Raw genomic sequence first — 115,343 nt, forward strand, 5'->3', positions numbered from 1 at the left:
CTGCGCCTGCTGCAAACCGTCGTGGCCGTGGCCGCCGAGAAGAACTCCACCCTCGTCCTGCCCTTCCCCGTCGAACTGCTGCGCTTCCTCGAACGAGCCCAGTCGGGACAGCAACCACCCGAACGACCGCAGCAGCAGCCCCAGCCACAGCAGCAGAGGCCACCGGACGCACCGCCCGCGACGGACGGGCGGCCCGGGGCCGGTCCCGTCGAACCTCCGCCCGCGCCGGGTCTGCTGGGCACGACGCTGGGAGCACTCGGTCTCCCCGAAGCGTTCGCGGACACGGACGGGCTCGGAATCCCGGACACGTTCGGAATCCTCGGTGAGCCCAGGGTGCCGATGGAGCCCGAGGGACCGGAGGACCCGGGGAAGCCGGGGAAGCCGGACGGGTTCGGAAGCGCCGACGGGTTCGGGAAGGACGCGGACCGGTCCGCCGGCGCCGTGGAGGACCGCGCAGGGCCGGAGACACCCACGGGCTAGACCCGGGCCGGACCCGCGGACGGACCCACGACCGTCGGGCGGTGCGCGGCTCCCGACGGAGCCCCAGGCGGGTGACTTCGGGACAGCGCGAGGACGGCACACCCGCCCAGTGGCCGAATAGTCACACTTATTTTCATATCGTCACACGATGACTCTCTCCGTACGGAGCATCACCGTGACCTGTGTCGCGGGGGCCCTCGGCGCAGCGCTCGCCGCCTGCGGCGGCCCGGCAGGCCCGGAGGCGGCTCGCCGGGGGCACCACGCACCAGCCACCGCCTCCATCACCGGCACCCCCACGGGCACCGCCCCCTCGCGGCCACCCACACTCGCACCCGGTCCCGCCGGGCTGACACCGGTCTTCGAGAACGGGCCGCGCACCCGGGACCGGACGGTCGCGCTGACGTTCGACGCGGACATGACCGCGGACGAGGGGGCGCGGGCGGCGGGCGGCGAGCATTTCGACAATCCGCAGCTGATCGCGACGCTGAGGAGGTTCGACGTGCCCGCGACCGTCTTCATGACGGGCCGGTGGGCGGACGAGTACCCGCGGGAGGCCAGGGACATCGGGCGGGACCCGCTGTTCGAGATCGCCAACCACTCGTACAGCCACTACGCCTTCACGAGCGACTGCTACGGGCTGCCGACCGTGCCCAAGGACAGGATGCGCGCGGACCTGGAACGGGCGTACGCCGCCTTCAGGAAGGCGGGAGTACGGGACGCCATGCCCTACTTCCGTTTCCCCGGCGGGTGTTACGACCGGCGCGCGCTGCGGGCGCTGAGCGCGGCCGGGGTCACGGCCGTGCAGTGGGACGTCGTGAGCGGGGACGCGTTCGCGACGGACGCGGACGCCGTCGCCCGGCAGGTCCTCGACGGTGTCCGGTCCGGGTCCGTCGTGGTCATGCACTGCACCCGCTCCGCGGCACCCGTGACGGAGCGGGCGCTGCGCACGATCGTTCCCGAGCTGCGCCGCAGGGGCTTTCGATTCGTGAAGGTGTCCCAGCTCATCGGAGCCGCCGACGGACGGACCCGGTCTTCCCCGCGGCCCACGCGCACCTCTCCCGCCCCGGCCCCGCACCCCTCGTAAGCTGGGGGCATGAGCGACGACCAGCGCGCGAGGGGCACGGACGAACCGGCCGGGGAGTCCGGCCGGGCCGTCGATCCCGCGCGGGAGGACGGGCCGCCGTACGCGGAGTGCGTGCTGTGCCGTGAGCCGACCGAGTATCCGGAGTCCCACAAGGGGATCACGCTGTGCCCCGTCTGCGCCTGGCAGGAGGCACAGCGCACCGCGTGTTCGGGCTGACCGGCCAAGGGCGCCGGACCCCGGGACGGACATCCGCACCCCCCGGCCGCCCGTCCGGAACGGATCTTCCGCCTGGCAGACTGGGGGCGTGAGCAGCGACGACCCGACCCCCGCCGACGACAGCCCCTTCCATGGCGAGCCCACCCCGCGCGACGAGGCACGGCAGTACGTGCTGCCGCTGGTGGTGCACATCGAGAAGGCCGCTCCCCCGGCCCGCACCGACGCCCTGGAGACCGCGGCCCGGGCCGTGCTGACCATCCTGAGCGACGAGCGTTCCCTCTGGGACGGTGTCTGGGCGCAGGCGATGCGGGACTGGCAGGACGCCCGGATCCGCAAGGTCGTACGACGGGCGCGCGGGGCCGAGTGGCGGCGGGCCGAGGCGCTGCCCGGTATCACCGTGACCGGGAGGTCCGCGGAGGTGAGGGTCTTCCCGCCGGTACCGCTGGACGGCTGGCCCAAGGACCTGGCACGGCTCCAGGTGTCCGGCACGGACCTCGAGGATCCGGGGCCGCCGGACCCGGCCGATCCGGCCGCGCCCGTGCTGTGGCTCAACCCCGAACTCGGCATGTCGGCCGGCAAGACGATGGCGCAGACGGGCCATGGCGCCCAACTGGCCTGGTGGGAGCTGTCGGAGAAGGAGCGGACCGCCTGGCGCGAGTCGGGCTTCGCCCTCTCGGTACGCACGGCGGATCCGGCTCACTGGCGTGAACTCAGCGTCTCCGAGCGGCCGTTGGTCCGTGACGCGGGGTTCACGGAGATCGCTCCCGGGCTGACGGTCGCCGTCGAGGGACACGACCGTGTCGGCGCCCTGCCGAAACGCGCTCCGGATCCGGCGGGCTGACGGCGCGGCTCAGTCCGCGAGGGTGGTCGCGAGTTCCGCGGTGACCCGGACGAGTTCGGTGTCCGGCTCGGCGAGCAGATGCTGGAGGGTGCCCCGGTGGGCGCGTACGGCCTGGCGGGCTTCGCGCTCCCAGCCCACCCAGTTCTCACGGCGGTTGAGGAGTTTGGGATAGGCGGCGGCGGTGCGTTCCCACTGCCGGGCCTCCGCGATGTCCCTCAGCAGCTGGATTATCTGAACACGGCAGGTCACCTGCGGGAGTTCGGCGAGTTCCCAGAGGAAGGGGACGGTCGCTGCCGTCGCCTGCTCCACCACGAATCCGTACTGGCAGATTCGTTCCCTCAGGTCCTGGAGCGCCGCCCTGGCCGTTGCCGCGTCGCCCCAGGCGACGGTGTTGAGCAGGAACGGGATCGCTTCCGCCGATCCCTTGGAGTCCTTGATCTCGTCCCACGAGACGCGTCCCAGGTTCCTGAGTGGTGTTGCCATTTCCGCTCCCTCCGAAGGCGTCGGACAGTGACAGGTGCGCGGGCGGGCCACGGGCCGTCCCGGACGATCACACTCCCCCTGGGGAGCGGCTGAACCGACGTCAGAAGAGGCCTCTGGTAACGACGTTGACGCCACGGCTATTATCCACGCTGACAGCGTCTTCGTGCAATTGCACGAGAAATTGCATGAAGCCGGAGAGAGTAATGAGCCACGTGAGGTCCGGCCGGGACCCGCGGCCGAACGGCCGGCCCGGGCGCTCACCTGGTGGAACGTCAGCAAGGAGAGTGCGTTGGTGCCATCAGTGCCGAACGGAGTGCGGGCCAGCTCGCTGGGTGCCTCCTGGATCAAGAGCAGGCACAGCAATGCCGAGGGCAACTGCGTCGAGGTGGCCTCCCTGGACGGCGGGGGCATAGCGGTGCGCAACTCCCGCGACCCCGACGGTCCGGCCCTCGTCTACACCCCGGCGGAAGTGGCCGCGTTCCTGGCCGGAGCCAAGGAGGGGGAGTTCGACCATCTGCTCTGAAGCACTTCCTTCGGCGCCCCGAACTCGGCTGAAACGGAAGGCCAGTTGTCCACTTCTGTCTCCCGCTGCGGCAGAGCCCGGAGCAGTGCGATAATTTTGGCTGCCGTATGCCGGTCGACAGGGAGTCAGGATGTCCGTCGAGTCACCCCGCACCTCCCGTCTCGAACCGTATCTGAGCCGGGAGGAGCCCGCCCCCACTCTGCTGAAGATGCTGGTGGGCGTTCAGCTGGCCGGCGCCCGCGAGGACGCGGGCCTCTCCCAGGAACAGGCGGCGCGCTCCCTGGGGTTCAGCGCGGCGAAACTGTCGCGCATAGAGGCGGGCAAGGGCCGCAGAACCCCCACGGAGGGCGACGTCCGCGCCCTGCTCGATCTGTACGGCACCGAGGACTACGAGGTGTCGGTCCTGATCAGACTGCTCAAGCGCGCGGGTGAGCCGGGGTGGTGGCAGCGCTACGACAAGCGGCTGATGCCCGAGTGGTTCGACCGGCTGGTCGGACTCCAGGAGGCGGCCACCACCATCCGCACCTTCGAGATCCAGTACGTACCGGGCCTGTTGCAGACTGCCGAGTACACCCGGGCCGTGGTGGAACGCGGGCTGCCGACGGCGCCCGCCGCCGAGGTGCAGCGCCGGGTGGAACTCCGCATGCGCCGACGGGAGTTGCTGGACCGGGCCGATCCCCCTCATCTGTGGGCCGTCGTCGACGAGTCCGTACTGCTGCGCGTCCTGGGCAGCCGTGACGTGATGCGCGCCCAGCTCGAGCACCTGATCGAGATGGCGCAGCGCCCCCATGTGATCGTGCAGATCGTGCCGTTGGACGTCACCAACGCCTCGGCGCCGGCGATCCCCGTCACCTATCTGCGCTTCGGCGGCGTCGAACTGCCCGACATCGTCTATCTGGAGCACATCAGGAGCGCCAACTTCCTGGAGGACCGCGACGAGACGGAGGAGTACCGGGTGGTACTGGACCGGCTCGCCGACGAGGCTCTCAGCCCTCGCGCGTCCCTGGCACTGCTGCGCTCCACGGTGGAACAGCGGTACAACGCCTCGCACTGACGGCCCACCGCACCCGGGCCGCCCGATGCCGGCGGGCCCGCCGGGCCGGATCTAGCGGATCCGGCCGACCCCGCCGAACTCGATCCACTCCTGGGTGAGCTGGCGCGGCACGACGTCGGTGTCGGGACGCCACGTGGACACCTCGACCAGTCCGGGTTCGAGGATGTCCATGCCGTCGAAGTACTCCTGTACGTCCTTCTCCTCGCGAACCCGGCCCCAGTGCCCCTGCGTCGCGGTGTCCATGAAGCCGGTGACGAAGTCGCGGACCTCGGCGTCCTCGCTGACCAGTTGGCACATCACCATGAAGCTGCCGGGCGCCAGCCGTTCGGCCACGCGGCGGATCACGGGGACGGGACCGTCGGTCTCACTGTCCGGGATGCAGTGGAACACCGAGTTGAACAGCACGGCCACCGGCTGCGAGAGGTCGATCAGCCGCAGGGTGTCGGGGTGGGAGAAGATCTCCTCCGTCTGCCGCAGGTCGGCGTGGACGACGGCGGTGCGCTCGTTCTGGTCGAGCAGGGCCCGGCCGTGCACCAGCACCATCGGATCGCTGTCCACGTAGACCACCCGGGAGGTCTCGTCGACCGCCTGGGCGACCTGGTGCACATTGTTCTGGGTGGGCAGACCGGATCCGTGGTCGAGGAACTGCCTGATCCCGTATCCGTCCGCCAGCGTCCGGACCACCCGCTGGAGGAAACGCCGGTTGTTCAGAGCGAGCGCGCGCGTACTGGGGACGACCTTGTCCAGCTCTTCGCAGGCCGCACGGTCGGCGGCGTAGTTGTCCTTGCCGCCGAGGTAGTGGTCGTACATGCGCGCGGCCGTGGGGACCGTGGCATCGATCGACGTGGACAACTGCTCGCCAGGCTGCATCGTTCCCCCAGATCAGTGTCGGCCGGCCCGACCGGCCCCACCGGCAATACATCTTAGGGAAACGGAAGTTGGCGTTGCCAGCCCCTGACGAGGGACGCGGGAGGGCTTTCGGGCCAACTTGTGCCCGCTCGTTCGGCGAGGTGGCGCGAATTGGCCGATCAGCCCGGCGGATCCCGCACCCGGCGGGCCCGGCCGCGCGTCCCGGCCCGCCACCGAACCTCAAATGTTGCTCTGAACGTCCGCCCCGGTGGGTTCGGCCCTGCCCGGCGGGGCCATGACCTGGTCACGCCGGTGCACCGGCCGTCGTGGGGAGCGACGCAGGGGCATGCGCGGCCGAGGCCGTGCAGGAGGAGGGGACATGCGGGAGCCGGGGCGACTGGGTACGGGGCGACTGGGTACGGGAATCGGATGGCGGCCGGAGATCGCCGAGGCCGTGGAGAACATGCCCGGCATCGACTGGGTCGAGGCGGTGGCGGAGAACGTGTGCCCCGGGCATCTCCCCGAGTCGCTGCTGCGACTGCGCGCGCGGGGTGTCACGGTGGTGCCGCACGGGGTGTCCCTCGGGCTCGGCGGCGCCGACCGGCCCGACGGGGCACGGCTCACCGCGCTCGCCGATCGCGCGGAGGCGCTGGGGTCCCCGCTCGTCACGGAGCACATCGCGTTCGTGCGGGCGGGCGGCCCGCTCACCGCGTCACCGCTTCTGGAGGCCGGGCATCTGCTGCCCGTGCCGCGCACCCGGGACGCGCTGCGGGTCCTGTGCGAGAACGTCCGCGCCGCCCAGGCCGCGCTGCCCGTCCCCCTCGCCGTGGAGAACATCGCGGCGCTGATCTCCTGGCCGGGCGAGGAGATGACGGAGGGACAGTTCCTGTACGAGCTGGCCGACCGCACCGGCGTCCGGCTGCTCATCGACGTGGCCAACCTCCACACCAACCATGTCAACCGCGGCGAGGACCCCGTCAAGGCGCTCGACGAACTGCCGGTCGAGGCCATCGCGTACGTCCACGTCGCCGGGGGCTTCGAGCGCGACGGCGTATGGCACGACAGCCACGCCCATCCCGTCGCACGGCCCGTGCTCGACATCCTCGCCGACCTCGCGTCCCGGGTGACCCCGCCGGGTGTCCTCCTGGAACGGGACGAGAACTTCCCCGAACCGGCCGAACTGGAACGGGAGCTGACCGCGATCCGGGGGACCCTGGAGAGGGCGGAAGCCACGTCCCGGGCGACCAAGCGGAGTACGGCCGTCCTGGCCGGCGGTCGGGCCGCTACGGGTGACGCCGGGGCCGCGCAGGGCGAGGCCGCCGACACGGGCGCTCCCACCGGCACCGATGACGCCCCTCGTCAGCGGGTGGCGCTGGCGCAGGCCGCCCTGCTGTCCGCGCTCGTCGCCGGAACCCCCGCGCCCGAGGGCTTCGACCGTGTGCGCCTCGGGGTGCAGGCGCGCGCCCTCGCCGCCAAGCGGGCGGACGTGGTGGCGAAGGTGGCCCCGGAGCTGCCGGAGATCCTGGGCGACGGCTACCGGCTGGCGTTCCTCGCGTACGCGCAGCGGCGTCCGATGACCGGCGGCTACCGCCGCGACGCCCTGGACTTCGCGGAACACCTGCTGCTCGCGGGACTCCCGGAGGGCGCCGGGACACGGCGGCTGCGCGCCTGGTGGCTGGAACGATCGGGTCCGGTGCCGCTCTCCGCGCGCCCCGTGGCCCGGCTGGCCCGCGCCACCCGCAGGGCCCTGCTGCGCCACTGAACGGAAAGGCCGGACCGATGAACGGAAAGGCCGGACCAATCCCGTCCGGCCCACCGCACACGCCTCGCACCACCTGCCCCGCAACGCAAGGCACCACATCGCCTCGCACCACCCGGCCCCGCCCCGCAACGCACCACATCGCCTCGCACCACCCGGCCCCGCCCCGCAACGCACCACATCGCCTCGCACCACCCGGCCCCGCAGCGCACCGCCTCGCCCTGCACCGCCCTGCACCGCACCACGGCAGGGCGGCAGGGCGGCCCCGACCGGACACCCCGACACGCCACCTCCGTGGAGTGTGCCCGGAGTAACACCGCTCCCCTTGAAGGCGACGCACGCGTCCAATTGATGCCGTTTCAGGGCGATATGGCGTACGCGCGAACCACCGCAACCGGCGCCTTCCGCCCTCGGCTCGCCCTGTTCCTGGCGTACGGCGGTTGACGTAGAGCGCTCAGCGGCCGGCCACCCCGCGCCCGGGGCGCAATAGCGTGCGGTGCCGCAACAGGAGGCACCATGCGACACGACAAGCGCTCAGGACCCGCCCGTGGAACGGGGCTCATCATCGCCGCCCTGCTGGCGACCCTGGCCGCACTGGCCTTTCCGGTCTGGTCGTACGCGGACCGTGCGGGCACCGGCCTGGACACCCTGAACTCCCAGAGCGTGCCGACCCCGTACGGTCCGCTGTCGGCCCTGGACCGGGAGTTCGTCACCAGGGTCCGGCTGGCCGGTCTGTGGGAGCTGCCCGCGGGCCAGCAGGCCCAGGAACGCGGCACCACCCGGGCCGTACGGACGGCCGGGCAGCACCTCATCGAGGGGCACACGTTCCTCGACGCACGCGTCCGCGACGTCGCCGCGCGGCTCGGGCTCGAGCTGCCGAACCAGCCCAATGCCCAGCAGCGTCAGTGGCTGTCCACGCTCGGGGCGGCCCACGGCACGCGGTACGACCAGGACTTCGCGAACTTCCTGCGCGCGGCGCACGGCAAGGTCTTCGCCATGGTCGCCCAGGTCCGCGCGAACACCAGGAACTCGCTCGTACGCGAACTCGCCGACGACGCGAACATCATCGTGCTCGACCACATCAAGATCCTGGAAGCGACCGGATACGTGGACTTCGAGGCGCTCGCCGAGGACGCGGCCACCGCGAGCCCGCCGCCGCTCGTCAACTCCCCCGCGCCGCCCGGCCCGGTGGCGTCCCCGTCACCGCCGGTCCCGGTGACGCCGTTCTCGGCCTACCCGCTCCCCCCGGCCGCCGCACGGCCCGAACCGTCCTCCGGTTCCTGAGGCACACGCGGCCCCGGGGCCACGGCCACCGCCTCCCGCACCACCCGAAAAACGGAACGTCACATACCGGCAACGGCTCCGTCCCACATAGTGAGTGGAGCATGGCGCCCGCCCGCCGCATCGCATAGAAAAACGCCATGTTCTGGGTCCTTCTCCTGCTCATGGCCTGGTCGGCGGCCGGTGTCTCCTGCACCCGGCTGTGCCTGGCCGCGCTCCGCGCCGCCTCGCTCGACGCCGACGTCGGGCGCGGGCACGAGCTCACGCTGTACGAGGCCGCGTTCCTGTCCGGCGGCCCGGCCCGGGTGGCCGATCTGACCCTGGTGTCGATGGCCCGTCAGCGCCGTCTGCTGCTCGCGCACACCGGCTGGGCCACGGTCGTCGACCCGCGCGGCCGCGACGACATGGAGCGCTCCGTCATCGGGGCCATCGGCCCCGAGGGCCAGTCCCGGATAGCGCCGCTGCGGGCGGCCACCGCCGCCGCCGACTCGGTACGCCGTCTCGCGGACCGCCTGGTCGCGGCCGGTCTCGCCGTCCCCGACGGGGCACGCACCGACGTCACCGGGGCCGTCCGCCAGGTGCGGGCCGCCGCGGCAGCGGTCCTCGCGCTGGGCGGCGCGGCCCTGCTGCTGCCGGGTCAAGCCCCGGGCAGCGGTGTCCCGGTGGCCGTCTGGTTCCTGCTCCCGCTCGTCCTGACGGTGAGCTGTCTCGCCATAGCCCGGATCGAGGTGCACCCCTGCACCCGCTGGGCCTCCCCTGCCGGGCAGCGGCTGCTCGGCACCCTGGCCGGGCACGCCGACGCCTCCGGTGACGACCGTACCTATCTCACGTCCGTCGCCGTACGCGGCGTCCGCGCCATCGGCGAACCGGAACTGCGGGCCGCCCTCGCGCACCGGGACCGCGACACCGCCTGGACGGCAGGGGGCTCGACAGGGGGCTGAGGGCGCCCAGAGGGGCGCATAGGGGGCATTGGGGCCCGACACCGGCAGGTGGTGCTTTACTTCGCCGTCCGCCGAACGAAGCATCCTTCTGTCGCTGCCGCGCGCTGAAGGGATTCGCGATGAGAGCTGCCGTCCTCCAAGGAACCGCAGGGTCCTTGCTCCTGACCGGCCTTGTCGCCGCTCCGGCCGGCGGTGCCCCGGCCCGGCCGGACCCGGCCGCGTCCGCCGAGACGCGCGGCACCGCCGTCGCCGCCGAGCGTGCGGCCGCCGCGGGCATCCGCTTCGGCAGGTGTCCCAAGGAGGAGCACCTGCCGTCCAACCTCCGGTGCGGCACGGTCACGGTGCCCCTCGACTACGCCCTGCCCGACGGCAAGCGGATCAGACTGACCGTCAGCCGGATCAGGGCGACCGGCAAGGACCCGCGCAACGCCAGGCACAAGGTGCCGAGCCAGGGCGCCCTCGTCTACAACCCCGGCGGTCCCGGCGCCTCCGGCATGTTCTTCCCGCTGATCGGCTTCCTGCCCGAGTGGAAGCGGATCGGAGCCGCCTACGATCTCGTCGGCTACGCCCCGCGCGGCGTCGACCGGTCGGCGCCGCTGTCCTGCCGGGACCCGAAGCGCCCGCCGAAGCCGCTCCTCCAGTCCCCCACGGTCCCCTCCGAGTCGTACAAGAAGGCGCGGATCGCGGAGGCGAGGGCGTACGCCCGCGGCTGCGCCCGGCGTTCGGGCCCCGCCCTGCGCCACTACACCTCGCTCAACAACGCCCGCGACCTGGACGTGCTGCGCGCGGCGCTCGGTGAGCGGAAGCTGACGTTCATGGGTGCCTCGTACGGAACGTACTTCGGTTCCCTGTACGCGACGCTGTTCCCCTCGCACGTACGCCGGATGGTCTTCGACTCGGCGGTGAACCCCGATCCCGAGAAGATCTGGTACGAGAACAATCTCGACCAGTCCGCGGCGTTCGAGGTCCGCTGGGCGGACTTCCGCGCGTGGACCGCGCGGTACGACAAGGTGTACGGACTGGGCCGCACCTCGGAGGAGGTCCAGCGCTCCTACGACAAGGCGCGGACCCGGCTCGCCGGCTCACCCGCGGGCGGCAAGGTCGGACCCGCCCAACTCCAGGGCGCGTTCCTCCAGGCCGGGTACTACGACGACTACTGGCCGCAGCGCGCGCTGGCGCTGTCCGCCTATCTGAAGGGCGACCCGAAGCCCCTGATCCAGGTGGCGGGACCGCATCCGGAGGCGGCCGCCGAGCAGGAGAACGGCAACGCGGTCTACACGGCCGTCGAGTGCAACGACGCGCCCTGGCCCACCGACTGGCGCACCTGGGACCGCGACAACACCCGTCTCGCGCGCGTCGCCCCGTTCGAGACCTGGGACAACGTATGGATGAACCTGCCGTGCGCGTACTGGTCCGCGCCCCGGCAGAAGCCGCTCGACGTACGGACACTGCCCGGAGAACTGCCACCGACGCTGATCCTGGCCGCCGAGCGGGACGCGGCGACGCCGTACGAGGGAGCCAGGGAGCTTCAGCGGCGGCTGTGGGGCTCGGTGCTGGTGACCGAGAACGGCGCCGGCACCCATGGGATCGCGGGCGGCCCCAACAAGTGCGTCAACGGCTATCTGGACGCCTACCTGCTGGAAGGCCGGCTCCCCGAGCGGAACGTGGGCTGCGCGCCGCACCGTGAGCCGGTGCCGCCGGCATCCGGGAGGACGGTGCGGCGGGCGTCCTGACGGGGATCCGGGAAACATGAAGGCGGGCGCCCCCCTGGAGGGACGCCCGCCTCTTGCGCCCGGACGGTCGGGCGAGGCCGGAACGGCCGGGCAATGTGCCGGGACTGCCGGCGAACTGCCCCGGACCTGCCGGACGGGGTGCCGGGACGGTCAGGCGAGGCTCGCGACCAGTTCGGCGACGTCCCTGCGTCGGCCGGTGTAGAACGGGACCTCTTCGCGGACGTGCATCCGCGCCTCGGAGGCGCGCAGATGGCGCATGAGGTCGACGATGCGGTGGAGCTCGTCGGCCTCGAAGGCGAGGATCCACTCGTAGTCGCCGAGCGAGAACGAGGCGACCGTGTTCGCGCGGACGTCGGGGTAGCCGCGGGCCATCTTGCCGTGGTCGGCGAGCATGCGGCGGCGGTCCTCGTCGGCCAGCAGGTACCAGTCGTAGGAGCGCACGAAGGGGTAGACGCTGACGTAGTCGCGGGGCGTCTCGTCGGCGAGGAACGCCGGGACGTGCGAACGGTTGAACTCGGCGGGCCGGTGCAGCGCCATGTTCGACCAGACCGGCTCCAGGGCGCGGCCCAGCCGGGTGCGCCGGAAGAGGTTGTACGCCTCCTGGAGCTGGTCGCTGGTCTCGGCGTGCCACCAGATCATCAGGTCGGCGTCGGCGCGCAGCCCCGACACGTCGTAGGTGCCGCGGACGGTGACGTCCTTCGCGGCGAGCTGGTCGAACAGCTCCTGGACCTCGTCGGCGTAACCGGCGCGGTCCTCGGGGAGCACGTCCTTCAGCTTGAAGACCGACCAGAGGGTGTAGCGGATGACCTCGTTCAGGTCCTTGGCCAGCTTGCCCTTGTTCGGGATCCTGGCGGCCTCGGTGGTGGGGGCGTCGTCACTCATGTCCCTTATTCTCCCGCTCCTCCGTGCAGACTCTGCACCGGGTCGGCGGTGAGCTCCTGCACACCGCGCATGTCACCGCCCAACTGGTCCACCGCGGCGTACGCGCTCGCGATGCAGGCCGGGATGCCGACGCCGTCGTACTGCGCGCCACACACCGCAAGACCCGGCAGCTTGGCGACCTGTTCACGGATGCGGGCCACGCGCGCGTGGTGGCCGACCGGGTACTGCGGCAGACCGTCGTCCCACCGGGTGACGCGGGTCTCCAGCGGCTCGGCGTCCAGGCCGGTGGCCTCGCGCAGGTCGTGCCGGGAGACGTCGACGAGGTGGGCGTCCTCGTGCTCCAGGATCCGGGTCTCGCCGTGCCGTCCGAGGGACGTGCGCAGCACCAGCACATCCGGGTTCTCGTCGGCGATCCAGCCCCACTTGCGTGAGGCGAAGGTCGACGCCTTGATCGTGCGGCCGTCCACCGGCGGCACCAGGAAGCCGCTGCCCTCGGGGAGGGTGAGGCCGGTGCGGCGGTAGGCGAGGGTGACCAGGGCCATGGAGGCGTACTCGACCGTGCGCAGTTCGGCGGCGGCAGCGGGGGCCTCGGCGCCGAGCAGCGCGGCCGCGGCCGGGGCGGGGAGGGCGACCACCACCGCGTCGGCGTGCAGCACGCGCCCACCGGCGACCACCTGCCAGCCCGTGGGCGCCTTCCGGCGCAGTTCCGTCACCGGTGTCCCGGTCAGGATCTCGCCGCCGCGGGCCGTGACCGAATCCGCCACGGCGAGCGGGAGTCGGCCCACGCCGCCTTGGACGCCCATGAAGACCGGGCCGCTCCGACCGCCGGCGGCCGCCTTGGCCTGGATCTCCCGGACCGCCTCGGTCAGCGAGTCATGGGTCCGCGCGGCCTGGAAGAGCTGCGGGACGGCGGAGCGCATCGAGATGCGGTACGCGTCGCCCGCGTAGACGCCGCCGAGGAGCGGCTCGACCAGGCGGTCGACGACCTCGCGGCCGAGGCGGGCGGCCACGTACTCCCCGACGGCCACGTCGTCACCGACCTCCGTGCGGGGCAGCCCGGCCTCGCGCTCGATGCGGGCGAGGCCCTCGTCCGACAGCACACCGGCCAGGGACGCGGCGGTGCCCGGCACGCCCATCACATGCCCCTTGGGCATCGGGCGCAGCGCACCCCGGGTCCAGATCGAGGCCGTGGCGGTGGCCGGCGGCCGGAGACTGTCGCTCAGGCCGGCCTCGCGCGCCAGGTCCACCGCCTCCGGGCGGCGCGCCAGCATGGACTCGGCGCCCAGGTCGACCCGGACGCCCGCGATCTCGCCGGGCAGCAGCTTGCCGCCGACCCGGTCCGAGGCCTCGACGACGGTCACGCGGCTGCCGCGCCCGAGCAATCGGTGCGCGGCGGCCAGCCCGGCGATGCCGGCCCCGATGACGACGACGTGCCGCGTGTCCGTATCCGATGCGCTCATGGCTCCACCCTCTCACCCGCCACCGGCACTCCCACCAGGGCCGTGCGACCCCTTCGAGTCCTGACCGTGACCGCATCGGGACCGGAGTCCGCCAACGTTCCGTAGCACTCCGGCGTCGAAGAATCGTCAGTCGTCACCACCCTGGGGGTAGGCCCGCATGCACACACGCAGCTCCGGACATCCGCTCCGGTCCATGGCACCTGTCCGGTCGGCCTCGTCCGCGTCGTCGCTCTCCTCCGGGTCGCCGTTGCGCGCCGGCCGTGTCACCCGGGGCGTGGCGGGGATGTTCCTCGTCTCCTCGCTCGCGCTGACGGGGTGCGGCGCCTCCGGCGACTCGGCGAGCGCGAACGACAAGTCTGCGGCGCGGAGCGCCGGGGACGTGCAGGCGGGCCCCGCCGAACAGGCGGACTCGGGGGCCGCGGGGAGCGGCAGCTCGAACGGCCGCAAGGCGGCCGCCCCGCCCGAGGTGACCGTGAACAGCATCATCCGCACCGCGTCGCTGACCGTCGTGGTCAAGGATGTTCCTCAGGCGCTGGACGACGCCCGCGCCGCGGCCGAGACCGCCGGCGGCTATGTGGGCGACGAGACCACCACCCGGGACGGCCGGGACCATGAGCGCACGCGGGTGGTTCTGCGGGTGCCGTCCGAGCGGTACGACCAGGTGCTCGCCGATCTGGAGGGCGCGGGCAAGGTCGTCTCGCGGACGGCCAAGGCGCAGGACGTCACCGACCAGGTCGTGGACGTGGAGAGCCGCGTCAAGTCGCAGCGCGCCAGTGTGGCCCGGGTCCGCGACCTGATGGACAAGGCGACCAAGCTCAGTGATGTCGTCGCTCTGGAAGGGGAGTTGAGCAGCCGGGAGTCCGACCTGGAGGCGCTGCTGGCTCAGCAGGCGACGCTGAAGGACCGTACGAGCCTGGCCACGATCACGCTGACGCTGTCCGAGACGCCGGTGAAGAAGGCCGGGAAGAAGGAAGCGGACCCGGGCTTCCTGGACGCGCTCTCGGGTGGCTGGGACGTGCTGGTCACGGTGGTGCGCTGGCTGGCGCTGGCGGTCGGGGCGGTGCTCCCCTTCGCGGTGGTGCTGGGCCTGATCGCCCTGGCGTGGATGCGTGGGGTGAGCCCGCGGCTCAGTCGTCGCCGGGCCGCGGCTCCGGCTTCGGGCCCGTCCCCGTATCCGGCCGCGGGACCGGTTCCGTATCCGGCCGTGTCGACGGATCCGGCCGCCGCGGCTTCCGGCCCGTCCGGCGCTCCCGCCGCGAGTCCGCGGCCGGCCTCTGCCTCTCCCGCTGCCCCGGCTCCGGTTCCGGCCTCGCGCCCGGCTCCGGAACCGGGTGCCGGCCGGACGGACGGCGCCGCTTCCGGGCCGACTTCGGAAAGCGGCGAGGAGGACTGAAGTCCCGCGCCCCCGTAGCGTGTTCGCATGAGCATGAGTGGTGCGAGCGGTACGGGCAACGCCAGTCGTACGAGTGATACGAACGGCGGGCGCGGTGCCCGGGAACGACTGGTCGTGATCGGGGGTGACGCGGCGGGCATGTCCGCCGCGTCACAGGCGCGCCGGCTGCGCGGTCCGGACGAGCTGGAGATCGTGGCGTTCGAGCGGGGCCACTTCACGTCGTACTCGGCGTGCGGCATCCCGTACTGGGTGGGCGGCGACGTCCCCGACCGCGACCGGCTGATCGCGCGGTCCCCCGAGCAACACCGCGAGCGCGCCATCGACCTGCGCATGCGTACGGAGGTCACCGAGATCGACGTGGCGGGCGCCCGGGTGCGCTCCCTTGACCTCGACACCGGGACCGAGGCGTGGACGTCGTACGACAGGCTCGTCATCGCGACCGGCGCGCGACCGGTCCGCCCCGAACTGCCGGGCGCCGACGCGCCGGGCGTGCACGGCGTGCAGACCCTGGACGACGGCCAGGCCCTGCTCGACACGCTCGCGACGACCGGGGGCCGCCGTGCCGTGGTCGTCGGCGCGGGCTACATCGGCGTGGAGATGGCCGAGGCACTCATCAACCGCGGGTACGAGGTGACCGTCGTCAACCGGGGCAGGGAACCCATGTCCACGCTCGACCCGGACATGGGCCGCCTGGTGCACACCGCCATGGAGGGGCTCGGGATCACCATGGTCGGCGACACCGAGGTCACCGGGTTCCTCACCGATGACGAGGCGGGACGGGTCCGCGCGGTCGTCACCGACGACGCCACGTACCCGGCGGACGTGGTGGTGCTCGGCATCGGCGTACGCCCCGAGACGTCGCTGGCCCGTGCGGCGGGGCTGCCGCTCGGCGAACACGGCGGGCTGCTCACGGATCTGGCGATGCGGGTGCGCGGGCACGAGAACATCTGGGCGGGCGGCGACTGCGTCGAGGTGCTCGACCTGGTCTCGGGGCGCGAGCGGCACATCGCGCTCGGCACCCACGCGAACAAGCACGGGCAGGTGATCGGCTCCAACGTGGCCGGCGGATACGCCACGTTCCCCGGGGTCGTCGGCACGGCGGTGAGCAAGGTCTGTGATCTGGAGATCGCCCGCACCGGACTGCGCGAGAAGGACGCGCACCGGGCGGGCCTGCGGTTCGAGACCGTCACCATCGAGTCGACCAGCCGCGCGGGCTACTACCCGAACGCCGCCCTCATGACGGTGAAGATGCTCGCGGAGCACCGCACGGGACGACTGCTCGGGGTGCAGATCGTCGGCCGGGAGGGCGCGGCGAAGCGCGTGGACATCGCGGCGGTGGCGCTGACCGCGGGCATGACGGTGGAACAGATGACGATGCTGGACCTCGGCTACGCGCCGCCGTTCTCCCCGGTCTGGGACCCGGTCCTGGTGGCGGCCCGCAAGGCGGTGAAGAAGGTACGGCAGGGAGCCCGGTGACGGACCCGGCGCCCCGGCCGGGCGGGGACTGCCCGGCCGGGCACGGGACTCAGTGACCCGCACGAGAGGGCGCGGGTCGCCCCACCGGGCCGGCCGGGACCGGCGGCGGTGGGGCCGCGTAGCCGGGTACCCGGCTACGCGGACTCGTTCCCGGCCGTCCCGTTGATCCGGTCTATCGCCTGCCGGGCGTGCTCGGCGGGCGGCCGGGGCGGCAGGGAGGAGACCGAGGCGGCCGCAGTCACCGCGGGCGGGGTCTGGGCCGGCTTCGCGTGCGCCGCCGGGCGGGTGGACCGCAGACGATGGCTGACCGCCTCGTCCAGGGTCACGGGCCGCTGCATCCGGGCCGCGAGACGTCCGGCCTCCTGGCCGAGCGCCGCGACGTCCTCCCAGGGGAGGTGCAGCACCAGGGCGATTTCCGCCTCGCCGTCGGGCAGGGCATGCATCGGAGGAGTAACTCGGTCGCTCATGGCCTGTGTCCTCACGTCTTCACGTCGTCGCGTCTTCGTACCCCGTCGCGCCGTGGGCGCGGCGCGAGGGGCTGGGAAGACATACGGCCGCGGGGGCACAAGTGTTCAGTGTGTCCGGCGGGAACCGCTCCGGCGGCCATGCCGGCCGGATGCCCGACCGGGCCCTGTGCGGCGCGGATTCACCCCACGCTGCGAGGGCAGTAGTTCCTCGTGGTCATTCCCGTCCATGACGTGAACCCGGTGCGGCGCACGCCCTATGTGACGTACGCGCTGATCGCCGCCAATGTGCTCGTCTTCCTCTACACCCCCGGTCTCGCCGGATCGGTGGCGGGCGACAGCGCCCTGTCGCAGCTGTGTCATCTGCACGCGTTCATGGACCATTACGCCGCCGTGCCGCAGGAACTGATCCATCATCGGATGCCCCTGCTGGTGCCGACCGGCGAGGTCGGCGGCGGGCCGCACGGGTCGGGCTGCGCGCTGGGCCCGCCTGGCTACGACAAGTCGCCGCCGCTTTCCGTGCTCACGGCGATGTTCCTGCACGGCAGCTGGCTGCATCTGCTGGGCAACATGCTCTTCCTGCTGATCTTCGGCAACAACATCGAGGACCGGCTCGGGCATGTGCGCTTCGCGCTGTTCTACGCGGCGTGCGGTTTCGCGGCGACGTACGGCTTCGCCCTGGTGAACGAGGACTCGGGCGACCCGCTGATCGGAGCATCGGGAGCGATCGCCGGGGTCCTCGGCGCGTATCTGGTGCTGTATCCGAGAGCCAGGGTCTGGGTCCTCGTCCCGTTCCTGGTGTTCCTGCCGCTCCGGCTCCCCGCGTGGCTGGTGCTGGGTTTCTGGTTCGTGCTCCAGGCGGCCTACTCGTCCGGCGCCGCCGTGCCCGCGGCGGGCACCGTGGCGTACGCGGCGCACGTCGTCGGTTTCCTGGCCGGCATGCTCCTGGCCTGGCCGCTGCGTCCGGGCACCCCGCCACCACCCGAACCGCGCCGCCTGCTGTTCGGCAGACAGGCGCGGCACGGCTGGTGAACCGCGGACCAGGGCCACCCGGCATCCGGCATCCGGCATCCGGCATCCGCGGAAGGATCCGCCGGGCGATCCGCTGTACGGATCTGAGAACGGCCGGAAAACGACTGGAGAACGAGCCGGGGCCGGGGCCGGGACCTAGCGGGCCGTCTGCGTGTGGACGTACTCCACCAGACGGCTCAGCGCGTCCGGGTCCATGCTCGGCATGACGCCGTGCCCGAGGTTGAAGACGTGGCCCTCCAGACCGGCGGCGGCGTCCAGCACCTCGCGGGTCTTCGCCTCGACGGCGTCGGTGGAGGCGAACAGGATCGCGGGGTCGAGGTTGCCCTGGAGCGCCTTGCCGGGACCGACCCGGCGGGCGGCCTCGTCGAGCGGGACACGCCAGTCGACGCCGACGACGTCCGCGCCCGCCTCGCCCATGAGGCCCAGCAGTTCGCCGGTGCCGACGCCGAAGTGGATACGCGGCACGCCGTAGGAGGCGACGGCGTCGAAGACCTTCGCGGAGGCGGGCATCACGGAGCGGCGGTAGTCGGCGGGGGCCAGGGCCCCGACCCAGGAGTCGAAGAGCTGGACAGCACTCGCGCCGGCCTCGATCTGCACCTTCAGGAAGGCGGAGGTGATCTCGGCGAGACGGTCGAGCAGATCGGCCCACAGCTGCGGGTCGCTGTACATCAGCGCCTTGGTGTGCTCGTGGTTCTTGGACGGACCGCCCTCCACGAGGTAACTCGCGAGGGTGAAAGGCGCGCCCGCGAATCCGATGAGGGGGATCTCGCCGAGTTCGGCCGTCAGGAGCCCGATCGCCTCGGTGACGTACCAGACGTCCTCGGGGGTCAGATCGCGCAGTTGGGCCAGGTCGGCGCGGGTGCGGATCGGGTTCTGGACGACCGGGCCGACGCCCGGCTTGATGTCCAGGTCGACCCCGATGGCCTTCAGGGGGACGACGATGTCGCTGTAGTAGATCGCGGCGTCCACGTGGTGCCGGCGGACCGGCTGGAGCGTGATCTCGGCGACCAGCTCGGGCCTCTCGCAGGACTCCAGCATGGGGATGCCCTCGCGCACCTTGAGGTACTCGGGCAGTGAGCGACCGGCCTGCCGCATGAACCACACGGGAGTGTGCGGCACCGGCTCGCGCCTGCACGCCTTGAGGAAGGCGGACTCGTACGTCGCTGTCGGCTGCTGCCCGGCGGGGCTCTGGTTGGCGCTCACGACGGAAAGTCTCCCACGGTTCACGAACGCCCCCGTCCCGGGCTCCGGTGCGGCCGCGGGCCCGGCCAGGGTCCTCCGGACGGCCCGTCCGCGGAGCGGCGTCCGCGCGGCGTGATCCGGACAGGGGTCCCACGCACGGGTGTCTCTCCCTGCGCGCGGGCTCCGTTCCCCTTAATCTTCCCGGCATGGCTGCGGCTCAGGGACGACTGTCGGACGGCGCTGGCGGAGTGGACGACGCGAAGGAGAAGAAGGAGGAGGACAGGAATGCGGCGGAGACGGCCCCGTTGCCCTTCCGGGCGGCCGTCGAGGCACTGCGGGCCGCCCGGCTGCGACCTGACATCGAGATCGACCCGACCCGACCACCGCAGCGCCTGGCTCCGTACGCGTACGCGCTGGAGGCCGCGATCGTCGCCGACGACGAGGATCTGGCCGACGGCCGCCTCGTCCTGCTGCACGACCCGGCCGGACACGACGCCTGGCAGGGCTCCTTCCGTCTGGTGACCCTGGTCCGCGCGGAGCTGGAGCCGGAGATGGCCGCCGACCCCCTGCTCCCCGAGGTCTGCTGGTCATGGCTGACCGGCGCGCTCCAGGCCCGTGGTCTGTCGTACGGCGAGCCGAGCGGCACCGTGACCCGCGCGAGCTCGCACTATTTCGGCGGGCTCGCGGAGCGCCCGGCCGCCTCGCAGATCGAGATCCGCGCGTCGTGGACGCCCCGGGAGGGACTCGGCGGCGTACCGGACACCGCCGCGCACCTCGCCGGCTGGTGCGACCTGCTGTGCCAGGTCGCCGGACTGCCGCCGGTGACTCCGGGTGACGCCTCGGTCGTCACCCTGCCGCAGCGCCGGGGACCACAGTCCCGCTGACCCCCGCCAGGGCGCGCGCCGACGCGCGCGCCCTTTCCTTTTCCTTACCGGACCGGCCGATTCCTTACCGGCCGAATGTCGATACGACCACTTTCGGCCGTGTATCGACGAGGAACGACCCGGAACGACTCGGTTCGATCTTCGGATGATCGATCGCCTGTCCGAATTGCACGGATTGTTACTCACCCCATCGTGATCATTCTCTAAAGGTCCACAGGTTTGATGCCGAAGACGTCTGTGACCTTGAAAGCACGGTTCGTCCTGGCTCGCCCCCCAGAGCCGGCCCCGTCCCGCCCCCCAGGAGGCCTGGTGTCCGTTCTCCTCGAGCAGCCCGCAAGCCTGGTCGCCTACCGCCCGAACAAGCCGACCGCCATGGTGGTCGTGGCCGACCCTCGGGTCCGTTCCACCGTCACCCGCCATCTGTGGGCGCTCGGAGTTCGCGACGTCATCGAGGCGTCGTCCGTCGCGGAGGCACGTCCCCGAATCGGCAACCCGCGTGACATCTGCGTCGCCGACGTCCACCTGCCGGACGGTTCCGGCCTCACCCTCCTTTCCGAAACCCGAGCCGCGGGCTGGCCCAACGGCCTCGCCCTCTCCGCCGCCGACGACATCGGTGCCGTACGCAACGCCCTCGCGGGCGGCGTCAAGGGCTATGTCGTCACCGGCACCCGCACGAACGTCGGGCTCCCCACCCGGCCCGGCGCCGCGCCCATCGGCTCGGCCGCCGCCCGTATGCACCGCCGCCCCCCGGGTGCCCCGAGCCACCCGGGCGGCTACCGCGAACTGTCCGGACGAGAGGTCGAGGTCCTTCGGCTGGTCGCGGAGGGCCAGTCGAACAAGGCCATCGGCGTCTCCATGGGCCTGTCCGCACTGACCGTCAAGAGCCACCTCGCCCGCATCGCGCGGAAGCTCGGCACGGGCGACCGCGCCGGAATGGTCGCGGTGGCCCTGCGGACCGGAATCATCCACTGACCCCTCCCTGACACCACTCCCCCGACGCCCCACCCTCACCACCGCAGCCGCCGCCACCGGCACCGGCGGTCTCCCGGCTCTCCGGCCGTTTCCTCTCGTGTGTGAACCGCGTCTTGCGCTCACCTGACTGGTTTACGACCATCCGACGCCCGTCGACGGAACGTTCCGTCGACGGGCGTTGTCCATACACGGATACCCTTGACAGGTGACCGACGCCCAAGAGACCGCAGCAGACAGCTCACTGCGAACCACCGGAGGCGGCCCTCCGGACGACGTCGAATCGGCGCCGACCCCATTGCTCGAGCCCCGAGAAGGCATCCCGCCGGTGATCACCGACGAGACCGCGCTCGCCGAGGTGATCGCCGCCTTCGCCGCCGGCTCCGGCCCGGTGGCCGTCGACGCCGAGCGCGCGTCCGGGTACCGCTACGGCCAGCGCGCCTATCTGGTGCAGCTGCGCCGTGAGGGCGCCGGCAGCGCGCTCATCGACCCCGTCGCCTGTCCGGACCTCTCCGGTCTCGGCGAGGCCGTCTCCGGGGCCGAATGGGTCCTGCACGCCGCCACCCAGGATCTGCCCTGCCTCCGCGGCATAGGCATGATCCCCACCACCCTCTTCGACACCGAGCTGGCCGGACGCCTGGCCGGGTTCCCCCGGGTGGGCCTCGGCGCCATGGTCGAGAGCGTCCTCGGCTTCGTCCTGGAGAAGGGGCACTCCGCCGTCGACTGGTCGACCAGGCCGCTGCCCGAGCCCTGGCTGCGGTACGCCGCGCTCGACGTGGAGCTGCTGGTCGACCTGCGCGACGCCCTGGAGAAGGAACTCGACCGGCAGGGCAAGCTGGAATGGGCCCGGCAGGAGTTCGACGCCATCGCCCAGGCCGAGCCCGCGCCGCCGCGCAAGGACCCCTGGCGTCGTACGTCCGGGATGCACAAGGTGCGCCGCCGCCGTCAGATGGCCGTCGTACGGGAACTGTGGGAGACCCGGGACCGGGTCGCGCAGCGCCGGGACATCTCGCCCGGCAAGGTGCTCGGGGACGCCGCGATCGTCGAGGCGGCGCTCGCCGTCCCCGCCAACGTGCAGGCCCTGGCCGCGCTGAACGGCTTCGGGCACCGCATGGGCCGACGCCAGCTGGAGCAGTGGCAGACCGCCGTCGACCGGGCGAAGGCGCTGCCTGACGCCGAGCTGCCGCAGCCCGGACAGCCGGTGACCGGCCCGCCCCCGCCGCGGGCGTGGGCCGACAAGGACCCGGCGGCCGCCGCCCGGCTCTCCGCCGCGCGGGCCGCGGTCTCGGCGCTGGCCGAGCAGCTGAACATGCCGCAGGAGAACCTGATCACCCCGGACACCGTGCGGCGCGTGTGCTGGGAGCCGCCGAAGACACCGGACACCGAGTCCGTGGGCGCGGCGCTCACCGCCTGCGGGGCGCGCGCCTGGCAGGTCGAGCTGGTGACCCCGGCCCTGGTGACCGCGCTGTCCGTCCAGACGGCCTAGGACCGGTCCGGGACCGGTCCGGGACCGGTCGCTCACACGTGGCCCGGCGCGCGGCCTTCCGAGGTCCGAGGCGTGCGCGCCGGTCGACGGGTGAAGCGCGCGGTATACGCCGGTACGGGGTGTACGCGCCGGTCGGTTGCCGAGACATCCGGTGTCCGCCGGTACGCGATGTGCGCGCCGGTCGACGGGTCGGGGCGCCCCGTGTACGCGCCCGTACACGGCGGGTCGGAGCGCCCGGTGTACGCCCGTACACGGCGGATCGGGGTGTGCCCGTACGCCGATCGGGTCCTCGGAGCGGAACCGGCCCGTCGAACGGGCGACGAGATCACGCCAAGATCCTGGGCCGTCCGGGCGCGACGGCCACCCCGGGTGTCCTGTTCCCGCGAGGCGGCGTCGCGGCTGGCCGGACGGCTGCGGGCGGACCGTGCGGCGCGACCGCCGGCACGGCATGCCCGGGGCGGCGGGCCGGTGCCGGACGCCCGCGCGCGAGCGGCCGGGCCGGAACAGACTGTCCTCGCGGATGTGACCTTCGCCGCTCCCGCCCGCGGGACTGGGCAGGTTGGTTACTCGTAAGTAGCATGGGTGCTGAGCGCGCGCTCAGGCGTGTGTCCGCGCAGTAGTGCCATCCCGCATCTGGAGGAGAGCCATCGTGCCTCGTACCGTCAGGGACGTCGTCTTCGTCGACGGCGTCCGCACCCCGTTCGGCAAGGCGGGCCCGAAGGGCATCTACCACGAGACCCGCGCCGACGACCTCGTCGTGAAGGCCATCCGGGAGCTGCTGCGCCGCAACCCCGGTCTTGACCCCAAGAAGATCGACGAGGTCGCCATCGCCGCGACCACGCAGATCGGTGACCAGGGTCTGACCCTGGGCCGCACGGCGGGCATCCTCGCCGGGCTCCCCCAGTCGGTCCCCGGCTACTCCATCGACCGCATGTGCGCCGGCGCCCTGACCGCCGTCACCGCCACCGCGGGCTCCATCGGCTTCGGCGCGTACGACGTCGTCATCGCCGGTGGTGTCGAGCACATGGGCCGTCACCCCATGGGCGAGGGCGTGGACCCGAACCCGCGGTTCGTCAGCGAGAAGCTGGTCGACGAGTCCGCCCTCTTCATGGGCATGACCGCCGAGAACCTGCACGACCGCTACCCGACCATCACCAAGCAGCGCGCCGACGAGTACGCCGTGCGCTCGCAGGAGAAGGCCGCCAAGGCGTACGCCAACGGCAAGATCCAGCAGGACCTGGTGCCGATCTCGGTGCGCAACACCAACGCGGAGATCGGTGAGACCGGCTGGGGCCTGGTCACCGCCGACGAGCCGATGCGTCCCGGCACCACGCTGGAGAACCTGTCCGGCCTGAAGACCCCGTTCCGTGTGCACGGCCGGGTCACCGCCGGTAACGCCGCCGGTCTGAACGACGGTGCGACCGCCTCGATCATCGCGTCCGAGGACTTCGCCCGCGAGAACGACCTGCCGGTCAAGATGCGCCTGGTCTCGTACGCCTTCGCCGGCGTCGAGCCGGAGGTCATGGGCTACGGCCCGATCCCGGCCACCGAGAAGGCCCTCGCCCAGGCCGGTCTGTCGATCGAGGACATCAACCTCTTCGAGATCAACGAGGCCTTCGCCGTCCAGGTGCTCGCCTTCCTGGAGCACTACGGCATCGCCGACGACGACACGCGCGTCAACCAGTACGGCGGCGCCATCGCGTACGGCCACCCCCTCGCCTCCTCCGGCGTGCGTCTGATGACGCAGCTCGCCCGGCAGTTCGAGGAGCAGCCGGAGGTCCGTTACGGCCTCACCACCATGTGCGTCGGCTTCGGCATGGGCGCCACGGTGATCTGGGAGAACCCGCACCACAAGGACGCCGGAGGCGACAAGTGAGCACCGCTGAACTCCTCAAGGGAGCGGCCGAGCTGTTCCCCGACGAGGTCGTGACCTCGGCGAACGTACGCCACCTCGACCTGCCGTTCGGTGCCGGGCGCTTCGCGCTCATCACCCTTGACAACGGCTTCGACCACACCAAGCCGACCACCTTCGGCCCTGCGTCGCTGGCGAACCTGAACGCCGCCATCGACCAGGTCGAGAAGGAGGCCTCGGCCGGCGAGATCGTCGGTATCGGCGTCACCGGCAAGCCGTTCATCTTCGCGGTCGGCGCCGACCTCAAGGGTGTCGAGCTGCTGAAGCGGCACGAGGACGCGCTCGCCATCGGCAAGGGCGGCCACGAGGTCTTCAAGCGTCTGTCGGGCCTCGGGGTGCCGACCTTCGCGTACTACAACGGCGCGGCGATGGGCGGTGGCGTCGAGGTCGGTCTGCACTGCACCTACCGGACCGTCTCCTCCGCTCTGCCGGCCTTCTCGCTGCCCGAGGTCTTCCTCGGTCTGGTCCCCGGCTGGGGCGGCTGCACGATCCTGCCGAACCTGATCGGCGCGGACAAGGCCGTCTCGGTGATCATCGAGAACTCGCTCAACCAGAACAAGCAGCTCAAGGGCGGCCAGGTCTACGACCTCGGCATCGCCGACGCGCTGTTCGAGGGCGCGGACTTCCTGGAGCAGTCGCTGCTCTGGACGGCCGCCGTCCTCAAGGGCGAGATCGCCGTCGAGCGCCCGGAGATCGACCGCGGCGAGGCCTGGGACCAGGCCGTCGCCCGCGGCCGGTTCATCGCCGACAGCAAGGTGCACGGGGCCGCCCCGGCCGCCTACCGCGCGCTGGACATCATCGCCGGTGCCAAGGACGGCGACCTCCAGAAGGGCTACGACGCCGAGGACGTGGCGCTCGCCGACCTGATCATGGGTGGCGAACTGCGCTCCGGCATCTACGCGTTCAACCTGGTCCAGAAGCGTGGCAAGCGTCCGGCGGGTGCGCCGGACAAGTCGCTGGCGCGTCCGGTCACCAAGGTGGGCGTCGTCGGCGCGGGCCTGATGGCCTCGCAGCTGGCCCTGCTCTTCCTGCGCCGCCTCGAGGTCCCGGTCGTCCTCACGGACATCGACCAGGCGCGCGTCGACAAGGGTGTGGGCTACGTCCACGCCGAGATCGACAAGCTGCTCCTCAAGGGCCGCGTCAACCAGGACAAGGCCAACCGCCTGAAGGCCCTGGTCTCCGGTGTGCTGGACAAGGCCGAGGGCTTCTCCGACGCCGACTTCGTCATCGAGGCCGTCTTCGAGGAGATCGGCGTCAAGCAGCAGGTGTTCGCCGAGGTCGAGGCGGTCGCCCCGGCGCACGCGATCTTCGCGACGAACACCTCGTCCCTCTCGGTCACCGAGATGGCGTCGAAGCTGAAGAACCCCGAGCGGGTCGTCGGCTTCCACTTCTTCAACCCGGTCGCGATCCTCCCGCTGCTGGAGATCGTGCGCGGCGAGCAGACCGACGACGCCTCGCTGGCCACGGCGTTCGCCGTCGCCAAGAAGCTGAAGAAGACCGCGGTCCTCACCAAGGACGCCCCGGCGTTCGTCGTGAACCGCATCCTGACCCGCTTCATGGGCGAGATCCAGAACGTCATCGACGAGGGCACCTCGGTCGAGGTCGCGGAGAAGGCCATCGAGCCGCTCGGCCTGCCGATGTCCCCGCTGGTCCTTCTCGAACTGGTCGGCCCCGCGATCGGTCTGCATGTCTCGGAGACCCTCAACCGGGCCTTCCCGGACCGCTTCACGGTCTCCCCGAACCTCGCGGCCGTCGTCAAGGCCGGCAAGCGCGGCTTCTACGTCTACGACTCCGGCAAGCCGGAGCTGGACCCGGAGGTCGCGGCTCTCCTCAAGCAGGGCGACACCGTCCTGACCGAGGAGCAGGTCCGCGACCGCGTCCTGGACGCGGTGGCCCAGGAGATCGGTCTGATGCTCGACGAGGGCGTCGTCGCCGAGGCCCAGGACATCGACCTCTGCCTGATCACCGGCGCGGGCTGGCCCTTCCACCTGGGCGGCATCACGCCGTACCTGGACCGCGAGGGCGTCTCGGAACGCGCAACCGGCAAGCGGTTCCTGAAGCCGGGAACGGCTTCGGTTCCGGCGTAACGGCCTGACGGCACAACAAAGGAGGGCCTCCGCTTCGGGCGGAGGCCCTCCTTGTCGTTCTGTGCCGGTACGTCAAGGCGCCGGTTCACCAAGGACCGTGAGCCGGCCGGACGTGGATCCGCGTGTCCGACCCCGCCGCCCCGGAGCGCACATGTGTCCGAACGCATGTCTATAGTGCACGTCAGCCCGGCAACGCACGGACCGGCCTCTCCCCCACCCGAGTCCTCAAGCCATCGACATCCGCCCGCACAAGGGCACGACCAGCTAGGACCCGGACCAGGATGAGCCACGCCCCGACGCCCCAGCCCACCACATCCGACGCGCCGTCAAAGGACGGTGGCGGAAGCCGAGGCGCCAAGCGCGAGCGCACCGGCGGCCGTCGGATCGGCAGGAAGATCCTGCTGGGTCTGGCCGTCCTCGTCGTCGCCGCCGGCGGTACCGGTTACTGGCTCTACAGCGGCCTCGACGGCAACATCAAGGGCGTCGATCTCGACAAGGCAATCGGCGACGACCGGCCGGCGAAGCTGCCCACCTCCGGGCAGAACATCCTGGTCCTCGGGTCCGACTCTCGTGCCGGAGCCAATGCCGCGCTCAAGACGGGTCATGTCTCGGGGGCGCGTTCCGACACCGCGCTGGTGATGCACATACCCGAGGGCCGGCAGAAGGCCGTCGCGGTCAGCATCCCGCGCGACACCCTGGTCACCCGCCCCGAGTGCACGAAGGCGGACGGTTCCACGGCCCCCTCCGCCAAGCGCGTCATGTTCAACTCCATCTATTCCCAGGTCGGTTCGGCCTGCGTGGTGAAGACGGTGGAGAAGATCTCCGGGATCCGCATGGACCACTACATGGAGATCGACTTCGCCGGCTTCAAGGACCTGGTCGACGCGATAGGCGGCGTGACCGTCACCGTCGACAAGGACATCCACGACACCTCCAGCGGCCTCGACCTCCACGCCGGAACACACCGTCTGAACGGCACGCAGTCCCTGGAGTTCGTACGGACCCGGCACGGCATCGGTGACGGCAGCGACCTCGGGCGCATCGGCCTTCAGCAGCAGTTCATGACCGCTCTGCTCTCCGAGATCAAGAAGCAGGACCTGCTCGGCAGCCCCGCCAAGACGTACGGGATCGCCGACAGCCTGACCAAGGCACTCACCACCGACTCCGACCTCGCCTCGCTCACGGCGCTGGCCGAGTTCGGCCGGAGCATGAACGGCGTCGACCCGTCCACCATGGAGACGATCATGCTCCCGGTGTCGTACGACAGGATCGACCCGAACCGCGTGGTGGCGGCCGAGCCGCAGGCCTCGACTCTGTGGAAGGCGCTGCGCACCGACTCGGTGATTCCCGAGTCGGCGAAGAAGTCGCCCGCCACGGGCGGGAGTTCCTGACACTTCGCAGGCGAAGGGTGCCCGCCGGTGGTTCGACTGCGCCGGTCCGCGCACCCGTTGACCCGCCCCACCGCCGTACCGGCTTTCCGTACGGCGGTGTCGGCGTGCTCGGTGTCCGAGAAGCGAGCTCGGTCAGGGCCCGTCCGGGCCCCGGGTGCGCGACCGTCGGCGTCAGACCACCCGCCAGGCCTCCAGGGCGATTCCGGGCTCGTCCTTGCGCCGGGTGACTCGGAGTTCGCCGGCGCCCGGGGAGAACGTCGCGGCGACCACCCGGCCCTTCTCGTCCTCCGCCAGCGCCAGCAGTGCGTCGGCGGGGAGTTCGGGCCCCGACTCGGTCCACCACGCGCCCGCCGACTCGTCCTCGGTCGGATAGGCGGCGAAGGCCACCCGGCCGCTCGCCGCCCGCTGGGCGAGCAACGTGCAGTCGTGGCCGTCGAGTTCGCAGCGGATGACACGGACGGGGCCCGGTCCGGCCGAGGCCAGCAGGGCCACCGGCCTGGTGCCGGGACGCCAGGCGCACACATCGCCCGAGTCGTCGGTGAAGAAGAGCGTGCTGGAGTCGGCTGAGGTGGCGAGCGCCTGAAGCGTGTCCGGGCGGACCGGCGCCTCCAGCGCCTCGTCCAGGGCGGGTACTTCGCCCGCCTCCTCCTGGCGCCAGTGCAGGACGCCGCCCGCCACGGCCGCGTACAGCTCGACGCGCCCGGACATCCCGGTCACGGCCGCCAGGTCCCCTTGGACGTCATGCCCCTTGAGGTCGTGCCAGGACCCCCAGCCGCCCTTCTCCTTCTGGGCGATCATGCTGACCCCGCCGCCCTTGTTGCGTACGAAGACGTGGGCGCGCCCCTGCGCGTCGACCGCGACGACGGGGGCGCCCGTCCGGTCCCCGGTGCGGTCGGGGTGACCGATCGGGTTCCAGTCGAGGGCGGCGAGGTCCGGCCGGAAGTGGGTCGAATGGACCAGGCCCGACTGGTCCTTGACCGTCGGGCGCCAGGAGACCAGATGGGTGTAGCGGTCCGGGCCCTGGCCCAGGGCCAGTACCGAGTGCAGGCGCTGGTCGCCCCCCACGGTGCGGGGCGGGTCCCAGAGGCCGCCGGGTCCGTGCTCCGCCCGGCAGCGGACGGTGGCCTCCGACAGCAGGTAGGCACCGAGCCTGCCGTCGCGACCGCGTATGAGCCAGTCCACGTTCACCGCTTCACCTTAATCGGGGGCCGCGCGCCCGGTGACCTGGGGCATGCGCTCGTCGGCGCACGCCCGCCCCCGTCAGCCGTTCACAGGCGCTTGGCGCTGCGCAGCAGCCCGGCGTAGAAGCCGTTGCCGTCGATACGGGAGGCTCCGCCCTTGTCGCCCATGGTCGGCCCGTTGACCTCCTTGCGGCTGGAGATGAAGACGCGGTGGCCGTCGGTGTCCACTCCCAGGTACATCGCGACATGGTCGAGGTGGTTGCCTGTGCGGTGGTCCATCTTGAAGAAGAGGAGGTCACCGGGCTGGACCACGTCGATGTTCTGGGGGCGCGTGTACCAGGGGGACGGTCCGGAGAGCTTCAGGATGTCGACGCCTACCTTCGAACGGGCCATGCCGTCGGCGCTGCGCGGGAGCCCGTCGCCGGACATGTTCGTCGCCATCAGCGGATAGCGGGACCGGTAGCCCCAGATCATGCGCATGAACCCGGAGCAGTCCAGGGCCCGGTAGCGCTCCTTGCGCGCCACCATGGAAGTCCCGTCACGGAAGGCGTAGTTGATACCCAGGTAGTCGTAGAAGTCGTTCTGTTCGAGACGGTCGACGCCGTCCTCCTTGAACGGGCCGAAGACCGCGTCGCCCGCGTACGGGACGCCCTCGTCGTCCTTCTTCACCGGGGCGCCGTCGACGTACTGGAAGGCGATGGCGAAGACGTCGTCGGCCTCGCTGCCGTAGAACTCCTTGAACCAGTCCTTGAACCACTTCTCCTTCTCCGCGCCCTTGCGCCAGGCCTCCGGCATCAGGCGCACCCAGTCCTGAGTCATCACACGGCTCTGGGTGTTGGCCGGCTCGGTGAAGGTGCGGGAGGGGCCCCGGAGGGTCGCGGTGCGGGCGCCGTCCGTGAACGTGGCGAGGATGTCGCCGTTCTCGCCGCGCAGCACGGAACGCGTCGGGTTGTTCAGCCGCTCCCAGGTCTGCTTGCCGGTGGCCTTGCCCGAGTTCTCGAGGTCGGGCTTGTCCGTGACGGCCTGCACGGCCGGGACCTTCGCCTCCTCGTCCTTGCGGAGTTCGAAGGTGAAGAACGCGCTGCCCGCGAGCAGCGCGATGACCGTGGCAGCGTGGAGGACGGGACGGCCTTTGCGCTTCGGCATGGTGGCGGCTCCAGTGGTGCGAAAAGGACGGGTGGATCAGGCGGAGGGCATGGCGCCGAGAAGGATTCCGGCGGTCAGCACGACGTAGGTGGCGAGCGTGACCGTGCCGGTCGACAGCAGCGTGGCCCCCTTGGGCTGACGCACCAGCTGGTAACCGACGAGACCGGGGACGATGAAGCCCAGGGTCTGGTTGGCGTAGAGCAGCGGGAACTCCATCTGGAGCACGATGATCACGGTGGCCTGGATCAGGACGCCGCTGAGCACGACGGCCGCGAACAGCCGCTTGCCGTAGAGGATCACGAAGCGCTGGAGCAGCAGCGTGGTGACGTACGTCAGCACGGTCACGCCGACGACGAGCGCGGCGCGCTGGAGGTCCTCGATGAGGGTGAGCGCCAGCCAGCCCGGGGTGATCATGCCGCCGGGCGAGAGGTTGGTCGTGAGGTAGCAGATCAGCGAGAACATCAGGCCCAGGCCGATGCCGATCGCGGCGATCTCGGGGGTGAGGACGGAGGGGATCAACGGGGCTCTCCTGGGCTGTGCCACTGCTGGGGGTCGTCGGTGGGCTGTGCGAGAGGGACGCGGGGTTCGAACAGGCCCCGGGACCGGGGCTGTTCGCCGGGTCCGGGTGACACCGGACGCCTCTCGGCGGGTTCCCGCGGCAGGTCTGGCCAGGGCTCGCGGGCCCCCTCGGGCCGGTGCACCTGCTCCGGCCCGCCGCTCAGGTGCTGCTGCTCCGGCCGGCCGTTCTCGTACGGCTGATGCGGCTGGCCGTTCTCGTACGGCTGATGCGGCTGGAATGGTTGCTGCTGTTGAGGCTGCTCGGGACGCGCCCGGCGCCGTCGGCCCTGCTGCGGGTGCGGGTCGTCGGCGCTGCGCTGCACAGGGACATCGGTGCGCTGCACGGGGACGTCGGTGCGCGTCGCGTACCGCGTCTCGTACGCCTCCGAGTACGGCTGGTACGGGTCGATCCGCGGGGCGTAGAGCTGAACGGTCTCGACGTGCTCGCGCACGGCCGGCGCCGGCCGCGGCTCCTCGGCCGCCGTGTCACCGGCGCCGCGGGTTTCGCGGCCGGGCACGTACGCGTCGTCGTCGCTTTCGTCCGCGGGGAGTTCGGCGAGGTGCTCCAGCAGGTGCTCGCCCTGGCCGTGGATGTTGCCGATGGCCACCAGCGAGGTGTCCGCGCCGAGTTCCGCGAGCAGCAGGCCCATGAACTCCTCGGCGTCGCGGCGGTCGCCGCCGAGATCGACCGCTCGGGAGCGGTACTCGGCGGGGATGGCGTCGATCGCGCTCTTGGCCGGGTGGCCGATCACGAAGACCTTGTCGGGGTCCAGCTCGGGGATGATCTCGCCCATCTGGCCGTTGCGCTCGACACGGTCGGGGCGGCAGTTGATGACCACGTTGAGCGGGCGGTGGATCGCGCCGAGGTCGAGCAGCTGGTTGATGTTCATCAGCGTCGACTCGGGGTCGTTGGCCGCGAAGACGTTGGCGAAGCGGAGCTTCTTGCCCTCCTCGGTGACATACCGCTCGACGGACAGGACACCGGGGTCCGGCGGCGCGTCGTACATGCCCTGGAGGGCCGTCTGCCGCTCCACACCGAGGAGTTCGGCGACCTTGAGCGCGATCGCCACGTTCTCCTTGAAGGTGAACCAGCTGAAGCCGCGCAGTTCCTCGTCCGTGACGGTCTCGGGGTCGGCGTAGATCAGCTCGCAGTCACGGGAGTCGGCCTCCTCCTGGAGGATGTCGAACCGGTCCTTCTCCGCGGTGACACAGATGCCGCCCTCCGGCATCGAGCGGGAGAGCGAGCGGGCCACGTCGTCGAGGGTGGGGCCCATCTCGGCGAGGTGGTCCTCACGGACGTTGCACAGGACGCCGATCGTCGAGCGGATCAGCTTGGACTGGTTGATCTCCTGGAGGGCCGGCATGACGGCCATGCACTCGATGACCAGGGCGTGCGGGTTGTACGCGGCCGCGCGCCGGACGATACCGATCTGCTCGACGACGTTGGCGATGCCGAACTTGCGGTAGACCGGCTCCTCGGTCGCGTCGGGGTGGATGAACCGGGCGGCGGTACCGGTGGTCTTGGCGACCGTGGTCAGCCCGCCGCCGCGCAGCGCGCCCGCGCAGAGCCGGGTGATGGACGACTTGCCCCGGATGCCGTTGACGAGCACCCGGGTCGGGATGTTGTCCAGGTTGGTGAAGTGCCGCCGCTGTTCGACGATGCCCGCCACCAGCAGGATCGCGCAGCACACCATCAGGACGGTGTAGAGGAAGAGCACGGCCGATCAGTTCCTTACGTGCTGCTGGTGAGCGGTGTCCGGTGTGCCCCGGCGCGCGGACGGCTGCTGTTTGCGCTGTTCCTGGAGCTGCTGGCGGACGAGCTCCAAGGAGCGGGTGACCGCGCCGACCTCGTCGTGGTTGCGCGGGAACAGGACGGTCTTGCGGTCGCCGTCCGCGAGCGACTCGGCCTGGCCCGCGAGGGCCCTCAGCGGCCGGGCAACGACGATGTGCATCCAGCCGAGGCAGGCGGCGGCCGCCGCGGCTCCCAGCAGTCCGGCGAGCACCGTGCGGTGCTGCACGTCGTACTCGGGGATGGCGAGCTGGTCCGCGGGCTGCCAGCTGACGACGGTCCAGCCGAGCTGCTTGGCCGGGCCGCCTCCCACGAAGGGAGCCGCGGCCGCTATCTGCACCCCGTTCTCGCGGTAGAGGACACCGGCGGCGTGGGCGGACTTGCCGACCCTCTGGCCGGACGCGAGGACCAGGTCCTTCAGACGGTCGTCGGGCAGCGACTGGAAGGCGAGGTAGCCGGTGTTGCCCGCGATGACCCTCCCGTGGTCGTCGACGAGGCGAACGACACCGAGGCCGGGCCTCTTGAGCACCGAGTTGAGGAAGTCGATCCGGAACTCGCCGACCAGTGCCGATCCGTCGCGGCCGGGGATCTCGGCGGTGCCGACCACCAGCGGCTTCTTGCCGCCCTGGCCGAGGAGCCGGAGCGGGTCGGCGGTGGCCGGTTCGGGCCGGGCCTCGCGGGGCTTGTCGCCGACCTGGGCGACCACGTCACCGGAGGCGTCGACGACGTAGAGCGACTGGTAGCGCAGATGCTGGTTGAGCGTGCGGTCCAGGACCTTCGTCATGTCGTCGGGGCTGGTGCGGTCGCCGATCAGGGTGGCCACGGACTGGAGGTCCGCCTCGCCCTCGTTGAGCGCGCGGCGTACCCGGTCGGTGAGCGTGTCGGTGCGCTCGCGCTGGTCGTTCACGAGCTGCTGCGGCACGACGACGGTGCCGTCGGCGCGGTTGAGGATGAGCAGCAGCGGAGCCGACCAGGCGAGCAGGAGGACCGCGCAGACGGAGAGCAGCCCGCGGGTGCCGATGCGGCGCGCGCCGCGCGGCCGGGCGGGGATGTCGCTCTGCTCCGCCGGCTCGCCGAGCAGCTGGCCGCGCAGCCGTTCCAGGGCCGCGCCGATCCTGCGGGCCTCGCCGTAGCCGGGGATGTTCACCGGGCGCGCCAGGTCGCCGCGGGTGAGGCGGCGCGACTCCAGGAAGAGCCGGATGAGGGGTCGCTGCACGGTGCCGAGCAGTACGGCGACGGCCAGGCCGCCGATGGCCAGGAGCGCGCCGGCGGCGATCAGTCCGAAGGCGGGCGAGGTGGAGCGGGTGGGGTCCTCGGCGACCTTCACCATGGCGACCACGGTGAGGCCGAGGGCGGTCGCGGTGGTGGTCTCGCCGGGCTCGGTCGAGGTGAGGGCGGCGTATCCGCCGACGGAGCGGTCGCTGAGGAAGGTGCCGCCGAGCAGGCTGCCGCTCACGCCCAGGTAGCCGCCCGAGCCGGGCTCCTTGCCGCTTTGCGGGTGGTTCCCGGCCCTGGCCGCCGCCGTCTTCGCGAACGACTTGAGCTGCTTGTTGGAGGCGGCCACCTCCTTGCGCTGGAGGTCGGTGAGGACCTGCTCGGGCTCGGGGATGCCGTCGCTGCTGAGGATCGTTCCGGAGCGGTCCACGACCGCGATGGAGCGGAACTGGCCGAGGCTGATGCCGGGGAACTTGAGGCTGTTGGACGCCACGAGGAGCAGCTGGGGCTTGCCCGGCCAGGACAGCAGCGCGAAGGACAGCAGCCGGACCTCGCCGTTCTCCAGACGCACCATGCGGGGCGCGAGACCGCCGTCGTCGCCGAGCTTGGACCGGTCGAGGGAGGTCAGCGGGACGGTCTCGCCGCGGGTCGCGACGAGCTTGCCCGACCGGATCTCGATGACCGCCGTACCCATCCACTTCTGGTACGTGTTGCCCAGTTTGTCGAGCACGGTGTCACCGGACACCGGCGCGCCGGCGCTGAACAGGCCGGCGGAGCGTTCGAGGTCGGTCACCGACTCGTCGATGGAGGCGCGCAGGGCGATCGCGCCGTCCTCCGCGAAGTGCTGCTGCGAGGTCTGGACGGCCTTCGGCAGGCTGGTGTCGCCGGCCGGGCCGAGCACGAGCGCCGTGACGGCCGCGAGGGAGAGGAGGAGCGCCGACAGGACCGCTATCGGCGGTCGTATGCCGCCAAGCAGCGACATATCAGCTCTGCGGCGAACACGGTGCTGCCGCGCCGGGGGCGATGACGCCAACGGACTGGTCCTCTCAAGCGGTTGTACGGGCGCACGAGCGCGGGTCGGTCTGCTCGCGGTGCGGGTGCGAGTGCGTGTGTGACACAGGTGAACGGATGAGAAACCTGAGTCTCTGCGCCTGTGAGACAGGTAAGAACGGTAAGAAGTTGTGCAGGTTCAAAGTGATCTGAGCAACAGCAAAACTCAGACGGCACTTTCATTCACGTTTGGCTGATTCCACCTCGGGGCATGCGCTCCGGCTCCTCCGAGACTCGGGACGGTCCGCCGGGCCCGTCGGGCGGGATCCGGGAGGCCTCCGGCGGCCCGGACGAAGACGGCGCCCGGCCCGAGTCGGGCCGGGCGCCGGTCGGCGCGGGTGGCCTCAGCCCGGCAGCTCCGTCAGGGGCTTCAGCCCGTCCTTCGCCGCGCCGCGGTTGAGCATGGTGCCCTCGGTCCGCTCGAAGGCCAGCCGGAGCCGGGACCGCTCCAGGTCGCTCAGGTCGTCCCGCTTGAGCTCGGCCGCCACGTCCACCAGCCGGTAGTCCTTGACCTGCCCCTTGGCCGGCCCGGCCTCGGTGCCGTCGGCGCCGACCTCGGGGTCCGGCGGGATCTCCACGAGAGTCGGCTCGTAGCGGGGCTCGACCTCCCACTTGCCGCCGCGCTCGGTGAAGGTGAACCAGCCGATCACACCCTCCTCGGTGAGTCCGGTCGGCACGTCGTGGCGCGCGACCTGGTTGCCGAGGCCGTACGCGATCCAGGTGCCGTCGACCTTCTCCATCGGCTGCACGACGTGCGCGTGGTGCCCGATGACGAGGTTGACGCCGGTCTGCCGGGCCAGCTGCCGGGCGAACTCGAGCTGCGGGGTCGAGGGGTTGGGGTGGTGCTCACGGCCCCAGTGGATCGAGAGGATGACGACCTCCGCGCCGGCCGCGCGGGCCCGCTTCTCGGCCGCCTTGATCCGGCCCAGGTCGTTCTGGTTGACCAGCCACGGCTTGTCCTTGGGCAGCTCGTGGGCGTTGAAGCCGAAGGCGAAGGAGATCTGCGCGACCTTGACGCCCTTGACATCCATGATCAACGGAGTGAGGGAGTCCTTCTGCGTGCGGAAGGAGCCCGTGTGCTTGAGGCCCGCGGCGTCCAGCGTGTCCAGCGTCCGCTTCACACCCTCGTACCCGTGGTCGATCGAGTGGTTGGAGGCGGTCGAGCAGGTGTCGTAGCCGATGTCCTTGATGGTCCCGGTTATCTGCGGCGGTATGAGGAAATTGGGGTAGCTCTCGAAGGGGCCCTTCGGCTTGCCGATGACCGGCTCCATGTGACAGATCGCCAGGTCCGCCTTGCTGATCACCGGTTTGATGCCGGCCATCAGCGGGCCGAAGTCCAGGCCGGCCACACCCCGGCCGGTCTCCTTGGCGTCCGCCGTCGCCTGGTCGATCAGCTGCGGATGGATGAGGATGTCCCCTGCTGCGGCCACGGTGAACGAGCGCCCGTCGCCCTTCGAGGTGGAGCCGCCACCGCCCCCGACGAGGCCGCATCCCGCCAGGGCGGCGACGAGGACGAGGGGGGCCAGGAGGGTGGGCATGGTGCGGCGGCTACGGCGTCTGGTCACCGAGATATCTTGATACAACCATGAGGGCATACGGCTCCAGAACGATAACGATCGCAACACTTCTCTTGCTTCTCGCCGCTCTCGCCGGTTGGGGAGCGGTCGCATTGCTCGGCAACCACGACACCGGCGGGGACAGCTCCGCAGGACTCCGGGCGGACGGTCCGCCGAGCGTGGACCTGGCCCGCGCCGTCGCGGCCTACACCGACCGGTTCTCGCCGGACGGCGCCTTCCGGCCACCCACCCGAACCGAGCGGCAGACCGTGACCGAGGGGGTGACTCTGCTCCTCGACCACCACCGCGAGCAGGCCGAACAGCGGCTCACAGAGGTCGACTTCGGCGTGCGCACACTCGTCGACAGCGCCACCGGCCGTCGATTCGCAGAGGTGTACGACCGTGTCGACCAGGGCCCCTCGCCGCGCGGCTGGGGCCGGGTCTTCATCGACCTCGACCACCCCGTCCGATGGTCGGCACAGGTGCCCCATCCGGTCTCCGACGAGAACACGGAACTACTGGGCGTGCGGGTTCTCCGAGGCGCTCCCGGTGGCATTCTGATCATTGCTGGTGCACATCGCGAATCCGGCGAGGGCAATACCGCGGACGTGGCGCACCGTCGGGACACTGTCTTCCACGCGATCTGCTCCGAGCTCGTCGGGCGCCGGATCCCGGGAATCCAGCTGCACGGGTTCGCGCTGAAGTCCGCCCCTCACTACGACGTGATCGCCTCACCGGGTGCGGGAGCGGCCGGCCGGCCCGACGGCCGCCGGCTGGCCGACGCGCTCCGGGAGCGGCACTTCGCCGTGTGCCGGGCCTGGGCCCGCTCCTGCCCGCTCGCCGGACACGAGAACGTACAGGGGCGGGAGGCCGCCGACGCGGGCGTTCCCTTCCTTCATGTGGAGTTCGCCCCGGGTCCGCGGTCGGACGCCCGGAAGGCCGCCCGAGTGGCCGAGGCCGTCTCCGTCGTCACCCGGAGCTGGGCCGACGGCTCGCCGACGAGGTGAGGACATGACCGATCCGCGGGACCAGACGGCTTCAGAAGACATGGCGGCTTCGCAGGACATGACGACTCCCCAGGACGTGCCGACTCTGCTCATCGTGGACGGCGCCAACGTGGTGGGGTCCGTTCCCGACGGCTGGTGGCGGGACCGGCGTGGTGCCGCCGAGCGGCTCAGGGACCGGCTGGCCGGTCTCGCGGAGGCCGGGGTGGCCGGTCATCCCGGTCCGCTGGAGATCGTCCTGGTGGTGGAGGGCGCTGCGCGCGGGGTGGACTCCGTCCCGGGTGTCCGGGTGGACGAGGCGCCGGGCAGCGGCGACGACCGCATGGTGGAACTGGTGGCCGGGGCCGGGGACCGTCCCTGCCTCGTGGTCACGGCCGACCGCGAACTGCGGCGGCGGGTGGCTGGGCTGGGCGCGGAGGTCACGGGTCCGCGCACCGTGCGTCCTCACCCCTGACGCCGGCCGGCGCGGACGTGCGTCGGCCCCGTGCCTCCCGCCGGGGCGAGGGGAGGCACGGGGCCGACGAACAGCACCTCGGCGGCTACCCTGCCGCGCCGCCGGGCGGGGTCCCGCCGCCGCTCTGTGTCATCTCCGGATGCCCGGCCAGGCGGCTGTGCTTGCGCCCGTACAGGAAGTAGACGACGAAGCCGATCACCATCCAGATCCCGAACCGCAGCCAGGTCTCCGCGGGCAGATTCAGCATCAGCCACAGGGACGCGAGCACCGACAGGATCGGCACCCACGGCACCAGCGGGGTGCGGAAGGAGCGGGGCAGGTCGGGGCGGGTGTGGCGGAGGATGACGACGCCGATGGCGACCACGACGAAGGCGAAGAGCGTGCCGATGTTGACCAGCTCCGCCAGCTCGCTGAGGCTCGTGAAGCCCGCGAGGATCGCGATGATGACACCGAGCAGGATGGTCGGCCGGTGCGGGGTGCGGAACTTCGGGTGGACGCGGGAGAAGAACCTCGGCAGCAGTCCGTCGCGGCTCATCGCGAAGAAGACGCGGGTCTGGCCGAGCAGCAGGATCATGCACACGGTGGTCAGGCCGACGGCGGCGCCGAAGCTGATGACGCCCGCGAACCAGGGGTGCCCGGTGGCCTTGAACGCGTCGGCGAGCGGGGCGTCGATGGACAGCTCGGTGTACTTCTGCATGCCGGTGACCACGATCGACACGAGCACGTAGAGCGCGGTGCAGATGACGAGCGAGCCGAGGATGCCGCGCGGCATGTCCCGCTGCGGGTTCTTCGTCTCCTCGGCGGCCGTGGCGACCACGTCGAAGCCGATGAAGGCGAAGAACACGACGGAGGCCGCGGTGAAGATGCCCAGCACGCCGAAGTTGGTGGGCGCCCAGCCGAACATCAGCTGGATCAGCGGAGACTTGATGCCGCTGCCCGCTTCCACGTTCTGCGCCGGCGGGATGAACGGCGTGTAGTTCTTGCTCTCGATGAAGAAGGCGCCCGCGATGATCACGATCAGGACGACGGTGACCTTGATCGCCACGACCACCGTGGTGATCCGGGCGGAGAGCTTCACGCCGACGACGAGGATGGCCGTGAGCACCAGCACCAGCGCGGATGCGAGGATGTCGAAGCCGAATCCGTGCGCGCCGTCGCGGCCGCCGAGCGACGCGGGAAGATGCCAGCCCGCGTTGTCCATCAGCGAGCGCACATAGCCGGACCAGCCGACGGCCACCACCGCCGTGCCGAGCGCGAACTCCAGGACCAGGTCCCAGCCGATGATCCAGGCGGGCAGCTCGCCCAGGGAGGCGTAGGAGAAGGTGTACGCGGATCCCGCGACCGGGACCGTGGAGGCGAACTCCGCGTAGCACAGGGCCGCCAGTCCACAGGCGACGCCCGCGGCCACGAAGGCCAGTGAGACACCCGGCCCCGCGTTCTCCTTGGCCACCTTGCCGGTGAGGACGAAGATGCCGGTGCCGATGATGACACCGACACCGAACACGGTGAGGTCCAGAGCGGAAAGCGACTTCTTGAGCGCGTGCTCCGGCTCCTCAGTGTCCAAGATCGATTGTTCGACCTTCTTCGTCCTGAAGAGGGTGTTGCTCACGGACGTACCTCCCACGCTTGTCGTCCTCGACATGATCGAGAGGGCAGGTATCACGTATGCCCCGACACGGCCCGTATCACGCAGATGGGCCGGTTTCACCACCCGTACAGGGTGCTGAAACCGGCCCATCGGCCGTGTGCGGCCGCGTCAGTCGCGCGCGGGCTGTACCGCGTCGACCGGCTGCGCGGTGGCGTCGCCGAAGCGGCCGTCGAGCTTGGCCACAAGGCCGGTGACCTGCCGGGCGATGTCCGGCGCGGTCAGCCCGATCTCGGCCATGACCTCGGCGCGGGAGGCGTGGTCGAGGAAGCGCGGCGGGATGCCGAAGTCGCGCAGCGGCATGTCGACGCCCGCGTCGCGCAGCGCCTGCGCGACGGCCGAGCCGACACCGCCGACCCGGGAGTTGTCCTCGACGGTGACGACCACCCGGTGCCGCTCGGCGAGCGGCGCCATGGCCTCGTCCACCGGCTTGACCCAGCGCGGGTCGACGACGGTGGTCGAGATGCCCTGCCGGTCCAGCAGAGCGGCGATCTCCAGGCACATCGGGGCGAGCGCGCCGACGGAGACCAGCAGCACGTCGGGCGTGTCGGTGCCGGGCTCCCGCAGGACGTCCATGCCGCCGACCCTGCCCACGGCGGGGACGGCCGGGCCGACCGCGCCCTTGGAGAAGCGCACCACGGTGGGCGCGTCCTTCACCTCGACGGCCTCGCGCAGCTGGGCGCGGACCTGGTCGGCGTCGCGCGGCGCGGCGAGCCTGAGACCCGGCACGACCTGGAGGATGGACATGTCCCACATGCCGTTGTGCGAGGCGCCGTCGGTGCCGGTGACGCCCGCGCGGTCCAGGACGAAGGTGACGCCGCACTTGTGCAGGGCCACGTCCATCAGGACCTGGTCGAAGGCGCGGTTCAGGAAGGTCGCGTAGACGGCGAAGACGGGGTGCAGTCCGCCGGTGGCAAGGCCGGCCGCGGAGACGGCGGCGTGCTGCTCGGCGATGCCTACGTCGTAGACCCGCTTGGGGAACGCCTTGGCGAACCGGTCGAGGCCGACCGGCTGGAGCATCGCGGCGGTGATCGCGACGATGTCCTCGCGCTCCTTGCCGAGCTCGACCATCTCCTCGCCGAAGACGGAGGTCCAGTCGGCGCCGGAGGAGGCGATCGGCAGGCCCGTGTCGGGGTGGATCTTGCCGACGGCGTGGAAACGGTCCGCCTCGTCCTGGAGGGCCGGCTGGTAGCCGCGGCCCTTCTCGGTGAGGCAGTGCACGATGACCGGGCCGCCGAAGCGCTTGGCGCGGGCCAGCGCCGACTCCAGGGCCTCGATGTCGTGGCCGTCGATCGGGCCGACGTACTTCAGGCCGAGGTCCTCGAACATGCCCTGCGGGGCGATGAAGTCCTTCAGGCCCTTCTTCGCGCCGTGCAGGGTCTCGTACAGCGGCTTGCCGACGACCGGCGTGCGCTCCAGGAGGTCCTTGCCACGGGCCAGGAAGCGCTCGTAGCCGTCGGTGGTGCGCAGGGTCGCCAGGTGGTTCGCGAGGCCGCCGATGGTCGGCGCGTACGAACGCTCGTTGTCGTTGACGACGATGATCAGCGGGCGGTCCTTGGCGTCGGCGATGTTGTTCAGCGCCTCCCAGGCCATGCCGCCGGTGAGCGCGCCGTCACCGATGACGGCGACCACGTGGTCGTTCCTGCCGAGCACCTCGTTGGCCTTCGCCAGTCCGTCGGCCCAGCCGAGGACGGTGGAGGCGTGCGAGTTCTCGATGACGTCGTGCTCGGACTCGGCCTGCGCGGGGTAGCCGGACAGGCCGCCCTTCATCTTCAGCCGGGAGAAGTCCTGGCGGCCGGTGAGCAGCTTGTGGACGTAGGACTGGTGGCCCGTGTCCCACAGCACCCTGTCCTTCGGTGACTCGAAGACGCGGTGCAGGGCGATGGTCAGCTCCACGACACCGAGGTTGGGGCCGAGGTGGCCGCCGGTCTTGGAGACCGCGTCGACGAGGAAGGTCCTGATCTCGCCGGCCAGCTGGTCCAGCTGCTCCAGGCTGAGCCGGTCCAGATCGCGCGGTCCCGTGATGCGGGTCAGCAGCGGCACCCGTGCCTCCTTGCAGTAGAGCTGTTGCCGGGCTTGGTCGAGTCTAATGTTCCGCCTTTTCGGGCGCGGGCCGGGCCTGGCGATCTACGCCACACGAACGGCCCAACCGGACGGGAACATGCGTTCCCGTCCGGACGTGACTGTGCCCGGCACCGCCATTGGCGCCGGGCACAGGCCTGGGTGGGTGGAAACCCTACGCGCGACCCGCGGTCTTCTGGGTCTTGCGGGTGACGGCGTCGATGACGACCGTGGCGAGCAGAACGCCACCGGTGATCATGTACTGGACCGGCGAGGCGATGCCCTGCAGGGCCAGACCGTACTGGATGGAGACGATCACCAGAACACCCAGCAGGGCGTTCCAGGTGCGACCGCGGCCACCGAAGAGGCTGGTGCCACCGATGACGGCCGCCGCGATGGCGTTCATCAGGAGGTCACCGCCGCCCGCGCCCTGGTTGGCGGAGGCGATCTTCGAGGCGATGAACAGACCGCCGACGGCGGCGAAGGTACCGGAGATCGAGAAGACCGAGATCCGGACCATCTCGACGTTGATACCTGCACGACGGGAGGCCTCGACGCTGCCACCGAGCGCGAAGATCTTCCGGCCGAAGGACGTACGGCGCAGCACGAAGTCCGTGACCAGCAGGACCGCGAGGAAGATCACCACGGCGAGCGGCAGACCCTTGTACTGGTTGTACATGATCGCCACGGCGAAGCTGAGGATGCCCAGCAGCACCGTGCGGGCGATGGTCTCGCTCAGCGGGCGCGACGGCACACCGGCCGCCTCGCGGCGCTTGTTGCCGAGGTAGGAGCTGGCGAAGAACCCGGCGGTCACGACGATGGCGAGCGCGTAGGAGGCGGCGACATCGGTGAAGTAGTAGCTGGTCAGCTTGGCGACGACGCCCTCGCTGTCCAGGTTGATCGTGCCGTTGCTGCCGAGGATCTGGAGCATGAGGCCGTTCCAGAACAGCAGACCCGCCAGGGTGACGGCGAAGGCCGGCACACCGATGCGCGCGAAGAAGAAGCCCTGGATCGCACCGGCGACCGTGCCGGTGAGGATGGCCAGGACGAACGCGAGCCACTCGTTCATGCCGTGGGTGACGCTGAGCACCGCGAACGTGGCGCCGGCGACACCGGAGAGCGAACCGACCGACAGGTCGATCTCACCGAGCAGCAGCACGAAGACGATGCCGACCGCGATCATGCCCGTGCCGACCATGGCGACGGAGATGTCGGAGAGGTTGCCCGCGGTGAGGAAGTTCGAGTTCAGGCTCGCGAAGATCGCCCAGATGATGATCAGACCGATGACGACCGGGATGGAACCCAGGTCGCCGGCCTTCATCTTGCGCTTGAACTCGCCCACGTAACCGGCGAAGCCCTGCTCGCGGACGAGCAGTCGCGGGTCGACGGCGGTGACCGCCTTGGCGGCCGCCTCGGGGTTCTCCACTACGTGGTCCCCGGTCCCAGAAGTCTTGTTGGCGCTCACTTCTGAGCCTCCCCGCTGCGCGCCGCCCGACGGGTCACGGCGTTCTCCGTGGCGCCCGTGATGGCGGAAATGATCTCTTCCTGGGAGGTCGACTTGACCTCGAAGACGCCGTTGTTGCGCCCGAGGCGCAGGACGGCGACCTTGTCGGCCACGGCCTTCACGTCAGCCATGTTGTGGCTGATGAGGATCACCGCGTGGCCACGCTCGCGCAGGCGCTCGACCAGGTCGAGGACCTGGGCGGTCTGCTCGACGCCGAGGGCCGCGGTGGGCTCGTCGAGGATGACGAGCTTGGGCTCACCGAGCATCGAACGGGCGATCGCCACCGTCTGGCGCTGACCGCCGGAGAGCGAGGCGATCGGGATGCGGACGCTGGGGATGCGGATGGACAGCGTGTCCAGCAGCTCGCGGGAGCGGCGCTCCATCTCGACCTCGTCCAGGACACCGCGCTTCTTGAGCTCGCGTCCCAGGTAGAGGTTCCCCACCACGTCGATGTTGTCGCAGAGCGCGAGGTCCTGGTAGACCGTCGCGATGCCCAGGTTCTGGGCGTCGTGCGGGCGGTTGATCTGAACGGCCCTGCCGTCCCATTCGATGGAGCCCTCATCGATGGGGTGCACGCCGGCGATCGTCTTGACCAGCGTGGACTTTCCGGCGCCGTTGTCGCCCACCAGGGCGACCACTTCACCGGCGTGGACCTCAAGCTCTACATCGGTGAGCGCCTGGACGGCACCGAATCGCTTGGAGACCCCGCGCAACGCCAGAACAGGCGTAGCGGACACGTGAACCATCTCCTTCGCCGCCTGACCCGGCGGGAGGTTGTGCAGAAGTATGCGGTGGGGGTTCCGTCCGGTGCCCCGCTTAGCTTGCGGGGCTATTGGATGCGGGGCACCGGAGGAGCTTTGGATCACACGAGCCACGTACGGGAATTCAGAAGCGAATTCCCGTACGCGTTGGCGACTCGCGGTTGACTACTGCAGGCCGGCCTTCTTGCAGGCCGCGGCGTACGCCGGGGTGCAGATGTCGTTGACCGTGTACAGGCCGTCCTTGACGACAGTGTCCTTGATGTTGGCCTTGGTCAGCGAGGTGACGGGGACCAGGACGGACGGGATCTGCTTGTCGGTCGGGCTGTCGACCTTGTCCTTGGCGACGGAGTCGAGCGACTTGCCCTGGGCGAGCGCGACGGCCAGCTCGGCGGCCGCGTCGGCCTCCGGGGCGTACGGCTTGTAGACGCTCATGAACTGCTCACCCGCGAGGATGCGCTGCACACCCGCGAGCTCGGCGTCCTGGCCCGTGACGGGGACCTTGAGGCCGGCGGCCTTCAGCGCGGTGATGATACCGCCGGCCATGCCGTCGTTCGCGGAGTAGACACCGATGATGTTCTTCTTGCCGAGAGCCGAGATCGCCGCCTCCATGTTGGCGTTGGCGTTCTCCGGCTTCCACTCCTTGGTGTCGTACTCCTTGCCGACGTTCACCTTGCCGTCGAGCACCTCGTGGGCGCCGGCCTTGAACTGTGCGGCGTTCGGGTCGGTGACCGAACCGTTCATCATGACGATCTTGCCGGACTTGGCCTTGGAGCCAAGCGCCTGGAGGAGCGCCTCACCCTGCGTCTTGCCGACAGTCTTGTTGTCGAACGAGGTGTAGCCCGAGATGGGGCCCTGCGCGAGGCGGTCGTAGGCCACGACCGGGATGCCGGCGTCCTTGGCCTTCTGGACCGAGCTCTTGATCGCGGCCGCGTCCACAGCGTCGACGATCAGCACGTCCACCTTGTTGGTGATCATGGTGTCGACCTGCTGGCTCTGCGTGCTCGCGTCCTGCTTGGCGTTGGCGTAGACGACCGTGCCCTTGCCGTTCGTGAGCTCGCTGACCTTCTTCTCGATCAGCGGCTTGTCGAACTTCTCGTAGCGGGCCGTCTGGTTCTCCGGGAGGAGCAGACCGACCTTGATCGCGTCGCCCTTCTTCGCGGAGCCGGCGGAGCTGTCGCTGCTGCCCTTGGACTCCTTGGCACTGCCACAAGCGGCCAGCGAGACAGCCATTGCACCAGCGGCAACGGCTACAGCGGCACGACGCATCTGCGTGTTCATTCTCAAACCTCCCTGACGAGGCCGCGTCGTTGCGGCCGAGGTGGACTGGAGTCAACTCGGCCACACGTGCGACGTCAAGAAGTAAATACTTAACGAGATGGCAACGGTGCCATGCGTTCTCTAAGTGAAGGCAGGAGCGGCAGCCGACAGGGATCCGTCCAAAAGGGTCGAATCACCCATCTCGCTGAGTGCGAGAGCAAGCGCTCCCAGCACCTCCGCACGGCCCCCAAGTGCTCCTGGCAACACCGAGAGTTGACGTGCGGCGCTGGGGATCGCATAGCGGCCGACAGACTCCCTGATGGGCCCGAGAACGAGCTCGCCGGCCTCGGCGAGATCGCCGCCCAGGACCACCCTGCTCGGGTTCAGCAAATTACAGAGATTCGCGACTCCACTGCCGATGTGACGGCCGACGTCGGCGATCACCCGACGGCAGCCCGGATCTCCGTCCCGCGCCAGCCTGACCACGCCTTCCATGGTCAGATCGGTCCCATGACTGGACTGGAGGAGCGGCAGCACATAGCGCGCCGCCGCGAAGGTCTCCAGGCAGCCGCGGTTGCCACAGCGACACACGGGGCCGGATTCATCAAGTGTAATATGCCCGATTTCTCCCGCTGTGCCACCCGGGCCGCGGTAGATCTTGCCCTCTATGACCAGCCCCGCGCCGACACCGCTGGCGACCTTGATGTACGCGAGATCCCTGACCCCGCGCCCGCTGCCCCAGACCATCTCGCCGAGCGCGCCCAGATTGGCGTCGTTGTCCACGTAGACAGGCACTCCGAGCCGCCCCCGCAGCTCCTCGGCGGGCCTGGCGCCGGTCCAGCCCGGCAGGATCGAGGTGGACCCCAGGGTGCCCGACTCCACGTCGATGGGGCCCGGCACGCCAAGGCCCACGCCCGCGATCTTGGAACGGTCCACGCCCGTTGCTGCAATCAGGCGGCTGACGAGTTCCTCGGCCCGGTCGAAGCCCTGCGCGGCGGACGCGTCCACGTCCAGCGGCTCGGACTCCTCCGCCAGCACCTGATGGGCCAGATTCCCGACGGCGACGCGCAAATGGGTATGCCCGAAGTCGACGCCGATGACGATCCCGGCGTCACCGCTCAAGGACACGCTGCGCGCCCTGCGGCCGCCGGCCGACGTGGGTGTGACCTCGACCGTTCCGCCGTCCTTGAGTTCACGAACGATATTGGAAACGGTCGCGGCCGACAGGCCCGTCGTCCTCGCGATCTCCGCCTGCGTGAGCGAACCGGCAAGCCGCACCGCTCGCACGACGCGCTCCAAATTGGCTCGGTGCAGCGAAGACTGCGACCCCGGAGTCTCCATCGACTCATCCACTCCTGCCCTCAGCCGGGCGGCCCCGATGCCGCCCATGTGATCTGGGTCACGTCAACGGGACCCCGGTCACTTACAAGTTGTGAACTCCAAGCTCCGCTGAACGGGTTACCGCAGTCAAGTCCTTGACGGAAATCAGGGCCGCCCAGTCATGTTCGACCTCCGGCCCCACCCGGACACACATGCGCCACCCCCGGGACGGAGGTGGCGCATGTGAAGGGCGGGACGATTCGTTACTTGAGAGTCGCCGAAGTGAGACCTGCCTGGACCTGACGCTGGAAGGACAGGTAGACGATCAGCATCGGGATCATGGCGATGGTCACGCCGGCGAACAGGACGGGCAGGTCGGTGGCGTACCCCTGCTGCTGCTGAAGCTGGATGAGTCCCTGGGTCAGGACGTAGCGCTCCGGATCCGAGCTGCTCTGCGGCTGCATCAGCACCGAGGGCAGGATGTACTGGTTCCACTGGCCCAGGACGTTGAAGATGCCGACGCTGAGCAGTCCGGGCTTGGCCATGGGCAGCATGACCTGGAAGAACGCCCGGGTGTGCGAGGCCCCGTCGAGCACCGCCGCCTCGAACACCGCTGTCGGCAATGTCCGGAAGAAGGCGTGCATGAAGAACACGGTGAACGGCAGCGAGTACGCCACGTAGACCAGGATCAGCCCTTGGTACGTGTTCAACATGTCGAGACGCTTGACCATGAAGAACAGCGGCACCAGGGCCAGGAAGACGGGGAACATGGCCCCGCCGACGAAGAAGTAGTACACGAGCCGGTTGCCCGGGAACTCGTAGCGGGCCAGCACGTACGCCGCCATCGCGCCGAGCAGCATGGTCAGCGGGACCGAGAACACCAGGACGATCAGGGTGTTGGCGAAGTAGTCGCCGATGCCCTTGTTCCAGGCCCGGCTGAAGACGTCGAACTGCCAGTTCGAGGGCCAGCCGAGGGCCGACCCGCCGATCTGCGCGTCGGTCTTGAAGGAACTGAGGATCAGCCAGAGCAGCGGCAGGATGATCAGGATCGCCCACAGGGCGAGGAAGCCGTGGGAGAAGACGTTGAGGGCCAGGCCCTCGGTGCGCTTGTCGCCCGGCCGGGGCGGGGCCTTCCTGGCGCTTCGCTGCTTGGGTACCGCGGCGCCGTCGGCCTTCGCCGGCTCCGTCATGGGTGCGCTCATAGTCGTGTCTCCCGCTCAGAACTCGATGCGCTCGCGGCGGGTGGCGCGCAGCGTGACCACGGACAGGATCAGGGTGAGAAGGAGCATGACGACGCCCATGGCGCAGGCGTAGCCGCTCTTTCCGAAGTAGAGGAAGTTGCGCATCATGACGTTCGCCATGACCTCGCTGTGGTGGTCGGGCCCGCCGCCGTAGCCGGTGCCCTGGGTCGTGGTCGAGACGAGGACGAACATGTCCATCGCGATGATTCCGAGATAGACCCAGGCGGTCTGCACCGTGTCCCAGAGCAGGGGCAGGGTGACCCGGAAGAAGGTGTGGGTGCGGCTCGCGCCGTCCAGCAGCGCGGCCTCGTAGATGTCTCGCGGGATGGACTGCATGGCGGCGGAGAACAGCACCAGATAGAAGCCGACGCCGTGCCAGACGACGACCGCCATCAGGCACCAGAGCACCAGGTTCGGCTCGTTCATCCACTCGATGGGGTTGTTCCCGTCGACCAGACCGAGCTTGATCAGCACGCCGTTGAGCAGACCGCCGCTGTCACTGCGGTAGAGGGCCCCGAAGAGCACCGCCACGATCGCGAGCGACAGCACCTGCGGGAAGAAGTACACGATCTTGTAGAAGCGCGAACCCGTGACGCCCTGGACACCGCCGGCACCACCCCGCCCGCCCGCGTTCACCATGAAGGCGAAGAAGAGGGCGAGCAGGATGGTGATCACCGGGATGAACACCAGGAACAGGATGTTGTGCCAGATCGCTTCGAGGAATACGTCGTCCTGGAACAACGCCTTGTAATTGTCCAGGCCGACGAAACTGAACGTCTGCGACTGACCCTTCCAGTCGGTGAAGGAGTAGCCGATGGTCTGTATGTATGGCCAGATCACGAAGATCAGATACAGCGCCAAAGGTGCGAGGAGAAACCCCGCGACGAACCGGTACTGCCCTTTTCGCATGGCATCCTGCCCCTGGTGTTCCGGGTTTACGTGATCAGTCGCGGTGGTTCTTCTTGGACGCGGGGTCCTTGGCCGCCTTGTCGACCGCCGCCTGGGCGCGCTTCAGCCATTCCTTCGGCTGGATGCGCTTGGACATCAGCTCGTTGGACGCGTTCTGGATCGAGACGTCCATCTCGCTGTACCAGTTGGGGTACAGGTAGTTGAAGCTGTTGGTGCCGGCCGCCTTGGAGGCGTCGACCGTGGACTGCGTACCGGGACGCAGCTGCACGCCGTCGGACACACCGTCCTTGAGGATGGTGAGCGAGTTGGCCTTCTGGGCGAAGAGCGTCGACCATTCCTTGGAGAGCATGGAGCGCATGAACTCCTTGGCCTCGGGCAGGTTCGCGGCCTTCGCCGGGATGATGAACGGCTCGCCCGAGCCGGCCCGGATCGCCTCGAACGGCAGCTTGTCGCCCGGCAGGCTGGGCATCGGCATGAACTTCATGTCGAAGTCCCCAGGCGTCTGCTTGAGCTGCTCGTTCTCCAGCCAGGAGCCACAGGTGATGAACGCGGCCTTGTACTGGTTCCACCGGGTCTGCGACTCGGTGTGGGTCAGGCCGTTGGTGCCGGCCATCAAGTAGCCCTTTTCCACGACCTCGTAGATGGCCTCGACGGCCGCCTGGGCAGCGTCGGACCCGACGAACGCCTTGGGATCGAGGTTGTCGATCGCCTTCATGGCGTCCAGACCGCCCTGCTTGGCGATCAGGTCCATGATGGCGACGTTGATGTAGTACGGGTACTTGCCCTGGTGCGCGAGGCCGCCGATGCCCTGCGACTTGGCGTCCTTGCAGATGGCGAGGAAGGCGTCCCAGGTCTTGGGCACCTCCCAGCCCTTCTCCTTGAAGAGCTTGCCGGAGTACCAGAGTCCCCACACCGTGTAGATGTAGTTGAGGGACACGACCTTGCCGCCCTGAAGTCCCGGGTCGAGCGTGCCCGGGATCAGCGTGTCGCGGACCTTCTTGGACGGGTCGTCGATGGACGGGGCGTCGAGGACCGCGGCCAGGTCGAGGAGCTGACCGCTCTTGTAGAGCACGTCCAGCTTGATCTGCTGGGCGCCCGAGTCGTCGACGATGTCCGGCGGGTTGCCGCCGTTGAAGCGCGGCTGGAGCTTGCCGGTGATCTCCTGGGTACCGGTGTGGGCGCTCTTGCTGCCCCACTTCTTGTCGAACGCCGCCTCCCACGCCTTGGCGTAGTCGTCGCCGTAACCGCCCTTGAAGACGACGACGTCGAGCTTGCCGCCGCCCTTCTTCACACCGAAGGGGTTGTCCTTGCTGGTCTTGCCGGTGCCCTTGTCGGTGGACTTGTCGTCACCGCCGCCGCTCGCACACGCGGACAGGAAGCTCATCGTCGGAACCGTGATCAGACCGAGCGCGGCCGACCTCTTGATGAGGTCGCGGCGGCCTACACCCTCGGTACTGCTGTTCTCGGCGGAAGTGGATCCCATGCTCAAGTCCTCGCCTTCTCCAGGACTCAGGCGGTGAACCGGATCCTCCCCGGCACCGCGGTCAGTTCAAGCTGGGGTCGTGCGTGGGGGATTCAGCGGGACGAACCGGCAGTACGTGTATGGACCACGCTCCGCCGTCCCGCGAAATTCCCCCCTGGGTCCTGCCTGTCCAGAGCCAGTCGATCGACTGGCCGGACGCGACAGGTATAGTCCACTTCCCGCCAACGGAGCAAGATCGAATGCAGGTTTGGCCGCTGGTCTTTTCCGAGTTGAGACCTCACGGAAATATGGGGCACCCCAGGACCACCCCGACGAAGATCCACAGGACACCGGCCTCCCGCAATGAACTCAATGCACGGTTCGTCACTCGACATTCACCCCGGATGCCACACCCAACACCCTTGACATCACTGTCAACTTGGCGCCCAAATGGTCCTTGCGCCTCGAAGTTGACAACGTTGTCCACGTGCAGGGAGGGTGCTCGCGCATGCAACAGAGAGCTCGGTACAGACAGAGTTCCAGGCATCGGACCGGATGGCGTTCCCCGGCGGCACTGGGGGTGGCGGCGCTCTGCCTGTTAGCGGCCTCCCAGGGCGTCGCGGTCGCCCTGCCGGCCCAAAAGGCCAAGCCGGACCGGGAATTCAGCTCCTCGTTCGAATCGGGTGATCCCGCCCCGGACTGGCTCAACACGGTGGACACCGCTCCCGACGGGACGAAGCGGTCCTCGGGGGTCGACGGCGGCTACAGCACCGGCATCCCCGGCAATGTGACCGACCACGTCACCGACGTGCGGGCCAGCGGCGAGAACACCGGCGCGGGCGAGGTCAAGGAGAACCTCGTCGACGGTGAGTCGAGCAGCAAGTGGCTGACCTTCGAGCCCACCGGCTGGGCGGAGTTCGACCTGGACGCGCCCGTCAAGGTGGTCACGTACGCGCTCACATCCGCAAACGACCACGACGAGCGCGACCCCGCGGACTGGACGCTCCAGGGCTCCACCGACGGCAAGGACTGGAAGACCCTCGACACCCGCTCCGGCGAATCCTTCGGCGAGCGGTTCCAGACGAAGGCGTACGACATCCAGAGCCCTGTCGAGTACCAGCACTTCCGGCTCGACGTCACGAAGAACAACGGCGGCGACATCCTCCAGATCGCCGACGTCCAGTTCTCGACGGGCCAGAGCGACGACCCGACGCCCAAGGACATGCTCTCGCTCGTGGACCGGGGGCCGAGCGGCTCGCCGACCGCCAAGGCGGGCGCGGGTTTCACCGGCAAACGGGCGCTGCGGTACGCCGGCACCCACAAGGGTGACGGTCGTGCCTACTCGTACAACAAGGTCTTCGACGTGAACGTCCGCGTCGGGCGCGACACCGAACTGTCGTACCGGATCTTTCCCTCGATGGCGGACGGCGACCGGGACTACGACGCCACGAACGTGGCCGTCGACCTGGTCTTCACCGACGGCACCTCGCTGAGCGGTCTCAACGCCGTGGACCAGCACGGATTCGCGCTGACGCCACAGGGCCAAGGCGCCGCCAAGGTGCTGTACGTCAACCAGTGGAACAACGTGTCCTCGCGGATCGGTTCCGTGGCGATCGGGAAGACCGTCGACCGGATCCTCCTCGCCTACGACTCGCCGAAGGGCCCCGCGAAGTTCCGCGGCTGGCTCGACGACGTCTCGCTGCGCAGGGCCGCTCCGCAGCAGCCCGCGGAGCATCTCGCCGACTACGCGCTCACGACCCGCGGCACCAACTCCAGCGGCGGCTTCTCGCGCGGAAACAACTTCCCGGCCACGGCCGTGCCGCACGGCTTCAACTTCTGGACGCCGGTGACCAACGCGGGCTCGCTGAGCTGGCTGTACGACTACGCCCGGGCCAACAACGCGGACAACCTGCCCACCATCCAGGCGTTCAGCGCGAGCCATGAGCCGAGCCCCTGGATGGGTGACCGGCAGACCTTCCAGGTGATGCCGTCGGCCGCCTCCGGAACCCCGGACACCGGCAGGGCCGCCCGCGAACTGGCCTTCCGGCACGAGAACGAGACCGCGCGGCCGTACTACTACGGGGTGACCTTCGAGAACGGTCTCAAGGCGGAGATGGCGCCGACCGACCACGCCGCGGCGCTGCGCTTCACCTATCCCGGTGACGACGCGAGCGTGATCTTCGACAACGTCACCGAGCAGGCGGGGCTGACGCTCGACACCTCGGCCGGTGTCGTCACCGGCTACTCGGACGTGAAGTCGGGCCTGTCGACCGGCGCCACCCGGCTCTTCGTCTACGGCGTCTTCGACGCGCCCGTGACCGAGGGCTCCGCCGGCGGCGTCAAGGGCTACATGAGGTTCAAGGCCGGCTCCGACCACACCGTCACCCTGCGGCTGGCCACCTCGCTCATCAGCATCGACCAGGCCAAGGACAACCTGAGCCAGGAGATCCCGGACGGCACGTCGTTCGACGCGGTCAAGAAGGACGCGCGACGCCAGTGGGACCGGCTGTTCGGCAAGGTGGAGGTACAGGGCGCCACACCCGATCAGCTGACCACGCTGTACTCCAGCATGTACCGGCTCTACCTGTACCCGAACTCCGGCTTCGAGAAGGTGGGTTCGAAGTACCAGTACGCCTCCCCGTTCTCCCCGATGCCGGGTCCCGACACCGCGACCCACACCGGTGCGAAGATCGTCGACGGCAAGGTGTACGTCAACAACGGTTTCTGGGACACCTACCGGACGACCTGGCCCGCCTACTCGCTGCTGACGCCCGGTCAGGCGGGTGAGATGGTCGACGGGTTCGTACAGCAGTACAAGGACGGCGGCTGGACCTCGCGCTGGTCCTCGCCGGGCTACGCGGACCTGATGACCGGCACCTCGTCGGACGTGGCGTTCGCGGACGCGTACGTCAAGGGTGTCGACTTCGACGCGAAGTCGGCGTACGACGCGGCCCTGAAGAACGCGACGGTGGTCCCGCCGACCTCAGGAGTCGGCCGCAAGGGCATGGCCACCTCTCCCTTCCTCGGCTACACGAGCACCTCCACGGGCGAGGGCCTGTCATGGGCCATGGAGGGCTACGTCAACGACTACGGCATCGCCGAGATGGGCAAGGCGCTCTACAAGAAGACCGGCGAGAAGCGCTACAAGGAGGAGTCGGACTACTTCCTCAACCGCTCCCGCGACTACGTGAACCTCTTCGACACCAAGGCCGGCTTCTTCCAGGGCCGCGACGCGAAGGGCGACTGGCGGCTCGACTCCGCGAAGTACGATCCGCGCGTGTGGGGTTACGACTACACGGAGACCAACGGCTGGGGGTACGCGTTCACCGCGCCGCAGGACTCGCGCGGTCTCGCCAACCTGTACGGCGGCCGGGCAGCGCTCGCGCAGAAGCTCGACACGTACTTCTCCACCCCCGAGACGGCCTCGCCCGACACCGTCGGCTCCTACGGCGGGGTCATCCACGAGATGACCGAGGCCCGGGACGTACGGATGGGCCAGTACGGGCACTCCAACCAGGTGGCCCATCACGTCAACTACATGTACGACGCGGCCGGACAGCCCTGGAAGGCCCAGAAGAACATCCGCGAGGTCCTCTCCCGTCTCTACAGCGGCAGCGAGATCGGGCAGGGCTACCACGGCGACGAGGACAACGGCGAGCAGTCGGCCTGGTACCTCTTCTCCTCGCTCGGCTTCTACCCGCTGGTGATGGGCAGCGGCGAATACGCCATCGGATCGCCCCTGTTCACCAAGGCGACGGTCCACCTGGAGAACGGCCACGACCTGGTCATCAGGGCCCCGCGAAACAGCACGAAGAACGTGTACGTGCAGGGCGTCCGGTTCAACGGCAAGCGGTGGACCTCGACTTCGCTCCCCCACTCGCTGATCACCCGGGGCGGAGTGCTGGAGTTCGACATGGGCGCGGAGCCGTCCTCGTGGGGCACCGGCAAGAACGCGGCACCGGCGTCGGTCACCGAGGACGACAAGGTGCCGTCACCGCGCGCCGACACCCTCAAGGGCGATGGCGCCCTCTTCGACAACACCTCGGCCACCAACGCCACCGTCACCTCGGTGGACCTGCCGGTCGGCGCCGAGACCGAGGGGGTCCAGTACACACTGACCTCCTCGGACCACACCAAGGCCCCGAGCGGGTGGACTCTCCAGGGCTCGTCGGACGGGACGACGTGGACCGACCTCGACAAGCGCTCCGGCGAGTCCTTCCCCTGGGACAGACAGACCCGGGTGTTCACGGTCGCGGCCCCGGGCTCGTACGCCCACTACCGCCTCGTCCTCGACGGTGAGTCGACTCTCGCGGAGGTGGAACTGCTGGCCTGAGCGGCACCCGACGGCAAAGAGGGGCGGGCCCGGAGGAGGCTCCGGGCCCGCCCCGCTTTCACGTTCACCTGCACGGGTGGATCACTTGGCGAGCCGTCGGTTCAGGGGCTCACCGCGAGGGTGAAGACGTGCAGATCGGCGTCGTCCGGGAGGGTGACGCTCTTGACGGTCCTGCCTGCCGGCGCCTGGAAGGGCTTGGTGGCGAAGACGTAGGTGGCGACCGGGTCCTTGTCGGCGCCGGCGACGTTGCGGTACGCGGTCCTGGCGATGGTCTCGTTGCCGTACTGGACGGTCCCGCCCCCTCCCCCGACGGTCCAGTCGGTGAAGGACAGATCGACAAAATCGGTGCCGCCGTCGGTGTAGGTCACGGTCGCCGTGGTCTTCTGATTGCCGTTCACGGCGCTGCCGATGAAGGACAACCGGCTTGCCGGGTCGCTCAGTTCGATGGTCTGCGAGGTGGCCGAGGCGTTGTCGGGGCGGCCCGAGGGGGACTTCGGCCAGGTGTAGGCGAGGCCGTCCACCGTTCCCTGGCCGCCCGGGGTCAGACCCGCGTCGGCGAGGGCTTGACGGGAGTAGCTCCAGCCGCCGCCGTCGTAGTCGGCCTCGGCGTGGTCCCCGGTGTCGTCGGAGACTCCGGTGTTGTCGTAGGCCGCGAGGAGGGATCCCGGAGCGGCGACCGTCAGGGCCACCGGCTGGGCGTACGACGTGTCGGCGGAGGTCACGGACACCTTGACGTCGTAGAACCCCTGCTCGGCGTCGTCGGCGGCGGTGAGGGCGATCCGCTGGGCGCCGTCGCTCACCGTGCCCTCCGCGGGAGTCGCCGTCACACCCGCCGGAACATCCACGTGGAAGCGGACCTCGGGCCCGGCTCCCCCGCCGAGGGCGAGGGCGCGGACGTCGAGCGCGGTGCTGCCGCCTGGCGCGAGCGTCGCCGCCGTCGGGCCCACACCGATCTGGTACGGCTGTTCGCCCGTGCGGAAGGAGGGCGGCGCGGCCGCCTCCGCACTTCCCCAGCTCTTGTCGGGGGTCGTGGACAGCGTGTAGTCGAGCGTGCCGCCGTCCCGGACGAAGGAGGCCGGGAGCCATGGCCTGCCGCTGCTGCGGCCGTCGACCCGCAGCGACTGGACGTACGGGGCGTCCGCGGCCGCGCCCCGGGCCCGGATCTCGATGTCGGCGCCGCCCGGACGCTCGATCTCGATCCTCGGGAACAGCGGCGAGGCCAGGACGAGTTCGGCGCGGGAGGGCACCTGGGGGTACATGCCGAGCGCGGAGAAGACGTACCAGGACGACATCTCACCGAGGTCGTCGTTGCCGGGGATGCCGCCGGGCTGCGTCGACCACAGCCGGGCCATCGCCGCTCGCACGGTCTCCTGCGCCTTGTACGGCGCGCCCGCGTAGTCGTACAGGTAGGGCACGTTGACCGAGGGCTCGTTGTCCAGCTCGGACTTGTCGCCGCCGCTGCCGGTGAACGCCCAACTGCCGTCCGCCTCATGGAAGAACGTGTCGAGGCGGTCGAGAGCTTGGGCGCGGCCGCCCATGGCGGCGAAGAGGCCGGCCGGGTCGTGCTGCACCATCCAGGTGTACTGGGCCGCCGTGCCCTCCACGAAGCCGTTTCCGGCCGCCGGGGTGAAGCCGGTGACCCAGCTCCCGTCGGCCTTGCGGTTGGCGACGTAACCGCCGCCGGGGTCGGCCGCGATGTTGAAGTTGTTCTGCCACCACTGGGAACGCTCGGCGAAGTCGGCGGCGGTCTTCTTCTGTCCGGCGGCCTTGGCCAGTTGGGAGATGGCGAAGTCCGCGCCGGACATCTCCAGGGTCTCGGCGGCGCCGCCCCAGGCGTTGGACACGGACGGCATGTAGTGGTGGTCGAGGTACTTGTCGAGCGAGGGGCGCTGGCCGGCCGAGAGCACCGGTTTGCCCGCCGGTGAGAGGTCCTGCTCGGTCGGCACGGTCGCCGCCTTCACCAGGGAGCCGAGTGCGCCGCGCAGGTCGAAGTCCGTGCCGCCGAACGCGCGGATGCCCGCGAGGGCGGGCGCCGACGGATCGCCGTTCATGACGTGCGTCCCGCTCGCGCCGTGCAGCCAGCGGTCCCAGACTCCCCCGTTCTGCCGGGCGAGTTCGAGGAGGGACTGCGCGATGTCGGAGCCGGTGTCCGGGTCGAGCAGGGTCAGCAGCTGTACCTGGGAGCGGTAGACGTCCCAGCCGGAGAAGGTGCCGTACTGCGCCTCGTGGCCCCGGCCGACGGTGTGCGCCTTGCCGTCGGGGCCCCGGTATCTGCGGTCGGCGTCACTGATGACGTTCGGGTGCAGAAGGGCGTGGTAGAGCGCGGTGTAGAAGGTGGTGCGGTCGCTGTCGGTGCCCCCGCCGACGCCGATCCGGCCGAGCCGTTCACGCCAGGCGCGATGGGCGGCGCGCTGGACGGAGGCGAAGGAGCGGGACGGCGGGTTCTCGTCCGCGAGGTTGGCGGCGGCGCCCTCCTGACTGACGTAGGAGATACCGACCTTGACGTTCACGGGGTCGGTGCCGGGCTCGAACTCCACATATCCACCCGCCCCCTTGCCCGCGAGAGGCCGGCCGCCCTGGGCGAAGCCCCCGGTGCCGCCGCTCGCCTCGGTGGCGCCCGGGCTCACCCGGTCGTCCTGCCAGGTGCCGGTGGTCTTGAAGTCGCGGTCGAAGCGGGCGGTGAAGTACACGGTGTAGTAGGAGCGTTGGCCCTCGGGGTCGAGGTAGCCGCAGAAGTTGCCGGAGGTGACCGAGCCGGAGACGGTCCGGGTCGCCGGATCGATCCGCACACTCGAATCGGTGGACCCGACCTCGGAGTTGGCGGTCCGGATCAACATCGAGGCGGGTTTGCCGGCGGGGAAGGTGAAGCGGCCCGAGCCTGTGCGGGGGGTGGCCGTGAGATCGGCGGTCACGCCGGAGGCGAGTCCCACCTTGTAGTGGCCGGGCTCGGCCAGTTCGTCGGTGTGGGCGAACCCGGAGGCGTAGACGGCGTCCTTGGTGTCGGTCGCCGGGGACGAGTCGACCTCACCGGCGTACGGGAAGAACGGGATGTCTCCGCTGCCGCCCGCGCATCCCGTTCCGGACATGTGGGTGAGGCTGAAGCCCCGGATGCGCGTGGCGTCGTACTGGTAACCGCCGGGCGCGGCGGTGCGGGTGGCGTCCCCGCGTGTGTTCTCCGGGCTCCAGGAGAGCATGCCGAAGGGCGTGACGGCGCCCGGGAAGACATTGCCGCCGTTCCTGGTGCCGATGAGCGGATCGACGTACGCGGTGGGGTCCTGGACAAGTGCCGTGGCAGGCACTGGTTCCGGCGGCCCCGACGGAGGTGCGGCGAACGCCGGGGTGACGCCGGCGACCGTCAGGGCGACGGCCGGCAGTAACGATGACGGACGGAAACGCATGACGCGGCCCCTCCTCCTTCGGACGGGTCGCGCACCACAGGTCGCACAAGCCGCAGGGACAGTAACGTGCGCCACGGGTACCACGGAAGACCGCGTGCGCCGCCGGGGACGCGCCTGGCGGACACTCCGATGGCGTCACGGGAGACAGGCAGGGCGGGCCCCCTCCCGGCCTGCCGGTGGGCAGGGGCGGGAACCGATGGGCGGCGCCCGCGCCACGCGGCCCCTCTCCGCCGCCGATGTCACGTCCGGCGTTCGCCCCCCAAGGCCACGAACGAGCCGGACGCAGCCCGTCTCCGCCGCCGATACCGCGTCCGGCACTCGCCCCCGAAGGTCACGAACGAGCCGAGCTAGGCCGTCAACGTTCTTGACATCGTTGTCCGTTGAGGCGATAGAGTCTTGCGCAGACCGTACGACAACGTTGTCGCGCACCACGGTCGCCACAAGCCGCACCATCCCGGGCAGGGCCTCCCCCGCCGCGTCCGGGCTCGCGGACCGGGTGGGTGGGTCCGAACCCACCCACCCGGTCCGCCCCGAGCGTCGCCCGTTCAGCCGACCCGGCAGGGAAGGGCCGTCGGCGGATCGTCGCCCGAGCCCTGGACGACATACCCGAACGTGGTGCTGCCGCCCGGACTCAGCGAGCCGTTCCAGTCGGCGTTGTGCACCATCACGTCCTGACCGCTGTAGGTCGCGTTGCCGTTCCACAGGCTCGCGACCGACTGACCGCCCGGCAGCGTCCAGTCGACCATCCAGCCGAGCATCGGGACCGTGCCGGTGTTGGTGACCGTCACCTCGGACTGGTGGCCGCCCGGCCAGCTGTTGGTGGTACGCCGGGTCGCGGAGCAGGCGCCGGGCGGGGGTTCGGTCGGGTTGCCCGGGTCATGGATGCCGGTGACCTCGCCGTTGCCGCCGTCGAAGACGACGTCGGAGCAGGAGTAGAACGTCTCCGCGCTGTCCGAGCGCTGCCAGACCACGTAGACGATGTGACGGCCGGTCTTGCCCGCCGGCAGCTTGCCGCTCCAGGAGTAGTTGGCCTCGACCGTGCCAGGGGTGCCGTTGAGCGGCGGGTGGTCGACGGTGAGGAACGGCTGGTCCTCCATGGCGTCCCAGGTGAGGGGCCTGGTCGGGTCGAAGCCGTCCTTGGTGATGTAGACGTAGAACCAACCGGGGTGCGCCGCCCAGGCGTTGTACGCGAAGTCGACGGTCGCGCCCGCGGTGAGGTGGGTCAACGGCCAGTCGGAGCGCGGCAGATCGAAGCCCGTGAAGTTGGGGTTGCCGCCGCTGCACAGCGAGCCGTCGGGGACGAAGCCGCGGGTGCGCCCGGCGCCGTCCGAGCGCAGCACCGAGAACCAGTTGTAGAACGGCGTTGTGCCGCTGACCTGTTGGGCCGCCTTGCAGGCCGGGTTCACCGGTTTGATCTCACCGGTGTCGGTCAGCCCGTCCTGCCAGCACAGGATCGTACGGCTGCCGGGCTTCATGGGGGTGCCGTGCGCCTGGGCCCGGCCGCCGGTCGCGACGATCAGTGCGAGGGCCGGGAGCACGGCCAGCAGGGCGAGAAGGACGAGGAAGGGGGACGGGCGGCGGCCGGCGAACGGTAATCGGGGCAGCGGCCGTCGCGGTCCCGCCGTGGACGGCGAGCCTGTTAAGTGCATGACAATCCCTTCGTGGGGTGTACGGGATCGGGGGCGAGGCGGGAGCGACTCCCGGGGCGGGTTCCGGTCCACCTGTGGGAGCGCTCCCACCTCACTCGGAAAGTAGCGCGCCCAGGAACGCGTGTAAACGGGCTGCGCGTCGGGTGCGTCGGGCGGGGCGGGGTTCCGTAGGTCCTGTGGGTCCTGTGGGTCCTCTGCGCTCCGTTGGCTCCGTGGGTTCCCTGGGTTCCGCGGGTTCCCTGGGCTCTGTGGGCTCCGTGGGCTCTGTGGGCTCCGCGGGTTCCGTGGGTTCTCTGGGCTCCCTGGGCTCCGCGGGTTCCGTGGGCTCCCTGGGCTCCCTGGGCTCCCTGGGCTCCCTGGATCCGGCCCGCCTGCCGTTCGTACTCGACTCGGCCGGAGGCCGGCGGTCAGCCGTTCGCGCTCACCTCCGGGGGAAGGCTGCGGCTTCCCCTCCGGTCCGGGGTGCGGGTGCGCGTTCGTACGGGTCCGCTTCCGTCGGGAGCCGCGGCGCTGGCACCGGCCGCAACGCGGGGAGTTCGACGGTGAACTCCGTACGGCCCGGGGCGCTCTCGGCGTGGATGCGGCCGCGGTGCGCCTTCGTGACGGCCTCGGCGACGGCGAGGCCGAGGCCCGAGCCGCCGTGACCGGGAGACACGCGGGAGCGGGAGGCGTCGGCGCGGGTGAAGGGCTCGAAGACGCTGGGCAGCAGTGTGGGCGGGATACCGGGGCCGTCGTCGCGGACCCGGATCGCGCAGGACGTACCCGTCACCTCGACCGTGGTGACGACCGTCGTGCCCGCCGGTGTGTGCGTACGGGCGTTGGCCAGCAGGTTCGCCACCACTTGGCGGAGCCCGGCCTCGTCACCGGCCACAAGGACCGGAGAGTCCGGGAGCCGGCCCAGCCGCCAGACGTGGTCCTCCCCCGCGGCCCTCGAGTCTCGCACGGCCTCGGCGACCAGCACCGTCAGATCCACCTCGGCCGTCCCGGGCGGGTGCCCCTCGTCGAGCCGGGCGAGCAGCAGCAGATCCTCGACCAGTCCGGTCATCCGGGCCGACTCGGCGGACACCCGTCGCCAGGCCGTCGCCGGTTCGACGAGGCCGATGCCACGTGTCATCAGTTCCGCGTATCCGGCGATTGACGCCAGCGGTGTACGGAGTTCGTGGCTCGCGTCGGAGAGGAAGCGGCGCATGCGTTCCTCGGCGGCGCGCACGCGTTGCTCGCCGCGCAGGCGCTGGACGCGGGCGGCCTCGACGTGGTCCACGAGGCGATCGAGGGCGGCGCCGATCCGGTCGGCCTCACTGCCGAGGCCCGCACCATGGTCGAGCACACGCGCCGGGGCGGCCACCTCGCCACCAGAACCCGCACCACGCCCGAACGGCCGCGCCGAACCGGCCACCTCGACACCGGAACCCGGACCGCGCCCGAACACCCGCGCCGAACCGGCCACCTCGTCAGCCCGGCCGGTCAACTCGCCACCGGGACCGGCGCCGCTTTCGGGCGTCCGCGCCGAACCGGCCACCTCGGTTCGTTCCAGGGGTGTGCGGGTGATCTCGGCGGCCATGGCGGCCACCTGTTCGAGTGGGCGCAGCCCGCTCCGGACCACGACCGCGCAGGCGCAGCCCGCGACGGTGAGGGCCGCGCCCGCCACCACGGTCTCGACCACGGCCAGACCCCGCAGCGCGTCCTGGACGTCGTCCATCGGGAGGGCGGTGAGCACGGGCCGTCCGCCGCCGTCGAGCGCGGCGACACGGTACGTGCCGAGTCCGGGGACGGTACGGGTGTGCGGTCGGCCGTCCGTCCCGACCCCGGCCAGGGCGGCACGCTGGGCCGCGCCGAGGTCTCCCCGCCCGCCGCTACGGCGCACCACCTCGGCCGCGAGGACCGTCCCGTCCGTGCCGAGCCGGGCGGAGATCGTGCCGATCGGCTGCCCTCGCCCGTCGAACGAGCCGAGGTCCGTCCTGGCGCCGTCCCCGAGGACGCCGTTCCTGTCACGCTCGGCGGCCTCGCCGACCCTCCGGTCCAAGTCGCCGAGCAGGTAGGCCCGTTGGGTGAGCACCGTAGTGATGGCCATGGTCACGCACACCGCGAAGAGTGCCAGTCCGATGAGGACGAGCAGCCGCGTACGCAGGGGTCGTGTGTGCGGGGATCGCCCGCAGCGGGGTGGCCGGGGCGCGCGGGACGGGCTCATCTCCCGCTCTCCGACGGCCTGTCGGCGTACGCGTGACCGGGCGCCACGCGTTTCGCGAGGGCCCGGACCGTACCGCGTCCGGGGCGCGGACCGGCGGCCATCGACCCGCGATGGACGATCGGGACTCCGACGGGGATACGGACGTTGACGTGGGCGTGGCCGACAAGGACCCCAGATGCACCGTACATGGGGCAATCGTGGCCGGGTCCGCTGAGGGAATCCTGTGTTCCACCTGGGCACCGCCGATGTCCTGGAGGGGAGTTCGGGGCGACGGCCGAGGGCCGCATCCCCGTCGAACGGGGATGCGGCCCTCGGCTCCGTGCGGAGCAGCCTTACAACTGCGTCACCGGACCGCTCAGTTGCGGATCAGGTTGCGCAGCACGTACTGCATGATGCCGCCGTTGCGGTAGTAGTCCGCCTCGCCGGGGGTGTCGATGCGGACGACCGCGTCGAAGTCGACGCCGGTGTCGGTGGTGACCTTCACCGTGCGCGGGGTGGTGCCGTTGTTGAGCTCCTCGACGCCGGTGAAGGAGAAGGTCTCCTCGCCGGTCAGACCGAGGGACTCGGCCGTGGCGCCCTCCGGGAACTGGAGCGGCAGGACGCCCATGCCGATGAGGTTCGAGCGGTGGATGCGCTCGTACGACTCGGCGATGACGGCCTTGACGCCGAGGAGCGCGGTGCCCTTGGCGGCCCAGTCGCGGGACGAGCCGGAGCCGTACTCCTTGCCGGCCAGGATGACCAGCGGGATGCCCTGCTCGATGTAGTTGCGCGAGGCGTCGTAGATGAACGAGACGGGGGCGCCGTCCTGCGTGAAGTCGCGGGTGTAGCCGCCCTCGGTGCCCGGCGCGATCTGGTTGCGCAGGCGGATGTTGGCGAACGTACCGCGGATCATGACCTCGTGGTTGCCGCGGCGCGAGCCGTAGCTGTTGAAGTCACGACGCTCGACACCGTGCTCCGTGAGGTACTTGCCTCCGGGGGTGTCGGCCTTGATCGCACCGGCCGGGGAGATGTGGTCGGTGGTGACCGAGTCGCCGAGCTTGGCGAGGACGCGCGCGCCGGCGATGTCGGAGACCGGGGTGGTCTCCATCGTCATGCCCTCGAAGTAAGGGGGCTTGCGCACGTACGTCGACTGCGGGTCCCACTCGAAGGTGTTGCCCTCGGGGATCGGCAGCGCCTGCCACTGGGCGTCGCCCGCGAAGACGTCCTGGTAGGACTTGTTGAACATGTCCTCCCCGATGGAGTTCGCCACGACGTCGTTGACCTCGGCCTCGGAGGGCCAGATGTCGGCCAGGAAGACCGGCTTGCCCTCGGTGTCGGTGCCGAGCGCGTCGCGGGTGATGTCCACCTTCATGGAGCCCGCGAGGGCGTAGGCGACGACCAGCGGCGGGGACGCCAGGTAGTTCATCTTGACGTCGGGGTTGATACGGCCCTCGAAGTTCCGGTTGCCGGAGAGGACCGAGGTGACCGCGAGGTCGTGGTCGTTGACGGCCTTGGAGACCTCGTCCGGCAGCGGGCCGGAGTTGCCGATGCAGGTCGTGCAGCCGTAGCCGACCAGGTTGAAGCCGACCTTGTCGAGGTAGGGGGTGAGCCCCGCCTTGTCGAAGTAGTCGGTGACGACCTTGGAGCCCGGGGCGAGGGTGGTCTTGACCCACGGCTTGCGGGTCAGGCCCTTCTCCACGGCCTTCTTCGCGACGAGCGCGGCGGCGACCATGACGTACGGGTTCGAGGTGTTGGTGCAGGAGGTGATGGCCGCGACCGTCACCGCGCCGTGGTCGATCTCGTAGGTCGAGCCGTCGGGGGCGGTCACGGTGACCGGGTTGGACGGCACGCCGTTGGCCGAGGCCGGGGAGTCGGAGGCGGGGAAGGACTCCTTGCCGGCCTCGTCGTCGGTGTCGACGTAGTTGCGCACGTCGACCTTGAACTGCTCGGCGGCGTTCGCGAGGACGATGCGGTCCTGCGGGCGCTTCGGGCCGGCGATCGAGGGGACGACCGTGGAGAGGTCGAGCTCCAGCTTCTCGGAGAAGTCGGGCTCGGCGGCCGGGTCGAGCCAGAGGCCCTGCTCCTTGGCGTACGCCTCGACGAGCGCGACCTGCTGCGCGGAGCGGCCGGTGAGCTTGAGGTAGTTCAGGGTCTCGCCGTCGATCGGGAAGATCGCGGCGGTGGAGCCGAACTCCGGCGACATGTTGCCGATGGTGGCGCGGTTGGCCAGCGACGTGGCGGCCACACCCTCGCCGTAGAACTCGACGAACTTGCCGACGACACCGTGCTTGCGCAGCATCTCGGTGATGGTCAGCACGAGGTCGGTGGCGGTGGTGCCCGGGGTGAGCTCACCGGTCAGCTTGAAGCCGACGACACGCGGGATGAGCATGGAGACCGGCTGGCCGAGCATCGCGGCCTCGGCCTCGATGCCGCCGACGCCCCAGCCGAGCACGCCGAGGCCGTTGACCATCGTGGTGTGCGAGTCGGTGCCGACGAGGGTGTCGGGGTACGCCTGTCCGCCTCGGACCATGACCGTGCGCGCCAGGTGCTCGATGTTCACCTGGTGGACGATGCCGGTGCCCGGCGGGACGACCTTGAACTCGTCGAAGGCGGTCTGGCCCCAGCGCAGGAACTGGTAGCGCTCCTTGTTGCGGCCGTACTCCAGCTCGACGTTCTGCGCGAACGCGTCGTTGGTGCCGAACTTGTCGGCGATGACGGAGTGGTCGATGACCAGCTCGGCCGGGGCCAGGGGGTTGATCTTCGCCGGGTCGCCGCCGAGCTCCTTGACGGCCTCGCGCATGGTGGCGAGGTCGACGACACAGGGCACGCCGGTGAAGTCCTGCATGATCACGCGGGCGGGCGTGAACTGGATCTCCTGGCTGGGCTGGGCCTGCGAGTCCCAGCCGCTGAGCGCCCGGATGTGGTCGGCGGTGATGTTCGCGCCGTCCTCCGTGCGGAGCAGGTTCTCCAGCAGCACCTTCAGGCTGTACGGAAGGCGAGCCGAGCCTTCCACCTTGTCCAGCCGGAAGATCTCGTACGACTCGTCGCCCACCTGCAGCGTGCTGCGGGCGTCGAAGCTGTTCGCCGACACGACAGTCTCCTTCATTGATGTGCGCGTTCCCACCGCATCCTGCCGCCACGACGCCATGGCCGATCCGCTAAGGTAAGGCTAAGTTAGGTAACCCTTACCGTCGGATGGGCGACGCGATACGACTGCGGTACGCCTCGGCAGATATCTCGATGTCGAGATAACTCTAATGCATGGGGGCGGACAGGTCATGTCCGGGCGTCCGCATGTCCGAGGGGTGTCGGTTGTCCGCTCACGAGGAGATGGCCCGCATCGCCCGGCATCATCCGGTCACGGATCCCGGCCCGCGACCGCCGGACGACCCGGTCACGGAACCGGGCCGACCGGAGTCCGACACCGGCCGAGGGGGCCAATCCCCTCCCCCGGGCGCGAGTTGACCCCTCGGAACCGAAACGGCAGGCACGTCGGGCGCGTTTCGGGGTACCCGGTGTCCGCCGGGAACGCCCCGGCGGCACCGACACAGGGGGCACCATGCCGCTCACCTTCCGCAAGAGCTTCCGGATCCTTCCCGGACTGCGGCTCAACATCAACCGCAAGTCGTGGTCCATCACCTCGGGCGGAAAGAACGGGCCGAAGCGCACACACAGCAGCACCGGACGCCGGACGACGTCGATGGACCTGCCGGGGCCGTTCGGGTGGCGCAAGACCACGCGCAAGGCAAAGTGACCCAATAGCGACAAAGAGTCCGTCACCGACGAACCGTCACGGAAGCGCATCTTCACGGCATTCACGCGCGGCGGCACGGGCTCGCGGGGGTGCGGGCACCCCGCGGGCGCCGTCGCCGTGCCGGCGCGGGGCACCCGAACTGCCCCTCGAACACCGACTGGTGACCCTCACCACTCGGAAGGCGGCGCTCCATTTTTCTTTATCTCACATCCGATATACGGTCGCGCCATGGCAGACGACTACCTCGTACGCATCGGCAAGCTCATCCGTGACGCCCGGCAACACCGGGGCTGGACACAGTCGCAACTCGCCGAGGCGCTGGGCACCAGTCAGAGCGCCGTCAATCGCATCGAGCGCGGCAACCAAAACATCAGCCTTGAGATGATCGCCCGAATCGGTGAGGCGCTGGACAGCGAGATCGTCTCGCTCGGGTATGCGGGTCCGATGCATCTGCGTGTCGTCGGCGGGCGTCGTCTGTCCGGCTCGATCGACGTCAAGACGAGCAAGAACGCCTGCGTCGCGCTGCTCTGCGCCACGCTCCTGAACAAGGGGCGCACGGTGCTGCGCCGGGTGGCCCGCATCGAAGAGGTCTACCGCCTGCTGGAGGTCCTCAACTCGATCGGCGTCCGCACCCGCTGGATCAACGACGGCATCGACCTGGAGATCGTGCCGCCGAGCAAGCTGGACATGGAGTCGATCGACGCCGAGGCCGCCATCCGCACGCGGTCCATCATCATGTTCCTCGGCCCGCTACTGCACCGCCTGGAGGCCTTCAAGCTGCCCTACGCGGGCGGTTGCGACCTCGGCACCCGCACCATCGAGCCGCACATGATCGCGCTGCGCCGGTTCGGCCTCGACATCGCGGCCACCGAGGGTCTCTACCACGCTCGCGTCGACCGCTCCGTCACGCCCGGACGGCCGATCGTGCTGACCGAGCGCGGGGACACCGTCACCGAGAACGCGCTGCTCGCCGCCGCCCGCCACGACGGCGTCACGGTCATCCGCAACGCGTCCTCCAACTACATGGTCCAGGACCTGTGCTTCTTCCTGGAGGCCCTGGGCGTACGGGTGGAGGGCATCGGCACCACGACGCTCACCGTGCACGGCGTGCCGAACATCGACGTCGACGTGGACTACTCGCCCTCCGAGGACCCGGTCGAGGCGATGAGCCTGCTCGCCGCCGCCGTGGTCACCGAGTCGGAGCTGACGGTGCGCCGGGTGCCGATCGAGTTCCTGGAGATCGAGCTCGCGGTCCTGGAGGAGATGGGCCTCGACCACGACCGCACCCCCGAGTACTTCGCGGACAACGGCCGTACGCGGCTGATCGACCTGACCGTGCGGCCCTCCAAGCTGGAGGCGCCGATCGACAAGATCCACCCGATGCCGTTCCCCGGCCTGAACATCGACAACGTCCCGTTCTTCGCGGCCATCGCGGCCACCGCGCAGGGCCAGACCCTGATCCACGACTGGGTCTACGACAACCGGGCGATCTACCTGACGGACCTCAACCGCCTCGGCGGCCGGCTCCAGCTGCTCGACCCGCACCGGGTGCTCGTCGAGGGCCCGACCCGCTGGCGCGCCGCCGAGATGATGTGCCCGCCCGCGCTGCGGCCGGCCGTGGTCGTGCTGCTCGCGATGATGGCGGCCGACGGCACGTCGGTGCTGCGGAACGTCTACGTCATCAACCGCGGCTACGAGGACCTCGCCGAGCGCCTGAACTCCATCGGCGCCCAGATCGAGATCTTCCGGGACATCTGACCCTCCTTCGCGGCGGCGACCCCGCACCCCTTCCGGCCCCGCTTTCGTCGCGGGCGAGAAGCGGGTGCGGGGTCGCCGCCGCACCGGACAGGGACCGTGAGCCCGGACATGACGTACCCCTCGGGGAATACTCACCTCGTGAGCGCCGCCGCCTCCGGAAGGGTTCAGGTCTGTGGATGCGATCGGGCACGCGCTGTCCATTGCGGGGTCGATGACCTGGGAGGTCACCTGGGCGCTGATCCTCGGCTTCACCCTGTCCGCCGTCGTGCAGGCGGTGGTGCGCCGCTCGACGGTCGTACGGCTCCTCGGTGACGGCCGGCCACGCACGCTCGCGACGTCCGCCGGGCTCGGCGCCGCCTCTTCCTCCTGCTCCTACGCCGCCGTGGCCCTCGCCCGCTCGCTCTTCCGCAAGGGTGCCGACTTCACCGCGGCCATGGCCTTCGAGATCGCCTCCACGAACCTGGTCATCGAACTGGGCATCATCATGGCCCTGTTGATGGGCTGGCAGTTCACCGCCGCCGAGTTCGTCGGCGGACCGGTCATGATCGTCGTGCTCGCCGTACTGTTCCGGCTCTTCCTGCGCGAACGGCTGCTGCGCGAGGCCCGGCAGCAGGCCGACCGCGGGATCGCCGGGTCCATGGAGGGCCACGCCGCGATGGACATGTCCGTGGGGGGCGAGGGCGGCTTCGCGCGGCGGCTGTTCTCGCGGGACGGCTACACGTCCGTGTCGCACATCTTCGTCATGGAGTGGGCCGCGATCCTGCGCGACCTGGTGGCCGGACTGCTGATCGCGGGGGCGATCGCCGCCTGGCTGCCGGACGAGTTCTGGCACTCCTTCTTCGTCGCGGACGACCCCCTCACCGCGAAACTGATCGGGCCGCTCATCGGCCCCCTCGTGGCGATCGCGACCTTCGTCTGTTCCATCGGCAACGTCCCGCTGGCGGTGGTGCTGTGGAAGGGCGGCATCAGTTTCGGGGGCGTGATCGCCTTCATCTTCGCCGACCTGCTGATCCTGCCGATCCTCAACATCTACCGGAAGTACTACGGCGCCCGCATGGCCGCCTTCCTCCTCGTCACCTTCTACGCCGCCATGGCCCTCGCCGGATACGTCGTCGAGTTCACCTTCGGCGGCCTGGGACTGATCCCCGACCAGGCCGACGCCAGGCTTCCCGAGGAGGGGATCAGCTGGAACTACACGACCTGGCTCAACATCGCCTTCCTGCTGCTGGCCGCGAGCCTGCTCGTACGGTTCTGGCGCACCGGCGGCCCGGCGATGCTGCGCATGATGGGCGGCTCGCCCGGCCACTCCGAACACGCGCACGACGACACGCGCGACGGCGCACCCGCCCACGACGGGCACCACGACTGAGACGGCGTCCCCCGCCCGTCCGGGGTGCACCCGATGACGATCGGCAGCTTCCCTCGTGGGCCGCGACGATCGGACCCGTCCGGGGGCGGACCGTCGGTCCGCCCCCGGACGGAGTGCCCCTCAGGGGGCACCGGCTGATGAACGGTCAGGCCTGATAGGCCACGTTCGCCATCATCCCGGCCTCGCCGTGGTACGCGTTGTGACAGTGCAGCATCCACTGGCCCGGGTTGTCGGCGTCCAGGAAGACGGACAGCTTCTTCCTGGGCAGGACGATCGCGGTGTCCTTGCGGGGCCCGGAATCGCCGATCTGGTACGTGTGGCCGTGCAGATGCATCGGGTGCCACATACCGGTGGCGTTGACGAAGTCGAGCCGCACCCGCTGGCCCTCCTCGATGACGATCGGGTGGGCCTCGGGGTTCCTCATGTCGAACGCCCTGCCGTTGACGGCCCAGTCGTACCTCGTCATGTCGCCGGTCAGCCTGATCTCGTGTGTGACGTCGGTCCTGGCCGACTCCAGGCGCACCTCGTCGGCGGCCCGCAGCCGGGACGCCGTCATGACCGAGCCGTCGAGCTCCCTCGGGCGGACGGTCGCGGAGGGTTTGCTCCCCGAGCCGGTACGCACCAGGGCCAGGCCGTTCGCGTTCTTGCCCTCGGCGAGCGCGACGAGCGGGAAGACGCCGTCGTCGAGGGTGACGAGGACGTCGTACCGCTCCCCCATGCCGACCAGCAGGGCGTCGGCCTCCTGGTGCCTGACCGGGAAGCCGTCGGTGTGGGTGACGGTCAGCCTGTGGCCGCCGAGGGCGACCCGGTAGGCGGTGTCCGAGCCGGCGTTGACGATCCGCAGCCGCACCCTGGTGCCGGGCTTGGCGGTGTAGACGTCCGGGTCGGTCGCCACGCGGCCGTTGACCAGGTGGTGCGGATACCTCACGTCCCCGGCGTCGCCGCCGAGCAGCTCGCTGGTGGCACCCATGAGCATGAACCTCGTCGGCGTACCGTCGGACGGGGAGGCCGAGGCGGAGGAAGACCCGGAGTCACTCCCCATGTCCATCCCGCCCATGTCCCCCATGTCACCCATGTCACGGTGATCCATACCGCTGGAACCGGGGCTGCTGCTCTCGCCCGTACTCATGCCCATGCCGCCCATGCCCCGCTTGAGTTCGGCGAAGACCTCGTCCGGGGTGCCGGTGACGCCGTCGGCCCAGTCGTCGAGCAGGACGATCCACTCGTCGTCGTAGCCGAGGGGTTCCCTCGGGTCCTCGACGATCAACGGGGCGTACAGCCCCCGGTCGAGCTGGACGCCGACGTGGGGGTGGAAGAAATAGGTGCCCGGGGTGTCGGCGGTGAACCGGTAGGTGAAGGTGGAGCCGGGCCTGACTGCGGTCTGGGTGGCGGGGGCCACGCCGTCCATGTCGTTGCGCAGGGCTATGCCGTGCCAGTGGACCGACGTGGCGGTCCTGCCGGGGAGTTGGTTGGACAGCTCGGCGACCAGGGTGTCACCGACGGACAGCCGGACTTCCCTGCCGGGGGTGCGTCCGTCGAAGGCCCAGGTCCTGGGCATGACGCCACCGCCCAGGTCGATCCTGGCGGGCGCCGCGGTCAGGGTGATCCGGTGCTGCCGTCCGGTGCGGGCCCGCTTCCGCTCGGCGGCGGCGACCGCCGGACCGGAGGGGCCGACCAGGGGGCCTGAGCCGTGAGAGCCGTGGGAGCCGCTCGTACAGGCGGCGAGCGCGCCGGCGCCGGCGGCTCCGAGCCCGGCGAGCAGGACGGAGCGTCGGTCGATGCTGTTCATTCTTCGTGGTCCTCTGCTGTGCGACTGCGGACGGGACGCGGAGGCACGGCGCGTCGAGCGCCGTGCGGTGCGGCCTAGATGCGCAGTTGCGAGAGGACGGAGAGATCAGGTGGCGCCCGGCTGACCACGGCCCCGGGCGCATGGCGGGACACCGCCCGCGGAAGGTCCACGGGGAGACGAGGCCCGTCGTGAGCCGGTACGACGAGTGGGGGCGAGGCGACGCTCGCCGCGGCGCAGTGCGGCATGCCGGCCCCCGCGCACACACCGTCGTCGAGGCCGTGCGTCGACGAGCCCGTCACGGAGGGCGGCTCCGCCGCGTCGGGCATCCCGTGCGCGGCATGGACCTCGGCCGTCATGGCGGCATGGGCCATGCCGGGCATCGGAGCAACCCCGGCCGTGGACACCTCGTGATGGGCGAGCACGGCCAGCACGACGCACAGGGTGACGAACACCCCGTACGCCCAGCGGACGGCGTGGCCGCCGCTGCGCCGCGCTCGCGTCACCATGAGATCACCTGTGTCGTGTCTGCCGATCGGCTGCTGCCGGTCAGCGTTTTCGCATCCTACCCCCAGGGGGTACCGACGGCTCCACTTCCCAGGGTTCGCGACACCCCTGGCGGGTGTTACGGACATCAGGCGGTCTGCCGCGGGACGGGGGTGGGGCCCACGTCGCGCATGCGGCCGTAGGCGTAGACGCAGCCGGCCAGGGCGAGGTCGGAGAGCAGCATGAAGCCGATGGCGTAGGAGCTCTTGGCACTGTAGACGGCGCCCATGACGAGGGGCGGGACGAAGCCGCCGAGTCCGCCGGTCGCGCCGACGATTCCGGTGACGCTGCCGACCTGCGGCGGCGGGGTGACCCGGGCGACCATCGCGAAGACGCTGCCGCTGGAGGTGCCGAGACCGGCCGCCATGACGAGGAGGAAGACCGTACCACCCGGGACGAGGTGGGGTTCGAACGCCTGGCACACGGCCATGACCCCGACGACGCCGAGTGCCCAGGAGGTGACGACCGCGGGGTGGACGCGGTCGGAGAGCCAGCCGCCGATCGGGCGGAAGATCACGGTGACGAGCGCGAAACCGGCCGCCCGCGAACCGGCGTCGGTGGGCGACAGTTCGTACCAGGTCTTGAGGTACGTGGGCAGGTAGACGCCGAAGGCGACGATGCCGCCGAATCCGATCGCGTACAGGGCCGCGAGCTCCCAGGTGACACGCAGGCGCCCTGCGTCACCGAGGCGCTTTCCCAGCGAGGTGGTGGGGACGACGCGGTCGGGGCGGTCGGCGAGGAGGAAGTACGACACGGCGGCGAAGGCGGCCAGGGCGACGGCCAGCACCACGAACGGCAGGTTTCTCACCGTGCTTGTAGATACGGGGGGTGAAGTAGCCGGAGAGGGCGACCCCGCCCATGCCCATGCCGAAGACGCCGATGGCGAAGCCACGACGTGCGGGCGGGAACCAGGAGTTGACGAGGGGGACGCCGATCGCGAAGGTCGTGCCGCCCAGGCCGAGGAAGAATCCGACGACGAGAAGGCCCGCGTAGGAGTCCTTCACGACGACGAGCAGCAGGACGGGCACGATGGTCAGCGCGGTGACGAGGGGGAACATGGTCTTCGCGCCGAAGCGGTCGGTGAGCGCGCCGACGGGGACCCGGCCGAGCGAGCCGACGATCACGGGGACGGCGACCATCAGCGACTGCTGGAACGAGCTCAGCGAGAGCTTGTCGCCCAGAGTGGTGCCGAGCGGTGAGATGAGGTTCCACGCCCAGAAGGTGAGGGCGAACCCGATCGTGGCGACGGCGAGGTTGCGGTAGGCGGCCCCGGGCACCGAAGGGATCGGAGCGGTCCCGTCGGACCGGGCGGTCACTGCACTCGCTCCCATCCGGGCCGCTCGGACCGGGTACCGAGCTGACCGCGTTCACGGCTGCGGTACACGATGTAGGGGCGGAAGAGGTACTGCACGGGGGCGCTGAACATATGGATCAGCCGCGTGTAGGGGACGAGGGCGATGAGGACGCACCCGATGACGATGTGGATCTGGTAGGTGACCGGCACCCCGTTCATCCGCGCGTAGTCCGGACGCAGGGTGAAGACGCTGCGCAGCCACGGGGCGATGGTGGTGCGGTAGTCGTACCCGTGGCCTCCCGCGTGCGTGAGCTTGGCGGTCATGCCCATCACGATGGCGGCGAGCAGGACGGCGTACATGAGCTTGTCGTTGCGGGTGGTGGCGAGGAAGACCGGTCCGTTGGTGCGGCGGCGGTAGATCAGCAGCGCGATGCCGGCGACGGTGGCGAGGCCCGCCAGTGTGCCGCCGTAGAGGGAGAGGTCGTGGTAGGTCGTCTCGCTCACCCCGAGCGCGCTGGTCCAGGAGTCCGGGACGAACAGTCCGACGAGATGGCCGGCGAGGACGAAGAGGATGCCGTAGTGGAACACCGGGGAGGCGATCCGCAGCAGCCTGGACTCGTAGAGCTGTGAGGAGCGGGTCGTCCAGCCGAACTTGTCGTAGCGGTGGCGCCAGATGATCCCGCCGACGAGCAGGACGATCGTGATGTACGGCATCGCGGTCCACAGGAGGCTGTCGGCGAGGCTCATCGGGGGACGACCTCCAGCAGCGGGGTGCCGAACGGCGCGAGCCCCACGTCCTCGCGCGGTGGTCCGTTGCGGGCCATGGCCCGGGCGGCGGCGCGGTCGCGCGGGGAGGCGCCGGGAAGGGTGGCGACGAGTGCCTCGAGGACGCCGGCCCAGGGCGAGGCGGCCTCGGTGAGGGCGAAGCGCAGCAGTTCCAGCGCGGGGCGGTGGTCGCGCAGGAGGGTGTCGGTGCCGGTGAGGGCGGAGAACTCGCAGACGGCCGGGAGGAAGTCGGGGAGTTCCCCGGTGTCCGCGTACTCCCAGCCGTGCTCCCGGTAGATCTCCTTGAAGCGCACCAGGGACCGGCCGCGGCGGCGGGTGTCGCCGTCGGTCCACCAGGTGAGGTGGAGACAGCGGCGGCCGGAGAAGTCGAAGGTGCGGACGTAGTCCTGTCGGAGCCGGTCGGGGGCGGTGTCGCCGACGTGGTCGAGGAAGGCGCGCAACTCCCGCCGTCCCGGGCCGGGTTGTTCGTCGACGGCCGTACGCAGGAGACCGAGGCCGGTGTGGAACTCGTCGTCGGGGTAGACCAGGCAGCGGGCGACCGCGGCGTGGACGACGGCGTGCGGGGTGGTCATCTCTCCTCCTCGTCGGCGCCGTTCTCGGGTGGGTTCGGGCCGGTGCCGGTGCCGGGCCTGCCGGTGTCACCGCCGCCGCTGTCTCCGCTGGGGCCGCTCTTGCCGGGGAACAGTCCGGCGGGGTGGCCGCGGCCGTCCCAGTTGAGGAGGTTGACGCGGCTGTGGCCGGTGTCGGCGGGCGCGTCGGCGGTCTGACGGTCGCGCAGGACGTGGAAGTTCTCCACGGACATCGGCTTCGTCTCGCCGGATCCTTCGCCGTAGGGTCCGGAGCCCCCCATGCCGGGGCCGCCCTCGTAGTCGAGGCTGCACTCGTCGGGCAGGACGGACTCCTCCAGCCGCCGGGCGTCACCGACGGCCGCGGTGGGGATCACGTACCGCTCCTCGTACTTGGCGAGGGCCAGCAGCCGGTACAGCGCGTACATCTCCTCCCCGGACATGCCGACCGACCGGGCGGCCTCCTCGTCGACCGGGGCCGGTCCCTGGCCCCCGGCGAGCAGCCCGGGGCGCATCGCGCTGCGCATGGCGGCGAGTTTCTCCAGCGAGGCCCGTACGGGAGCGGTGTCGCCGGCGGTGAACAGCTCGGCGAGGTATTCCAGGGGAATGCGCAGGGTGTCGATCGCGCCGAAGAGATTGCCGGCGTCCTCGCCGTCGAAGCCCGTCTCGGTGAGGGCCTCGACCACCGGGGAGAGCGGCGGGATGTACCAGACCATCGGCATCGTGCGGTACTCCGGGTGCAGCGGCAGCGCCACCTTGTGCCTGCTGATGAGGGCGTGGACGGGTGAGCGGCGGGCCGCGTCGATCCAGTCGTGGGCGATGCCGGCGCGTTCGGCCTCCCGGCGCACGACGGGGTCCTCGGGGTCCAGGAACACGCCGAGTTGGGCTTCGTACAGGTCGGTGTCGTCGGGGGTGGAGGCCGCTTGAAGGACCTTGTCGGCGTCGTAGAGCATGACGCCGAGGTAGCGCAGCCTTCCCACGCAGGTCTCGGAACAGACGGTGGGCAGGCCGACTTCGAGGCGCGGATAGCACAGGGTGCACTTCTCGGCCTTGCCGGTGCGGTGGTTGAAGTAGACCTTCTTGTACGGGCAGCCGCTGACGCACATGCGCCAGCCCCGGCACTGGTCCTGGTCGACCAGCACGATGCCGTCCTCCTGGCGCTTGTACATCGCGCCTGACGGGCACGAGGCGACACAGGACGGGTTCAGGCAGTGTTCGCAGATCCGCGGCAGATAGAACATGAAGGTCTGCTCGAACGCGAACCTGACCTTCTCCGAGGCCTGTTCACGGACCTTGGCCACCATCGGGTCGAGTGCGCCGTGTTCGCTCACGCCACCGAGGTTGTCGTCCCAGTTGGCGCTCCACTCGATCTCCATGGGCTTGCCGCTGAGGAGCGAGCGGGGCTGGGCGACGGGGATGTCGTCGCCGAGGGGGGCGTCGACGAGGTTGGCGTACTCGTACGTCCACGGCTCGTAGTAGTCGTCGATGGAGGGCAGTCGGGGGTTGGAGAAGATGTGGGCGAGCTTCGAGAAGCGGCCGCCGGCCTTGAGCTTCAGCCGGCCCCGCTTGTTGAGCTCCCAGCCGCCCTTCCACGTGTCCTGGTCCTCGTAGCGGCGCGGATATCCCTGCCCGGGGCGGGTCTCGACGTTGTTGAACCACACGTACTCGACGCCGCCGCGGTTCGTCCACGCCTGTTTGCAGGTGACCGAACAGGTGTGGCAGCCGATGCACTTGTCGAGGTTCATGACCATCGCGATCTGTGCCATGACGCGCATCTCAGTACTCCACCGGTTCGGTGCGGCGCCGGACGACCGTGATCTCGTCCCGCTGGTTGCCCGTCGGACCCAGGTAGTTGAACGCCCAGCTCAACTGGGCGTATCCGCCGATGAGATGGGTCGGCTTGAGCAGCAGCCGGGTCAGGGAGTTGTGGGTCCCGCCGCGCTTGCCCGTCGTCTGCGTCTTCGGGGTGGCGATGACGCGGTCCTGCGCGTGGTGCATGTACACCGTGCCCTGCGGCATGCGGTGGCTGACGACCGCGCGGGCCGCGACGACGCCGTTGCGGTTGACCGCCTCGATCCAGTCGTTGTCGCGCACGCCGATCGTCTCGGCGTCCTGCGGGGACATCCAGATGTTCTGGCCGCCGCGGGAGAGCGACAGCATGAGGAGGTTGTCCTGGTACTCGGAATGGATGGACCACTTGCTGTGCGGGGTGAGATAGCGGACGGTCACCTCCGCCCGGCCGTCGTCGCCGGTGGAGATCCTGTCCCCGAAGAGGCGGCGCATGTCGAGCGGCGGACGGTAGACGGGCAGCGCCTCGCCGAGTTCGTGGATCCAGTCGTGGTCGAGGAAGAAGTGCTGGCGTCCGGTGAGGGTGTGCCAGGGCTTGGCGTGCTCGGTGTTGAGGGTGAAAGCGGTGTAGCGGCGGCCGCCCGACTCGCTGCCGGACCACTCCGGGGAGGTGATGACCGGCACGGGTGCCGCCTGGGTGTCGGCGTACGTGACGCGCTTGCCCTCGTGCTCGGCGGCGAGGTGGGCCATCGGCTGTCCTGTGCGGCGCTCCAGGGTGTGGAAGCCCTGCGTGGCCAGGTGGCCGTTGGTGGTGCCTGACAGGGCGAGGATCGTGTTCGCCGCCTTCACGGCGGTGTCGAGCAGCGGCCGTCCCGTCGCCGGCCCGGACATCCGGACGCCGTGCCGGTCGGCGAGCAGCCGTACCTCCTCCGCCACGTCGAAGGTGATGCCCTTCACGGGCAGGCCGAGCTTCTCCGCCAGTGGTCCAAGGGTGGCCATCTTCTCGCCGATCGCGCCGTAGTCCCGCTCCACGACGGTCAGTTGGGGCATGGTCCGGCCGGGTACGGGCTCGCACTCGCCGCGCCGCCAGTCCAGTGCGACGCCCCCGGGCTGCGCGGTCTCGCCGGGGGTGTCGTGCTGAAGGGCGGTGGCGACGAGGTCGCGGCGCACACCCAGGTGCTTCGCCGCCATCACGGAGAAGGACCGGGCGAGGGCGTGGAAGGCGGCGAAGTCGGTGCGGGCCTGCCAGGGCGGGTCGACGGCCGGGGTGAAGGAGTGCACGTAGGGGTGCATGTCCGTGCTGGACAAATCGTGCTTCTCGTACCAGGTCGCGGCCGGCAGGACGATGTCCGACATGAGGGTGGAGGACGTCATGCGGAAGTCCAGCGAGAGCAGCAGATCGAGTTTCCCCTCGGGCGCCTTCTCGTGCCAGCGCACATCGCGCGGCCGCTCCTCGGGCGCGGCCTCCTCGGCGCCGAGGGAGGACGTGGTGCCGAGCAGGTGCTTCTGGAAGTACTCGGCGCCCTTCGCCGAGGAGCCCAGCAGGTTGGCCCGCCAAAGGGTCACGATCCGCGGCCAGTTGACGGGCGCGTCGGGATCCTCTCCGGCGAAGCCCAGTTTGCCTTCCCGGAGTTGGTCCACCGCGTACTCGGCCGGGTCCTGGTCGCCCGCCTCGTCGCACAGGTCGAGCGGGTTGCGGTCGAACGTCGGGTAGGAGGGCATCCACCCCGAACGGGTCGCCTGGGCGAGGCAGTCGGCGGCCGTCATCCCGGCGAAGGCTCCCGTGCCCAGCGGGGAGGCGAGGGTGTCGGCGCGGTAGTGGTCGTAGCGCCATTGATCGGTGTTGAGGAACCAGTAGGCGGTGCCGATCGCCTGTCTGGGCGGACGTGACCAGTCGGACGCGGCGGCGAGGGTGGCCCAGCCGGTCGCCGGGCGGCACTTCTCCTGGCCGACGTAGTGCGCCCAGCCGCCGCCGTTGCGGCCCTGGCAGCCGGTGAGCTGGAGCAGGGCGAGGAAGGCCCGGTAGATCGTCTCGGAGTGGAACCAGTGGTTCGTGCCGGCGCCCATGAGGATCATGCAGCGGCCCCGGGATCGCTCGGCGGTGTCCGCGAACTCCCGCGCGGTACGGACGACCGCCGCGGCCGGGACGGAGGTGTGGATCTCCTGCCAGGCGGGCGTGCAGGGGACGGAGGCGTCGTCGTAGCCCGTGGGCCAGGTGCCGGGCAGCCCGGCGCGGCCGACACCGTACTGGGCGAGCAGCAGGTCGTACACGGTCGTCACCAGACGGCCGCCGACCCGCATCGCGGGGACACCCCCGGCACGGACCGCGCCGCTGCCCTGGCCGTGCGGCCCGCCGTCGGTATCGAAGCGGGGCAGCAGCACCTCGGCGGGAACGGCGCCGTCGCACCCGTACAGGGAGAGCCGGGGTTCGAGGTCGCCGAGCTCCAGATTCCACCGGCCCAGGCCCGACTCGGTCCAGCGGAAGCCGAGCGACCCGCCGGGGACCTCCGGCCGCCCGGTCCGCTCGTCGAGGACGACCGTCTTCCACTCCGCGCCCTCCGCGCTGTCCCCGAGATCGGAGGCGCGCAGGAACTTGTCGGGGACGTGCCGGCCGTCGTGCTCCCGCAGGGTGACGAGGAACGGCAGGTCGGTGAAGCGCCGTACGTAGTCCGTGAAGAACGGCACCTGCCGGTCGACGAAGAACTCCTTGAGCACCACGTGCCCCATCGCGAGGGCGAGCGCTCCGTCGGTGCCGGGGTGGGGGTGCAGCCACTCGTCGGCGAACTTCGTGTTGTCGGCGTAGTCCGGGGAGACGACGACGACCTTCTGCCCGCGGTAGCGCGCCTCGGCCATCCAGTGCGCGTCCGGGGTACGGGTCACCGGGACGTTGCTGCCCCACATCATCAGGTAGGCCGCGTCCCACCAGTCCCCCGACTCGGGGACGTCCGTCTGGTCGCCGAAGACCTGCGGGGAGGCGACCGGCAGGTCGGCGTACCAGTCGTAGAACGACAGCATGGGGGCGCCGATGAGCGAGTGGAACCGGGCGCCCGCGGCGTGCGAGACCATGGACATCGCGGGGATCGGCGAGAAGCCGGCGATGCGGTCGGGCCCGTACGTCCTGATGGTGTGGACGTGCGCGGCGGCGGCCATCTCCACCGCCTCGTCCCAGGTCGCCCGCACCAGACCGCCCTTGCCGCGGGCCCGCTGGTAGCGTCCGCGCCGCTCGGGGTCGGCCTGGATGTCGGCCCACGCGGTGACGGGGTCCCCGGTGCGCGCCTTCGCCTCCCGGTACATCTCCAGGAGCACTCCGCGGACGTACGGGTAGCGCACCCGTGTCGGCGAGTACGTGTACCAGGAGAAGGCCGCCCCGCGCGGACAGCCGCGCGGCTCGTACTCGGGGCGGTCGGGGCCGACGCTCGGATAGTCCGTCTCCTGGGTCTCCCAGGTGATGATGCCGTCCTTGACGTACACCTTCCACCGACAGGAGCCGGTGCAGTTGACCCCGTGGGTGGAGCGCACGACCTTGTCGTGACTCCACCGGTCCCGGTAGAAGACGTCGCCGCTCCGCCCGCCCTCCTTGGAGAGGGTGCGCAGATCGGCGGAGGTCTCGCCCCGCCGGAAGAACCGCCCGGTACGCAGCAGCAGATCACTGGCCGTGCCGTCCATCCCGCCGGTGCCTCTGGCGTCGGTCGCGGGCACGGATGCTCCTCTCGGCCGGCTTCACCTCAGGGCACCATCGACGGGTGGGGGGCGCATGCCCGGGGGGCCGAAGGGGTGAGGGACGGCGTCCGGCGCCGTGATCCCCGATCGGCGCGAGGGGCCGCCGGTCGCGCGGACCGGCGGCCCGGCACGCGGCCGTTCAGCCCTGCACGACGGTGATGTCCTGGTCCCGGACCGCGTGGAACGCGGGGAGCGGGAGGCCGCTCGCGCTCAGTTCCATGACCGTGGCCTGGACATGGGCCGCGCCCGGCTTGAGGTCGGCCGGTGCGCGCTTCTCCGAGTTGGTCCAGCGGTGCTCGGCGCCGTCGCACAGGGCCGAGGTCCCGCCGATGCCCTGGCTGACCCGGGGGTCGCTCTGGGAGACCGAGGAGGTCACGAAGACGGGCCCCGAGGCGCCCGTACAGCGGTAGGTGCCGGAGAGGGTGACGGTGCCGTCCGCCGCGACCGTGCCGGTCGGGTCGACGGTCACCTCCTCGGACGAGGCGGACAGGGCCACGGCGGACGGGGCGAGGAGCAGGAGCAGCGCGGCACCGGCGGCCGTGCCGACGGCCTGGCGGAACAACATGGGGTACCTCCGGGAGCGGGGACCTGGACAGGGTGCTCAACAGGTACCGGTCCAAGGCCCCGAGGGCGGTGATCATCACCCCTTTGGTGGCGAGTTGGCACCACTCCCCCGGTGGCGATTCGGCGCCGTCCGTCATGGGGACGTCCGAGAGTTGTCCTCGTGTTGTCACGCTTCACGGCCGGGTGTTCCGATCAGTTCGCCGCGCGCGCATGGTCTGTTCATGCGAGGGCGACGACAGCGCCGCCGACACTCCTCGCATCCCACGGAGGTGCACCATGTGTTCACACCGGTCTTCGTGCCCGTCCGCGGACACCGTCGTCCCGCACATCGTCTCGGCCCACCCCGAGCAGGGCTGGAACCTCCTGTGCAACGGCGCGATCGTGTTCGACGACAGCGGTGAACTGCTTCCCGACGGCAGTGTGGTCGCTCCGCACCGCGTCTTCGCCGGCCTGCTGGCCGTCGCGGCCTGATCCCGGGCCGCCGCGTGGGTCCTACGACAGCACGGCGAAGCCGTCGAGTTCGACCAGCGCCTGTTCGTCCCACAGGCGCACGGCGCCGATGACGGCCATCGCGGGGTAGTCGCGGCCTGCCAACCGGCGCCAGATACCGCCCAGTTCGGCGGCGTGGGCGCGGTAGTCGGCGACGTCCGTGGCGTAGACCGTGACCCGGGCGAGGTCCGCGGGAGCGCCGCCCGCCGCGCGCAGCGCGGTCAGCAGATTGGCCAGCGCCCTCTCGAACTGCTCGGGCAGGGTCTCCCCCACCACCTTCCCGTCCACGTCCAGCGCGGTCTGTCCGGCCAGGAAGACGACCCGGGAGCCGGTGGCGACGACGGCGTGGGAGAAGCCGGCCGCCGGGGAGAGCCCGGGTGGATTCACCCGCTCGGCGGTCATCGGGACACCTCTCCTGCCGGCAGCCCGGCGGTCCGGTACAACTCCTTGGCGATGATGGTCCGTTGGACCTCGCTGGCCCCTTCGTAGATGCGCGGCGCGCGTACCTCGCGGTAGAGGTGTTCGAGGAGATGGCCCCGGCGCAGGGCACGGGCTCCGTGCAGCTGGACGGCCGCGTCGACGACGTACTGGGCCGTCTCGGTCGCGAGCAGTTTCGCCATCGCCGCCCGCCGGGGGACGTCCGCCGCCCCCGCGTCGTACGCCGTCGCGGCCGCGTACACCATCAGGCGGGCCGCCTCGGTGCGCAGGGCCATCTCGGCGACCTGGTGGGACACGGTCTGGAGGTCCTTGAGCGGGCCGCCGAACGCCTCGCGCCGTGCCGTGTGCGCGAGCGTCGCGTCCAGCGCGGCCTGCGCCATGCCGACGGCGAAGGCGCCCACGCTCGGCCGGAAGAGGTTGAGGGTGTTCATGGCGACCCGGAATCCGTGGCCGGTCTCGCCGAGGACGTCGTCCGTCGTGACGGGTACGGCGTCGAAGGCGAGGGCGCCGATGGGGTGCGGGGAGAGCATGTCGAGCGGGGTGCCGGTGAGGCCGGGGCGGTCGGCGGGGACGAGGAAAGCGGTGACGCCGCGGGCGCCGGCCCCGGGCGCGGTGCGCGCGAAGACGGTGTAGAGGTCGGCTTCGGGGGCGTTGGAGATCCAGCATTTCTCGCCGGTGAGCCGCCAGCCGCCGGTGCCGTCCTCGTCTGCCCGCAGGGCCAGCGCGGCGGCGTCCGAGCCCGCGCCGGGCTCGCTCAGCGCGAAGGCCGCGACGGCGCCGCCGTCGGTGACCCGGGGCAGCCAGTGGGCGCGCTGGGCCGGGGTTCCGTACGCGTGGACGGGATGGGCGCCGAGCCCCTGGAGGGCCAGCGCGGTCTCGGCCTCGGTGCAGACCTGGGCGAGGGACTCGCGCATCAGACAGAGGTCGAGGGCGCCGGAGGAGAACAGCCGGGAGAGCAGCCCGAGCCGGCCGAGTTCGGCGACGAGCGGCCGGTTGACATGGCCCGGCTCGCCCTTGTCGGCCAGGGGGCGCAGTTGCTCCGCGGCCAGCGCGCGCAGTTCGGCACACCAGGCGGTCTGCCCCGGATCGAGCGAGAATGCGGTCATTGCCCGTCCCCTCTCCCCATCGGACGCCACCCACGTTATCGCGAACCGTTGACTGTCGTCACCAACACGATACGCTCCTTGTGCGAGCCCACCACGACGCCCACCGAGGCGGCCCACCAAGGCAAGGGGGCGAGACGCCATGGACCTTGTGGATCCCCTGGATCCCGCGGAAACGGGGCCGGCACGCTCGGCCCACGTCGACACCTTCGCGCGCGACCATCTGCCGCCTCCCGGGCAGTGGCCCGAACTCCGCTTCGACCTGCCCGGGCTGCGCTACCCCGCCCGGCTCAACTGCGCCGCCGAACTCCTCGCGGACACCGACCCCGAACGCCCGGTGTTCCGTACCCCGTCCGGCGCGCCGTGGACGTACGGGCAACTGCGCGCCCGTGTCGACCGGATCGCCCATGTGCTGACCGGCGAGCTGGGTGTCGTCCCGGGCAACCGGGTGCTGCTGCGCGGTCCGACCACACCGTGGCTGGCCGCCTGCTGGCTGGCGGTGCTGAAGGCGGGCGCGATCGCCGTCACCGTGCTGGCGCAGCAGCGGCCGCACGAACTCGGCACGATGTGCGGGATCGCGCGGGTGACGCACGCCCTGTGCGACGTCCGCTCGGTCGACGACCTGGTCAAGGCGGAGGTCCCCGGACTCCGGGTCACGACGTACGGCGGTGACGCGCCGGACGATCTGCTCCTGCGGATCACCGGCGCTCCCGACGAGCCGTTCGACGCGGTGGACACGGCGGCCGACGACGTGGCGCTGATCGCGTTCACCTCGGGCACCACCGGCCGGCCCAAGGGCTGCATGCACTTCCACCGCGATGTGCTGGCGATCGCGGACACGTTCTCGAAGCATGTGCTGCGGCCGCGCGAGGACGATCTCTTCGCCGGCAGTCCTCCCCTGGGCTTCACGTTCGGGCTCGGCGGTCTCGTGGTCTTCCCGCTGCGTGCCGGCGCCTGTTCGCTGCTGCTCGAACAGGCGGGCCCCAGGCAGCTGTTGCCCGCGATCGCGGAGCACCGGGTCTCCGTGCTGTTCACCGCTCCGACCGCCTACCGGGCGATGCTGACGGAACTGGCGGAACCGGCCGGGCACGACATCGGGTCGCTGCGGCGCTGCGTGTCCGCCGGCGAGAACCTGCCCGCAGCGACCTGGCGGGACTGGCAGGAGCGCACCGGGCTCCGCATCATCAACGGCATCGGCGCCACCGAACTGCTGCACATCTTCATCTCCGCCGCCGACGACGACATCCGCCCCGGTACGACGGGCGTGCCGGTGCCGGGCTGGCGGGCGCGCGTGGTCGACGCGGACGGGACGCCGGTGCCGGACGGTGAACCCGGTCTGCTCGCCGTGCGCGGCCCGGTCGGCTGCCGGTATCTCGCCGACCCCCGGCAGCGGGAGTACGTACGCGACGGCTGGAACATCACCGGCGACACCTATGTACGCGACTCCGAGGGCTACTTCCGCTATGTGGCCCGCGCGGACGACATGATCATCTCGGCGGGGTACAACATCGCGGGGCCCGAGGTCGAGGACGCGCTGCTGCGGCACCCGGACGTTCTGGAGACGGCCGTCGTCGGGCGGTCCGACGATGCGCGCGGGCAGGTCGCGGTCGCCTACACCGTGCTCAAGGAGGGTGCCCGCCGGGACGCCGAATCGCTGCGAGCCTTCCTCAAGTCCGAGCTGGCGCCGTACAAGTGCCCCCGGGAGATCATCTTCCTGGACGCGCTGCCACGGACCGCCACGGGCAAGCTCCAGCGTTTCAGGCTGCGGGAGGAGAACCGTTCCGGCGACCGTGCCGACAGGGGTACGGACACCCCGCCGGCCCCCGCGCCCGAGGCCGCGGACTCCGCTCCCGAGGGCGACTTGCCCGCGAGCGGCGATCCCAAGTGATCTTGGCCCACTAGAGTGATGAGCGTGTCAGAGCACCACGCCCCCCGGTCCCTCATCGTCACCTTCTACGGCGCCTACGGCCGTTTCGCTCCCGGCCCGGTGCCGGTGGCCGAGTTGATCCGGCTCCTCGCCGCGGTCGGCGTGGACGCGCCCTCGGTGCGCTCGTCGGTGTCCCGGCTCAAGCGCCGCGGGCTGCTGGAACCGGCGCGCACCGCGGCGGGCTCCGCGGGGTACGCGTTGTCGCCGGACGCACGGCAGTTGCTCGACGACGGCGACCGAAGGGTGTACGCGACGGCGCCCCCGCAGGACAGCGGCTGGGTGCTCGCCGTCTTCTCCGTGCCCGAGTCGGAGCGCCAGAAGCGGCATGTCCTGCGCTCGCGGCTGGCCGGTCTCGGCTTCGGCACGGCCGCTCCCGGCGTGTGGATCGCCCCGGCACGGCTGTACGAGGAGACCCGGCACACCCTGGAACGGCTGCGGCTCGACGGATACGTGGAACTGTTCCGCGGCGAGCATCTGGGGTACGCCGCCACGGCCGACGCGGTGGGGCGCTGGTGGGACCTGACCGCGATCGCCAAGGAGCACGAGGCGTTCCTCGGCCGGCACGCGCGGGTGCTGCACACCTGGGAGGAGCGGACGGACACGCCGCCGGAAGAGGCCTACCGCGACTATCTGCTCGCTCTCGACTCCTGGCGCCATCTCCCCTACACCGACCCGGGGTTGCCCGCGGCCCTGCTCCCCGAGGGCTGGCCCGGCGCCCGCTCGGCCGTCGTCTTCCGGGCACTCCACGAGCGACTGCGGGACGCCGGCGCGGAGTTCGCCGGAGTGCCCCCGTGGTCCGGACACCCGGATTCTCTCAAGTACCCAGGGTGAGACGGGGTTTGGGGGCGTCCGTACGGCCGGTCTGCGGGCGCCGGCTGCCCGCGCGGTAGGGCGCGGGCCAGCCTGCGCCCGGCCCCTCGTAGCCCTGTTCGGCGGCCGCGTGCAGCGTCCAGTTCGGGTCGTACAGGTGCGGCCTGGCGAGCGCGCACAGGTCCGTGCGCCCGGCCAGGATCAGGGAGTTGACGTCGTCCCAGGAGGAGATCGCGCCGACGGCGATCACCGGGATGCCGGTCTCGTGACGGATCCGGTCCGCGTACGGCGTCTGGTAGGAGCGGCCGTACTCGGGGCGCTCGTCCGCCACCACCTGGCCGGTCGACACGTCCACCGCGTCGGCGCCGTGGGCGGCGAAGGCCCTGGCTATCGCCACGGCGTCGTCCCCGGTGGTGCCGCCCTCGGCCCAGTCCGCGGCGGAGATACGGACGGTCATCGGCCGTTCCGCGGGCCACACCGCCCGTACCGCGTCGAAGACTTCGAGCGGGAAGCGCAGCCGTTTCTCCAGCGATCCGCCGTAGGCGTCGGTCCGCAGGTTGGTCAGCGGGGAGAGGAAGCCGGAGAGGAGGTAGCCGTGGGCGCAGTGCAGTTCGAGGAGGTCGAAGCCGCAGCGGGCGGCTCGGCAGGCGGCCGCGGTGAACTGCTCGCGCAGATCGGTGAGCTGGGCCCGCGACAGCGCGCGGGGGGTCTGGCTGCCCGGCTTGTACGGGAGCGGGGAGGCGGCCACGAGCGGCCAGTTGCCGTCCGGGAGGGGTTCGTCGATGCCCTCCCACATCACCCGGGTCGAGCCCTTGCGGCCGGCGTGGCCGAGCTGGAGGCCGATCGCGGTGCCGGGGGCCTGACGGTGCGTGAAATCCACGATCCGGCGCCAGGAGTCGGCCTGCCGTGCGGTGTAGATGCCCGCGCAGCCGGGCGTGATGCGGCCCTCCTCGCTGACGCACACCATTTCGGTCATCACCAGTCCGGCGCCGCCGAGGGCCCGCGCGCCCAGGTGGACGAGGTGGAAGTCGCCTGGGACGCCGTCCACGGCCGAGTACATGTCCATCGGTGAGACGACGACCCTGTTGCGCAGGGTCAGGCCCCGCAGCCGGAACGGGGTGAACATGGGCGGGGTGCCGGGCGGGCAGCGGAATTCCCGCTCGACCGCGGCCACGAAGTGCGGATCGCGCAGCCGCAGGTTGTCGTGGGTGACGCGGCGGCTGCGGGTGAGGAGGTTGAACGCGAACTGCCGGGTGGGCTGGCCGAGATAGCGCCCGAGGTTCTCGAACCAGTCGAGGCTCGCGCGGGCGGCCCGCTGGGTGGAGGCGACGACCGGGCGCCGTTCCTCCTCGTAGGCCGCCAACGCCTCTTCCAGCGAGGGCTGTTCCTCCAGGCAGGCGGCGAGTGCGAGCGCGTCCTCGACGGCGAGCTTGGTGCCGGAGCCGATGGAGAAGTGGGCGGTGTGCGCCGCGTCACCGAGCAGGACCAGATTTCCGTGCGACCAGCGGCCGTTGACGATGGTCCGGAACGTCGTCCACGCCGACTTGTTGGCGCGCAGCGGGCGTCCGCCGAGGGCGTCCGTGAAGATCTTGCCGCACCGCTCGACGGACTCCACCTCGTCGAGGTCCGCGAACCCCGAGGCGTGCCAGACCTCTTCGCGCATCTCGATGATGACGGTGGAGGCGTCGGCCGAGTACGGGTAGCCGTGGAGCTGCATCACGCCGTGTTCCGTCTCGGCGATCTCGAAGCGGAAGGCGTCGAAGGCGAAGTCGGCGGCGAGCCAGATGTAGCGGCAGCGGTGCTCCTCGACGGACGGCCGGAAGACCTCCGCGTGGGCCGCGCGCGTGAGGCTGTGCACGCCGTCGGCGGCGACGGTGAGGTCGTACGCCGTCATCAGTTCGTCCACGGGCGGGGCCTCGGCCGTGAAGCGCAGATCGACGCCGAGCGAGCGGCAGCGTTCGTGCAGGATCTCCAGGAGCCGGCGCCGTCCGAGCGCGGCGAAGCCGTGGCCGCCGGAGGTGTGGCGCACTCCGCGGTGCACGATGTCGATGTCGTCCCAGCGGACGAACTCGGCCTGGAGCGCCGCGTAGACGACCGGGTCGGCGTGCTCGATGCCGCCCAGGGTCTCGTCGGAGAGGACGACGCCGAAGCCGAAGGTGTCGTCGGGCGCGTTGCGTTCCCAGACGGTGATCTCGCGGTCCGGGTCCAGGCGTTTGAGGAGAGCCGCGGCGTAGAGTCCACCGGGGCCTCCGCCGATCACCGCGACGCGCATCGCGCCGCCGCCCACGGAGGCGTGCACACTGCCGCCGCCTGCGGAGGCGTGCGTACCGCCGCCGTCCGCACCGCGCCCGCCCGCGGAGCCGTCCGCGCGGCCGGCCCCGGCACGGCCCTCGCGTTCCCCGGTGCCCTCGTCCGTGCGCATCCGGCCCTCACCTCCCCTGCCACTTCGGGGCCCGCTTCTCCGTGAAGGCCGCGTGGAACTCGGTGTAGTCCTCGCCGTTCATGAGCAGGGCCTGGGTCGCGGCGTCCAGTTCGACGGCGGCCGCGAGCGGCATGTCGAGTTCGGCGGTGAGCAGCGCCTTGGTCTGGGCGTACGCGAGGGCCGGGCCGTCGGCGAGGCGGCGGGCCAGCGCCTGGGCGCCCTCGTCGGCGTGCCCCTCGTCGGTGAGTTCGCTGATCAGCCCGATGCGCTCGGCCTCGGGCGCCCGCACCGGTTCGCCGAGCATCAGCAGCCGGGTGGCGTGGCCGAGCCCGACCACCCTGGGCAGCAGATAGGCCGCGCCCATGTCGCCGCCGGACAGTCCGACCCGGGTGAAGAGGAAGGCGAAGCGTGCGCTCGGGTCGGCCACCCGGAAGTCCGCGGCCAGCGCCAGCACGGCTCCGGCGCCCGCCGCCACCCCGTGCACCGCGGCGATCACCGGGAACGGGCACTCCCGTACGGCCCTGACGACCTGCCCGGTCATCCGGTTGAAGTCGAGGAGCTGGGCGGTGTCCATGGAGAGGGTCGCGCCGATGATCTCGTCGACGTCGCCGCCGGAGCAGAATCCGCGGCCCTCGCCCGCGAGCACCAGGGCGCGCACGGACCGCTCGCGGGAGAGCTCGGCGAGCAGGTCGCGCAGGTCGGCGTAGGCACCGAAGGTGAGGGCGTTGAGTTTGTCGGGGCGGGCCAGCGTGACCGTGGCGACGCCGTCGGTGAGCTCGTACCTCAGATGCTGCCAGTCGGGGGTGCGGCCGGCGGAGCCGGTGAAGGGACTCATGGCGGGCGGCCTCCTAGGGCGGGGGCGACGCTGTGCGGCTGTCTCTCCAACTTATCACTCATTCATGACTGTCGTCATGATGGCGCGATAGATGGATCGCGGTGCCGGTCGGCCGGCCCGCGATCGCTCCTCCCGGGGCAGCAGGGCGCGGCACGGATGTATGTGACATGAAGTGACGCGATGACTGCGAGTCGTGAAGCGACGATCGCGCGCGGTGATGAAGAGGCGACATTCCGTGAAGGGACGGCCGCGAGGGGACCGCGGCGCGTCACCGCGTCACGGATCGTCGACAGCCGTGTAACGGCGGGAGCGGACGCGGGAGGAGGGCCGTTCGTCCGGGTACACATCCCGTATCGGACCGAACGTCCCGAAAGGAGGCCTCGGCCTCCCGCGGACACTTCGGCCGATGTCCAGAGAAAGCCCACCGCGCGCGTTTCCCCGACCGCCCCGTACCATTCCTAAGGTTGTAAGCAGGACAGCCTGCTCCACGAACGGACCCGCCTTGTACGACACACCAGCACCCGCCTTCTGGCGCATCGCGCTGCCGCACACCGTCGCGGCCGTGCCGGTGGCGCGCGCCCTGGTCCGCAGGGCACTCGCGGAACGGAAGCACGCGGCCGACTGCGACACCGCCGAGCTGCTCACCGCGGAGCTGGTCGCCAACGCCGTCGAGCACACCGCGGGCGACGGACCGATAGAGCTGGTCGTGGAGCTGCTGCCGACCGGCTGCCGGGTAGAGGTGCACGACCCGGACCCGGTACCGCCCCTCGATCTCACCCTGCCGCACCCGCCCGGCGAACCGGATCCCTGGCAGGAGCACGGGCGCGGCCTGCTGCTGCTGCGCGCCCTCAGCTCGGCCTGTGGACACCGCCCCACCGACTCGGGCAAGGCGGTCTGGTTCAGACTGCCCGTGATCCCCGCGCAGCGGCAGCCGGCGCTCTAGCTCCGGCTCCAGTCCCCAAGGCTCCAGAGCTCCGGCTCCAGAGCTCCGACTCCGGCTCCAGCTCCAGCTCCAGCTCCAGCTCCAGCTCCAGCTCCAGCTCCAGCTCCAGCTCCAGCGGCGGGACGGCGTACGGAGCGATCAGGCCAGGGTGGCGACCATGATCGCTTTGATGGTGTGCAGCCGGTTCTCGGCCTGGTCGAACACGACGGAGTGCGCCGACTCGAAGACCTCGTCGGTGACCTCCAGCGAGTCCAGCCCGTGCACCTCGTACAGGTCACGGCCGACCTGGGTGCCGAGGTCGTGGAAGGCCGGCAGGCAGTGCAGGAACTTGACGTCCGGGTTGCCGGTGGCGCGGAGCACGTCCATGGTCACGGCGTACGGGCCGAGGGCGGCGATGCGCTCGGTCCACACCTCCTTGGGCTCCCCCATGGAGACCCAGACGTCGGTGGCCACGAAGTCGGCACCCCGGACACCCTCGCCCACCCGCTCGGTCAGGGTGACGCTGCCACCGCTCTTCGCGGCGAGTTCGCGGGCCTTCGCGACGATCTCGTCGGCCGGCCAGTAGGCCTGCGGAGCCACTATCCGTACGTCCATGCCGAGCAGCGCGCCGGTGATCAGATATGAGTTGCCCATGTTGAAACGGGCGTCACCCAGATAGGCGAAGGCGATCTCGCCGACCGGCTTGGCGCAGTACTCGGTCATCGTGAGGACGTCGGCCAGCATCTGGGTGGGATGCCAGTCGTCGGTGAGGCCGTTGTAGACCGGCACTCCGGCGTGGGCGGCCAGCTCCTCCACCGAGGCCTGACTGTCGCCGCGGTACTCGATGGCGTCGAACATGCGGCCGAGCACGCGGGCGGTGTCCTTCACCGACTCCTTGTGCCCGATCTGCGAGCCGACCGGGTCCAGATAAGTCGTCGAGGCACCCTGGTCCGCGGCCGCGACCTCGAAGGCGCAGCGGGTGCGCGTCGAGGTCTTCTCGAAGATCAGCGCGATGTTCCTGCCCCCGAGATACCGCGTCTCCGCCCCGTCCCGCTTGGCCGCCTTGAGCTCGGCGGCCAGCTCGACCAGGCCGAGGAACTCCCCCTCCGTGAAGTCCAGCTCCTTGAGGAAGTGACGGCCGGCGAGGGCGGTCGGGACTGTCGCCATGGGGGCGCTCCAGGGATGACGGGGGCGAGGACGGGACCGGACGTCTGGAATTCTATACGACGCTCAGCATTTATATGCGGTCTGTCGTTCGACTCGACGCACCGGCCCCCTGACCCGAGCGCGACCTCCGGCAGGAGAACGCCTACACGGGGTCCCGTTCGACGGGGCAGCTCATGCAGCGCGGACCGCCTCTCCCCCGGCCCAGCTCACTGCCCGGGATCTCGATCACCTCGATGCCCTGCTTGCGCAGATGGGTGTTGGTGGTGGAGTTGCGCTCGTAGGCGATGACGACTCCCGGTTCGACGGCGAGGACGTTGCACCCGTCGTCCCACTGCTCCCGCTCGGCCGCGTGCACGTCCTGCGTGGCGGTCAGGACGCGGATCTCGTTGAGGCCGAGCGCCGCGGCGATGGCGCGGTGCATGTGCTCCGGAGGGTGGTCGGTGACCTTCAGCTCCTTGTCCCCAGCGCCCGGCTCGATGGTGTACGAGCGGAGCATGCCCAGCCCGGCGTACTGCGTGAAGATGTCGCCGTCGACCATCGTCATCACGGTGTCGAGGTGCATGAGCGCCCGCCGTTTGGGCATGTCGAGCGCCACGATGGTGCGGGCCGAGCCGGCCGCGAACAGCTTGTGGGCGAGCATCTCGACGGCCTGGGGCGTGGTCCGCTCGCTCATGCCGATGAGCACCGCGCCGTTGCCGATGACGAGGACGTCGCCGCCCTCGATGGTGGACGGGTAGTCCGCCTGCCCCTCCGACCAGAGGTTGAAGCCCTCCCCGCGGAAGAGCGGGTGATGCCGGTAGATCGCCTCGAAGTGCACGGTCTCGCGCTGCCGGGCCGGCCAGCGCATGGCATTGATGGAGACCCCGTCGTAGATCCAGGCCGAGGTGTCACGGGTGAAGAGATGGTTGGGCAGCGGCCGCAGCAGGAAGTCGTCGAGGTCCATGACGTGGAAGCGCACGGAGGTGGGTTCCGCGTGCGCGTCCAGGAACTCGCGCTTGGTCATGCCGCCGACGAGCACGGACGCCAGGTCGGCCGCGGGCATGGCCTCGAAGGCGGCCCGGAGGTGGTCGGTGGCGAGCGGCCCGTACTCCTTCTCGTCGAAGACCCGGTCCAGTACGAGCGACCTGGCCGCCCCGATCGCCAGGGCCTCGGCGAGCAGGTCGCCGAAGAGGTGGACGGTGACCCCGCGGTCGCGCAGCACGTCGGCGAACCCGTCGTGTTCCGCGCGCGCCCGGCGCACCCACAGCACGTCGTCGAAGAGAAGCGCGTCCTTGTTGCTGGGGGTGAGCCTTTTGAGCTCGAGATCGGGCCGGTGCAGGATGACGCGGCGCAGCCGCCCGGCCTCGGAGTCGACATGGAATCCCATGCCTCCATCCTGACCATCCGGACGCGTGTTCACCCGCGGATCGCCCGAGCCGCACCGCATTCATTTCGTCCCCTTGACGATAAGCGGGTTCTTTATTATCGTCCCAGTGACGACAACGAGGCAGCAAAGCCGCCGGGATCGCCCGGCGGGGGTACTCATGGCCGACATCACGCGACGCCTCGGCTGGCGCCATCTGCGCGGGGCGCCCACCGTCCACGTCCGGCACCACAGGTCGGGACAACTGGTCCACGACGGCCCCGGACTCAGCTTCTGGTACCGCTCACTGACCGCCGCGCTCTCCGAGGTCCCCGTCGACGACCGCGAGTTGGCGATGACCTTCCACGCCCGTACGTCCGACTTCCAGGACGTCGCGGTGCAGGCGACCGTCACCTACCGGATCAGCGACCCCGCCGTCGCGGCCTCCCGCCTCGACTTCTCCATAGACCCCGACTCCGGCGCCTGGCGCGGCACCCCGCTGGAGCAGCTGGGCTCCCTGCTGACCGAGACGGCCCAGCAGCACGCGCTCGACGTGCTGGCCCGTACCTCACTGGCGTCCGCCCTGGTCGACGGCGTCGCGGCGGTACGGGAGCGGGTCACGGACGGCCTCGCCGCCGAGCCCCGGCTGCCCGCCACCGGCATCGAGGTGGTCGCGGTGCGGGTCGTCGCGCTGCGGCCCGAGCCCGAGGTGGAACGGGCGCTGCGCACCCCCGCCCGCGAGCAGATCCAGCAGGACGCGGACAAGGCGACGTACGAACGCCGGGCGGTCGCCGTCGAGCGGGAGCGCGCCATCGCCGAGAACGAACTCGCCAGCCGCATCGAACTCGCCCGGCGCGAGGAGCAGTTGGTCGAACAGCAGGGCACGAACGCGCGCCGCGAGGCCGAGGAGCGCGCGGCGGCCGACGCGGTGCGCGCCGGGGCGGAGGCGGACCGCACGGTACGGCTGGCCGAGGCGGAGGCCACCCGGTCGCTACGGCTCGCCGAGGCGGAGGCCACGCGCAAGGTGCGGCTCGCGGGGGCCGAGGCGCAGGCGGAGCGCGAGGTCGGCGCGGCGCGGGCCGAGGCGCAGGCGGCCTGGCTGCGGGTCCACGGAGACGTCGATGTGACCACGCTGCACGCCCTGACCGGGAACCGGCTCGCGGAGAACCTGCCGCGGATCGAGAACCTCACCGTGTCGCCGGACGTCCTCACCGGGCTGCTCGCCAAGCTGAGCAACGGAACCGCGGGGGACCCGGCGTGAGTCTGGCGCCCCGGGTCGTCCTCGTCCACCGGACCACCGAGTACGAGGAGTTGACGGCCCGGCACGGGACGCACGGGCAGGCGGCGTTCTTCCTGTCCTCCCGCGGCCGGGACATAGCGGAGGTGTACGAACGCCACCAGCGCTCCCGCGAGGCGCTCGCCGCGGTCGTGTCGGCCATTCCGCTGACCTGGCGTCAGGCGCGCGTGGAACGGGCCGACTTGGACCGCTTCCTGTTCGCGCCGGAGGACGTGGTCGTCGTGGTCGGACAGGACGGGCTGGTCGCGAACGTCGCCAAGTACCTGTCGGGACAGCCGGTGGTGGGGATCGACGCCGACCCGGGGCGCAATCCGGGCGTGCTGGTGCGGCACCGGCCCGCCGACGCGGGCGCGCTCCTCGCCTCGGCGCACGGGGGCGGCGCCGACGAGCTGACCATGGTCGAGGCGGTCGCGGACGACACGCAGCGGCTGGTCGCCCTCAACGAGATCTATCTGGGGGCCGCGGGCCATCAGACGGCCCGGTACCGCCTGGGGCTCGACGAGTACGGGGGTGCCGTCGAGCCCCAGGCGTCCTCCGGAGTGCTCGTCGGGACCGGGACCGGGGCCACCGGCTGGCTCCGGTCGGTGTGGCAGCAGCGGGGCGAGCGGCTGCCGCTGCCGGGACCCACGGACGGACGTCTGCTCTGGTTCGTCCGCGAGGCCTGGCCGTCGCCGGCCACGGGCACCTCGCTCGTGGCCGGCGAGCTCACCGGGACCGGACGGCTGTCCCTCACGGTGGAGTCCGACCGGCTCATCGTGTTCGGGGACGGGATGGAGGGGGACGCGCTGGAGCTTGTCTGGGGGCAGACGGTGCAGGTGGGGGTGGCGGAGGTTCGGCTCCGCCTGGTCGGCTAGGTTCGCTTCGCTCCCCCGCCGCCCGGCGGCCCCGGACCCCGCCGGGCCCCGCCGCCCTGACCGGGCCCCCTCCGGGCGGGTCTGTTGCATGTGCCCCGGCGGGGGGCGGGTTCGGCTGCGGGCCCGGCGGGGGCGGGTCGCGCCGTTCCCCGCGCCCCTTGCGGGGCTCCCTCGCCCGGGACACAGCGCCCCGCCCAGTAGGCGGACCCGCTACAGGCGGGGGTCCACCGGTTCGGATTCCAGGGAGAGGACTCCGAAGACCGCCTCGTGGACGCGCCAGAGGGGTTCGCCCTCGGCCAGGCGGTCCAGGGCCTCGAGGCCGAGCGCGTACTCGCGGATGGCCAGGGACCGCTTGTGGTTGAGGAAGCGGCCGCGCAGCCGGGCGAGGTTCTCCGGGCGGGTGTACTCCGGGCCGTAGATGATCCGGAGGTACTCGCGCCCCCGGCACTTGATGCCGGGCTGAACCAGCCGACCGTGACCGCCGCGCACCACCGCGCCGACCGGCTTCACGACCATGCCCTCGCCGCCGCGGCCGGTCATCTCCAGCCACCAGTCGACACCGGCCCGCACCGACTCCGGGTCGCCGGTGTCGACGAAGAGCCTCCGGGTCGTGTGCAGCAGCCCGCTCCCGTCGTTCTCCACGAGCCGGTCGATCAGGGCGAGTTGCTCGTCGTGGGGCAGCCCGGCGAGGCTCCGGCCCTGGACGGCCAGGATCTGGAACGGTGCCAGGCGGACACCTTCGAGGCCGTCCGTGGTCCAGCAGTAGCGGCGGTACGCGTCCGTGAACGCCTGTGCGTCCGTTGCCCGTTCACGCTGGCGCGACAGCAGCTCCCCGACGTCGATGCCCCGTGCCGCCACCCCTTCGAGCGCGGTCAGCACGCCCGGGAACACCGCCCCGGACGCGGCGCCGACAGCGGCGTACTGACTGCGCAGCAGCCCGGACGCCTTCAGCGACCACGGCATCAACTCGGCGTCCAGCAGCACCCAGTCGGTGCCCAGCTCCTCCCAGAGCCCGGCCTCGGTCGCGGCGGCGCGCACCCGGCCGAGGATCTCCTCGGTGACGGCGGCGTCGTCGAAGAACGGACGGCCGGTACGGGTGTACAGCGACCCGGTGGGGCCGTCGACGCCGAACCGCTCGCGTGCCACGTCGGCGTCCCGGCAGACCAGGGCCACCGCGCGCGACCCCATGTGCTTCTCCTCGCACACGACCCGCGCGACCCCGTCCTCCTGGTACTGGGCGAAGGCCTCGGCGGGGTGCTCCAGGTAGCCCTCGAGGTGCGAGGTCGCGGTCGGCGCCATGGTCGGCGGGAGGTACGGGAGCAGCCGGGGGTCCACCGCGAAGCGGCTCATGACCTCCAGCGCCGCCGCCGCGTTCTCCTCGCGGACGGCCACCCGTCCGGCGTGACGGGTCTCGACGGCCCTGCGGCCGTGCACGTCCGCGAGGTCCAGCGGACGGCCCTCGTGACCGCCCGGCGCCTCGGTGGCCAGCGGCTTGGCCGGCTCGTACCAGACCCGTTCGGCCGGTACGTCGACGAGCTCGCGCTCCGGCCAGCGCAGCGCGCTGAGCTTGCCGCCGAACACGGCGCCCGTGTCGAGGCAGATGGTGTTGTTGAGCCAGGTGGCGGTGGGGACCGGGGTGTGTCCGTACACCACCGCCGCGCGGCCCCGGTAGTCCTCCGCCCACGGGTAGCGCACGGGCAGCCCGAACTCGTCGGTCTCCCCCGTGGTGTCGCCGTACAGCGCGTGCGAACGCACCCGGCCCGAGGTGCGGCCGTGGTACTTCTCGGGCAGCCCGGCGTGGCAGACGACGAGGCGTCCGCCGTCGAGGACGTAGTGGCTGACCAGACCGTCGACGAACTCCCTCACGGTGGCGCGGAATTCCTCGCTCTCCCCGTCCAGCTGCTCGATGGTCTCGGCGAGTCCGTGCGTGTGCTGGACCTGGCGGCCCTTGAGGTAGCGGCCGAGCTTGTTCTCGTGGTTGCCGGGCACGCACAGGGCGTTGCCCGAACCGACCATGGACATCACGCGGCGCAGCACGCCGGGCGAGTCGGGACCGCGGTCGACGAGGTCGCCCACGAAGACGGCCGTACGGCCCTCGGGGTGCGCGCCGTCGACGTAGCCGAGCTTGCCGAGCAGGGTCTCCAGCTCGGAGGCGCAGCCGTGGATGTCGCCGACGATGTCGAACGGGCCGGTGAGGTGGGTCAGGTCGTTGAAGCGCTTCTCGGTCACCACCGACGCGTTCTCGACGTCCGCGACCCCGCGCAGCACGTGCACCTTACGGAACCCTTCGCGCTCCAACCGGCGCAGTGAGCGGCGCAGTTCGCGGATGTGGCGCTGGATGACGCGGCGCGGCATGTCGGCACGGTCGGTGCGCGCCGCGTTGCGCTCGGCGCAGACCTCCTCGGGCACGTCGAGCACGACGGCGATGGGCAGCACGTCGTACTTCCTGGCGAGTTCGATCAGCTGACGACGGCTCTCCTCCTGGACGTTGGTCGCGTCGACGACGGTCCGGCGGCCTGCCGCGAGCCGCTTGCCGGCGATGTAGTGCAGGACGTCGAAGGCGTCGCCGCTGGCGCTCTGGTCGTTCTCGTCGTCGGCGACCAGGCCCCGGCAGAAGTCGCTGGAGATGACCTCCGTCGGCTTGAAGTGCCGTCGCGCGAAGGTCGACTTGCCGGAGCCCGAGGCGCCGATCAGCACCACGAGGGAGAGGTCGGTGACGGGCAGGACGCGCCCCTGGTCGGTGTGCTCGCTCATGCGGCCTGCTCCTCCTTCGCGTTCGCGTTCCGGGTCGGGGTGGGGGTGGCGGTGGCCACGGTGAAGACGGCCATCTGGGTCGGCGGGCCGACCTCGGGGTCGTCGGGGCCGACCGGGGTGAACTCCACCTCGTAGCCGTGCCGTTCGGCGACCTTGCGGGCCCAGGAGCGGAACTCCTCACGGGTCCACTCGAAACGGTGGTCGCCGTGCCGGGAGTGCCCGGCCGGCAGGGTCTCCCAGCGGACGTTGTACTCGACGTTCGGGGTCGTCACGAGGACGGTCCGCGGGCGGGCGGAGCCGAACACCGCGTACTCCAGGGCGGGCAGCCGGGGCAGGTCGAGGTGCTCGATCACCTCGCTCAGCACGGCGGCGTCGTAGCCCTTGAGGCGGCGGTCGGTGTAGGTGAGCGAGCCCTGGACGAGCCGGACGCGCGCGGACTGCCGCTCGCCCATGCGGTCCAGCTTGAGCCGGCGCGAGGCGATGGTGAGCGCGCGTACCGACACGTCGACCCCGACGATCTCGGTGAACCGGGTGTCCTTGAGCAGGGCCTGCACCAACTGCCCCTGCCCGCAGCCGAGATCGAGGACCCGACCCGCGCCGGAGTCGGCCAGCGCGGCGAGGATCGCGTCCCGGCGCCGCACGGCGAGCGGCACCGGCTTCTCCTCGGTGTCGGTCTCCTCGTCGACGGCGTTGTCGATCTCCTCGACCGCGATGTCGTCGGTCTCGGCGAGCCGGGCGAGTTCGAGCCGCTCCATGGCCTCACGGGTCAGCGACCAACGCCGCGAGAGATAGCGGCTGGTGATCAGCTTGTGCTCAGGGTGGTCCGGCAGCCAGCCCTCGCCCGCCCGCAGCAGTTTGTCGACCTCGTCGGACGACACCCAGTAGTGCTTGGCGTCGTCGAGGACGGGGAGCAGCACATAGAGGTGACGCAGGGCCTCGGCGAGCGTCAGCCCCTCGGCCGCCAGTTCCAGGTGTACGTAGCGGGAGTCGCCCCACTCCGGAAAGTGCAGGTCGAGCGGCACGGCGTCGGCCTTCACCGTCCAGCCCAGCGGCTCGAAGAGCGCCCGGACGAGGTCGGCGCCGCCGCGTGCGGGCAGCGCGGGCACGTCGATGCGCAGCGGCCGGGTCTCGGCCGGCAGCTCGGGCCGGGCGGCGCACTGGCCCTTCATCGCGCTGGAGAAGACGGCGCTGAGTGCCACGGCCAGCAGTGAGGACGCGGCGTACGGGCGGTCGTTGACGTACTGCGCGAGTGCCGCGTCGGGGGCGCCACCGCGCCCCTTCCCCTTGCCGCGCCTGACCAGCGCCACCGGATCGACCTCCAGCAGCAGGGCCGCGGTGCACCGCTCGGCGGTCGCCTCGGGGTACAGGACATGCGCCGTTCCGTACGAGGTCGAGAACTTCTGCGCGTTGTCGGGATGCTTGTGCAGCAGAAAGCCGAGGTCGGTCGCGGGCCGCTCTGGGGTACCGGTGGTACTGATCGTCAGGAACACGGTGTGTCTGCCTCGAAACGTTTTCTGAGCTGTGGGGAGCCGGTGGGTCGTCCGGGCGGTACGCGGTGCGCACAGACCGGACGCCGGTGAACCGCAGCGTGGGCGCGCACGCCTCGGCCGTCGCCGCTCCCGGCTCCGCCGCGGCCCGCGCAGCCGTGGCCACGCCGCGCCGCGGCCGACCGCAGGGGCGACGCCTGCCCTCGGCGCGCCCCCACAACGTACAGCGGACTCCCCCAGGCGGGCCCGGGGATTTTCACCGCGCGCGGGCGGAACGGGCGGGGTCGCCCGGAGGGCAGCCGGACGTCGGCCGGGATCGGCCGAGGGGTGGCCGGAGGCCGGCCGAGCAGTGGATGGAGGTCGGCAGGGACCAGCGGGCCGGGTGTCAGTCGAGGAGTACCCGGAGGCCGGCCGAGCTGCGGCCCAGGGGCAGCCGGGAGGGCAGCCGGGTTTCAGGCGGAGGTTGCCGGTGCGGGGCGCTCGGCTTCGTCTCCGGCGTTCATGCCCGCGCCCGCGAGCAGGGCGGCGGCGGTGGCGAGGGCGAGGCCGTCCAGGCCCCGCCCCTGCATGACGGCCCGGACCCCGGATCCGTCGAAGACGACGGTCAGTTGGCGCGCCAGCAGCTCGGGGTCACCGGCGCCGCCGCGCTCCGCCTCCTGCCGGAAGAACTCGGTCAGCGCGTCCTTGGAGCGGCGGGCCACCAGGCTCGCGGGGTGGTCCGGGGCCTTCAGCTCGGCGGTCACGGCCACGAAGGGACAGCCGCGGTAGTCCGGGTGCGCGGCCATCTCCTCGAGGCGTTCGAAGACGTGCAGGACGCGCTCCCGCGGCGGCCGCCCGTCGTCCGGGGGCAGCAGGAACGCCAGATGGGCGGGCGCGCTGCGCTCCAGGCTCGCGGCCAGCACACCGTCCTTGCTGTCGAACAGCTGGTACATCGAGCGCTTGGACACCCCGGCCACCCGGCACAGCGCCTCGACACCGACGCCGACGCCCTCGCGGTAGAAGAGGTCGGCCGCGGCGTCGAGCAGCCGGTCGCGGGTCGGTGAACCGGTGGTCGCGGTCGGGGTCGCCTGAGTCATGAGCCCAGCCTACGTTCTCCGCTTGCCTCAAGGAAACCGATCGGTTTACAGTGTTAGTGATAGATGAAAACCGATCGGTTTACGATAGGGGCCGGTGCGGTGCGCGACACAGCGGCCGCTCTTCGACCGCTCCGTTTCCCGGTTCCAAGCGGCCCTCAAGAGGAGAAGCTCATGACCAGCATCGAAGGCTCGGTGGCGCTCGTGACGGGCGGCAGCCGCGGTATAGGCAAGGCCCTCGTGGACGCCCTCTACGAGCGCGGCGCCCGGAAGGTCTACGCGACCGCCCGCGACCCCCGCACCATCGGGCACCCCGACGCCGTGCCGCTGGCCCTGGAGGTCACCGACCCCGCGTCGGTCGCGGCCGCCGCCGCACGGGCCCAGGACGTCTCGGTGCTGATCAACAACGCGGGCGCGACGTCGCCGACGTCCTTCCTGGACTCCCCCGTCGAGGACGTACGGCGCGAGTTCGACATCAACTTCTTCGGGCCGCTCCTCACCACCCGGGCCTTCGTCCCGGTCCTGGAGCGCAACGGCGGCGGGCACATCCTCACCGTGCACTCGGTGCTGTCGTGGGTCACGGTGCCCGGCGCCGACGGCTACAGCGCCGCCAAGGCGGCCCTGTGGTCCCAGAGCAACGCCCTGCGGCTGGAGCTCCGGCCGCGCGGCATCAAGGTGACCGGGCTGCACGTCGGCTACGTCGACACGGATCTGACCGCGAGCCTCGACGTACCCAAGGTCACCGCGACCAGCGTCGCCGGGCAGGCGCTCGACGGGATCGAGACGGACGCCCACGAGGTCCTCGCGGACGCGCTCACCCGCCAGGTCAAGGCCGGCCTCTCGGGCGAGCTGAGCGATCTGTACCCCCAGCTCGCCGGGCAGCAGTAGCCCGCGCCGGACTTCGCCCCAGGGTCGCCGCACCCGCCCCGAGCCACGCCGACGGAGACGCCCGGCCCACCACGGGCGAAGACGTTCCGCTACAGGGAAAGCCGCGCCAGCGGTTCGACGGGGGACGCCTGTTGTGACCGGCGCATGATGGATACATGGATCTTCGAGTCTTCACAGAACCGCAGCAAGGCGCGACCTACGACACGCTGCTCCGCGTGGCCAAGGCCGCCGAAGACCTCCATTACGGAGCCTTCTTCCGCTCTGACCACTATGTGCACATGGGTTCCGTCGACGGGCTCCCCGGACCCACCGACGCGTGGATCACCCTGGCCGGCATCGCCCGCGAGACGAGCCGTATCCGGCTGGGCACTTTGATGACCGCCGGAACCTTTCGCCTCCCCGGCGTCCTCGCCATCCAGGTCGCCCAGGTCGACCAGATGTCGGGCGGCCGTGTCGAACTCGGCCTGGGCGCCGGCTGGTACGAGGCCGAGCACACGGCGTACGGCATCCCGTTCCCGAAGGAGAAGTTCGGCCGGCTGGAGGAGCAGCTCGCCGTCGTCACCGGGCTGTGGGCTACGCCGGTCGGCGAGCGTTTCACCTTCGACGGGACGTACTACCAGCTCAAGGACTCGCCCGCACTGCCCAAGCCCACGCAGCCGAAGGTGCCCGTCCTGATCGGCGGCCACGGCGCCAAGCGGACTCCCGCGCTCGCGGCGCGCTACGCCGACGAGTTCAACATCCCCTTCGCCTCGGTCGCGGACACGGAGCGGCAGTTCGGCCGGGTCCGCGCGGCGCTGGAGCAGGCCGGACGCGAGCCGGGCGAACTCGTCCACTCCAACGCCCTGGTGGTCTGCGTCGGCCGGAGCGACAGCGAGGTGAGGCGACGGGCGGACGCCATCGGCCGTGACGTCGACGAGCTGAAGGCGAACGGGCTCGCGGGTTCCCCGGCGGAGGTCGCCGAACGGATCGCCCTCTATCAGGCGGTCGGTTCGCAGCGGATGTATCTCCAGATGCTCGACCTCACCGACCTGGACCAGCTGGACCTGATCGCCTCCGAGGTGGCACCGCAGCTCGGCTGACCGCCTCCGGGCGATCGCGGGCCGCTGCCAGGAGGGCGGCCGGCCACGGGGGCAGCCGGCCAGGAGGGCGGCTGGTCAGGGTGCGGCCGGCCAGCGGGCAACCGGTCGGGGTGCCGCAGGTCAGGAGGGCGACCGCTCGGCCCAGCGGGCGGCGGGTCCGGGGGCGACCCGCAAGGGGCCGCCGCGGACTGAGGGACGGCGCCCGACCGCGGGGGCGCGGGAGTATGGGCGGCGGCATGAGGCTCGCGGGTCGCCTACCCCGCGGCCGAGTCCCGCTCCACCACGCGTTTCTCGTCCCGCACCGCGAGACGTCTCAGCATTTCCAGGACACGGTCCCTGGACTCGTCCGCCGCGTCGATCGCCTCCATGCACTGCCAGTACCTCCCCTCGTCGTCCGCCGCGCAGGCGATACCGACCAGGGCTATGCCGACCTCCGCGAGGAGGGCGCCGAGACAGAGCAGGGTCTCGCGCGCGTCGCCCAGCTCCGTGAGCCGGGCGGCCCGTAAGGCACCGACATCGAGGGCGTGGTCGCCGAGCACACCGCAGCCGCGGCCCGCCAGCTCGGTCAGCCCCAGGGCCTCGCCCCGGAGTTCAGGGGGTCCCGACACGGCGAGGCGGCTGCCGATCGCCTGTGCCAGGGAATGCGCCTGCCACGCCTCCGCCATCACCTCCGGAGTCTCGCCGCTCTCCGCCAGGGCACGTCTGCTCGCCACGATGAGCCGCACCGCCTCCATGAGCTGCCCCCGTCTGTACGACGCGCTCTCGCACGTCCGCCCGAACTCACCTGTTCACTACCCAGAGTGAGGGCGCTTGAGACGGAAAGCCAGAGGAAGCCCGAAATCTGTGGACACGGAATCGCATCGGAACGTCACGACCACTACAGAGAGTGTTGGATTCCGTTTCGCGGGTCGCGGGACGGCCGCCCCGTCAAGGGTTCTCCGGCACCGGGAACCTCCGCTCGTTGCGGTCGATCTTCGCGTCGAGGGCCGCGAGCGCGTCGATCCCCAGCACCTCGCAGAACTGGAGCAGATACGCGAGGACGTCCGCGACCTCGTCGGTGACGCGGTGCGCGGTGTCCGCGTCCCGCATCACACGGGCCGACTCGTCCGGCGTCAACCACTGGAAGATCTCGACGAGTTCGGACGCCTCCACGCTCAGGGCGGCGACCAGGTTCTTGGGGGTGTGGTACGGCTGCCAGTTCCGCGCGGCCGCGAACTCGGCCAGTCTGCGCTGAAGCGTCGCCACGTCCAGTTCACTCACGGCACCAGGTCTATCACCCCGGCCCGGTCCGCCCCGGGGCGCCGGGTCCTCCGCCATGATCACGCCCAGCCGACCCGCAGCCCTCGGACCACCGCCCCCGCCCGGCCCGCCCGTCCTCACGACGTCAGATCCACCACCGTCACGCCGGCCGTCCCGAGCGCGTGCGCCCCGTCGCCGACCGCGCCCAGCAGCCGGATGTGCCCCCGCTCGCACATCCGCGCCGCCAGCCGCACCAGTTCGCCGGCCTGCCGGGCGTCAAGCCCGCGGTCGAGGCCGTCGGCCAGGACCGTCAGCGACTGGAACGCGGCCGGGACCTCGCCCGCCGGGTCGACCTCCAGGACACCGGGCCCGGTGAGCAGCACGAGGGCGAGCGCGAGATATCTCAACTCGCCGTCCCCGAGCAGCCCGAGCGGCGTACGGACGCCGTCGCCGCGGTCGAGGAGGGCGCGGACCGTGCCGTCGCCGAGCACCTCGGCCAGGACGTCCGTGACGGGGCCCGCGCATCCGGCGCGGACCGCCGCGACCAGGTGGGCGTACCGCTGGCCGCACTCCGACCTTGTGCGCCACAGCACTTCGGCGAGGTTGCCGCAGCCGCGCAGCAGCCGTCCGGAGCCGAGCGGAACGGGGGACCGCATGGAGCCGGGGCCGGGATCGCAGACGTAGACGGACCGCAGGGCGAGCACCATCTGCTCGGCGGCGGCCAGGACTTGACGTTCCCCGGCGGTACGGCCCGCGACGCGCAGGGGCAGCAGCGCGGTGCCGAGGCGGTCGTCGGGGAGCGGGACCCGCGCCACCGCGGAAGCGCCACCGGTGTGCCAGGCCGCCTGGACGGACGGGCGTCCCGGGTCGCGCAGCGCCGTCTCCAGCAGGGTCCGCCCGCCCGCCGACAACCGCTCGCCCACGATGCGCAGTTCGGGTTCGGCCTGGACGGCGACGTCGAGCCGGACCGGGCCCTCGGGTCCGTCGACCGTGCAGCCGATACGGAAGCCCCGGCGCTGCTGGGCGTCGGGCCGCGACCGCTCGGGCACACAGGCGACCGGGTCCGGGAACACCTCGGAGAGCCCAGCCCCGGCGCCGAGCCGCGCCAGCGCCTCGTAGGCCCGCAGGGCGGCCGTCTTGCCGCTGCCGCTGGGGCCGGCGACAAGGGTCAGCGGTCCGAGCGGGAACCGGACGCGGCGGTGGGCGGCGAAGGCGGCGAGCCGCAGCTCGGTGACACCCGGACGGACCGGGCGCGCCTCCACCGCCGTGGGGGCTTCCGGAGAGGACAGAGTCATATGCGGACGGTAGGCCTCCGGCGTGAGGCGAACCGTTACAGCCGGGGAACCTTCCTACGATCGGGGGACGGGACCCCCGATCAAGGCCGGATCGGCACCAGGGGGCGTCAGACGCCGGGAACGCCGACCCCCTCCATCAGGCCGCGCACCTCGGTCCCCGGGGGCGTCAGCAGGAACACGTTCCGGTCGACCCGGTGCATGCCGCTGGCGAGGCCGAAGACCACGCCCGTACTGAAGTCCAGGACCCGCTTGGCGACCTCGGTCTCCGCGCCCGTCAGGTCGAGGAGGACGGGGATGCCGGACATGAGCGTCTCTGCGACGTCCCGGGCGTCCGCGAAGACGTTGACCCGCAGGACCACGAAGCGGCGCCGCGTCTCGGTCTCGGCCTCGGGTATCGACCGGTGACGCACCGCGGACGGCCAGGCGTCCCGGCCGCGCAACGGAACGACCTGGGCGAGCCCTTCCCACTGTTCATCGGTGACGTCGTGGCGGGTCATCGATCCACCCCGTCCTGGCTCGCACTCGTTGTCTGCACCGGGCAATTCTTACGCATGGTCACCCGTTCGGCCCAACAGCGACACGGTCCGCGACCCGGACCGGAAACCGGCGCGTGCGGCAAGCTACGCATATACGAACGTATCCATCGCGCCGAACAGCAAGCGAGGCCTCCCCATGAGCCTGAACATCCGCAATCAGCTCCCCGGCACCGTCACCTCCGTCACCCCCGGTGAGGTCATGGCGACGGTGAAGGTCCGGCTCGACGCCGGACAGGAGATCACCGCGGCCGTCACCCTGGAGGCCGTACAGGAGCTCGGCCTGACGTCCGGCTCCGCCGTACGGGCCCTGGTCAAGTCCACGGAGGTCTCCCTCGCGACCGGACAGGTGGACGGGCTGAGCATCCGCAACCAGCTGCCGGGCACGGTCACCGACGTCACCTCCGGCGGCGCCATGGCCCGCGTCAAGGTCCGGGTCGCGGGTACCGAGCTGACCTCCGCGATCACCAGGGACGCCGTCTCGGAACTGGGCCTCGCCCCGGGCTCCGAGGTCGTCGCCCTCATCAAATCCACCGAGGTGGCCCTGTGCAACGCCTGACGCGACCGGTCCGGCCGGCATCCTCTTACTCGCCTCACACCGGACTCTTCACGTCCCGCCGCGCGCCGCTCACCAGCAGGAATTAGCGTATTACGCCGTGTACTCGGCAGAAATCAAGCCTGCGCCAGCCCGTAGGCAGGCCCCCTCGACGGTCTCACCCGGCGGGCCGGTCGCGCGATGGAACCCGGACGAGGCGCCCGCACAATGGCACCGCGTCCTGACCCTCCTGGCCGACATCAGCCTGTTCATCGGTACGCGCCCGCTGTGGGCGCAGGCCGCCAGCCACCGGCTCGTCGTGGCCGCGATCATCTCGCTCTGCTACGCCTCGATCCTGGCGACGGGCGTCCTGACCCTCGTGGTGCGCCGGGGCCGCTCGCTGGCGCGGCTCGACCTCGTCGTCCTGCTGACCGCGGTGACGCTCGTCGTGTGCGGACTGGTCATGAACCACCAGGGCAGCGACGAGTCGGTCCTCACCACCCAGGCCGCCCACGAATTCGTCGCCGGCCACCAGGTCTACGGCCGTCCGTGGCCCTGGCTCTTCGGTCACGGCGTCGCCCTCACCGCGACGATGAACGGCGGCTACGACTTCACGTACGGGTACCCGCCCCTCGCGCTGATGCTCACCGCGCCGCTGCTGTGGGTCGGACACGGTTCGACCGCCGCCTCGATGGTCGGCACCGGGGCGCTGATCACGGGCGCGGTCGTCATGTGGCGGATGCTGCCGGTGCCGTGGCGGTCCGCGGCGACGCTGACCTGTCTCGGTTTCGGTCTGCTGCCGACGTACGCACGCCTCGGCTATCCGGCGATCCTCGCCTGCGCCCTGCTCATCCCGGTGGTCGTGGGATGGCCGCGGATGGGCGGCGGGGGACGGGGCGACATCGCGCGGGCGGTCTGTATCGGGGCGGCCTGCGCGGCGCAGCAGCTTCCCTGGTTCCTCACCCCGTTCCTGCTGGCCGGGGTGTACGCGCTGCGCCGCGGCGACCTCGGCGCACGGGCGGCGGCGGTCGCGGTGGGCCGGATCGCCGGCATCGCCGCCACCACCTGGCTGCTGATCAACGCGTACTTCATCGTGAGCGAGCCGCACTCCTGGCTCTCCGGGATCGCGCTGCCCCTCACCCAGGACGCCGACATCCACGGACAGGGCCTGGTCGACATCTCGCTGTACTTCACCGACGGCAGCGACCGCCTCGCCTGGTACGCGCACGCCAGCCTGCTGCTGGCGGCGGCGCTGCTGGCGCTGTTCGTGCTGTTCGTGCGACGGCTCGGGCCCGCGGCGACGGTGCTGCCCTGGTGCGCGTTCTATGTGGCGACCCGTTCGCAGGACGGCTACTACCTGCTGATGACGCCGCTCTGGGTGGCCGCCGCGATCACCGCGCCCTGGCAGTCCTTCCGGACCGCGTGGCAGCCCCGCCCTGCGTTCCTGCGCGGTCCGCACCGGCGCGGGGCCCGGATGGCCGCGGTGGCCCTGCTGCTGGCCCCGTCGGCGGCGGCGGTGAGCCTGGCGGCCACCGGGTCACCGCCGCTGCGCATGCAGGTCACCGAGGCCCACCGCGCCGCCCACTCCCTGACCGGGCTCACGGTCGGTGTCACCAACCTCGGCGCCGCGGCGCTGAACCCGCACTTCACGCTGACCACGGGCCAGGGCATGAGCCGCTACTGGTCGGTGGTCTCCGGCCCGTCCACACTGGCGGGCCATGGCTTCGGCCGCTACGAACTCCGGCCCCCCGACGGGAAGTTCCCGCTCCCGCGAGCCGGCGTACGCATGCGTCTGCGAGCCGTCTCGGCGTCGCCGATGACCCTGTCGAGCACCGACCTCCACCTGCCGCTCACCCAGCCCTGAACCCGCCGCGCCGCCTTGCCCCGGGGCGGCGAATCGGTGCGCGCGGCTGTTCGCCGGGTACGGACGCGTGCTGGAATGTCCCGTCGCCCGGCTGTACGCGGACGCGCGCGTCGTCCGGATCCACGCCGGGCCGGCGAGGTCGTGAGAGTCACGACCGCCGAGTCCCCGGGACAGTGATGCCGATGTCGAAGTCGTCGGATTTCTCGCACCTCAAGGGTGTCGCGTTCGTGTCGGGCGGTACCGGAGGAATCGGTGCGGCCGTCGTTCGGATCCTCGTCGAGCGGGGCAGCGACGTGGTGTTCACCTACCGCTCGAGCCGGAAGGCCGCCGACGCGCTCGCCGCCGAGCTCGGGGAGGAGCCGGCGGAGGAGTTCGCGGAGCGAGGACGCCGAGTACAGGCTCTGCGGCTCGACCTGAGCGACGAGCGGGCCGTCGCCGACGCCGTGTCCGAGACGGCCGCGACGCTCGGCGGACTGCACACCCTCGTCCACGCGGCCGGCCCGCATGTGCCGATGGTGCACCTGAGCCGGGTCACCCCGAGCGAGTTCCGGACCCAGCTCGACGTGGACGCGGGCGCGTTCTTCAACCTGGTGCATCCAGCCCTGCCGCTGCTGCGGGAGAGCCGGGGCAGTGTCGTCGCCGTCACCACCGTGGCCACCCGGCGGTTCCCGGTGCGCGACGGGCTCTCCTCGGGGCCGAAGGGAGCGGTCGAGGCGGTCGCCCGCGCCCTGGCCGCCGAGGAGGGACGCTACGGCGTACGGGTGAACTGCGTCGGCCCCGGGATGCTGACCGACGGCATCGCCGCCCGTTTGATCAGTTCCGGCGAACTCGACGAGACGGCACTGGAGATCACCCGCCGCAACACCCCGCTGCGCCGCTTCGGCAGCGCCCGGGACGTCGCCGAGGCCGTAGCGTTCCTCGCCTCGGACCGCGCGGGCTACATCACCGGGCAGACGCTCGGGGTGGACGGGGGGTACAGCGTGTAGTGCGGACGCGGACCGACCGGTGCCACACCCTGGGACCTGTCCTAGCCGATCTCGACCACGCGCGCCCAGACCGGCGGCTCGTCGGGTACGTAGTCGGGATCGTCCTCGTCCCACGAGGAGCCCGGACCTCCACGGGCGAAGAGGCCCACGACCGTCCGGCACGGCGGCCGCTCCGCCGGCCAGGGGGTCTGCCCGTCAGTCAGGACCACGACGACATCGGGGCCCGGCCGGGCCCGTAGCGCCGCGGTGAATCCCGAGCGCAGATCCGTGCCACCGCCGCCCAGGAGCGGTATGCCCTCGGCCCGGCACAGGGGGTGCGCGATCCGTGCCGCCGCGTCGCAAGGGACCACGGTGACCAGGTCGCGGCGGCCGCCCACCGCCCGGGAGATCGCGGAGACCTCCAGAAGGGCACTGCCCAGCTCCGCGTCGCTGACCGACCCGGAGGTGTCGATGACCACCGAGACCCTCGGCGGTCTGCGGCGCAGGCTCGGCAGGACGACACCGGGCACCGAGGCCGAGCGCCGCGACGGCCTGCCGTAGGTGTAGTCCTCCCCCGCGCCGGGCGCCGAGGCGGCGGAGCGGACCGCGGCTCCCAGCAACTCCCGCCACGGCTGCGGCCGGTGGAAGGCCTCCTCCGCCCACCGCTCCCATCCACCCGGGCTCTTCCCGGGGCGGGCCTTGATCCCCTGCGCGACCCGGAACCGGACCGCGTCGCGTTCCTGCGCGCTGAGGCCGTGCGCGCCGTCCGGCCCGAGGTCCCACTCCCGTTCGCGTCCGTCGGCGCCGCTGCCGCAGTCCAGCCAGGCCAGGCCCTGCGTACGCGGGCCGAGCCGGAACTGGCGCAGATAGTCCTCCATGAGCTCCCCGGCGGGCAGACTCAAGAACTCCGGCGTGACGGCGCCCTCGGGCCGGACGAGCCCGTCGCCGAACGCGTCGTCGTTGATCTCGCAGTCGGCGGCGATGTTCATACGCAGCCGCTCCGCCGGGCCGGTGAGCCCGTGTTCGCGGGCGAACCGCTCACTGCGCCCGTGGTGGTCGCGCAGCAGGTGCGACACCTCGTGCACCCAGACACCGGCCAGGTCCTCGACGGGCGTGCGGTCCACGAACCCGGGCGAAACGTAGCACCGCCAGTGCCGGTCGACGGCCATCGTCGGCACCCACCGCGACTCGACGGTGTGCAGGGCGAACAACGCGGTCGCCAGGTAGGGCCGGGCCCGGGCCGCGTGCAGGCGGGCGGCGTAGAGCTTCTCCAGGTCCAGAACGCCTGGTGCGGTGGCCGTCATCGTCGCGCCTCGGCGGCGACCGCGACACGGGCCGCCGCGTCGTCCGCGCGCCGGGAGAGGGCGACCGCTCCGGCCAGCCGCTCGATGGACGCCGGGACGTCCCAGTCCTCCCGGCGCAGGGTCGCGAGCGTGGTCGCGGGCACGACCACCAGGTCCGGGGCGCCGGTGTCCAGGGCCCGTACGAGCAGCGCCCAGGCGGCGTCCCAGCGGGCCCTGTCGGGCCGTGCGCGGACCGCGGCCACCACGCCGTCGAGGACGGCCTGGCGCAGATCCCCCCGCTCGGGCAGGACGGCACCCGCCGGATCGGCGAGCAGGGTCTCGGGGTCGGGCAGGTCCATGCGGTCCACGCTCGCCAGCAGTTCGAGTCCGGGACCGTCGCCCACGGCGCCTCTGACCAGCAGGGAGAGCACTTCGCGTGAGGAGTCCGCGGCGTGCGCGAAGGCGATGAGCCGCAGGGTCGTCTCCCAGCTCCGGGGCGATGGCCAGGCGCCGCCCCGGCGGGTCTCGCCGCTGGGCAGCCGGTGGACGAGTCCGGGGCGGGCGGCGAGGAGTCCGCAGACCGCGCGGCGGGCGAAGTCCACGGACTCCGGGAGGCGGTGCGGGTCGAGCCGCGGCAGGGTCGCGCGGGGCCAGGTTCCGCCGAGTCCTCGTACGACGACCTCGTGGTCGTGGGCCCACTGGAGATGGACGAACCGGTTGGCCAGCGGCGGGCTCAGTTCCCAGCCGTCGGCTGCCGAGGAGCGCGGGTTCGCGGCAGCCACGATCCGCACCCCGGGCGGCAGTTGAATGGTTCCGATGCGCCGTTCGAGGACGAGGCGCAGAAGGGCGGCCTGAACTGCCGGTGGCGCGGTGGACAGTTCGTCCAGGAACAGCAGACCGCGGCCGGCCCGTACGAGTCGTACCGCCCAGTCCGGCGGGGCCATGGGCACTCCCTGCTCGGCGGGGTCGTCGCCGAGGACGGGCAGCCCGGAGAAGTCGGAGGGCTCGTGCACGCTGGCGATCACCGTGGTCAGCGGCAGGTCCAGCGTCTCGGCGAGCTGGGTCAGGGCCGCGGTCTTGCCGATCCCCGGTTCACCCCAGAGCAGCACGGGCAGATCGGCGGCGACGGCGAGCGTCAACGCCTCCAGCTGGCTGTCGGCCCGCGGCTCGGTACCGGTGTCCCGAAGCAGGGCCGACAGGGCGTCGGCCACGTCGAGTTGGGTGGGGTGAAGGGGGTCTACGAGGGGGTCTACGAGGGTGTCGACTGCGGTGCCGACTGCGGCGGGCGGGCTGCTTACGGGCATGTTTGATCACCTTTGGGTTCGTGAACGGGCCGCCTGGACACGGAGGTTCGCCCCCGGGGCGGTCAACTGGCTTTCGGCGAACGGTGGACGAGAGGAGGCGAGCGGTCGGGGCACGCGGGTGGCGATGGCGGACACGGGGTCAGCGGCCCATCCGGTCACTCGGGTGGGAGCGGTGGACAGAGATCAGCGACCCGTCCGGCCACTCGGGTGGGAGAGATGGACGGAGATCAGCGACCCGTCGGGCTACTCGGGGCGGAAACGGTGGACGGAGATCAGCGGCCCGTCGTGTCGCGTGGGTGGGAGCGGTGGTCGCGGGGGCGGGAGGGGCCAGGGGTGAGGCGGCCGGGGCCGGCCAGACCCGACCTGAACAGTCCGTAGGTGACGCGCCGCTGCGCGGCGGCCCGGAGTTCGTCCCTCAGGGCGCCGCCGCGCAGCACCGCTTCGGGGCCCAGCAGCCCCTCGACGAGGGTCAGCGCACCGGCGGTGTCACCGTGGCGCAGCCGTTCACGGACGCCGGAGAGGCACTGCGGCCGCCGGTGCGCCTCGTCGACGGCCCGGAGGCAGGGAAGCGGTGTGCCGGTCAGGGCGACCAGCAGCTCTTCCCTGCGGATCTCGGCCGGATCGTGGTCGAGCGGCGCGAGTACGCCGTCGACCAGGCCGATCCGGTGCACGGCTCCCCGGCAGTCCACGAGACGCGGGTCTCCCGCCGGGTCCGCGTCGCGGTGGGCTCCGGCCGGGGTGTGGTCCGGTACCAGGGCCGAGGCGACGAGCGGATGCAGCCGCTCGGCCGCGACGGCGCCGGCGCGGATCAGTGCCAGGTCGGGCAGCACCCAGGTCGCGGCGTCGGGCAGAGCCGGCGACGCGAGGCCGCCGCCGATGCCGTCGGCGGGCGCGGCGGTGATCCGCAGTGCGGACGGCCCGACGCGGGCCGGGTCCGCGACCAGGTCAAGGAGCAGCCACCGGCGCGTCCCGAGCCGCACGGTGACGGTGCCGGTGGCACGGCCCTCGTCACGCAGCAGGATCGCCGCCTCGTCCGCCCACCGGCCGACGGCACAGCCTATGTCCGGGGGCACCGGCCCCGGTGGATCCGCGCTCCCCGAACGGCCGTCGCCCAGCGGGAGATCGGCCCCGGATCGGACCCGCAGTTCATCGGTCCTGCGGGTGTCCCACAGATGGCGATGCAGGTCCAGACGGTGGCGGCGGCCGGGACGCGGATGCGGATGGCGACGGGCTCCGCTGTCGAAGGAGAACCGGTCGCCGGAACCGCGGGGAGCCGCGTCCCAGAGCGCGAGGCTGATCCGCTGGCCGCCGTCCGCCCAGGCCGGCGGGGTGCGGACCACGAGGTGTACGGGATGTACGCCGTCGCGTCCGGCACGGTCGTACCGGGCCAGCGTGATCGTGAGGCCGGGACGCAGTACTCCGTCGGGGGCGACCCTCGGCATGTGCCAGCGCAGCAGGTCGGGAGCCAAATGCCGTAGATCACGGCGGACTAGGGACACCAGTTCGCGACCGTGCGTACGGGCCAGCGAACGCAGATCGAGGTCGATGTCGACACCTGCGGCGGCGCATGCCCCCGCCCAGTCCCCGTGAAGGCGGCGGGCGGTCGCGGTCTCGATCATGGTGGGCGGCACGGCGAAGTCACGCACGCGCGGCCAGAAGGAGAGGGAGGAATCCTCGTACGCGGTCGAAGTGAGCATCAGCACTCACCTTGCGCGGACGGGTCCCCCAATCGGATTACGGAGGAAGTGGTCATCGCGGTGAGATTAACCCGGCGCCGACGATCTGTCAGGTGCTTTCCGCCGCGGACCGCCTCTGACGTCCCCCGACCCTCACGACGTCCCCGGCATCACCGGCGCCCGCCGACGTTCCCGGTACCACCGACGCCCGCCGACGGATGTCGACGGGCGTCGGAGGCGAGGACCGCGGAGGACACCGGCCGAGGCGGACCCGTACGGACTGGGACGGACCTGGACGGACCAGGACCGCGGCGGACACCGGCGGTTCAGGCCGGGCTCTTGGCCGCGGGGCCCGCCGTCGGCCCGTCGCCGGTGCCGAGCAGATGCGGGGTGCCGTCGTCGTCGAGGAACTCGACCACCGCCAGGGCCAGCAGGGCCAGTACGGCGATCCAGACGGTGACGACGGCCGTGGGGTAGTTCCACACCAGCAGGATGACGACGGCCACCGCGACCACGGTCCAGTTGAGCCACGTCCTGACCCGGTGCACCCACGCCCCGACCGCGCCGAGTTCGGCCCCGGTCGCCGTCCGCACGGCACCGATACCGCCGGTCCAGGCGGCGTCGACCCGCCTGGCCGCCCGGCCGCCGCCGGTCAGCCAGGCCGCCAGCGCCACGACGATGCCGAGGGTGATCACCAGGCGGACCGACGTCCGCAGGTAGCGCACCAGGGTGTCGAAGACCGACGCGGCGGCGGGCTGGGAGACCGTCGCCGGGAGACCGTCGAGATAGATGGCCCGGAAGATCCACAGTGCGATGCCGAGGACGGCGGCACCGGTGGCCACCAGGAGCGCCGCCGTGACGAGGGCACGGCGTCTGCGTACGGCGAGCAGCACACCGCCGGCCGCCAGCAGGAGCGTGAGCACCGGCAGCCAGAACCCGACGACCTCGAGCAGCCGGTAGAGCTTCTTGGCCTTGCCGATGGACTTGGAGCTCATCACCGTGAAGTTGGTGTGCACTTCGGGGATCTTCGCCGCGACGCTGAGTCCCTGGTTGACGAGCGCCTGCTTGACCTGGTCGATGACGGGCGCGAGGTCGATGACGACGGCGTCGTTGGTGAGTTTCACCGCGCCCCCGCCGCTTCCGGTCAGCGCCTTGTCCACGGCCGCGTGCGCTCTCCGGTTCAGTCCGGTCCACAGCTTGGCGAACGCGTCGCTGCTGACGAATTTGAGCGCCACGGTGTGCACGAAGTCGGTGATGCCGCTGGTGATCGGACCGCTGAGCGGTCCCAGGGCCTTGGTGAGCCGGGGCCTGTCGGCGGGGGCGACCGACTCCAGCAGCGTCTGGACGTCGATGTGCTGCATCACCGCTTTGGTCACCCGGTTGGCGACGGCGTTCTGGATGTCGGGGTCGGAGGCGAGCGGCTGCATGGTGGACACGTACCGGTCGGTGTTCCCGATCAGATCGCTCGACCAGGCCGCGACCGCGCTCAGCGGGGTGAGCAGGGCCGCGAGGAGGACCAGCACGACCGCGAAGGACGACCGGACACGGTGGTGCTCGCGTCTCGGCGCGCGCTGCTCCAGTTCGGCGACCCGGGCCCGCAGTTCGGCGATCTCGTGTGCGTCGCCGCCGCCCGCGCCACCGCCACTCGCGGCGCCGCCGGGCACGTCTCCGGTACTCACGTCGTCTCCGGATCGTCGGTGGTGCACGCGGCGCCGCGCGCGGGCAGACCTGCTCGCGTCCGGTCGGTCACGTCGTCCATGGCGTGTCTCGTTCCGCTCGGTCCGGTTCGTGGGTTCGACGGCACTGGGACAGCCCGTTCCTCGGCGACGCCCGCTCGGCGACGTTCCGGGAGGGGCGTGTCAGCGCGGCTGCCGGCCGTCGGGCCGGTAGGTGGCCAGGGCCCAGATGATGAAGACGTCGATGGCCAGCAGGATGACCGACCAGATCGGCGCGTACGGCAGGAACATGAACTGGAAGAGCATGCTCAGCGAGGCCAGCACGATGCCCGTGATCCGGGCCCAGCCGGCGTCCTTGAGGATCCCCCAGCCGGTGACGGCGGCGATGGCGCCGAGGATCAGCAGGATCCAGCCCCAGCCGGTGAGGTTGATGCGGTAGACGTAGTCGTTCACGCGCGTGTAGACATCGTCCTTGGCGATCGCGGAGATGCCCTGGAGGATGTTGAGGCCGCCGTTCACCAGCATCAGGACGCCGGCGAAGGTGACTCCGCCCGCCGCCCAGCCGCTGCCGCCCGAGGGCGGCGGGCCCATGCCTCCCGCGGCGGGGCCCGCTCCGGACCACTGGTCGCCCCACAGCGGCATGTCTCCGCCGCTGGGCTGGGATCCTGTGCCCGCACCGGGCGGGGGGCCCGGAGGCCTCGAAGAATCCTGGCTCATGCTCGACCACCTCGCTGCGCTGTCGGCCGCCGGCCGTCCCCGTGCCGGAAGCACCGGGGAGTTCGAGCGTCCGCCCGCCGCCCCTCCCCCGCCACGGGGGTACCGCCGACCGGGTGACGGCCGACTCCTGTCGGAACAGGCCTGACAGGGGCCGCGCCCGCACCGAGCCGGCGTCGACGGCCCTCGACCCGGGTCGTGTAGCCCCGCCTTCGTACCGGGCCGACGCCGTCCTCGCACCGGGCCGGTGTCGGTTGTCCTTCGACCCGGGTGGTGTCGACCGCCGCAGCACCGGGCCGGTGTGGGCCGACCCCGCACCGGTGTCGTGATCGAGTGAGCTACTCGGCGATCACCGGCTTCCCCGCCGACCGCCCGGTCTTCACGGGCGTCTCCTCCGCTACGAGATCCAGCGCGCGCCCCAACGTCGTGAGCCGCTCGTCCAGGGTTTCGCCTGCCGGGTAGAGACGGACGGTGTCGACTCCCGCGGCGCGCCAGACGCGGAGCCGTTCACGGACCATGCCCTCGGTGCCGATCAGCGTCGTGCCGAGAACCATCTCGTCGGTGACGAGTCCGGCGGCGCCGTCCCGGTCGCCGGCCTGCCAGCGTTCATGGATCTCGGCGGCGATCTCCGCCCAACCCTGCCTGCTGTAGGCGGCGTTGTAGAAGTTGGTGGTGGCGGAGCCCATGCCGCCCAAGCTGAAGGCGAGTTCCTTCTTGCGGCCCGCGACCATGGCGCGCAGCGCGTCCTCGTCCTCCGCGAAGGCCACCTCGGCGCCCTGGCAGACGTCGAGGTCGGCGCGGCCGCGGCCCGCCGCCGCGAGGCCCGCGTCCAGATGGTCGAAGTACGCCTCCTTGGCGCCCTCGGGCACGAAGCTGGTGCCGAGCCAGCCGTCGGCGACCTCGCCCGTCAGGTGCAGCATCTTCGGCGAGAGCGTGGCGAGATAGACGGGCAGGTCGTGCTCCGCGCGCATGGACATCCGCATGGGCCGCGCCTCACCGCCCGGCAGTGGGATCGTGAACTCCCGCCCCTCGTACGCGAGTTTCTCCCCGGCGACCGCCTGCCGGACGATCTCCACGGTCTCCCGCATCCGGGCCAGCGGGCGCGCGAACGGCACACCGTGCAGGCCCTCGATCACCTGGGGTCCGGACGGTCCGAGGCCGAGCAGGAAGCGCCCGCCGGAGATGTTGGAGAGTGTGATCGCGGCACGGGCGATGGCCGCCGGGGTACGGGTCCCGAGCTGGATGATCCCGGAACCGAGCAGGAGCCGGTCGGTCCGTGCCGCCAAGTAGCCCAGCGGAGAGGGTGCTTCGGAACCCCAGGCCTCGGCGACCCAGCAGATGTCCATCCCGAGCTTCTCGGCCTCGACCACGAAGTCGACGGTCTCCCGCCAGTCGCCCGCCGACGCCTCGATCGTTGTGGAGGTACGCATCAGGCACCCGCCCCTTCCGTGCTCTCGGCGAGCTTCCTGATCACCGCGAGGGTGTCCGTCATGCTCCGCTCGAACTCCCGGAGCCGTACGAACACGATCTTCTGCTCCTTCTCCGGCATCCGGTCGATCGCGAAGGACAGCCCCGAACGGCCCGGCCCCATCCGCATCCACTGGGTCAGCTCCGTGCCGCCGTCCGCCTCCTCCAGGCCGAACCGCCATACCGCGCTGGGGTGTTCGGGGTCCGACACGGCCCAGGCGAACGTCCGGCACGGCTCGCACTCCACCACGTACGAAGTGGTCTCCCACTCGCCCAGCGACTCGTGCCTGCTGCGCCCCACGAAGCGGGCGCCGACCTCCGGCACCGTCACTCCGTCGAGCCACTCGACCGACTGGAGCTCCGCGCTCAGGTCCGGCATCAGAGAGATGTCGGAGACGAGGTCCCACACGCGTCGCGGTGGTCCGCCGATCCGTGTCCGCACCTCGACGGTC

87 protein-coding genes and 2 pseudogenes (1 of these 89 running past the window's edge) are annotated in these 115,343 nt (G+C 71.1%); 36 read left to right on the plus strand and 53 right to left on the minus strand.

The genetic code is table 11. The features are described from left to right. The 4 genes and pseudogenes from ABZV42_RS13460 to ABZV42_RS13475 all read left to right on the plus strand — a co-directional run. Window positions 1–480: pseudogene (locus ABZV42_RS13460) on the plus strand (hypothetical protein); the annotation flags it as partial. A 148-nt stretch (window positions 481–628) separates the two neighbouring features. Then, window positions 629–1,564: a polysaccharide deacetylase family protein gene (locus ABZV42_RS13465; RefSeq protein ID WP_356051964.1), complete on the plus strand. Its 936-nt coding sequence runs from the start codon at window positions 629–631 to the stop codon at window positions 1,562–1,564. Between the two features lie 9 nt (window positions 1,565–1,573). Beyond that, window positions 1,574–1,780 (plus strand): hypothetical protein, encoded by a 207-nt coding sequence (locus ABZV42_RS13470; protein ID WP_355981281.1) that lies wholly within the window; start codon window positions 1,574–1,576, stop codon window positions 1,778–1,780. A gap of 88 nt (window positions 1,781–1,868) precedes the next feature. Next, window positions 1,869–2,621 (plus strand): peptidyl-tRNA hydrolase, encoded by a 753-nt coding sequence (locus ABZV42_RS13475; protein ID WP_356051966.1) that lies wholly within the window; start codon window positions 1,869–1,871, stop codon window positions 2,619–2,621. 9 nt (window positions 2,622–2,630) lie between these two features. On the opposite strand, the gene ABZV42_RS13480 is transcribed toward ABZV42_RS13475, so the two are convergent. After that, the gene (locus ABZV42_RS13480; protein WP_355981275.1) at window positions 2,631–3,104 is read right to left on the minus strand and encodes a hypothetical protein; all 474 of its coding nucleotides are present in this window, start codon (window positions 3,102–3,104) and stop codon (window positions 2,631–2,633) included. 292 nt (window positions 3,105–3,396) lie between these two features. Here ABZV42_RS13480 and ABZV42_RS13485 point away from each other — a divergent pair, with 292 nt between their 5' ends. Beyond that, entirely contained in the window at window positions 3,397–3,627 is a 231-nt protein-coding gene (locus ABZV42_RS13485) for a DUF397 domain-containing protein (protein ID WP_355981272.1), read from the plus strand. 130 nt (window positions 3,628–3,757) lie between these two features. Further along, a complete protein-coding gene (locus ABZV42_RS13490; RefSeq protein WP_356051968.1) occupies window positions 3,758–4,681 on the plus strand; it encodes a helix-turn-helix transcriptional regulator in 924 nt (307 codons plus the stop codon). Between the two features lie 51 nt (window positions 4,682–4,732). Here the strand turns inward: ABZV42_RS13490 and ABZV42_RS13495 are convergent, their stop codons facing one another. Next, window positions 4,733–5,551: an SAM-dependent methyltransferase gene (locus ABZV42_RS13495; protein ID WP_355981268.1), complete on the minus strand. Its 819-nt coding sequence runs from the start codon at window positions 5,549–5,551 to the stop codon at window positions 4,733–4,735. Between the two features lie 358 nt (window positions 5,552–5,909). Here ABZV42_RS13495 and ABZV42_RS13500 point away from each other — a divergent pair, with 358 nt between their 5' ends. The 4 genes from ABZV42_RS13500 to ABZV42_RS13515 all read left to right on the plus strand — a co-directional run bounded on the left by ABZV42_RS13500 (window position 5,910) and on the right by ABZV42_RS13515 (window position 11,244). Then, the gene (locus ABZV42_RS13500) at window positions 5,910–7,292 is read left to right on the plus strand and encodes a DUF692 domain-containing protein (protein WP_356051970.1); all 1,383 of its coding nucleotides are present in this window, start codon (window positions 5,910–5,912) and stop codon (window positions 7,290–7,292) included. Between the two features lie 513 nt (window positions 7,293–7,805). Next, window positions 7,806–8,573 (plus strand): DUF4142 domain-containing protein, encoded by a 768-nt coding sequence (locus tag ABZV42_RS13505; protein WP_355981263.1) that lies wholly within the window; start codon window positions 7,806–7,808, stop codon window positions 8,571–8,573. A 137-nt stretch (window positions 8,574–8,710) separates the two neighbouring features. Next, window positions 8,711–9,511, plus strand: a complete 801-nt coding sequence (locus tag ABZV42_RS13510; RefSeq protein ID WP_356051972.1) for a TIGR04222 domain-containing membrane protein — start codon at window positions 8,711–8,713, stop codon at window positions 9,509–9,511. Window positions 9,512–9,630: 119 nt separating this feature from the next. After that, complete coding sequence (locus ABZV42_RS13515; protein WP_356051974.1) at window positions 9,631–11,244, plus strand: alpha/beta hydrolase; 1,614 nt, start codon at window positions 9,631–9,633, stop codon at window positions 11,242–11,244. Window positions 11,245–11,394: 150 nt separating this feature from the next. On the opposite strand, the gene hemQ is transcribed toward ABZV42_RS13515, so the two are convergent. Further along, complete coding sequence (gene hemQ / locus ABZV42_RS13520) at window positions 11,395–12,126, minus strand: hydrogen peroxide-dependent heme synthase (RefSeq protein ID WP_355981255.1); 732 nt, start codon at window positions 12,124–12,126, stop codon at window positions 11,395–11,397. Window positions 12,127–12,131: 5 nt separating this feature from the next. Continuing rightward, window positions 12,132–13,586 carry a protoporphyrinogen oxidase gene (gene hemG, locus ABZV42_RS13525; protein WP_355981252.1) on the minus strand — a complete coding sequence of 485 codons (1,455 nt, stop codon included), beginning with the start codon at window positions 13,584–13,586 and terminating at the stop codon, window positions 12,132–12,134. A gap of 283 nt (window positions 13,587–13,869) precedes the next feature. Between hemG and ABZV42_RS13530 the strand changes: the two genes are divergently transcribed. After that, window positions 13,870–14,979, plus strand: coding sequence for a DUF4349 domain-containing protein (locus ABZV42_RS13530; RefSeq protein WP_355981320.1), 1,110 nt, complete (start codon window positions 13,870–13,872; stop codon window positions 14,977–14,979). A 33-nt stretch (window positions 14,980–15,012) separates the two neighbouring features. Then, entirely contained in the window at window positions 15,013–16,455 is a 1,443-nt protein-coding gene (locus tag ABZV42_RS13535; protein ID WP_355981317.1) for an FAD-dependent oxidoreductase, read from the plus strand. Between the two features lie 134 nt (window positions 16,456–16,589). Here ABZV42_RS13535 and ABZV42_RS13540 read toward each other — a convergent pair whose 3' ends face one another. Further along, a complete protein-coding gene (locus ABZV42_RS13540; RefSeq protein WP_355981249.1) occupies window positions 16,590–16,922 on the minus strand; it encodes a hypothetical protein in 333 nt (110 codons plus the stop codon). A gap of 210 nt (window positions 16,923–17,132) precedes the next feature. On the opposite strand from ABZV42_RS13540, the gene ABZV42_RS13545 reads away from it, so the two are divergent. Continuing rightward, window positions 17,133–17,951, plus strand: coding sequence for a rhomboid family intramembrane serine protease (locus ABZV42_RS13545; protein WP_356051976.1), 819 nt, complete (start codon window positions 17,133–17,135; stop codon window positions 17,949–17,951). 135 nt (window positions 17,952–18,086) lie between these two features. Here ABZV42_RS13545 and hemE read toward each other — a convergent pair whose 3' ends face one another. Further along, on the minus strand, window positions 18,087–19,154 hold the full coding sequence (gene hemE, locus ABZV42_RS13550; RefSeq protein WP_356051978.1) for a uroporphyrinogen decarboxylase: 1,068 nt from the start codon (window positions 19,152–19,154) through the stop codon (window positions 18,087–18,089). Window positions 19,155–19,339: 185 nt separating this feature from the next. Here hemE and ABZV42_RS13555 point away from each other — a divergent pair, with 185 nt between their 5' ends. The 6 genes from ABZV42_RS13555 to ABZV42_RS13580 all read left to right on the plus strand — a co-directional run bounded on the left by ABZV42_RS13555 (window position 19,340) and on the right by ABZV42_RS13580 (window position 27,862). Then, window positions 19,340–20,017, plus strand: coding sequence for a DUF3000 domain-containing protein (locus ABZV42_RS13555; protein ID WP_355981241.1), 678 nt, complete (start codon window positions 19,340–19,342; stop codon window positions 20,015–20,017). A 309-nt stretch (window positions 20,018–20,326) separates the two neighbouring features. Then, entirely contained in the window at window positions 20,327–20,989 is a 663-nt protein-coding gene (locus ABZV42_RS13560; RefSeq protein ID WP_019073943.1) for a response regulator transcription factor, read from the plus strand. A gap of 205 nt (window positions 20,990–21,194) precedes the next feature. Then, entirely contained in the window at window positions 21,195–22,472 is a 1,278-nt protein-coding gene (locus tag ABZV42_RS13565) for a ribonuclease D (protein WP_355981238.1), read from the plus strand. 649 nt (window positions 22,473–23,121) lie between these two features. Beyond that, window positions 23,122–24,348, plus strand: coding sequence for an acetyl-CoA C-acyltransferase (locus tag ABZV42_RS13570; RefSeq protein WP_355981236.1), 1,227 nt, complete (start codon window positions 23,122–23,124; stop codon window positions 24,346–24,348). After that, window positions 24,345–26,471, plus strand: a complete 2,127-nt coding sequence (locus ABZV42_RS13575) for a 3-hydroxyacyl-CoA dehydrogenase NAD-binding domain-containing protein (protein WP_355981234.1) — start codon at window positions 24,345–24,347, stop codon at window positions 26,469–26,471. Before ABZV42_RS13570 ends, ABZV42_RS13575 begins: the two co-directional genes overlap by 4 nt. A gap of 281 nt (window positions 26,472–26,752) precedes the next feature. Continuing rightward, the gene (locus ABZV42_RS13580; RefSeq protein WP_356051980.1) at window positions 26,753–27,862 is read left to right on the plus strand and encodes an LCP family protein; all 1,110 of its coding nucleotides are present in this window, start codon (window positions 26,753–26,755) and stop codon (window positions 27,860–27,862) included. 171 nt (window positions 27,863–28,033) lie between these two features. Here ABZV42_RS13580 and ABZV42_RS13585 read toward each other — a convergent pair whose 3' ends face one another. From ABZV42_RS13585 to ABZV42_RS13610, 6 genes are all read right to left on the minus strand, one after another. Further along, on the minus strand, window positions 28,034–29,050 hold the full coding sequence (locus tag ABZV42_RS13585) for a hypothetical protein (RefSeq protein ID WP_356051982.1): 1,017 nt from the start codon (window positions 29,048–29,050) through the stop codon (window positions 28,034–28,036). An 80-nt stretch (window positions 29,051–29,130) separates the two neighbouring features. After that, window positions 29,131–30,189, minus strand: a complete 1,059-nt coding sequence (locus ABZV42_RS13590; RefSeq protein WP_355981228.1) for an NlpC/P60 family protein — start codon at window positions 30,187–30,189, stop codon at window positions 29,131–29,133. A 36-nt stretch (window positions 30,190–30,225) separates the two neighbouring features. After that, the gene (locus ABZV42_RS13595; RefSeq protein ID WP_037621835.1) at window positions 30,226–30,708 is read right to left on the minus strand and encodes a poly-gamma-glutamate biosynthesis protein PgsC/CapC; all 483 of its coding nucleotides are present in this window, start codon (window positions 30,706–30,708) and stop codon (window positions 30,226–30,228) included. Beyond that, on the minus strand, window positions 30,705–32,465 hold the full coding sequence (pgsB, locus tag ABZV42_RS13600; RefSeq protein ID WP_355981225.1) for a poly-gamma-glutamate synthase PgsB: 1,761 nt from the start codon (window positions 32,463–32,465) through the stop codon (window positions 30,705–30,707). The genes ABZV42_RS13595 and pgsB overlap by 4 nt, the downstream gene beginning before the upstream one ends. A 6-nt stretch (window positions 32,466–32,471) precedes the next feature. After that, window positions 32,472–34,733, minus strand: coding sequence for a HAMP domain-containing protein (locus ABZV42_RS13605; protein ID WP_355981222.1), 2,262 nt, complete (start codon window positions 34,731–34,733; stop codon window positions 32,472–32,474). Window positions 34,734–35,145: 412 nt separating this feature from the next. Then, window positions 35,146–36,366 carry a CapA family protein gene (locus ABZV42_RS13610; RefSeq protein WP_356051984.1) on the minus strand — a complete coding sequence of 407 codons (1,221 nt, stop codon included), beginning with the start codon at window positions 36,364–36,366 and terminating at the stop codon, window positions 35,146–35,148. Between the two features lie 65 nt (window positions 36,367–36,431). On the opposite strand from ABZV42_RS13610, the gene ABZV42_RS13615 reads away from it, so the two are divergent. Further along, on the plus strand, window positions 36,432–37,364 hold the full coding sequence (locus tag ABZV42_RS13615) for a hypothetical protein (protein WP_356051986.1): 933 nt from the start codon (window positions 36,432–36,434) through the stop codon (window positions 37,362–37,364). A gap of 58 nt (window positions 37,365–37,422) precedes the next feature. Then, the gene (locus tag ABZV42_RS13620; RefSeq protein WP_356052091.1) at window positions 37,423–37,815 is read left to right on the plus strand and encodes an NTP pyrophosphohydrolase; all 393 of its coding nucleotides are present in this window, start codon (window positions 37,423–37,425) and stop codon (window positions 37,813–37,815) included. An 85-nt stretch (window positions 37,816–37,900) separates the two neighbouring features. On the opposite strand, the gene ABZV42_RS13625 is transcribed toward ABZV42_RS13620, so the two are convergent. The 9 genes from ABZV42_RS13625 to ngcE all read right to left on the minus strand — a co-directional run bounded on the left by ABZV42_RS13625 (window position 37,901) and on the right by ngcE (window position 49,996). After that, window positions 37,901–39,424, minus strand: a complete 1,524-nt coding sequence (locus ABZV42_RS13625; protein WP_355981216.1) for an amino acid permease — start codon at window positions 39,422–39,424, stop codon at window positions 37,901–37,903. 147 nt (window positions 39,425–39,571) lie between these two features. Beyond that, window positions 39,572–41,503, minus strand: a complete 1,932-nt coding sequence (dxs, locus tag ABZV42_RS13630) for a 1-deoxy-D-xylulose-5-phosphate synthase (protein WP_355981213.1) — start codon at window positions 41,501–41,503, stop codon at window positions 39,572–39,574. A 193-nt stretch (window positions 41,504–41,696) separates the two neighbouring features. Further along, window positions 41,697–42,986, minus strand: coding sequence for a sugar ABC transporter permease (locus ABZV42_RS13635; RefSeq protein WP_355981210.1), 1,290 nt, complete (start codon window positions 42,984–42,986; stop codon window positions 41,697–41,699). Further along, window positions 42,983–43,771 carry an ATP-binding cassette domain-containing protein gene (locus tag ABZV42_RS13640; protein WP_355981208.1) on the minus strand — a complete coding sequence of 263 codons (789 nt, stop codon included), beginning with the start codon at window positions 43,769–43,771 and terminating at the stop codon, window positions 42,983–42,985. Before ABZV42_RS13640 ends, ABZV42_RS13635 begins: the two co-directional genes overlap by 4 nt. 180 nt (window positions 43,772–43,951) lie before the next feature. Next, on the minus strand, window positions 43,952–45,052 hold the full coding sequence (locus ABZV42_RS13645; RefSeq protein WP_355981311.1) for a substrate-binding domain-containing protein: 1,101 nt from the start codon (window positions 45,050–45,052) through the stop codon (window positions 43,952–43,954). Between the two features lie 132 nt (window positions 45,053–45,184). Next, complete coding sequence (locus ABZV42_RS13650; RefSeq protein ID WP_355981206.1) at window positions 45,185–46,384, minus strand: ROK family transcriptional regulator; 1,200 nt, start codon at window positions 46,382–46,384, stop codon at window positions 45,185–45,187. Window positions 46,385–46,626: 242 nt separating this feature from the next. Then, the gene (locus tag ABZV42_RS13655) at window positions 46,627–47,565 is read right to left on the minus strand and encodes a carbohydrate ABC transporter permease (protein WP_356051988.1); all 939 of its coding nucleotides are present in this window, start codon (window positions 47,563–47,565) and stop codon (window positions 46,627–46,629) included. 15 nt (window positions 47,566–47,580) lie between these two features. Beyond that, window positions 47,581–48,513 carry a sugar ABC transporter permease gene (locus ABZV42_RS13660; protein ID WP_355981200.1) on the minus strand — a complete coding sequence of 311 codons (933 nt, stop codon included), beginning with the start codon at window positions 48,511–48,513 and terminating at the stop codon, window positions 47,581–47,583. Window positions 48,514–48,547: 34 nt separating this feature from the next. Further along, window positions 48,548–49,996 (minus strand): N-acetylglucosamine/diacetylchitobiose ABC transporter substrate-binding protein, encoded by a 1,449-nt coding sequence (ngcE, locus tag ABZV42_RS13665; protein ID WP_355981197.1) that lies wholly within the window; start codon window positions 49,994–49,996, stop codon window positions 48,548–48,550. Window positions 49,997–50,483: 487 nt separating this feature from the next. On the opposite strand from ngcE, the gene ABZV42_RS13670 reads away from it, so the two are divergent. Next, window positions 50,484–54,308, plus strand: coding sequence for a GH92 family glycosyl hydrolase (locus tag ABZV42_RS13670; protein WP_356051990.1), 3,825 nt, complete (start codon window positions 50,484–50,486; stop codon window positions 54,306–54,308). 101 nt (window positions 54,309–54,409) lie between these two features. Here the strand turns inward: ABZV42_RS13670 and ABZV42_RS13675 are convergent, their stop codons facing one another. The 4 genes from ABZV42_RS13675 to acnA form a co-directional block, all read right to left on the minus strand. Then, window positions 54,410–57,706 (minus strand): GH92 family glycosyl hydrolase, encoded by a 3,297-nt coding sequence (locus ABZV42_RS13675; RefSeq protein WP_356051992.1) that lies wholly within the window; start codon window positions 57,704–57,706, stop codon window positions 54,410–54,412. A gap of 545 nt (window positions 57,707–58,251) precedes the next feature. Next, entirely contained in the window at window positions 58,252–59,355 is a 1,104-nt protein-coding gene (locus ABZV42_RS13680) for a lytic polysaccharide monooxygenase (RefSeq protein WP_356051994.1), read from the minus strand. Window positions 59,356–59,776: 421 nt separating this feature from the next. Further along, window positions 59,777–61,543, minus strand: coding sequence for a HAMP domain-containing sensor histidine kinase (locus tag ABZV42_RS13685; protein ID WP_356051996.1), 1,767 nt, complete (start codon window positions 61,541–61,543; stop codon window positions 59,777–59,779). Window positions 61,544–61,898: 355 nt separating this feature from the next. Continuing rightward, the gene (gene acnA, locus ABZV42_RS13690; RefSeq protein WP_355981183.1) at window positions 61,899–64,613 is read right to left on the minus strand and encodes an aconitate hydratase AcnA; all 2,715 of its coding nucleotides are present in this window, start codon (window positions 64,611–64,613) and stop codon (window positions 61,899–61,901) included. A gap of 468 nt (window positions 64,614–65,081) precedes the next feature. Here acnA and ABZV42_RS13695 point away from each other — a divergent pair, with 468 nt between their 5' ends. The 3 genes from ABZV42_RS13695 to ABZV42_RS13705 all read left to right on the plus strand — a co-directional run bounded on the left by ABZV42_RS13695 (window position 65,082) and on the right by ABZV42_RS13705 (window position 68,403). Further along, entirely contained in the window at window positions 65,082–65,276 is a 195-nt protein-coding gene (locus ABZV42_RS13695) for a DUF4236 domain-containing protein (RefSeq protein WP_266763518.1), read from the plus strand. A gap of 228 nt (window positions 65,277–65,504) precedes the next feature. Then, the gene (locus tag ABZV42_RS13700; protein ID WP_355981181.1) at window positions 65,505–67,034 is read left to right on the plus strand and encodes a UDP-N-acetylglucosamine 1-carboxyvinyltransferase; all 1,530 of its coding nucleotides are present in this window, start codon (window positions 65,505–65,507) and stop codon (window positions 67,032–67,034) included. Window positions 67,035–67,206: 172 nt separating this feature from the next. Then, window positions 67,207–68,403 (plus strand): permease, encoded by a 1,197-nt coding sequence (locus ABZV42_RS13705; RefSeq protein ID WP_356051998.1) that lies wholly within the window; start codon window positions 67,207–67,209, stop codon window positions 68,401–68,403. A gap of 145 nt (window positions 68,404–68,548) precedes the next feature. On the opposite strand, the gene ABZV42_RS13710 is transcribed toward ABZV42_RS13705, so the two are convergent. The 8 genes and pseudogenes from ABZV42_RS13710 to ABZV42_RS13745 all read right to left on the minus strand — a co-directional run bounded on the left by ABZV42_RS13710 (window position 68,549) and on the right by ABZV42_RS13745 (window position 79,454). Next, on the minus strand, window positions 68,549–70,192 hold the full coding sequence (locus tag ABZV42_RS13710; RefSeq protein WP_356052000.1) for a multicopper oxidase family protein: 1,644 nt from the start codon (window positions 70,190–70,192) through the stop codon (window positions 68,549–68,551). A 74-nt stretch (window positions 70,193–70,266) separates the two neighbouring features. Then, window positions 70,267–70,698 carry a DUF6153 family protein gene (locus ABZV42_RS13715; RefSeq protein WP_355981175.1) on the minus strand — a complete coding sequence of 144 codons (432 nt, stop codon included), beginning with the start codon at window positions 70,696–70,698 and terminating at the stop codon, window positions 70,267–70,269. 125 nt (window positions 70,699–70,823) lie between these two features. Continuing rightward, a pseudogene (locus tag ABZV42_RS13720) lies at window positions 70,824–72,066 on the minus strand (MFS transporter). Beyond that, complete coding sequence (gene narI / locus ABZV42_RS13725; RefSeq protein ID WP_356052002.1) at window positions 72,048–72,776, minus strand: respiratory nitrate reductase subunit gamma; 729 nt, start codon at window positions 72,774–72,776, stop codon at window positions 72,048–72,050. Before narI ends, ABZV42_RS13720 begins: the two are co-directional and overlap by 19 nt. Continuing rightward, window positions 72,773–73,387 carry a nitrate reductase molybdenum cofactor assembly chaperone gene (narJ, locus tag ABZV42_RS13730; RefSeq protein WP_355981169.1) on the minus strand — a complete coding sequence of 205 codons (615 nt, stop codon included), beginning with the start codon at window positions 73,385–73,387 and terminating at the stop codon, window positions 72,773–72,775. The genes narI and narJ overlap by 4 nt, the downstream gene beginning before the upstream one ends. Next, on the minus strand, window positions 73,384–75,156 hold the full coding sequence (narH, locus tag ABZV42_RS13735; protein ID WP_356052004.1) for a nitrate reductase subunit beta: 1,773 nt from the start codon (window positions 75,154–75,156) through the stop codon (window positions 73,384–73,386). The genes narJ and narH overlap by 4 nt, the downstream gene beginning before the upstream one ends. A 1-nt stretch (window position 75,157) precedes the next feature. Next, window positions 75,158–78,835, minus strand: a complete 3,678-nt coding sequence (locus ABZV42_RS13740) for a nitrate reductase subunit alpha (RefSeq protein WP_355981308.1) — start codon at window positions 78,833–78,835, stop codon at window positions 75,158–75,160. A gap of 193 nt (window positions 78,836–79,028) precedes the next feature. Further along, window positions 79,029–79,454 carry a DUF6299 family protein gene (locus ABZV42_RS13745; protein WP_355981165.1) on the minus strand — a complete coding sequence of 142 codons (426 nt, stop codon included), beginning with the start codon at window positions 79,452–79,454 and terminating at the stop codon, window positions 79,029–79,031. A 275-nt stretch (window positions 79,455–79,729) separates the two neighbouring features. Here ABZV42_RS13745 and ABZV42_RS13750 point away from each other — a divergent pair, with 275 nt between their 5' ends. Continuing rightward, on the plus strand, window positions 79,730–79,924 hold the full coding sequence (locus tag ABZV42_RS13750) for a DUF5999 family protein (protein WP_355981163.1): 195 nt from the start codon (window positions 79,730–79,732) through the stop codon (window positions 79,922–79,924). Between the two features lie 21 nt (window positions 79,925–79,945). Here ABZV42_RS13750 and ABZV42_RS13755 read toward each other — a convergent pair whose 3' ends face one another. Together ABZV42_RS13755 and ABZV42_RS13760 are read right to left on the minus strand one after the other, a co-directional pair. Beyond that, on the minus strand, window positions 79,946–80,344 hold the full coding sequence (locus ABZV42_RS13755; protein WP_355981161.1) for a RidA family protein: 399 nt from the start codon (window positions 80,342–80,344) through the stop codon (window positions 79,946–79,948). Further along, window positions 80,341–81,486, minus strand: a complete 1,146-nt coding sequence (locus ABZV42_RS13760) for an acyl-CoA dehydrogenase family protein (RefSeq protein ID WP_355981159.1) — start codon at window positions 81,484–81,486, stop codon at window positions 80,341–80,343. Before ABZV42_RS13760 ends, ABZV42_RS13755 begins: the two co-directional genes overlap by 4 nt. A 139-nt stretch (window positions 81,487–81,625) precedes the next feature. On the opposite strand from ABZV42_RS13760, the gene ABZV42_RS13765 reads away from it, so the two are divergent. Continuing rightward, window positions 81,626–83,371, plus strand: coding sequence for an AMP-binding protein (locus ABZV42_RS13765; protein WP_355981156.1), 1,746 nt, complete (start codon window positions 81,626–81,628; stop codon window positions 83,369–83,371). A 15-nt stretch (window positions 83,372–83,386) separates the two neighbouring features. Further along, window positions 83,387–84,241: a PaaX family transcriptional regulator C-terminal domain-containing protein gene (locus tag ABZV42_RS13770; protein ID WP_355981153.1), complete on the plus strand. Its 855-nt coding sequence runs from the start codon at window positions 83,387–83,389 to the stop codon at window positions 84,239–84,241. On the opposite strand, the gene ABZV42_RS13775 is transcribed toward ABZV42_RS13770, so the two are convergent. Both ABZV42_RS13775 and ABZV42_RS13780 read right to left on the minus strand, forming a co-directional pair. Further along, the gene (locus tag ABZV42_RS13775) at window positions 84,225–86,492 is read right to left on the minus strand and encodes a bifunctional salicylyl-CoA 5-hydroxylase/oxidoreductase (protein WP_356052093.1); all 2,268 of its coding nucleotides are present in this window, start codon (window positions 86,490–86,492) and stop codon (window positions 84,225–84,227) included. The two genes, ABZV42_RS13770 and ABZV42_RS13775, sit on opposite strands and share 17 nt — an antisense overlap. Before the next feature lie 157 nt (window positions 86,493–86,649). Continuing rightward, window positions 86,650–87,477, minus strand: coding sequence for an enoyl-CoA hydratase family protein (locus ABZV42_RS13780; protein ID WP_355981150.1), 828 nt, complete (start codon window positions 87,475–87,477; stop codon window positions 86,650–86,652). 502 nt (window positions 87,478–87,979) lie between these two features. Between ABZV42_RS13780 and ABZV42_RS13785 the strand changes: the two genes are divergently transcribed. Continuing rightward, a complete protein-coding gene (locus ABZV42_RS13785; RefSeq protein ID WP_355981147.1) occupies window positions 87,980–88,420 on the plus strand; it encodes an ATP-binding protein in 441 nt (146 codons plus the stop codon). Window positions 88,421–88,558: 138 nt separating this feature from the next. Here the strand turns inward: ABZV42_RS13785 and argF are convergent, their stop codons facing one another. Continuing rightward, window positions 88,559–89,566, minus strand: coding sequence for an ornithine carbamoyltransferase (gene argF / locus ABZV42_RS13790; RefSeq protein WP_355981144.1), 1,008 nt, complete (start codon window positions 89,564–89,566; stop codon window positions 88,559–88,561). Between the two features lie 142 nt (window positions 89,567–89,708). Next, window positions 89,709–90,932 (minus strand): arginine deiminase, encoded by a 1,224-nt coding sequence (locus ABZV42_RS13795; RefSeq protein WP_355981141.1) that lies wholly within the window; start codon window positions 90,930–90,932, stop codon window positions 89,709–89,711. Between the two features lie 157 nt (window positions 90,933–91,089). Here ABZV42_RS13795 and ABZV42_RS13800 point away from each other — a divergent pair, with 157 nt between their 5' ends. Beyond that, window positions 91,090–92,169 carry an SPFH domain-containing protein gene (locus ABZV42_RS13800; RefSeq protein ID WP_356052006.1) on the plus strand — a complete coding sequence of 360 codons (1,080 nt, stop codon included), beginning with the start codon at window positions 91,090–91,092 and terminating at the stop codon, window positions 92,167–92,169. After that, on the plus strand, window positions 92,166–93,059 hold the full coding sequence (locus ABZV42_RS13805; RefSeq protein WP_355981135.1) for a hypothetical protein: 894 nt from the start codon (window positions 92,166–92,168) through the stop codon (window positions 93,057–93,059). Before ABZV42_RS13800 ends, ABZV42_RS13805 begins: the two co-directional genes overlap by 4 nt. A gap of 210 nt (window positions 93,060–93,269) precedes the next feature. Here the strand turns inward: ABZV42_RS13805 and ABZV42_RS13810 are convergent, their stop codons facing one another. The 3 genes from ABZV42_RS13810 to ABZV42_RS13820 form a co-directional block, all read right to left on the minus strand. Next, window positions 93,270–95,813 carry a polynucleotide kinase-phosphatase gene (locus tag ABZV42_RS13810; RefSeq protein ID WP_356052008.1) on the minus strand — a complete coding sequence of 848 codons (2,544 nt, stop codon included), beginning with the start codon at window positions 95,811–95,813 and terminating at the stop codon, window positions 93,270–93,272. Then, window positions 95,810–97,303 (minus strand): 3' terminal RNA ribose 2'-O-methyltransferase Hen1, encoded by a 1,494-nt coding sequence (locus ABZV42_RS13815; RefSeq protein ID WP_356052010.1) that lies wholly within the window; start codon window positions 97,301–97,303, stop codon window positions 95,810–95,812. The genes ABZV42_RS13810 and ABZV42_RS13815 overlap by 4 nt, the downstream gene beginning before the upstream one ends. A 449-nt stretch (window positions 97,304–97,752) precedes the next feature. Then, the gene (locus tag ABZV42_RS13820; protein ID WP_356052012.1) at window positions 97,753–98,376 is read right to left on the minus strand and encodes a TetR/AcrR family transcriptional regulator; all 624 of its coding nucleotides are present in this window, start codon (window positions 98,374–98,376) and stop codon (window positions 97,753–97,755) included. 171 nt (window positions 98,377–98,547) lie between these two features. On the opposite strand from ABZV42_RS13820, the gene ABZV42_RS13825 reads away from it, so the two are divergent. Both ABZV42_RS13825 and ABZV42_RS13830 read left to right on the plus strand, forming a co-directional pair. Further along, window positions 98,548–99,261: an SDR family oxidoreductase gene (locus tag ABZV42_RS13825; RefSeq protein WP_355981125.1), complete on the plus strand. Its 714-nt coding sequence runs from the start codon at window positions 98,548–98,550 to the stop codon at window positions 99,259–99,261. A gap of 155 nt (window positions 99,262–99,416) precedes the next feature. Further along, the gene (locus ABZV42_RS13830; protein ID WP_355981122.1) at window positions 99,417–100,340 is read left to right on the plus strand and encodes an LLM class F420-dependent oxidoreductase; all 924 of its coding nucleotides are present in this window, start codon (window positions 99,417–99,419) and stop codon (window positions 100,338–100,340) included. 254 nt (window positions 100,341–100,594) lie between these two features. Here ABZV42_RS13830 and ABZV42_RS13835 read toward each other — a convergent pair whose 3' ends face one another. The 4 genes from ABZV42_RS13835 to ABZV42_RS13850 form a co-directional block, all read right to left on the minus strand. Next, window positions 100,595–101,074, minus strand: coding sequence for a DUF6099 family protein (locus tag ABZV42_RS13835; protein WP_355981120.1), 480 nt, complete (start codon window positions 101,072–101,074; stop codon window positions 100,595–100,597). Window positions 101,075–101,267: 193 nt separating this feature from the next. Continuing rightward, entirely contained in the window at window positions 101,268–101,600 is a 333-nt protein-coding gene (locus tag ABZV42_RS13840; RefSeq protein ID WP_355981118.1) for a nucleotide pyrophosphohydrolase, read from the minus strand. Between the two features lie 116 nt (window positions 101,601–101,716). Next, entirely contained in the window at window positions 101,717–102,874 is a 1,158-nt protein-coding gene (locus tag ABZV42_RS13845; RefSeq protein ID WP_356052014.1) for an ATP-binding protein, read from the minus strand. Between the two features lie 107 nt (window positions 102,875–102,981). Beyond that, window positions 102,982–103,371: a cell division protein SepF gene (locus ABZV42_RS13850; protein WP_355981113.1), complete on the minus strand. Its 390-nt coding sequence runs from the start codon at window positions 103,369–103,371 to the stop codon at window positions 102,982–102,984. A 175-nt stretch (window positions 103,372–103,546) separates the two neighbouring features. Here ABZV42_RS13850 and ABZV42_RS13855 point away from each other — a divergent pair, with 175 nt between their 5' ends. From ABZV42_RS13855 to ABZV42_RS13865, 3 genes are all read left to right on the plus strand, one after another. Further along, window positions 103,547–103,966, plus strand: a complete 420-nt coding sequence (locus ABZV42_RS13855; protein ID WP_356052016.1) for a TOBE domain-containing protein — start codon at window positions 103,547–103,549, stop codon at window positions 103,964–103,966. A gap of 217 nt (window positions 103,967–104,183) precedes the next feature. After that, the gene (locus tag ABZV42_RS13860; protein WP_355981302.1) at window positions 104,184–105,806 is read left to right on the plus strand and encodes a hypothetical protein; all 1,623 of its coding nucleotides are present in this window, start codon (window positions 104,184–104,186) and stop codon (window positions 105,804–105,806) included. 182 nt (window positions 105,807–105,988) lie between these two features. Next, on the plus strand, window positions 105,989–106,792 hold the full coding sequence (locus ABZV42_RS13865) for an SDR family NAD(P)-dependent oxidoreductase (protein WP_355981109.1): 804 nt from the start codon (window positions 105,989–105,991) through the stop codon (window positions 106,790–106,792). Between the two features lie 41 nt (window positions 106,793–106,833). Here the strand turns inward: ABZV42_RS13865 and ABZV42_RS13870 are convergent, their stop codons facing one another. The 7 genes from ABZV42_RS13870 to ABZV42_RS13900 form a co-directional block, all read right to left on the minus strand. Beyond that, window positions 106,834–108,075, minus strand: coding sequence for a VWA-like domain-containing protein (locus ABZV42_RS13870; protein ID WP_356052019.1), 1,242 nt, complete (start codon window positions 108,073–108,075; stop codon window positions 106,834–106,836). Further along, complete coding sequence (locus ABZV42_RS13875) at window positions 108,072–109,358, minus strand: MoxR family ATPase (protein ID WP_356052021.1); 1,287 nt, start codon at window positions 109,356–109,358, stop codon at window positions 108,072–108,074. Before ABZV42_RS13875 ends, ABZV42_RS13870 begins: the two co-directional genes overlap by 4 nt. 272 nt (window positions 109,359–109,630) lie before the next feature. After that, complete coding sequence (locus tag ABZV42_RS13880) at window positions 109,631–111,055, minus strand: hypothetical protein (RefSeq protein ID WP_356052023.1); 1,425 nt, start codon at window positions 111,053–111,055, stop codon at window positions 109,631–109,633. A 305-nt stretch (window positions 111,056–111,360) separates the two neighbouring features. After that, a complete protein-coding gene (locus tag ABZV42_RS13885) occupies window positions 111,361–112,713 on the minus strand; it encodes a hypothetical protein (RefSeq protein WP_356052025.1) in 1,353 nt (450 codons plus the stop codon). A gap of 180 nt (window positions 112,714–112,893) precedes the next feature. Beyond that, a complete protein-coding gene (locus ABZV42_RS13890; protein ID WP_355981299.1) occupies window positions 112,894–113,352 on the minus strand; it encodes a hypothetical protein in 459 nt (152 codons plus the stop codon). 410 nt (window positions 113,353–113,762) lie between these two features. Then, window positions 113,763–114,854, minus strand: a complete 1,092-nt coding sequence (locus ABZV42_RS13895; RefSeq protein WP_355981099.1) for an LLM class flavin-dependent oxidoreductase — start codon at window positions 114,852–114,854, stop codon at window positions 113,763–113,765. After that, on the minus strand, window positions 114,854–115,343 hold the 3' portion of the coding sequence (locus ABZV42_RS13900) for an SRPBCC family protein (RefSeq protein WP_355981097.1). Its footprint extends 35 nt past the window's final position; 490 of the gene's 525 nt are visible here — the last part of the coding sequence; its start codon lies off the right edge, out of view; the stop codon is at window positions 114,854–114,856. Before ABZV42_RS13900 ends, ABZV42_RS13895 begins: the two co-directional genes overlap by 1 nt.

Origin of the sequence: Streptomyces sp. NPDC005281 (assembly GCF_040607495.1) — a bacterium.
Lineage (GTDB): Bacteria > Actinomycetota > Actinomycetes > Streptomycetales > Streptomycetaceae > Streptomyces.

Coding starts and splice junctions, on each gene's coding strand:
- ABZV42_RS13465 (WP_356051964.1), top strand. CDS start 629: ATGACTCTCTCCGTACGGAGCATCACCGTGACCTGTGTCGCGGGGGCC.
- ABZV42_RS13470 (WP_355981281.1), top strand. CDS start 1,574: ATGAGCGACGACCAGCGCGCGAGGGGCACGGACGAACCGGCCGGGGAG.
- ABZV42_RS13480 (WP_355981275.1), bottom strand. CDS start 3,104: ATGGCAACACCACTCAGGAACCTGGGACGCGTCTCGTGGGACGAGATC.
- ABZV42_RS13490 (WP_356051968.1), top strand. CDS start 3,758: ATGTCCGTCGAGTCACCCCGCACCTCCCGTCTCGAACCGTATCTGAGC.
- ABZV42_RS13495 (WP_355981268.1), bottom strand. CDS start 5,551: ATGCAGCCTGGCGAGCAGTTGTCCACGTCGATCGATGCCACGGTCCCC.
- ABZV42_RS13500 (WP_356051970.1), top strand. CDS start 5,910: ATGCGGGAGCCGGGGCGACTGGGTACGGGGCGACTGGGTACGGGAATC.
- ABZV42_RS13505 (WP_355981263.1), top strand. CDS start 7,806: ATGCGACACGACAAGCGCTCAGGACCCGCCCGTGGAACGGGGCTCATC.
- ABZV42_RS13510 (WP_356051972.1), top strand. CDS start 8,711: ATGTTCTGGGTCCTTCTCCTGCTCATGGCCTGGTCGGCGGCCGGTGTC.
- ABZV42_RS13515 (WP_356051974.1), top strand. CDS start 9,631: ATGAGAGCTGCCGTCCTCCAAGGAACCGCAGGGTCCTTGCTCCTGACC.
- hemQ (WP_355981255.1), bottom strand. CDS start 12,126: ATGAGTGACGACGCCCCCACCACCGAGGCCGCCAGGATCCCGAACAAG.
- hemG (WP_355981252.1), bottom strand. CDS start 13,586: ATGAGCGCATCGGATACGGACACGCGGCACGTCGTCGTCATCGGGGCC.
- ABZV42_RS13530 (WP_355981320.1), top strand. CDS start 13,870: ATGTTCCTCGTCTCCTCGCTCGCGCTGACGGGGTGCGGCGCCTCCGGC.
- ABZV42_RS13535 (WP_355981317.1), top strand. CDS start 15,013: ATGAGTGGTGCGAGCGGTACGGGCAACGCCAGTCGTACGAGTGATACG.
- ABZV42_RS13540 (WP_355981249.1), bottom strand. CDS start 16,922: ATGAGCGACCGAGTTACTCCTCCGATGCATGCCCTGCCCGACGGCGAG.
- ABZV42_RS13555 (WP_355981241.1), top strand. CDS start 19,340: ATGGCTGCGGCTCAGGGACGACTGTCGGACGGCGCTGGCGGAGTGGAC.
- ABZV42_RS13580 (WP_356051980.1), top strand. CDS start 26,753: ATGAGCCACGCCCCGACGCCCCAGCCCACCACATCCGACGCGCCGTCA.
- ABZV42_RS13590 (WP_355981228.1), bottom strand. CDS start 30,189: ATGCCGAAGCGCAAAGGCCGTCCCGTCCTCCACGCTGCCACGGTCATC.
- ABZV42_RS13605 (WP_355981222.1), bottom strand. CDS start 34,733: ATGTCGCTGCTTGGCGGCATACGACCGCCGATAGCGGTCCTGTCGGCG.
- ABZV42_RS13620 (WP_356052091.1), top strand. CDS start 37,423: ATGACGACTCCCCAGGACGTGCCGACTCTGCTCATCGTGGACGGCGCC.
- ABZV42_RS13640 (WP_355981208.1), bottom strand. CDS start 43,771: ATGGTTCACGTGTCCGCTACGCCTGTTCTGGCGTTGCGCGGGGTCTCC.
- ABZV42_RS13645 (WP_355981311.1), bottom strand. CDS start 45,052: ATGCGTCGTGCCGCTGTAGCCGTTGCCGCTGGTGCAATGGCTGTCTCG.
- ABZV42_RS13650 (WP_355981206.1), bottom strand. CDS start 46,384: ATGGAGACTCCGGGGTCGCAGTCTTCGCTGCACCGAGCCAATTTGGAG.
- ABZV42_RS13655 (WP_356051988.1), bottom strand. CDS start 47,565: ATGAGCGCACCCATGACGGAGCCGGCGAAGGCCGACGGCGCCGCGGTA.
- ABZV42_RS13660 (WP_355981200.1), bottom strand. CDS start 48,513: ATGCGAAAAGGGCAGTACCGGTTCGTCGCGGGGTTTCTCCTCGCACCT.
- ngcE (WP_355981197.1), bottom strand. CDS start 49,996: ATGGGATCCACTTCCGCCGAGAACAGCAGTACCGAGGGTGTAGGCCGC.
- ABZV42_RS13670 (WP_356051990.1), top strand. CDS start 50,484: ATGCAACAGAGAGCTCGGTACAGACAGAGTTCCAGGCATCGGACCGGA.
- ABZV42_RS13675 (WP_356051992.1), bottom strand. CDS start 57,706: ATGCGTTTCCGTCCGTCATCGTTACTGCCGGCCGTCGCCCTGACGGTC.
- ABZV42_RS13680 (WP_356051994.1), bottom strand. CDS start 59,355: ATGCACTTAACAGGCTCGCCGTCCACGGCGGGACCGCGACGGCCGCTG.
- ABZV42_RS13685 (WP_356051996.1), bottom strand. CDS start 61,543: ATGAGCCCGTCCCGCGCGCCCCGGCCACCCCGCTGCGGGCGATCCCCG.
- ABZV42_RS13695 (WP_266763518.1), top strand. CDS start 65,082: ATGCCGCTCACCTTCCGCAAGAGCTTCCGGATCCTTCCCGGACTGCGG.
- ABZV42_RS13700 (WP_355981181.1), top strand. CDS start 65,505: ATGGCAGACGACTACCTCGTACGCATCGGCAAGCTCATCCGTGACGCC.
- ABZV42_RS13710 (WP_356052000.1), bottom strand. CDS start 70,192: ATGAACAGCATCGACCGACGCTCCGTCCTGCTCGCCGGGCTCGGAGCC.
- ABZV42_RS13715 (WP_355981175.1), bottom strand. CDS start 70,698: ATGGTGACGCGAGCGCGGCGCAGCGGCGGCCACGCCGTCCGCTGGGCG.
- narI (WP_356052002.1), bottom strand. CDS start 72,776: ATGAGCCTCGCCGACAGCCTCCTGTGGACCGCGATGCCGTACATCACG.
- narJ (WP_355981169.1), bottom strand. CDS start 73,387: ATGACCACCCCGCACGCCGTCGTCCACGCCGCGGTCGCCCGCTGCCTG.
- narH (WP_356052004.1), bottom strand. CDS start 75,156: ATGCGCGTCATGGCACAGATCGCGATGGTCATGAACCTCGACAAGTGC.
- ABZV42_RS13740 (WP_355981308.1), bottom strand. CDS start 78,835: ATGGACGGCACGGCCAGTGATCTGCTGCTGCGTACCGGGCGGTTCTTC.
- ABZV42_RS13745 (WP_355981165.1), bottom strand. CDS start 79,454: ATGTTGTTCCGCCAGGCCGTCGGCACGGCCGCCGGTGCCGCGCTGCTC.
- ABZV42_RS13750 (WP_355981163.1), top strand. CDS start 79,730: ATGTGTTCACACCGGTCTTCGTGCCCGTCCGCGGACACCGTCGTCCCG.
- ABZV42_RS13755 (WP_355981161.1), bottom strand. CDS start 80,344: ATGACCGCCGAGCGGGTGAATCCACCCGGGCTCTCCCCGGCGGCCGGC.
- ABZV42_RS13760 (WP_355981159.1), bottom strand. CDS start 81,486: ATGACCGCATTCTCGCTCGATCCGGGGCAGACCGCCTGGTGTGCCGAA.
- ABZV42_RS13765 (WP_355981156.1), top strand. CDS start 81,626: ATGGACCTTGTGGATCCCCTGGATCCCGCGGAAACGGGGCCGGCACGC.
- ABZV42_RS13775 (WP_356052093.1), bottom strand. CDS start 86,492: ATGCGCGTCGCGGTGATCGGCGGAGGCCCCGGTGGACTCTACGCCGCG.
- ABZV42_RS13780 (WP_355981150.1), bottom strand. CDS start 87,477: ATGAGTCCCTTCACCGGCTCCGCCGGCCGCACCCCCGACTGGCAGCAT.
- argF (WP_355981144.1), bottom strand. CDS start 89,566: ATGGCGACAGTCCCGACCGCCCTCGCCGGCCGTCACTTCCTCAAGGAG.
- ABZV42_RS13795 (WP_355981141.1), bottom strand. CDS start 90,932: ATGGGATTCCATGTCGACTCCGAGGCCGGGCGGCTGCGCCGCGTCATC.
- ABZV42_RS13800 (WP_356052006.1), top strand. CDS start 91,090: ATGGCCGACATCACGCGACGCCTCGGCTGGCGCCATCTGCGCGGGGCG.
- ABZV42_RS13810 (WP_356052008.1), bottom strand. CDS start 95,813: ATGAGCGAGCACACCGACCAGGGGCGCGTCCTGCCCGTCACCGACCTC.
- ABZV42_RS13820 (WP_356052012.1), bottom strand. CDS start 98,376: ATGACTCAGGCGACCCCGACCGCGACCACCGGTTCACCGACCCGCGAC.
- ABZV42_RS13825 (WP_355981125.1), top strand. CDS start 98,548: ATGACCAGCATCGAAGGCTCGGTGGCGCTCGTGACGGGCGGCAGCCGC.
- ABZV42_RS13830 (WP_355981122.1), top strand. CDS start 99,417: ATGGATCTTCGAGTCTTCACAGAACCGCAGCAAGGCGCGACCTACGAC.
- ABZV42_RS13835 (WP_355981120.1), bottom strand. CDS start 101,074: ATGGAGGCGGTGCGGCTCATCGTGGCGAGCAGACGTGCCCTGGCGGAG.
- ABZV42_RS13845 (WP_356052014.1), bottom strand. CDS start 102,874: ATGACTCTGTCCTCTCCGGAAGCCCCCACGGCGGTGGAGGCGCGCCCG.
- ABZV42_RS13850 (WP_355981113.1), bottom strand. CDS start 103,371: ATGACCCGCCACGACGTCACCGATGAACAGTGGGAAGGGCTCGCCCAG.
- ABZV42_RS13855 (WP_356052016.1), top strand. CDS start 103,547: ATGAGCCTGAACATCCGCAATCAGCTCCCCGGCACCGTCACCTCCGTC.
- ABZV42_RS13865 (WP_355981109.1), top strand. CDS start 105,989: ATGTCGAAGTCGTCGGATTTCTCGCACCTCAAGGGTGTCGCGTTCGTG.
- ABZV42_RS13870 (WP_356052019.1), bottom strand. CDS start 108,075: ATGACGGCCACCGCACCAGGCGTTCTGGACCTGGAGAAGCTCTACGCC.
- ABZV42_RS13875 (WP_356052021.1), bottom strand. CDS start 109,358: ATGCCCGTAAGCAGCCCGCCCGCCGCAGTCGGCACCGCAGTCGACACC.
- ABZV42_RS13880 (WP_356052023.1), bottom strand. CDS start 111,055: ATGCTCACTTCGACCGCGTACGAGGATTCCTCCCTCTCCTTCTGGCCG.
- ABZV42_RS13890 (WP_355981299.1), bottom strand. CDS start 113,352: ATGCCGCTGTGGGGCGACCAGTGGTCCGGAGCGGGCCCCGCCGCGGGA.
- ABZV42_RS13895 (WP_355981099.1), bottom strand. CDS start 114,854: ATGCGTACCTCCACAACGATCGAGGCGTCGGCGGGCGACTGGCGGGAG.